Raw genomic sequence first — 110,625 nt, 5'->3', positions numbered from 1 at the left:
GCGCTACTACGGCAACGCGCGCAGCTTCTCCGACGCTCAGCTGCGCGCGGTGCTGCCGGGCTTCCGACAGGAGTGGACCCACACCGATGTCACCGCACCGGTGTACGCCGCATCCGAAGGCTGGGATCCGGTGGCGCGCATGCAACACATCGACCTGTTCACCTGGCTACGCGGCGACATCCTGGTCAAGGCCGACAAGATGACGATGGCCAACTCGCTCGAGCTGCGCGTGCCGTTCCTCGATCCCGAGGTGTTCGCCGTCGCGTCACGCCTTCCGCTGGAGCAGAAGATCACCAGGACCACCACGAAGTTCGCGCTGCGCCGCGCATTGGAGCCCATCGTGCCCGCGCACGTGCTCAACCGGCCGAAATTGGGCTTCCCTGTGCCGATCCGGCACTGGCTGCAGGCAGGCGAACTGCAGGACTGGGCCTACCAGATGGTCGGTACGTCACAGGCAGGCGAGCTGATCGACCTCAGCGCGGTCACCCGCATGCTCGACGAACACCGAAGCGGCGTAAGCGATCACAGCCGGCGACTGTGGACGGTGCTGATCTTCATGCTGTGGTACGCCATCTTCGTCGAGCACAGCGTGACCCCGCAGATCAGTGAGCCGACCTACCCGGTTCAGCTGTAATCACTTGAGCGCGTTGGCAATTTCGGTGCCCGCCTCGGCGCCGTAGGCGTCGGTCAGCCGCGACACGGCCTCGTCGCGATCCCAGCTCCACTCCTGTGGCCCCGGCGCTTCGAACACGAGGACGGCGACCAGCGAGGCCAGCTGAGCCGAACGTTCCAGGCTCAGCCCGGCGCTGCGGCCGGTGAGGAATCCGGCGCGGAACGCGTCGCCGATGCCGGTCGGATCGGCCTGACGCTTCTCCGGCACGACGTCGACATGGATGAACGTGCCGTCCGAGCTGACCAGGTCAACACCCTTGGGCCCCAACGTCGTGACCCGCAGTCCGATCTGGCTCATCACCTGAGCCTCGCTCCATCCGGACTTCTGCAGCAGCAGATCCCATTCGTAGTCGTTCGTGAACAGGTAGGCCGCGCCGTCGATCAGCCTGCGAATCTCATCACCGGACAGCCGCGCCAATTGCTGCGACGGATCGGCGGCGAACGCCAGACCGAGCTTGCGGCACTCCTCGGTGTGCAGGAACATCGCCTCGGGGTCGTTGGCGCCGACGATCACCAGATCCGGTGTGCCGACGCGCTCGGCGACGTCGGCCAGCGAAATGTTGCGCGCCTCCGACATGGCACCGGGATAGAAGGATGCGATCTGCGCCATGGCCTCGTCGGTCGTGCACACGAACCGCGCGGTGTAGGCGGTTTCCGAGACGAGCACGCTGTCGGTGTCCACGCCTGCGGACTCGAGCCAGGAGCGGTAGTCGTCGAAGTCCCGTCCGACGGCGCCGACGAGCGCGACATCCCCACCGAGAACGCCGATCGCGAAGGCCATGTTGCCCGCGACGCCGCCACGATGGACGACCAGGTCATCGACGAGAAAACTCAGCGACACCTTCTGCAGGTGTTCTGGCAGGAGTTGTTCGGAGAACTTGCCGGGAAACCGCATCAGATGGTCGGTTGCAATCGATCCGGTCACCGCAATGGTCACGAAAAATCACCCTTCATTCATTAAGCCATCTACATAAAGCTTACCGATCGGGCCATTCGCGCCAGGTGCGCTAACCTGCCTACGAGTGCCCGTTCGGTCACTGTAGACAGCCAAATTCCATCACACACTTTTGGGGAGCAACTACATGTCCGGTCCGTACCCGCCCGAATACGGCGCAGGACCGGCTGGCCGGCAAATGTATCCGGCCACGGGTCCTCAATGGTTTCCTCAGCAGTCCACCCCCGAGCCCTATCCGGACACCGCCTCCTCGACGTATCCGGGAATGCTGCCGCCGCCGGTGCAATATCCGAAGAAGCGGCGCTGGCCGCTCATCGCAGGTGCGCTGCTCGCGGTCGTCGTGGTTGCCGCGACGGTGGCCGCGATCGTGTTCGCCACCCGAGGCGGTGACGCATCGGGATCCGGCGGGCTCACCGACGCGTCAGCCAAGGCAGCGATCCAGGAATACCTGGACGCGATGACCAATGGCGACGACGAGACGGTCGCCAGGCACACGCTGTGCGGGATGTTCGACGCGGTCAGGGAAAAGCGCTCCGACCTCGCGCTTGCCGGCCTGGCCAGTGACGCTTTCCGCCAGCAGTACGGGCAAGCCGAGGTGACCTCGATCGACAAGATCGTGACGTGGTCGCCGCATCAGGCGCAGGTGCTGTTCACCATGGAGGCCAAGCCCACCGGCTCACGCCGCGGTCAACCGCGCACCGAGGGTGAGCAACAGGGCGTCGCACAGCTGCTCACACAGGGCGACGAGGTGCTTGTCTGCTCGTATCTGCCGCGGACAGCCGGTCAGTACTGAATCAGTTGAACGAGTCGCCGCAGGCACACGAGCCCGTGGCGTTCGGGTTGTCGATCGTGAAGCCCTGCTTCTCGATGGTGTCGACGAAATCGATGATGGCGCCCTCGACGTAGGGTGCGCTCATCCGGTCGATCGTCAGCGCCACGCCGCCGAACTCGGCGGATACGTCCCCGTCCAGGGACCGGTCGTCGAAGAACAGGTTGTAGCGCAGGCCGGCGCAGCCGCCCGGTTGCACGGCGATACGCAGGGCCAGATCGTCACGGCCCTCCTGGTCCAGCAGCGCCTTGGCCTTGGCGGCGGCGGCATCGGTCAGCTTCGCGCCATGGGTGGCGGTCTCGGTGGCCGACTCTCCCTGAACAGTCATTAAGTCTCCTGTAAAGCCTCATCAATGTGTGGCGTACTACCTCAACGGTACCTTGTCCCGGCACTATTCCCGACTTTGTCCCCAGGCCCCGCCGGAGGCATTCCGCCGCCGGAAGTAACCTGACAAGCGTGAACCTGCTGGGCCGAAAGAAAGACAACGCACGGACACCGGATCCCGATGTGTCCGAAGACACCGCCGAAACCGGCCTCGGAGACGATACGAAGCAGTCCGGGACCGCCCCCAAGGGCAGGCCGACACCCAAGCGCAGCGAAGCGACCCGCAAGCGCGGCCCGGTGGCGCCTGCCCCGATGACGACCGCGGAGGCGCGCAAACGCCGCAAGGAGATGCGTACGAAGTTGTCGCGCGACGAGCGCAAGGCCGAGAAGGTCACGCGCCGCGCGGACATGGCGGAGCGCCGCGAGAAGATGATGGCAGGCGACGACGCCTACCTGTTGCCGAGGGACAAAGGTCCGGAACGCCGGTACATCCGCGACATCGTCGACTCCCGCCGCAACGTGCTGGGCCTGTTCATGCCCGCTGCGCTCGTCCTGATCTTCGTGATGCTCTCGGTGCCCTCGGTGGCCGTGCAGCAGCTCATCTCCCCCGCGATGCTGGTGCTGGTCCTCGTTATGGTGATCGACGGATTCCTCTTGGGCCGCAAGGTCAATCGCCTTGTCGACGCGAAATACCCCGATAACACCGAAAGTGGTTGGAAATTGGGCTTTTACGCGGCCAGCCGCGCATCGCAGCTGCGCCGGATGCGTGCGCCCCGGCCGCAGGTGGAGCGCGGCAACAAGGTCACCTGACCCGGTGCGGATCCTGGTGCTCGGCGGCATCCGCTCGGGTAAATCGCAGTGGGCGGAGACGGCGATCGCGACGTCGGTGGACGGTACGGCAGCGGTTCGCTACCTGGCCACCGGCCCCGACCCGGCCACCGACGCCGAATGGGCACAGCGGGTGGATGTACACCGTCGCCGCCGGCCCTCGGCCTGGTCCACTGTCGAAACCGCTGACATCGCAACGCATTTGCGCTCGGACGGCGCCACGGCGACCGTGGTCGACGACGTCGGCGGCTGGCTGACCGCGGCGATGGACCGGACCGGCGCGTGGACCGGCGGGTCGGCATCGGCGGATATCGACGACCTGGTCGATGCGGTGAGCTCATTCGACTCCGCCCTGGCGCTCGTCTCTCCGGAGGTCGGGCTGACAGTGGTGCCTGCGACCGAGTCAGGGCGTCGCTTCGCCGACGAGCTGGGCAGCCTCAATCAGCGGCTGGCCGCGGTGTGCGATCGCGTGGTGCTCGTCGTCGCGGGTCAGCCCCTGACCGTGAAGGACACCGTGCGATGACCGACTTTCCCGACGTCACCCCGCCCGATCCCGACATCGCCGTCGCGGCGCGCGCCCGCCAAGAGCGCTTGACCAAACCGGCCGGCTCGCTCGGCAGGTTGGAGGATCTCGCGGTCTGGGTGTCGTCGTGCCAGGGCCTCTGTCCGCCCCGGCAATTCGAGCGGGCACGGGTGGTGGTGTTCGCCGGTGACCACGGCGTCGCCGCGGCGGGGGTGTCCGCATATCCGGCCGAGGTCACCGCGCAGATGGTCGCCAACTTCGACGCGGGCGGTGCCGCGATCAACGTCCTCGCCGAAGCGGCGGGCGCGACGGTCCGTGTCGCCGATATCGCGGTCGACGCCGCTGAGCCCCTCACGGCGTCGATCGGCGCACACAAGGTCCGCCGCAGCAGCGGCAACATCGCCGTCGAGGACGCGCTGACCGGCGAGGAGGTGGGCGCGGCACTCGATGCGGGTCGCCGAATCGCCGACGAAGAGATCGACTCGGGTGCCGACATACTGATCGTCGGCGATATGGGCATCGGAAACACCACGCCCGCAACGACTCTGATCGCCGCGCTGACCGATTCCGAGCCGGTCGCCGTGGTCGGCCGGGGCACGGGTGTCGACGACGCGGGATGGGCCCGCAAGACCGCCGCCATCAGGGACGCGCTGTACCGGACCCGCGAGGCGTCGCGTGATCCCGTTGCGCTGCTGCGGATCTGTGGCGGGGCCGATTTGGCGGCGATGGCCGGATTCTGCGCACAGGCCGCGGTGCGGCGCACGCCGTTGCTGCTCGACGGCGTGGTGGTGACGGCGGCGGCACTGGTGGCGGAGCAACTCGCGCCCGGTGCCCGGCAGTGGTGGCAGGCGGGTCACCGGTCCACCGAACCTGCGCACGCGCTGGCGCTGCAGCGCCTCGATCTCGAGCCCATCGTCGACCTTAAGATGCGCCTCGGTGAGGGCACCGGCGCCGCGGTCGCCCTGCCCATCGTGCGGGCCGCAGTGGCCACGCTGGCGTCGATGGCAACCTTCGACGAGGCGGGCATCACCGACGCTCCCACCAAGCAGGGCTAGTTCGGTGATCCGTTCGGTCGCTGGGGCCCTGGCCTTCGGGACGGTGTTGCCGGTGCGGTCGGCTGCGCCGTTCGGCCGGGGCGCGCTGACCGCGTTTCCTCTGGTCGGCGTGGCGCTGGGGGCGGCGGCGGCCGCGACCCTGTGGGGGTCGGAGTGGGCATTCGGGCGGCCCACACCGTTGGGCGGTGTGCTCGCGGTCGCTGTGCTCCTGCTCGCCACCCGTGGCCTGCATGCCGACGGGCTGTCCGACACCGCCGACGGCCTCGGGTGCTACGGACCGCCCCCTCGCGCGCTGGAGGTGATGCGCGACGGGTCGGCAGGCCCGTTCGGCGTCGCGGCCCTGGTGGTCGTTCTGCTGGCGCAGGCGTTGGCGTTCGCGGCCTGCACCGCGATCGGTGTGATCGTCGCGGTTACCGCGGGCCGGGTGGCCGCCGTGCTGGCGTGCCGCCGCTCGGTGCCCGCCGCGGCGGGCAGTTCCCTGGGCGGACGCGTGGCGGGCACCCAATCGATAGCGGTGGTCGGGATGTGGGTGATCGCGGTCGCGGCGGCAGCGGCGGTGGCGGCCGGGCAGCGACCGTGGCAGGGACCGTTGGCCGTGCTCGTCGCGTTGGCGTGTGGCGCCGCGCTGGTTGCCCACTGCGTGCGCCGATTCGGTGGCATCACCGGTGATGTGCTGGGTGCGGCCGTCGAGATCACGACGACGGTGGCCGCCGTCGGGCTGGCGATCAGTCCGTCCTAGACCGTTTCCGCATGCCCGGAAATGCGCGCCAAGAATCTGACAAGGATTCGTCAAGCGCGGCGTTGGAGTCTCTTTTTACCCACCAGGGAGACCGACAACCGAAAGGACCTGCAATGCCCACCTACCGCCACTTCACCGCTCTTATCGGCGCCGCCGCCGTCGCCTCCACCCTGGGCATCGCCGCTCTCGTCAGCGCAGGTGCCGCAAGCGCCACCAACACCGACGACATGTTCGTCAGTGTGCTCGCCGACCAGGGCATCCAGCCCCCCTCGACCAAGGAAGCCGTGAGCCTCGCCGCCGATGTCTGCAAGATGTTCGACAAGGGCCAGTCGTTGTACGACGCCGTCGGCTCTGTCGCCGACGCCACCACGCTGACGCAGGAGGACTCCGCGTTCTTCGTCGGCGCGTCCGTGGCCACCTACTGCCCCGAGCACGACGCCGCGCTCGGCTGACACAACCAGAACCAGCTGGGGACCCCACTTCGGTGGGGTCCCTTTGCTTTTCAGCTCAGCCGCGCCATCCAGCCGTGCGTATCGGCGAACGTGCCGCGCTGAATACCGGTCAACGTGTCACGCAGGGCCATCGTGATTTCGCCTGGGCCGCCGTCCGCGATGGTGAACTCCCCGTCCGCGTGCTTGACGTGGGCGACGGGTGTGATGACCGCGGCGGTGCCACACGCGAACACCTCGGTGATCTCGCCCGCCGCCGCCTTCTTCTGCCACTCGTCGACGTCGATCTTGCGCTCTTCGACGGCGAACCCGGCATCAGTTGCCAACTGCAGCAAGGAATCTCGCGTCACGCCCGGCAGTATCGAACCGCTCAGCTCGGGTGTGACCAGCCGCGCCGATCCCCCGCTGCCGAACACGAAGAACAGGTTCATGCCGCCCATCTCTTCGACGTAGCGGCGTTCGGCGGCGTCGAGCCACACCACCTGGTCGCAGTCGTTGTCCGCGGCCTGCGCCTGCGCCAGCAGCGATGCGGCGTAATTGCCCCCGAATTTGGCCGCTCCGGTGCCGCCGGGGCAGGCGCGCACATACTCGGTCGACAACCACACGCTCACCGGCTTGATGCCGCCCTTGAAGTACGCGCCTGCGGGTGACGCGATCACCATGTAGCGGTACTGGTTGGCCGGGCGCACACCCAGACCGGGTTCGGTCGCGAAGACGAAAGGCCGCAGGTATAGCGACTCCTCACCGCCCGCGGGCGGCACCCACTGCCCGTCGGCCGCGATCAGCTGGCGAAGCGACTCGATGAAGACCTCGCCGGGGAGCTCGGGAATCGCGAGGCGCCGCGCCGACGTGCGCAGACGCTGGGCGTTGGCCTCCGGCCGGAACGACACGATGGACCCGTCGGCCCAGCGGTAGGCCTTGAGCCCCTCGAAGATCTCCTGTGCGTAGTGCAGCACGATCGCCGAGGGGTCGAGTTCGATGGGACCGTACGGAATCACGCGTGCGTCGTGCCAGCCCTTGCCCTCGGCATAGTCGATCGACACCATGTGGTCCGTGTGGAATTGGCCGAATCCGGGATTGGCCAGGACCGACGCACGTACCTCGTCGCCCGCCGGCTTCGCATTGCGCTCAACCGTGAACTCGAGGTGGCTGTCAGTCATGTGGCGATTGTATATCCGCTGACTACCGAGTTTTCGGGTCGACGAACGGCGGCTTCACGACCTCGCACTCGAGGGCGCGGCCACGGACGTCGACCGACACGCGTTGTCCGTCTGCGATATTGGCGGATGTGTCGAGCAGCGCCAGTGCGATGCCGACTTTCAAAGTGGGAGAAAAGGTCCCCGACGTCGTCACGCCCACGGGGTTGTCGCCGTCGAGCACGGTGAGGTCGGGACGCAGCACGCCGCGGCCGACGGCCTTGAGCCCGCGCAGCAACCGCCGCGGGCCGGCCTCCTTCTCGGCCAGCAGGGCGTCGCGACCCCAGAACGCGTCCTTTTTCCACCCGATGGCCCAGCCGCATCGTGCCTGCAGGGGGGACAGCTCCAGCGACAGTTCGTGCCCGTGCAGCGGATATCCCATTTCGGTGCGCAGGGTGTCGCGCGCCCCGAGCCCGGCGAGCTCGCCGCCGGCGGATCCGACCGCGTCGACCAGCGCGTCGAACACCACCTCGGCCCGATCCCAGGGCGGCAGCAGCTCATAACCGTGTTCACCGGTGTAGCCGGTGCGGCACACGCGGACCGGGACTCCGCTGAACACGCCGTCGACGTAGCCCATGTAGTCCATGTCGGTCGACAGTCCCAGCGCGCCGACGACCTCCGCCGATTTCGGTCCCTGCACCGCCAGCACGGCATACGACCGGTGCTCATCGGTGATCGTGAGACCGGCTGGGGCACGCTCGGCAAGCGCCGCGACCACCGCGGCTGTATTGGCCGCATTGGGCACGAGGAAGATCTCGTCGTCGGAGACGTAATAGGCGATCAGGTCGTCGATCACCCCACCGGAATCCGTGCAGCACAAGGTGTATTGCGCCTTGCCGGGCCCGATGCGGCGCAGGTCGTTGGTCAGCGCGGAGTTGACGTATTCGGCCGCGCCGGGGCCGCGCACGAGCGCCTTGCCCAGGTGACTCACATCGAAAAGCCCGACGGCGGTGCGTGTCGCCGCGTGCTCGCTGACGGTGCCCGCGTACGAAACGGGCATCAGCCAACCGCCGAACTCGGCGAAGCTGGCGCCGAGCTGGCGATGACGTTCTTCGAGTGGGCCGGCAAGGACTTCGCTCACGGCAGTCCACAGTACGGCCGCGACTGGCACACTCACACCTGTGGTCGATTTCGACGCGCTGGAAGCCGCGGGAATCGCCAACGCCCGCGAACGGGCGGGCCTGATCGAATACCTGGACGGGCTTGGCTTCACCACGGAGGACATGGTCGACGCCGAGCGCCGTGGCCGGCTGTTCGGCTTGGCCGGGGACGCCTTGCAGGGTCCGGGCCGCCCGATTTACAGCCTGCGCACGGCCGCCGAGGTGCTCGGTGTGTCCCTGGAGGAGGTCGCAAACGCCTGGGCGGTGATGGGTCTGACGATCTCCGACCGTGATGCGCTCACGCTGAGTCAGGCCGATGTCGACGGACTGCAGACATGGGTGGCGATCAAGTCGCTCGTCGGCGACGAACCGGCGCTCGCTTTTCTGCGTGTGCTCGGCAACGCGATGTCCCGGATCGCGGAGGCGGGCGGGACGATGGCCCGGATGGCGCAGCCCGATCTGTTGATGGCCGTCAGCGGAGATGAGCTCACCACGGCGAAGACCTATCGCACCGTCACGGAGATCACCCATCGGCTCGGTGTGCTCAACGACGCCGTGTTGCGACGGCACATCGTCAGCGCCCGAAGCCATTTCGAACACGTCATCACCGACGCGTCGGCGAATGTGACGTGCGGCGTGGGATTCGCGGATCTGTCCGGATTCACGATGCTCACCCAGACGCTCACGCCCGTGGAGTTGCAGGACCTGCTCCTCGAGTTCGGCGCCTTGGTCAGCGACCTCGTGCACGCCGATGGCGGTCGCGTGGTGAAGTTCATCGGCGACGAGGTGATGTGGGTGACCTCGACCCCGGAGCTGCTGGCGAAGGTGGCCATCGACCTCGTCGAGCTCCCGCGCGCCCGGGAGGCCGGCCTGCAGGTGCGCGCGGGCCTCGGCTACGGCTCGGTGCTGGGGATTGGCGGCGACTACTGGGGAAATCCGGTCAACCTGGCGGCCCGGCTGGTCGGGGCCGCGGCGCCGGGTCAGGTCCTGGCTGCAGCCGACGTGCGCGACGAGTTGCCCGACTGGCCTGCGATCCCGCAGGAACCGTTGACACTCAAGGGTTTCGACACCCCGGTTGCGGCCTACGACCTGCACCTTTCTCGCTGAGCGATAGGGTTATCGCTCGTGAGCCCAGCCAGCACCGGTTTTCAGGTCCCGACCGTCACCATCAGCTCGTCGCTGCCCAAGCGCAAGGTCGACGACTCCGTGCTGATCGTCGCCGTGGTCGACGAGGACGGCGCCGCCGCCGTCGTGTCCAACCCCTTCCTCGATGCCGAGGGGGTCGGCGAGATCGAGGTCGCCCTGGCCGCGCTCGGCGCCAAGGGTGGGTCCGAGCAGGTCACCCGGGTGGTCGCGCCGTCGCTGCCGGTGGCCAGCGTGCTGGCGGTCGGGCTGGGCAAGAACCGCGACACCTGGCCTGCCGACGTGATCCGCCGCGCCTCCGGGGTGGCCGCGCGATCGCTGAACGGCACCGAGGCCGTCATCACCACCCTTTCGGACATCGATCTGGGCGCCGCAATCGAAGGCCTGATCCTGGGCGCCTACCGGTTCAGCGACTTCCGCAGCGAGAAGACCGCCCCCAAGGACAACGGCTTACGCACCATCACCGCGCTGACCTCCGACACGAAGTCGAAGACGAAGGACGCGGCTGAGCGTGCCACCGCGATCGCGACCGCCGTGGCGACGGCACGCGATTTCGTCAACACCCCGCCGTCACATCTCTTCCCTGCCGAATTCGCCGACCGTGCAAAGGCTTTGGGCGAAGCTGCCGGACTCGAGGTGGAGGTGCTCGACGACAAGGCCCTGACCAAACAGGGCTACGGCGGCGTGGTGGGCGTCGGCAAGGGGTCATCGCGGCCGCCACGGCTGGTCCGCCTGATCCACCGCGGCGCCAAGAACAAGAAGGCCAAGAAGGTCGCACTGGTCGGCAAGGGCATCACCTTTGACACCGGCGGCATCTCCATCAAGCCGGCCGCCAACATGCACCACATGACCTCCGACATGGGCGGAGCGGCCGCCGTCATCGCGACCGTGGTCCTGGCCGCCAAGCAGAAGCTGCCGATCGACGTCATCGCCACGGTGCCGATGGCGGAGAACATGCCGTCGGCGACCGCGCAGCGGCCCGGAGATGTGCTGACCCAGTACGGCGGCATCACGGTCGAGGTGCTCAACACCGACGCCGAGGGCAGGCTGATCCTGGCCGATGCGATCGTGCGCGCATGCGAGGACGGTCCCGACTATCTGATCGAGACGTCGACCTTGACCGGCGCGCAGACCGTGGCGCTGGGCGCTCGCACACCGGGTGTGATGGGCAGCGACGAGTTCCGGGATCGAGTGGCCGAGCGTTCGCAGCAGGTGGGCGAGAATGCGTGGCCGATGCCGCTGCCCGAGGAGCTCAAGGACGACCTCAAGTCGACGGTGGCCGACCTGGCCAACGTGAGCGGTTCGCGCTTCGCCGGAATGCTGGTCGCCGGTACGTACCTGCGCGAGTTCGTCGCAGACGGCGTCCAGTGGGCGCATATCGACGTCGCGGCGCCCGCGTACAACACCGGCGGGCCGTGGGGGTACACCGGCAAGGGCGGGACCGGGGTGCCGACGCGGACGATGTTCGCGGTCCTGGAAGACATCTCACAGAACGGCTAGTCGCAGAACACTGCGGCGAACGTGGGTTACCCGCACGCAGTAGACCGGTTTGGCGTATCACAACCCCACACTGAGAGTGGCAGCGAACGTCCAGTGGCCAGTCCCATAACTGGCCACTCGGCTCGGGCTACAGCACCTTGCCGCGGGCGGTGCTGCGCATGACCTGCGGGAGCAGATGGGCGGCGCCGTAGACCAGGTACGCCTCGGGCGAGACCGGGCGAACCGCCTTGTTCTTCTTGATGGACGACAGAATCGCCTTGGCGACCTTGTCCGGGCCGTATCGCCGTGCCGCGAAGGCCTTTTCGATCTGGGCGCGACGGGCCTCGACCTTGTCGGCCTTATCGGCAGGCACGTCGAACCGGGTCGTGCGCACGATGTCGGTGTCGATCACACCCGGGCAGATCGTTGTCAGCCCGACGCCGGCCTGGTCCAATTCCGCACGCAGACAGTCGCCGAACATGAAAACGGCCGCCTTGCTGGTCGCGTAGGCGTTCATCGACTGCTGCGGCGAGTAGGCGGCCATCGACGACACGTTGACGATGTGGCCCCCCGTTCCCCTGTCGACCAGTCGTCGGCCAAAGGACCTGCAGCCATTGACGACTCCACCGAAGTTGATGTCGAGGACCCTGTCGTACTCGTCGGGGGGTGTGTCGAGGAACATGCCGGTGTGACCGACGCCGGCGTTGTTCACGACGATGTCCGGAACGCCGTGCTCGGCACAGATCTGATCGGCGAACCGTTCGACCGCGTCGGCGTCTGCGACGTCGAGGGTGTAGGCGTGTGCGACGCCGCCGCGCGCGGCGATCGTCTCGGCGGTCTCCTTGACTCCGGCCTCGTTCACGTCGCTGATCACGACCTCGGCGCCCTCTCGCGCGAAGGCCAGCGCCGTCGCGCGGCCGATACCGCTGCCCGCACCGGTGACGGAAACCAATGTGTCGCCGAACGATTCGCGTGGACGGCCGACCTGCGCACGAAGTAGCGACCGGCTCGCCGGCTTGCCTTCGAGGAAGTCGACGAACTCGTGCACCGAGCGCGCGATCATCGGCGCATGCGACATCGGAGCCCAGTGACCGGACCTGATGTCGCGCCGCCACAACCGCGAAACCCACTTGTGTGTGTCGGCGTAGACATGCGGCCGGACGAACTGGTCGTTGGTGTTCACGATGAGCTGAACAGGCACGTCGACATAGTGGTCGTGTCTGGCGCTGATCATGGTGTCGAAATAATTCGCCCGGTACACCTTGATGCTCTTGGCGGCGTCGGTTTTGTAGGTCTGCGAGCGGTACAGCTGATCGGCGGGAACTCCGTCCCGGAGCTTGATCATCTGGTCCAGTCCGTCGGCGACGAAGGCCCGCACCATCAGCGGCGCCAGGCCGGGTATCGAGAACAGGCCCATGTAGGTGAAGCGCAACAGCTGGCTGATCGCCTGCGCGAATCGCCGTGGGCGGTAGGGGCGTTTGAGGCTCTCGATGACGAAACGGTTCACGTGATCGCCGGACGGCCCGGACACCGACGTGAATGACGCGATGTGATCGCGGGCGCTGTCCCGGGCGAGGAATTCCCACATACCTGCCGAGCCCCAGTCGTGTGCGAGTACGTGCACCTGTTCGCCGGGTGCCACGGCATCGATGACCGCGGCGAAATCGTCTGCGTAGCAGGACATCTTGTAGGCCGATGCCGGTTTGGGCGCCGTCGTTTGCCCGCAACCGCGGTTGTCATAGCGCACGATGCGGAACCGGTCCGCCAGCAACGGGGCGACACCGTCCCACAGCACATGGGAATCGGGCCAGCCGTGGACCAGCACCACCGTGGGCCCGTCGGGGTTGCCCTCTTCGTAGACCGCGATCTGGACTCCGTCGCTGCTGTCGACGAACTGCATCAGACCTCCCGCGATTTTTAGTGTTACCGAAAGTATCCCGTACCGCTGGTATCGCCAGTGCACAAACTGTACCGCTCAGCGCTCCTCGAGCTCATCGCGGGCGGCCCGTTTACGTTCGATCCGGCGGCGCGCGTCGTAGTCGCGCATGCGCTGCGGATACCCGACCTTCTGGACGTCGTAGACCGGGATCTTGAGTTGGCCCGAGAGCCGGCGCGCTCCCGCGTCTCCCCCGGCACGTCGCCGTGTCCACTCGCCGTCGGCTGCCACCAGCACGACCGTCACGTCGGTGACGGTGGTTCTCGGTTCCACGTACGCCTCGACACCGTGGTGTTCGGCGACCCACTGACGGAGATACTTCAGATCCGCGGCGGGGTCGTTGCCGCCGCCTTTAGCTTTGCGCGCGCCGCGCCCAAACCTGTCGAACAAACCCACCGTGGGCCCAATCCCTTCTCGCCCCTCGTCTACCTCCTTCGATAGTGCCAGAGCATCGGCTCAACGAGTCTGCGGCGAACTGTGAGTAGGGACGTGACAGGATGGGAACTGACAATTCGACCACCTGCGACAGACCGATCGAGGGAGCCCGAACACATGGCCATCTCCGTTCAGATGCCCGCACTCGGAGAGAGCGTTACCGAGGGGACTGTCACCCGATGGCTCAAGCAAGAGGGAGACACGGTCGAAGAAGACGAGCCGCTACTCGAGGTCTCAACCGACAAGGTCGACACTGAGATCCCCTCGCCCGCGGCCGGTGTGTTGAAGAAGATCGTGGCCCAGGAGGACGACACCGTCGAGGTGGGCGGCGAGCTGGCGGTGATCGGTGACGCAGGTGACTCTGACGGAGACGACTCCGACGAAGGCGACTCCAATGCCGACGAGAAGCCGGCCGAAGAGGAATCCGAGCCGGAGGAGCCTGCCGCCCAAGAGGAGCCGGCCGCCGAGGAACAAGAGGACGAGCCCGAACCCGAACCCGAGAAGGAGCCCGAATCCAAGCCGGCGGCCAAGTCGTCGGGCTCGGCGACATCGGTGAAGATGCCGGAGCTGGGCGAGTCGGTGACCGAGGGCACGGTGACCCGGTGGCTGAAGAAGGTCGGCGACACCGTCGAGGTCGATGAGCCGCTCGTCGAGGTGTCGACGGACAAGGTCGACACCGAGATCCCGTCGCCGGTGGCCGGCACGCTGGTGTCGATCACCGCCGAAGAGGACGACACCGTCGAGGTCGGTGGCGAGTTGGGCAAGATCGGCGACGCGGACGCGGCGTCTGAGTCCGAGCCGGAGCCGGAGCCGGAGCCGAAGAAGGAACCCGAGCCAGAAGCGGAAGCCGAACCCGAGCCCGAGCCCGAGCCAAAGAAGGAACCCGAGCCAAAGAAGGAGCCGGAGTCCAAGAAGGAGCCGGAGCACGAACCGGAACCCAAGAAGGAACCGGAGCCGGAGAAGAAGCCCGAACCCAAATCCGAGCCGAAATCCGCGCCCGCGGCCGACGCGCCGTCTGGTGACGGCTCGCCGTACGTCACCCCGTTGGTGCGAAAGCTCGCCGCGGAGAACGACATCGACCTGTCCTCGGTGAAGGGCACCGGTGTCGGCGGGCGGATCCGCAAGCAGGACGTCGTCGCGGCGGCGGACGCCAAGAAGGCTCCGGCGGCCGCGCCAGAATCAGAGGCGCCCGGCAAGGCTGCGTCGCCCAAGGAGGCGCCGGCTCCCGCGGCCGCGCTGGCGCATCTACGCGGCACGACCCAGAAGGCCAACCGGATCCGTCAGATCACCGCGAAGAAGACTCGCGAATCCTTGCAGGCCACAGCGCAGTTGACGCAGACCCACGAGGTCGACATGACAAAGGTCGTGGCCCTGCGGGCCCGTGCGAAGAACGAATTCGCGGAGCGCGAAGGTGTCAACCTGACGTATCTGCCGTTCATCGCCCGCGCGGTCATCGACTCGCTGAAGGCGCATCCGAACGTCAACGCGAGCTACAACGAAGAGTCCAAGGAGATCACCTACTACGACGCCGAGCATCTCGGCTTCGCCGTCGACACCGAGCAGGGTCTGCTCTCACCGGTGGTCAAGAACGCAGGCGACCTGTCGCTGGCCGGGCTGGCGCGTGCGATCGCCGACATCGCCGAACGCGCACGCTCGGGAAATCTCAAGCCCGACGAGCTGTCCGGCGGCACGTTCACGATCACCAACATCGGCAGCCAGGGCGCACTCTTCGACACGCCGATCCTGGTTCCGCCGCAGGCGGCGATGCTGGGCACCGGCGCGATCGTGAAGCGGCCGCGGGTGATCGTCGACGCTTCGGGCAACGAGTCGATCGGTGTGCGGTCCATCTGCTACCTGCCGCTGACCTATGACCACCGGCTGATCGACGGTGCCGACGCCGGACGATTCGTGACCACCATCAAGCGCCGTCTCGAGGACGGCGCATTCGAGGCCGATCTCGGCCTGTAGGACAAGACCGGAAAGGACTGGCGCCTGTCGTGTCCGCCGTCATCGCGATCGCCGGTTCCTCTGGGCTGATCGGCTCCGCACTGGTGTACGCCCTTAGGGCTACCGACCGCCGGGTGGTGCGGATCGTGCGCCGGCCGCCGTCCAGCGCCGACGAGGTGTTCTGGAATCCGGACACCGGCGAGTTCGACCCGAGCGCGCTGGCGGGGGTCGACGCCGTGGTGAACATGTGCGGCGTCAACGTCGGCGACAAGCGGTGGTCGGGTGCGTTCAAGCAGAGCCTGCGCGACAGCCGCATCGCGCCGACCGAAGTGCTGGCCTCGGCTGTCGTCGAAGCAGGCGTTCCCGTCCTGGTCAACGCCAGTGCAGTCGGTTACTACGGCGACACCGGCAGCCACACCGTCGACGAGACGGCACCGCCCGGCGCCGGGTTCCTGGCCCAGCTGTGCCAGGACTGGGAGGCCGCGGCCGCTCCGGCGGATGAGGACGGCGCCCGGGTGGTGTTGCTGCGCACCGGACTGGTGCTCACCGACGCAGGCGGAGTGCTCGGCCGCCTCAAGAGACTGTTCTCGCTGGGCCTCGGCGCCCGGCTCGGCAGCGGCCGCCAGTACATGCCGTGGATCAGCCTGGAGGACCAGGTCCGCGCGATCCTCTTCGCGATCACCCACGAGACGTTGTCGGGGCCGGTCAATGTCACCGGGCCCGCGCCCGTGACCAACGCGGAGTTCACCGCGGCCATGGGGCGCACGGTGAATCGCCCCACACCGCTGATGGTCCCCGGCTTCGCGCTGCGGGCCGCGTTCGGCGAGTTCGCGGACGAAGGCCTGCTCGGCGGCCAGCGGGCCATCCCCGCCGCCCTGGAGCGGGCCGGATTCGAGTTCCACCACAACACGATCGGCGAGGCGCTGGCGTTCGCGACCGCGCCGAAAGCCGGCTAGCGCGTAACGTCAAAGACATGGCGCCACTGTCCATTCGATCGGTGACCTCGCCTGTCGAGGTCCAGCGCCTCGGCACCATCGACTACCTGCAGGCCTGGCAGTTGCAGCGCGAGCTGGCCGATGCGCGCATCGCCGGCGGTCCCGACACACTGCTGCTGCTCGAGCACCCTTCGGTCTACACCGCGGGTAAGCGCACACTGCCCAGCGAAAGGCCGGGCGCGCCCGACGTTCCCGTCATCGACACCGATCGCGGCGGCAAGATCACTTGGCACGGCCCCGGACAGTTGGTCGGTTATCCCGTCATCGGCCTGGCCGAGCCGCTGGATGTGGTGAATTTCGTTCGGCGCCTTGAGGAATCACTCATAAGGGTGTGCGCGGACCTCGGTCTGCAGACCTGCAGGATCGACGGTCGCTCCGGAGTGTGGGTGCCGGCGGATGATCGCGGTCCGGCCCGCAAGGTCGGCGCCGTCGGCATCCGCGTTTCGCGGTCGACGACGCTGCACGGGTTCGCGCTGAACTGCGACTGCGACCTCGCCGCGTTCTCCGCGATCGTGCCGTGCGGTATCGCCGACGCCGGTGTCACCTCCCTGTCCGCCGAACTGGGCCGGCAGGTCCGCGTGGGGGACGTCGTCGAACGGGTGGCCGACGCCGTCGGGGACGCGCTCGACGGCCGCCTATCGGTAGCATTGACGCAGTGACAGTAGCTCCGGAAGGCCGAAAGCTCCTGCGTCTCGAGGTCCGCAACGCCGAGACGCCGATCGAGCGCAAGCCGCCGTGGATCAAGACCAGGGCCAAGATGGGCCCGGAGTACAAAGAACTCAAGGCGCTGGTCAAGCGCGAAGGTCTGCACACCGTCTGCGAAGAGGCGGGCTGCCCGAACATCTTCGAATGCTGGGAGGACCGCGAGGCCACCTTCCTCATCGGCGGCGAACAGTGCACCCGTCGTTGCGACTTCTGCCAGATCGACACGGGTAAGCCCGCCGAACTCGACCGCGATGAGCCGCGCCGTGTCGCCGAGAGCGTGCAGGCGATGGGGTTGCGCTATTCGACGGTCACCGGGGTGGCCCGCGACGATCTTCCCGACGGCGGCGCCTGGTTGTACGCCGAGACCGTTCGTGCGATCAAGGAACTCAACCCGAACACCGGGGTCGAGTTGCTGATCCCGGACTTCAACGCCAATCCGGACCAACTGGCAGAGGTTTTCGAATCCCGCCCAGAAGTGTTGGCGCACAACGTCGAAACGGTGCCCCGCATCTTCAAACGGATCAGGCCGGCCTTCCGCTACGAGCGCAGTCTGTCAGTGCTGACCGCCGCGCGCGCCGACGGTCTTGTCACCAAGTCCAACCTCATCCTCGGCATGGGCGAAACCCCCGAGGAGGTCCGTGTCGCGCTGACCGACCTTCACGATGCGGGCTGTGACCTCGTCACGATCACGCAGTACCTGCGCCCGTCGCCGCGGCATCACCCGGTGGAGCGCTGGGTCAAGCCCGAGGAGTTCGTCGAGCACGAGCGGTTCGCACAGTCGGTCGGGTTCGCCGGTGTGCTGGCGGGGCCGCTGGTGCGGTCGTCGTACCGGGCCGGCCGGCTGTACGCCCAGGCGGTTGCGGCCCGGCCTTCGGGAGTCGCGGCGGCGGCCCCAACCGACTCCGTATCCTGAACAAATGGCGAAAACCCGCAATCCCGCTGCGACGAAGGCCGCCAAGGCCGAGGCCAAGGCGGCCCGCAAGGCGGCATCCAAGGAGCGACGCAGTCAGCTGTGGCAGGCGTTCCAGATTCAGCGCAAAGAGGACAAGCGGCTACTGCCCTACATGATCGGCGCCTTCGTGCTGATCGTGGCGGCGTCCGTGGCGCTGGGGCTTTTCGCAGGCGGATTCACCACCTACATGATGATTCCGCTGGGCGTCGTGCTCGGCGCGCTGGTGGCGTTCATCATCTTCGGTCGTCGTGCGCAGAAATCGGTGTACAAGAAGGCCGAGGGGCAGACCGGCGCCGCGGCCTGGGCGCTGGACAACCTGCGCGGTAAGTGGCGGGTCACCCCCGGCGTCGCGGCCACCGGCCATTTCGACGCCGTGCACCGCGTGATCGGACGTCCCGGTGTGATCTTCGTGGGCGAGGGATCGGCGAACCGGGTCAAGCCGCTGCTGGCGCAGGAGAAGAAGCGCACCGCCCGCCTGGTCGGCGACATCCCGATCTACAACATCGTCATCGGCAACGGTGAGGACGAGGTTCCGCTGGCCAAGCTGGAACGCCACCTCAACAAGCTGCCCGCCAACATCACCGTCAAGCAGATGGATTCACTCGAGTCACGGCTGGCCGCGCTCGGCACCAAGGTGGGCCCAGCCGCGATGCCGAAGGGGCCGCTGCCCACCCAGGCCAAGATGCGCGGCGTGCAACGCACCGTCCGGAGGAAGTGACGCACTCGGGGGAATCGGATGTGTACTGCCTGCGAATGGGCGCCGCACTTCGCTGCATTCGGCCGCAGGGGTCGCCCGCATCTGACGCGTCGCACACTGCTGACCGCCGCCGCCGTCACCGTCGCGGTGACAGCGGCTGGTTCGTGTTCGATGCAGTCCGGCTCTGAGGCGCCGGAAACCTCGCCCGGCGCGGACTCCGATCGCGCCGACGTCGTGTTCCGCAACGGCCCGATCTATACGGTCTCGACGGCCGCGCCGTGGGCGGAAGCCGTCGCTGTCACAGGCAACCGGATCAGCTACGTCGGCGACGAGGCGGGCGCCATGGCGCTGGCCGGGCCCGACACCAAGGTCATCGACCTGGGCGGCCGACTGCTCATGCCCGGCTTTGTCGAGGGCCATATCCATCCGTTCCTCGGGGCGTTTCTGACCACGGGCGTCGACCTGCAGGTGCCCACCGGCGCCGACGCGCTGGCCGCAATCGAGAAGTACGCCAAAGACAATCCCGACGGTCCGGTTCGCGGATTCGGTTGGCGCGTGGACATGTTCGGCCCCGAGGGCCCCACCCGCGCCGACCTCGACAGGGTGCTGCCGGACCGTCCCGGCTTCTTCTTCGCCATCGACGGACACAGTCTGTGGGCCAACAGCAGGGCCCTCGAAAAGGCGGGCATCACCCGTGACACCAAGGACCCGATCCCGGGATTCAGCTATTACGTCCGCGACGAGGACGGCGAACCCACCGGGTACCTGTTGGAAGTCAACGCCGTGCTCGGACTGGTCGACGCCATCGAACCGATCTCACCGGAGACGATGGGCAAGCTGATGGAGGAATGGTTGCCGAAGGCCTCGGCGGCCGGCATCACGTCGGTGTTCGACGCGGGCGTGCCACCCATCGGCGACGACCAGGGCGCGTTGATCGAGCTGTACGCCGACGCCGAGTCCAGGGGCGCGTTGCCGTTTCGCGTTGTCGCCTCCTACACCGTGAAGTCGCCGCCGGTCGATGGCGCAGTGGCCGAGCTGACCGATATCCGCAACCGGATCGCCACCGAGCTGGTTCAGGTCGGTGTCGTGAAGGTCATCGGTGACGGCACGCAGGGCGGTTACACCGCGTGGCTGATCGAGCCCTACGCCGACAAGCCCGAATCCACCGGCGCATCCCCGTTCACCGAAGAGCAGTGGCATCAGCTGGTTCGCGACGTCGACGCCGCCGGATTCGATGTGCACGTCCACGCCTGTGGCGAACGCACTGCGCGTACCGCCCTGGACTCCGTCGAGCGGGCGATCGCGGCGAATCCGCCACGCGACCGCAGGCACACCATCGCGCATCTGGTCTACGTCCAGGATCCGGACAACCAGCGGTTCGGCGAGTTGGACGTCGTCGCGCAGTTCTCCGCGAACTGGATGTCTGCCGACCCCGACACCGTCGTGAACATGGCGGCCCGGTACGGCAAGCCCCGCCAGGATCTGATGTACCGACCGCAGGCCGTACTGAAGTCCGGCGGCCGCATCTCCTTCGGCACCGATTGGCCGGCAGCGGGCTACTTCTCGACCTACAAGCCGCTCGATTCGATCCAGCTCGGCGTCACGCGCCAACTTGTCGGCGAGCCGGACGCGCCGGTGCTGGCCCCCGCCGACCAGCGGTTGTCCGTCGCCGAGGCCGTGCATGCGAACACGCTGGGCGCCGCCTACCAGATCCGGTTGGATGACAAGGTGGGCTCACTCGAGGTCGGCAAGCTCGCGGACATGATCGTGCTGGACAAGAACATCCTGCAGGTCGACCCGCACGACATTCACCAGGCAAAGGTCACGATGACCATGATGAACGGCCAGATCCGACACGAGGCGTGACGGTCAGCGCCTGACCACGGCGGTGCTGGTGAAACGGTCCTGGTAGCCGCGCAGATCGCTGTCGGTGAACAGCGCCGGGATGACGAAGAACACCAGAATCCCCCGCACTGTCGCCCTGCCGACGCCGACATGAATCCGGTTGTCGATGGAGGCCACGCGCAGGCCGAGCGCCAACTGGCCCGGGGTGAATCCGAACAATCGCACCGAAATGATGCCGAGCACGACCCAGACGACGGCGATCGACGTGGAACCCAGCGGGGTGTACAGGAAGGTCTGCTGGCTCATCAGGCCGAGCGCGACCAGCAGCCCGACGAGCCCGTACGCGATGAACCAGTCGATCAGTAGGGCCGCGATGCGCCTGCCGAACCCGGCGACCGAACCGGGGCCGGACTCGGGCAGACCAAGGCGCTGACCGGGATAGTCGCTGGGTCCTGATGCGCTGCCGGGCGCGGACCCCGACAGCCACGACCCCAGTGGGCGGGACATACTGTCAGGATATGCGCTTCGGGATTGCGTAACTTCGGCGCAACATGCGGTTGATGACGGTGCAACATCGGATACCTAGCGTCAACGCGCGGGTTACCAGATATAAGGAGAGTTATCAGTGGCAGATAAGACGGCCGACGACGTCATTAAGTTGATCAAGGATGAGGAAGTCGAGTACGTCGACATCCGGTTCTGCGATCTGCCCGGCGTGGTCCAGCACTTCTCGATCCCGGCGGCTGCGTTCGACGAGAGCGTCTTCGAAGACGGTTTGGCATTCGACGGCTCGTCGGTGCGTGGCTTCCAGTCGATCCACGAGTCCGACATGATGCTGTTGCCCGACCCGGAGACCGCTCGCATCGATCCGTTCCGCGCAGCCAAGACGGTGAACCTCAACTTCTTCGTGCACGATCCATTCACACGTGAGGCCTACTCGCGCGATCCGCGCAACGTGGCCCGCAAGGCGGAGAACTACCTTGCCAGCACCGGAATCGCCGACACCTGCTTCTTCGGCGCCGAGGCGGAGTTCTACATCTTCGACTCAGTGAGCTTCGACTCCAAGATGAACGGCACGTTCTACGAGATCGACTCCGAGTCCGGGTGGTGGAACTCGGGCGAGCCGTTCGAGGCCGACGGATCCCCCAACCGTGGTTACAAGGTGCGCCCCAAGGGCGGGTACTTCCCCGTCGCGCCGTATGACCACTACGTCGACCTGCGCGACCAGATGTGCACCAACCTCCAGAACGCCGGATTCGTCCTGGAGCGCGGCCACCACGAGGTGGGCACCGCCGGACAGGCCGAGATCAACTACAAGTTCAATACGCTGCTGCACGCGGCCGACGACCTGCTGCTGTTCAAGTACATCATCAAGAACACCGCATGGGCGGCGGGTAAGACGGTGACGTTCATGCCCAAGCCGCTGTTCGGCGACAACGGCTCAGGCATGCACGCCCACCAGTCGCTGTGGAAGGACGGGCAGCCGCTTTTCCACGACGAGTCCGGCTACGCGGGCTTGTCGGACATCGCACGCCACTACATCGGCGGCATCCTGCACCACGCACCGTCGCTGCTGGCGTTCACCAACCCGACGGTGAACTCCTACAAGCGCCTGGTGCCGGGCTACGAGGCACCGATCAACCTGGTGTACAGCCAGCGCAACCGCTCGGCGTGTGTGCGCATCCCGATCACCGGCAACAACCCGAAGGCCAAGCGCCTCGAGTTCCGTTGCCCGGACAGCTCGGGCAACCCGTACCTGGCGTTCGCGGCGATGATGATGGCCGGCCTGGACGGCATCAAGAAGAAGATCGAGCCGCAGAGCCCGGTCGACAAGGACCTCTACGAGTTGCCGCCGGACGAGGCCGCCAGCATCCCGCAGGCGCCGACCTCGTTGTCCGCGGTCATCGACAAGCTCGAGGAGGACCACGAATACCTCACCGAGGGCGGCGTTTTCACCGAGGACCTGATCGAGACGTGGATCTCGTTCAAGCGGGAGAACGAGATCCTGCCGGTGCAGATCCGTCCTCACCCGTATGAGATCGCCCTGTACTACGACGTGTAACGAGCTTTGACCACCATTCGGGCCGGGCGAGTTCGTTTCGCCCGGTCCGAATGTGGGTAGCGTCAACGGACATGGTGACCAACCTGGACGCCCGCCTCGCGGGCTACCACTCCCCTGTCCTGAGCATCTTCCGCATCGTGTTCGGGCTGCTCTACATGATGCATGGCTCACAGAAGCTGTTCGACTGGCCGATCGCGGCGCCTGCGCCGATCGAGGCCGGTAGCTTTCCGTTCTGGTGGGCCGGCCTCATCGAATTCGTTCTGGGCATCCTGATCACCGTCGGACTGTTCACCCGGATCGCGGCGTTCGTCGCCTCAGGAGAGATGGCGTTCGCCTACTTCTATCAGCACTGGCCGATCCTGCAGGGCGACGCGTCGGGGCCCTTCTGGCCGATCGCGAACGGCGGCGAGCTGGCCGTGATGTTCTGCTTCGCGTTCCTGCTGCTCGCCACAACCGGAGCCGGCGCGTGGGCCGCCGATACCCGCAGGCGCGTCCCGGTGGGACGAACCGCGACCACCGGCGGTGTGGTCACCGGCCGAGCGGCGCCACCGGCGCGCGCAGGCCTGCTGAGTAGATTCCGCCGTCGCTAGTCGAGCGCCATATCCTTGCGGAACTTGCGCATGCCGTCGATCTTCTCGTCGAGTGAGGCCTGCGGTCCCGCATAGAACATCCACGGCATGGTGATGATGCCGTCGATTCCGCCGGCCCGCGCGCGGGCGTAATGTTCCGGCGTGAACGCGTCGGTGAGCGGTGTGATGACGACGAAATCGTCCATCGTCAGGCCCTTTTCGGCGCGCAGCGCGCGGACCTTGTCGACTCGTTCGATCGCTTGGTCGGTGGAGATCAGGTCGCCGATCCACCCGTCGTGTCGTGCGGCGCGACGCAGCGCGATGTCGGACAGCCCACCGACGTAGATCGGGATGTGTGGTGGCGTGGGCTCCATCTCCAGCCGCGGTGTCTGGTAGAACTCGCCGTCGAACTCGGTCCAGCCCGGCTTCCAGAGTTCCTTCATCAGCACGAGCATCTCGTCGGTGCGCTTGCCGCGCCGATCGAACCGCTGCCCCATCAGGGTGAACTCTTCCTCGCACCAGCCGACGCCGATGCCGAGTTCCAGTCGCCCGCCGGCCAATAGCGCCGCGGTGCCGATGGATTTCGCCGCCGAGTACGGATCGCGCATCGCGGGCAGGTAGACCGTCGTCACGAAGCGCAGCCGCGTCGTCACCGTCGCCAGCGCACCGATCAGCACCCAGGGATCGGGCCAGTCGGTGAAAGCCTCCCACCGCCGCTTGCCGTCCTTGGTGTATGGATACGGCGTCTTCAGCGTTTCGAGGTTGATCACATGGTCTGGGATGCCAAGGCCGTCATAACCGAGATCATCTGCGGCCTTGGCGATTTCGACGACTTCACTGGTTTGGAGGAATGCGACGCTGACGTAGACCTTCATCCGGCGTCCCGCGCCCACGCCGGCATGATGAACACACCTTCGGCCTCGACGGTCGGACCGTTCGCATCCTTGAGGTAGCCGCGGGCGAATGTCTTGACACCCTCGGTCCGCTCCACGAAGGCCTCCGCCCGCAACGGCCCCAGCGGTGTCCCTCGCAGGTAGCGAAGTGAGATCGTGCCAGTGAACTTCGGCTTGGTCAGCCCTTCGCTGGCCGCCTCGCCGAGAAGGTGATCCAGCACCAGGGCGCAGATGCCGCCGTGCACCCATCCCGGTGGCCCCTCGTAGGCGCCCGACAGCGTGAACTCGCTCCAGCACTGTCCGTCGTCCTCGTGATGGATGACCATCGGCGGCGCGATCGCATTGCGCAGTCCGACAGCGGGATTGGCCCACGCCAGGGGCCGCCCGGTGGCTTCATGGCGCAGCGTCGTCGTGACGGCCCGCTGCTTGCTCTCGAGCAGCTGGGTCAGCGCTTCGACCCTGTCCTGGGCGTCGCGGACGGTGTCCCCGTCGACCTCGGTGTGCAGGCCGGCCTCGATGAGCCTGCGCAGCGATTCCGTCAGCGGTCCGTAGAGCGCACGCTGCCGCTCGTACTCCTCGTCGCTGATCATGTCGAACCCGAAGTCCATACTCATCCGTTATCCACAGTTCCTAACCACATTGGCTATCCACCGAAAACCTTTCGTACGACAGCCTTTGCCCGACGCGTCACCCGCAGGTAGTTGTCGAGGAACTCGCCGCCGTCGTCGCTGCCCCAGCCGGCGGCCAGTGCCACCGCGTTGAGCTGACGGCCGGGGCCCGGCAGCTGATCGGTGGGCTTACCGCGCACCAGCACCAGCGCATTGCGCGCCCGGGTCGCGGTCAGCCACGCCTGCCGCAGCAACTCGATGTCGCCCTCGGCGATCAGCTCGGCGGCACCGATCGCGTTCAGTGCCTCCAGCGTCGAAGTGCAGTGCAGCGCAGGCACTTTGTCCGCATGCCGCAGCTGCAACAACTGCACCGTCCATTCGATGTCGGCGAGCCCGCCGCGCCCGAGCTTGGTGTGGGTATTCGGATCCGCACCCCGCGGCAGCCGTTCGGCGTCCACCCGCGCCTTGATTCGCCGGATCTCCTGCACCGCCTCCTGCGAGACCCCACCCGCCGGGTAGCGCGTCTTGTCGATCATCAACAGGAAACGCTCCCCCAGGTCCGGATCGCCTGCCACCCGGTGCGCGCGCAGCAGCGCCTGCACCTCCCACGTCTGGACGTACTTCTCGTAGTACGCCTCATACGAGGCGAGCGTTCTCACCAACGGACCGTTTCGGCCTTCCGGCCGCAGGTTGGTGTCGACCTCCAGAGGCGGGTCCGCCGACGGCGTGCCCAGCAGCGTGCGCACCTTCTCCGCCACCGATACCGACCACTTCACCGCGACCGATTCGTCGACGCCCTCATTCGGCTCGCAGACGAACATCACGTCGGCGTCCGACCCGTAGCCCAGTTCGGCGCCGCCGAGCCGGCCCATCCCGATCACCGCGATGCGGGCGGGCGCGCCGTCGTCGCCGGTGTTGTCCCGGATCACGGCTTCGAGGGCGGCCTGTAGCACCGCCACCCACACGGACGTCAGCGCGCGGCAGACCTCGGTCACCTCGAGCATGCCCAGCAGGTCGGCCGATGCGATCCGCGCCAACTCTCGCCTGCGCAGCGTGCGCGCTGCGGCGATCGCCCGCACCGGGTCGGCGTGCCGCCCCGCCGATGCGACGAGCGCACGCGCCACCCCGTCGGGCTCGACTTCGAGAAGCTTGGGCCCACTGGGGCTGTCGGCGTAGAGCTGGATGACCTCGGGGGCTCTCATCAAGAGCTCGGGGACGTAGGCGGAGGTGCCCAGCACACGCATCAAGCGCTTGGCCACCGCGCTCTCGTCGCGCAGCGTCGACAGATACCACCGCGCGTCGGACAACGCCTCGCTGATGCGCCGGTACGACAGCAGACCCGCATCGGGGTCCGGCGTGTCCGACAGCCAATCCAGTAGCGTCGGCAGAAGCACCCGCTGCACCTGCCCGCGACGCCCACTCTCGCCCGTCAACGCCCTCAGGTGTGTCAGCGCGCTCTGCGGCCCTTCGTAACCGAGCGCAGCCAGCTGGCGTTCGGCGGCATCAGCGCTCAAACCCTCCGGAATCCCAAACGCGCCAACCGATTCCAGCAACGGCTGATAGAACAGCTTGGCGTGCAGCCGCGACACCCGCATGTTCTGCCGCTTCAGCTCCTCCCGCAGCACCCCGAGAGCGTCGTGTGTGCCGTCGGGGCGCACATGGGCGGCCCGCGCCAGCCAGCGCAGCGCTTCTTCGTCGTCTTCGTCTGGAAGCATGTGCGTGCGCTTGAGCCGCTGCAGCTGCAGCCGGTGCTCGAGCAGCCGCAGGAACTCGTAGGAGGCCGTCAGGTTCGCGGTGTCGTCGCGACCGATGTAGCCGCCCGTGCCGAGCGCGGCCAGCGCCTCCACCGTCGACGCGACATGCAGCGATTCGTCGTGGCGGCCGTGCACCAGCTGCAGCAGCTGAACCGCGAACTCGACGTCACGCAGACCGCCGGTGCCGAGTTTGATCTCGCGGGTCCGCATGCCCGCGGGCACGTTCTCGACGACCCGCCGGCGCATCGCCTGCACCTCGGAGACGAAGTCCTCGCGCTCGGACGCCGTCCACACCATCGGCATCAGCGCTTCGATGTACTGCTTGCCGAGCTCGGCGTCACCTGCCGCGGGCCGCGCCTTCATCAGCGCCTGAAACTCCCACGTCTTGGCCCAGCGCTGGTAGTAGGCGACGTGGGAGTCCAGCGTGCGCACCAGCTGCCCCTGTTTGCCCTCGGGGCGCAGCGCGGCGTCCACTTCGAAGAACGCGTCGTTGGCGAACCGCATCATCTCGCCGGCCACCCGGGTCGCGGTCGCGAGGTTGTTCTGAGAGTCTTCCGCTACAAAGATGACGTCGACGTCGCTGACGTAGTTCAGCTCGCGCGCGCCGCATTTGCCCATCGCAATGACGGCCAGCCGGGGCGGCTCATCGCACCCGACCGCCTTGCGCGCGACGACCAGTGCGGCGCCGAGTGCGGCATCGGCGAGGTCGGACAGATGCTCGCCGACGGTCGCGAACGGCAGGACCGGTTCGTTCTCCACGATGGACGCCAGGTCCAGACCCGCCAGCACCAACATCCGGTCTCGGTACAGGCTTTGCAGCGGCTGCAGCGCGTCCGTTGCGTCCGTTGTCTTTTCGGCCACCTCGCCAAACTGCGCGCGCAGATCGTCGGCGATCGGCAGCGTCACCTTTCCCGCAAGCAGCCGCCAGCTGTCGGGGTGTGCGACCAGATGATCACCAAGGGCCAGCGACGAGCCGAGCACGCCGAACAGCCGGCCCCGCAGCCCGCGGTCGGCGACCAGTTCCTTCTTCAGGTCGCCCCAGCCACTGCCCAAGGCGTCCACCAGTCGCATCATCGCCGCAAGCGCGGTGTCGGCATCCGGAGCGCGCGACAGCGACCACAACAACTCGACGTGGGCCTCGGTGTTCCAGCCCAGCCGATCCAGGTCGGCGGGCGCGGACGGTTCGACCAGCCCGAGCCGTCCTACGCTTGGCAGCTTCGGTCGCTGCGTCGCAGGTTTTGCCACGGCTCGACGTTAGCGCACGGGCAGACGGGTTCGGATTACAGAGACAGGTAGGTCTTGAGCTCGAACGGGGTGACGTGGCTGCGGTAGTTCTCCCACTCGGCCCGCTTGTTGCGCAGGAAGTAGTCGAAGACATGCTCCCCCAACGCTTCCGCCACGAGTTCGGAGTTCTCCATCTCGGTCAGCGCTACACCGAGGCTGCCTGGCAGCTCTTTGTAGCCCATCGCGCGGCGCTCCTCTGAGGTGAGGTTCCATACGTTGTCCTCGGCCTGCGGCCCCAGGACGTAGTTCTTCTCGATGCCCCGCAGCCCCGCGGCAAGCAGGACGGCGAACGTCAGATACGGATTGCACGCCGAGTCGGGGCTGCGTACCTCGACGCGTCGCGACGATGCCTTGCGCGGCGTGTACATCGGCACTCGCACCAGCGCCGAGCGGTTGGCGGCTCCCCAGGACGCCGCCGTCGGCGCCTCGCCACCGTGCACCAGCCGCTTGTAGGAGTTCACCCACTGATTGGTGACGGCGCTGATCTCGTTGGCGTGCTCGAGGATGCCTGCGATGAACGACTTGGCGACGTCGGAGAGCTGCAGCACGTCCTCGGGGCTGTGGAACGCGTTGGTGTCGCCCTCGAACAGGCTCATGTGGGTGTGCATCGCCGACCCGGGATGTTCGGAGAACGGTTTAGGCATGAACGACGCCCGCACGCCGTCGGCGAGTGCGACCTCCTTGACGACGTACCGGAAGGTCATCACGTTGTCGGCCATCGAAAGCGCATCGGCGTAGCGCAGATCGATCTCCTGCTGGCCCGGCGCGCCCTCGTGGTGGCTGAACTCCACCGAGATGCCCATCTGTTCGAGCGCGTCGATGGCGTGACGGCGGAAGTTCGGCGCGGCGTCGTGCACGGCCTGATCGAAATAGCCGCCGTTGTCGGCGGGCACCGGAATGGAACCGTCGTACTCCCCCGGCTTGAGCAGGAAGAACTCGATCTCGGGGTGGACGTAGCAGGAGAAGCCGAGGTCGCTGGCCTTGGACAGCTGGCGCCGCAGCACATGGCGGGAGTCCGCCCACGACGGTGAACCGTCCGGCATCGTGATGTCGCAGAACATCCGTGCCGAGTGGTGGTCGCCTCCGCTGGAGGTCCACGGCAGCACCTGGAACGTCGACGGATCGGGCCGCGCGACCATGTCGGCCTCCGAAACGCGCGCGAAGCCCTCGATCGCCGAGCCGTCGAAGCCGATGCCCTCTTCGAACGCGCCCTCGAGTTCGGCGGGCGCGATGGCGACCGATTTGAGGTATCCGAGCACATCGGTGAACCACAACCGGACGAAGCGGATATCGCGTTCTTCCAGCGTGCGCAGCACGAATTCCTTCTGCCGGTCCATGTCCGCAGGGTATGCACCGGCTGTTAAATCTGTGTTACACGGCAGCTGCAATTAACAGAGGAAGTCCCTCAAGCGTCGAGTTCGTAGCTCAGCCAGGTCGACTTCGCCGCGCCGATTCCGTCATAGAGCCGTTGAGCCGTCGCATTGTCGGGCGCCGTCTCCCACACCAGCTTCTCGGCACCCCGCTCGCGGCACAGTTGAAGGCCCCGCTCGATCAGCGCCCGGCCGGTACCCGAGCCCCTGGCCGCCTCGTTCACATACAGGTCGTTGAGCACACCCACGCGCGCTGCGTACAAGGTCTGCCAGGACCAGTAGATGGTCGCGAACCCGAAGGGCGCGCCGTCTTTGCGGGCGATCAGCTGCACACCCTCGTCGGGGTTTTCGATCAGCGCGGTCGCCAGTATCAGCAGGCGTTCATCGGACGGGTCCACGCGATAGAAATCGCAGTAGGCCCGCAGCATCGGCATCAGCTCCGGCAGGTCGGCAACGGTGACCGCCGTAATGGTCAGCTGCTGCAACGTGCGTCTTTCGGCGGCACGACGACGTCGATCAGATAGCGCGCGGCGATTTCGTCAACGCAACTGTCACCCTGGAACGCGACGGTGTGCTGCGTGCCTTCGAAGGTCAGCAGGCTTCCGCCGAGCTGCTTCGCCAGATCGACACCCGCTTGGTAGGGGGTGGCCGGGTCGTTGGTCGTCGATATCACCAGGATCGGCGGCAGCCCCTCGACATGGATCTCGTGGGGCTCGGTTGTCGGGGGCACCGGCCAGAACGCGCAGGTTCCCAGCGGCGCATGCCCGGTGAACTCGCCGTAGCTCATGAACGGCGCCGCCTCACGTGCCCGCCGGTCCTCCTCGATTACCTTGGCACGGTCGGTCACCGCGGGCTTGTCGACGCAGTTGACCGCGACCCTGACATCGGTCGAGTTGTTGTAGTGGCCGTTCTCGTCGCGGCCCATGTAGAGGTCCGACAGGGCGAGCATCGTGTCGCCCTCGCCATCCTGGATCTCGCTGAGCGCCTGCGTGAGGTGACGCCACAGGTTCGGCGAGTAAAGCGGCAGGATCGTACCGACGATCGCGTCGGAGTAACTGAGTCCGCGCGGGTCCCGGGTCTTCAACGGCTTCTGCACCAGCGGGTTGACCAGGTTGCGGTACAAGTCGACGGCCTTCGCGGGATCGGTGCCCAGCGGACACGACGGGTCCTTGGCGCAGTCGGCGGCGTAGTCGTCGAAGGCGGTCTGGAACGCGGCAGCCTGGCGGATGTTGGCCTCGGTCGGGTCTGCGTTGGGGTCCACCGCCCCGTCGAGAATCATCGCCCGCACCTTGTCGGGGTAGGCCTCGGCGTACAACCCGCCGATCCGGGTGCCGTACGAGTAGCCCAGATAGGTCAGCTTCTCGTCGCCGACGGCCTCGCGTATCGCATCGAGATCCTTGACGACGTTGTTGGTTCCGACGTTGGCCAGGAACTCGTCGCCCATCTTGTCCACACAGCGTTGGACGAAGGCCTTGGTTTCGGACTCGATGTGTTCGACACCCTCTGGGGTGTAGTCGACCTGCGGGTCGGCGCGCAGCCGATCGTTGTCGGCGTCGGAGTTGCACCACACCGCAGGGGTGGAGGCCCGTACACCGCGGGGGTCGAATCCCACCAGGTCGAATCGTTCGCGGAGGTCGTTGGGCAGTGTTCCCACCATGCTCGCCGCCGCCTCGACACCCGACTCACCCGGTCCGCCCGGGTTGACGATCAGGGACCCGATCTTGTCGCCGGTCGCTTTGAATCGGATCATCTCCAGCTGGGCGACCTCGCCGTCCGGCTTGGTGTAATCCACGGGGACCGACAGCTTCCCGCACTCGGCACCGGACGGCGCGGGCTCACCGTCGGAGGACGTGGACTCGCACTCGCCCCACTCGATCGGCGATCCCGGCGGGGGCACGGCAACGACGCTGCGGCCGTCGATCATCTTGGTGCAACCGGCGACCAGCAACATCAGCACGGTCACGAGGACGCCGATCTTCAAGCTCATGGGACCACATGCTGCCATGACCACCCATCGGCGCAGGCTAGGCGGCTATCGCGTGGCTTATTTCGTAACGCTGAGCAACTCGTCGAGGGCGGCTTTGAAGTCGTCGGCCATATCCCACAGATCGGGCAGCAACTCCGGGCACGACACGATGCCGACGTTCAGCTTGCCGTTCAGCGACATCACGGTGATGTTCAGTCCGGAGCCGTGGAAGATCGGCCCGAGCGGATACATCGCGTCCACCTCGCAGCCCAGGTAGTACAGCGGAACCTGCGGGCCGGGCACATTGGAGACGACGAGGTTGTGCACCGGCCGGGCGCCACTCAGCCGGCTGGCGGCGTAGACGCGCATCGCGACTCCGAACACCGCGGGCGCCGCAAACTGTGTCCAGTCCTGCAGCAAGGTCGCCCCGATCGCCGAACTATGTTGTTTGGCAACCGAATTCGACGCGGAGATAGACTTCAGCCGCTCAGCGGGATCGTCGATCTGGGTCTCCAACTTGGAGAACATGCCCGACACCTGATTGCGGCCGGGCCGGTCGGATTTGTCGTGCACCGACACCGGCACCATGGCCACCAGCGAATTGTCCGGCAGCTCACCGCGATCCGACAAGAACTTGCGGAGCACACCTGATACCAGTGCCATCACCACGTCGTTGACCTTCGCCCCGAAGTGGTTCTTGACGGTCTTGATGTCCTCGAGGTCGAGTTGTGCGAACGCGACGTTGCGGTGCCCGGTGACGTTCATGTTCCACGGAGTCTTCGGCGCGGCGAAGGGCGCTGTCATGGCGTTGCCCCCGCTGGCCCGCCGCACGGTGTCGACGACGGTCGACAGGGTCGAGGGGATCGTGTTGATCAGCTTGAGCGGTCGGGTGGCGTACTTGACCGCGCCGCCGACGGCGATCTCCAGCGAGCTAGCATCGCCGGCACCGTCCACCGGGTCCGGCGGCGGGGCATCGGCTTCGGTACTGCACAGCTGAGACATCAGGTTGGCCCCAGACACCCCGTCGACGCCGGCGTGGTGAACCTTCGTCATCACGACGATGCGGCCGCCGTCCTGCGGGTCGGTGCCCGCGACGTTCTCGATCACCCACTTCTCCCACAGCGGGCGACTGCGGTCGAGCGGCAGCGAGGCGATGTGACCGCAGATCTCGGCCAACTCGCGCCGCCCTCCCGGCGACGGCAGGCCGATGCGGTGCAGGTGCCGGTCGATGTCGAAATCCTTGTCGTCCACCCACACCGGATGGTCGAGGTTGAACCGGCTGTCGGCGAGCTTCTCCCGGAACTGCGGCATCGCCTTGATCCGCAGGTCGAACGCGTCGCGGAAGCGATCGAAGGTGTACCCGCCGGGCATGGTCGAGGTGTCGAGTTCGAGGATCGAGCAGACGTGCAGCGGCTGCTGGGCGGTCTCGAGATAGAGGAAACTGGCGTCGAGCCCGCTTAAGCGTTGCATGTCGCCGATGGTAGGCGTGGGGCCGAGCAGGGTGTGAGGAAATGCACTCGACGAGCCTTTTAACTTTCGGCGCCTGAAGTGGCAGACTGAACGGGTCAGACGAACCCGGGGACCCGGATGGGCCACGAGGATCGACCAGACCAACCCATGAGGGACAACGATGTCTGAGCAGACTGTCTATGGTGCTGCCACCGAAATGAAACCGCGGACGAAGGTCCGCACTCTTCACCTGCAGAAGTGGAAGGCCGAAGGCCACAAGTGGGCCATGCTGACGGCCTACGACTTCTCCACCGCCCGCATCTTCGACGACGCGGAGATTCCCGTGCTGTTGGTCGGCGATTCGGCGGCCAATGTGGTCTACGGCTACGACACAACGGTGCCGGTGACCGCCGATGAACTCATCCCGCTGGTTCGCGGGGTCGTGCGCGGTGCGCCTCACGCGCTGGTGGTCGCCGACCTGCCGTTCGGCAGCTACGAGTCGGGACCGGCGCAGGCCCTGGCCACCGCCACCCGCTTCATGAAGGAAACCGGTGCGGGTGCGGTCAAGCTGGAGGGCGGCGAGCGCGTCGCCGATCAGATCGCGACGTTGACGCAAGCCGGCATTCCCGTCGTCGCCCATATCGGTTTCACCCCGCAGAGCGTCAACGGCCTCGGCGGTTTCCGGGTCCAGGGTCGCGGCGACGCCGCCGAGCAGACCGTCCACGACGCGATCGCCGTGCAGGAAGCCGGCGCGATCGCGGTCGTGCTCGAGATGGTGCCCGCCGAGTTGGCCACCCAGATCACCGGCAAGCTGACCATCCCTACCGTCGGCATCGGCGCCGGGCCCAACTGCGACGCGCAGGTGCTGGTGTGGCAGGACATGGCAGGGATGACGAGCGGCAAGACCGCTAAGTTCGTCAAGCGGTTCGGCGACGTCGGTGCTGTATTGCGCAGCGCGGCAACGCAGTACGCCGACGAGGTGGCCAGCGGAGTGTTCCCCGCCGAAGAGCACTCCTTCTAGTTTTCGCCCGCGAACGTGGGTTACCCGCACGCGTTGAGCCGGTTTCGCGTGACACAAGTCCACACTCGGCGGCACGACGTTTCGATCAGGCTCTAGGAGAACTCCGGCTTACGTTTGGCCATGAAGGCATCGACGCCTTCGCGGCCGTCAGCGGAATTCGCACGGTCGGCGATCAGCCGGCTCTCGAATTCCATCTGCTCTTCCAGACCGCTGTTGAACGTCGACATCATCAGTGCCTTGACGGTGCCGTTGGATCCGGCACAGGTGGCCGCCATCTTCGCGGCCAGCTCATCGGCGCGGGCGGCCAGTTGGTCGTCGGCGACCACCTCGGTGACCAGACCCCACTCTGAAGCTTCCTTCGCCGACAGGGTCCGGTTGGTCAGCATCAATTCCTTCGTCTTGGTGATGCCGATCAGTCGCGGCAGGAAATAGGACGAACTGCCGTCGGGCGAAAGTCCCACCCTGGTGTAGGCCATCGTGAACGACGCCGACTCCGCGGCGAGCACCAGATCGCCTGTCACCGCTATCGAGAACCCCGCTCCGGCTGCGGTGCCGTTGACCACCGTGATCAGTAGCGCGTCCATCCGCGCGAAGCTCGAGATCGCGCGATGCAGGTCATTCGCGACGCCCTTGATGTGCAGTCCGCGGTCGGGTGCGGGTGCGAACGACTTCAGATCGCCTCCGGCGCAGAAGAACCGGCCCGACCCGGTGAGCACGACGACCTTCGTCGCCGCGGTGTCGCAGCGGCGCGCGGCGTCGGCTAGCTCGCGAGTCATGGTGTCGTTCATCCCGTTTGCGGCGTGGGGCCGGTTCAGGGTGATCCGGGTGATGGGGCCGGACGCCTCGAACTTGATCGTCTCGTAGTCGGTCACCCATGGACCATATCGCCGCGCGTCGGCCCGCCTGCGCGGCCCCGGCCAGCTCGTTCATCTGGGTGTGGCATTCTGGCCCCCCGTTTGTTCATCATCGGGGGCGTCGCTAGAAGGGACACTGCTTGCACCATGGGCAAATCCACTGACCCGGCGTCCTCCTACCTGGAGGTCGAGCGAAAGTTCGACATCGTCGAATCGACGGTCTCGCCATCGTTCGACGGGCTGTCTGCGGTCTCCCGGGTGGAACGCTCCCCTTCGCATCAACTCGACGCCGTCTACTTCGACACCCCCGGCCGCGATCTGGCGGCCCACAAGGTGACGTTGCGCAGGCGCACCGGCGGACCCGACGCCGGCTGGCACCTCAAACTGCCCGCCGGGCAGGACGCACGTACCGAGGTGCGCGAGCCACTGGGCTCGTCGGGTGACTCCGCCGAAGACCAAGTGCCCGACGCGCTGCGCGACATCGTGTTGGCCATCGTTCGGGACCGGCCGCTTGCACCGGTCGCGCGGATCTCGACCAGCAGGACCGTCGACGTGTTGCGCGCAGCCGACGGCACGGCACTCGCCGAGTTCTGCGATGACCAGGTGACGGCCCAAGCCGGTACGGACGGCCCGCAGCAGCAGTGGCGCGAATGGGAGCTGGAGCTGGCCGAAGCCGGCAACCGCGAACTTCTTGAGCGGTTGTCGAACCGTCTACTCGACGCGGGCGCGGTCCCGGCCGGGCATGGTTCCAAACTGGCCAGGGTGCTGGCGTCGGCGTCGGATGTGGACGCCACCGAGCAGCCCGACGACCCGATCCACCGCGCGGTCGCCGAACAGGTCGACGAGATGCTGGTGTGGGATCGCGCCGTGCGGGCCGACGCGTACGACTCGGTGCACCAGATGCGGGTGACCACACGCAAGATCCGCAGCCTGCTGCAGTCGTCGGAAGAGGCGTTCGGAATCTCCGACGATGCCTGGATCCTCGACGAGCTGCGACAGCTGGCCGCGGTGCTCGGGGTTGCCCGCGATGCCGAGGTGCTCGCCGAGAAGTACGAGAATGCCCTCGATAAACTGCCCGCCGAACTGGTCCGCGGGCCGGTGCGGGAACGACTGGTCGACGGCGCGAAGAAGCGCTACGCGGCGGGGCACCGTCGCTCGCTGATCGCGATGCGCTCGCAGCGCTACTTCCGCCTCCTCGACGCGCTCGAGGCGCTTGTCGCCGTCGCACCCGCGCCGACCCAGCCGGACGAGGACGAGCGCGGACCCGTGACCATCGAGTCGGCGTACAAGAAGGTCCGCAAGGCGGCCAAGGCGGCCGAGGCGGCCGGCGACGCCGAGGAAGCCGAGCACGACGAAGCACTGCACCGAATCCGTAAGCGCGCCAAAAGACTTCGATACACCGCGGCGGCCACAGGAGCCGAGGAAGTGGCCGCTAACGCGAAGTCTGTCCAATCGCTGTTGGGCGATCACCAGGACGCCGTCGTCAGCCGCGCACACCTGAGCAAGGAAGCCGAGGCCGCCCACGAAGCGGGTGAAGACACCTTCACCTACGGACTGCTCTACCAGCTCGAGGACGACCTGGCACACCGGTCGAGTGACGAGCTCGGCGCAGCGCTCAAAGCGCTACGCAAGTCGGTCCGCAAGGAGCTGTGAGCACTCATACGGCCGCGCGCACGTCACGCAGGTGTCCGAGCAGCTCACGTATCGCGTCGTGGAGCCGGCAATGCACGACACGTTCGGTGGTGTGGTACTCGGCAGCGATCTGCGCCGTGCTGCGCTCGAGGTAGTACGCCCGGTAGATGACGGCGCGGTGCGGATTCGTCAGCATCGCCATGGCTTGTCGAATCGCCGTGTTGTCCGTCATGGCGAGAGCACCGCGTGCGGGTCGAGCACCGATGGATGGTCGACGAGATCAGCGAGTATGGCGTCGTGCGCGTTCGCAAGGTGTTCGCTGGTGAGGCGCGCGGTGGTGGCGGCATCCCCGCGTTCGACAGCAGCCAGTATCTGGTCGTGCTCGGATCCGATATGCCCGGCCCGGCCAGTCAGCTCGAGATGCAGATATACGTACCGGTCTGTCAGACGTCGCAGATGCTCGATCAGTTCGATCGTGCGCGGCCGGTTGGCGCGTCGATACACGGCCGCGTGGAACTCGGTGTTGGCCGCCAGCCACGTTCGCGCATCGATGGGTTCCGCCATGATCGCCAGCTGCTTGCGCATGTAGAGGATGTCGGCGCGGCCGACGTTGGGGACGGCGATCTCGGTGGTCCGCGGCTCGATGGACTCGCGGAGGTCGTACAGCTCCTGCAGCTCTTCGACCGACATGCGGGTGACGACCGCGGTGGAGTTCGACAGCGGCTGCACGAGCCCGTCGCCTGCGAGGATCGCCAGCGCGTCGCGCACGGGGATCCGGCTGACGCCGAACCGGTCAGCGAGGCCGACCTGGGCGAGCTTGCTGCCGGGCGCGACGTCTCCGTGCAGGATCTCCGTGCGCAGCTGCGAGGCGATGCGTGCCGCCGAACTCTGGTATGCCATCGCTGCCGTCCTGTCTACGATCCTGCGATCTTGTATACAAGCGGCGCCTGTGAGTAGGCAGGGAGAACGGATGAGTTGGCCTGTAAGCCGGATTCTGTTCCGCACCACCGCGAATAATCGCGGCGGAGAGGCGGCGACCATCCATCTGGACACACCGTTGCCGGGTGCCTCGAGCGGCCTACCCGCAGACTCGGGCGAGCAGCCCTCAAACGCCTGCACGGCCGCACCAGGTGCGGCCTTCTTGGCCTTGCTTCGGGTGGGGTTTGCCTAGCCACTCCGGTCACCCGGAGTGCTGGTGCGCTCTTACCGCACCGTTTCACCCTTACCACCACGCGGGTGGCGGTCTGTTCTCTGTGGCACTTTCCCGCGAGTCACCTCGGATTGCCGTTAGCAATCACCCTGCTCTTCGAAGTCCGGACTTTCCTCGAATCGCCTAATGGCGATCCGCGGCCGCCCAGCCAACTCATCCGCGCAATAAACTTAGCTCATGCCCCAGGTGCCACCGGCCCGTTATCTCCTGCGGGCCAAGGATCTGGTCGACGCACGCTACGCGGACCCCATCACCGTCGACGACCTTGCCGCCGCGGCGGGGCTGTCGCGCGCGCATTTCAGCCGGATGTTCACCCGGACGTTCGGTGAGTCGCCACGGGCCTACCTGCAGACACGGCGTCTGGAGCGGGCGGCGTCGCTGCTGCGCCACACCGACCGGTCTGTCGCCGACATCTGCGTGATGGTCGGCCTGCAGAGCGTGGGGTCGTTCACCACCAGTTTCTCGCGGGTCTACGGCATGCCGCCCGCGGCCTACCGGGCGAGCATGCCGCCGGCCGCGATCTACGCACGGGTGCCGAGTTGCATCCTGGCTCGCGACACCCGTCCGCGCGCCGACAGTCGCGTTCCCAAGACAGCACACGGGGAGAAGACGACCGGCGGCACCCGACCGTAGCGTCGTCCCCATGATCAAAGTTGCAAGCGCCCACCTGTGGGTGCACGACCAGGACGTCGCTCTGAAATTCTGGACCGAGAACGTCGGAATGGAAGTGCGGCAAGATGTTTCGCTGCCCGACCTGGAAAACACGTTCCGGTGGTTGACGGTTGGCCCGCCCGGTCAGGACGACGTGTCGATCGTGTTGATGGCCGTACCCGGCGAACCTGTGATGGATGAGGCCACGCGCAAGCAGGTGCTGGACCTGACCGCCAAGGGCTTCGCGGGCACGGTCTTCCTCACCACGCAGAACTGCCAGGCGTCCTACGAGGACATGAAGTCGCGCGGCGTGGAATTCACCGAGGAACCACACGAAATGCCCTACGGCATCGATTGCGGATTCCGTGATCCGTCGGGAAACAGTGTGCGCCTGACCCAGCTGGCGGAAATTCCGGCCAATACTGGCTAGATGCGCACCACCACCGCGGCGCTCGGATCGGCCGCGTTCTTCGTGGCCGCTCCCGGCACACTCGTCGGACTGGGCCCGTGGCTGATCACCGGATGGGCGATCCCCGAGTCCAGTCCGCCGCTACGGGTGGTGCTGGGAGCGGTGTTCGTCATCGCGGGTCTCATCCCGCCCGTCCACGCGTTCATCCAGTTCGTCAAGGCCGGCGGAACGCCGATGCCCATCGCGCCCACCGAGCGGCTCGTCGTCACGGGTTTCAACCGTTTCGTGCGCAACCCGATGTACGCCGGACTGCTGACGGCGATCCTCGGCCAGGCATTGCTCTTCGACAGCCTGTGGCTGGTGGCCTACGCGCTCGTCGCATGGATCACCACGGCGTCGTTCGTGCGCTGGTACGAGGAACCCACGCTGGTCCGCACCTACGGTGAGCAGTACGAGGAGTACCGCCGCAATGTGCCCGCGTGGACTCCGCGCCTGACCCCCTGGCGCGGCGCCTAGATGCTGCCGGGCATACCTGACATCCCACCGGCCATCGGCGTGGGCGCCATCGGCGGTGGAGCGATCGGCGCCATGGGCGGTGGCGCAATGGGAGCCATCGGTGGCGGCGCGATCGGCGCCATCGGTGGCGGGGCGATGGGTGGAGGCGCGATCGGCGGAGGCGGCGCGATCGGCGGGGGTGGGGCGACCGGCGGAGGCGGCGGCAGAAGCGGAGCCGACGGCGGCGTTGGCGGTGCCGGGGGTCCCGTGCACGGCCCCCCGGCGTTGATCACGCACGGCGGCGGCTTGGCTCCCACACACGTCGGATCGTTCGGCGCGACGGTGCATTCCGGCCCGTCGGCGCTGGGCAGCGCGTATGGACCGCCCATGCACTGGGCGACGTAAGGCTCCGCGATACACCTGGGATCGTCCGGGCCGGTGGGCTCCGAACCCTGGGCGTTCGCAGGAACAGTCGCCGCCATCGCCGCCATCGCGGCAAAAGCGACGGCCGTCGCCATTCGGATCACTGCGGTACGCATCACCGAGCATCGTCGCACGATCGTTTGCCGTGGACATCCAGAATGCTGAATCGGTCATCGAAAAGCACAGCGGCACCTGTTATTTGACGTATTCGTCAGCACTGGCACGTTAGCTCTGGACACCGATCTCACATCCTGCCGACCCCGAACGTCTTCAAGGTATGAACACTCGACACTGCGTCATCGACAGCCAGCTCGGCGAGCTCACCGTCGTCGCCGACGGCAGCGCACTCACCGGCGTCTACTTCCGACATCACTGGCATCGGCCTGACCAGGCCACGTTCGGCCCCCGGGTCGACGCGCACTCCGACGCCCTGCTCAGCGAGGCGGGCATCCAACTGGCGGGCTACCTCGCCGGTGAGCGCGACGACTTCGACCTGCCTGTCAGTCCCCAGGGCGATCAGCGGCAGCATCGCCTCTGGACAATGCTCAGCGCGATCCCCTACGGCGGCACCGTCACCTACGGAGAACTCGCCACCGCGCTCGCCGACGGAACGACGCCACAAGAGGTCGGCCAAGCCGTCGGCCGCAATCCGCTGTGCATCGTCGTCCCCTGCCACCGTGTGGTCGGGAGCAGCGGTCAGCTCACCGGATACGCGGGTGGCCTGAAGCGCAAACAATTCCTGCTCGAGCTCGAAGAGTCCGCCGACGTGAAGGCGGCGAGGCTCTTCTGATGTCGACGAGCTGGCGCAAACGGGTGGACGCGGGCGACTGGGAAGCAATCACCGCTGAGCTCAACGACTTCGGAGGCGCGATGCTGCCCAGGCTGCTGACCGATGACGAGGCGGGCGAGATCCAGCGGCTCTACTCCGACGATCATATGTTCCGCTCCACCATCGACATGCGCAGATACCGGTTCGGCGAAGGTGAGTACCGATACTTTCACCAGCCCTATCCCGAGCCGATAGAAGCGCTCAAGCAGTCGCTGTACCCCCGGCTGCTGCCCATCGCGCGGGACTGGTGGAACAAGCTCGGGCGCGAATCCCCGTGGCCGGACACCCTCGACGAGTGGCTCGACATGTGTCACGCGGCGGGCCAGCGAAAGTCGACCGCAATTCTGCTCAAGTACGGCGAGGGCGACTGGAACGCACTTCATCGGGATCTGTACGGCGAGTTGGTATTCCCACTGCAGGTCGTCATCAACCTGAGCGAGCCGAACGTCGACCATACCGGCGGCGAATTCCTGCTCGTCGAACAACGGCCACGGGCCCAGTCGCGCGGTACGTCGACACAATTGCCAGGTGGACACGGATTCGTGTTCACCACCCGGGAGCGGCCGGTGCGTTCGGCACGTGGCTGGTCGGCGTCGCCGGTGCGCCACGGCGTCTCCGCGGTCCGCTCCGGCCGGCGGTTCACGCTCGGTCTGGTGTTCCACGATGCGACGTGAAACATGGCCCGCTACACATTGATCGGTCCAAAAGGCGCGCCGTACGTGTCGTCGCGCCCGGGCACGCTTGGTGGCCATCGCACGACACGGATCTACGGTCTGCTCGATTGTCGCTCGGCGCGACGGGCGATCGACAACGGCGGCTACGTCGGTCAGCGTGTCTTCTTCGCCGACGAACCGACCGCGCTTGCGGCCGGCTATCGGCCGTGTGCGCGGTGCATGCCTGACCGCTACCGCGACTGGAAGGCTAGCGCCGCCGTAACACGATGACGTTGTCATGCCAGGTGAAGGGCTCCCTGTCGGGCCAGGTCACCTCTCGCTCGACCACCTTCGTCTGTGCCGGCTCCCATTCCGCGTCCGGCAGACTCAGCGCCGCGACGACCTCCTCCGGACTCACGAAAAGGTGGTGGTGGTCGTCCAGCTTCGACACCCCCGGCGGAGGTTCGCTGTGGTCCACGATCAGCAGCGTGCCGCCCGGCTTCAGCGTCTCGGCTGCCCGGAGGAATACGCGGGTGCGGTCCAGCGGCAGCGTGGAGTGAAAGAAGTGGGCACTCACCAGGTCGAACTCGCCATCTGGGAAGGTCTCCGACAGGTCGTGCTGCTGGAAGTCGATCCGGCCCAGCACACCACGCGCCTCGGCTGCCGAACGCGCGCGCTGGAGAGCGGTATCCGAAATGTCCACTCCGACGACATTCCAGCCACGCTCCGCCAGCCACACCGAGTCGGCGCCCTCGCCGCAGCCGAGGTCGAGGGCCCGACCGATGGGCAGTCCGGGCACCACTTCGGCAAGGCGGGCATTGACTCGTCCGCTCCACACCCGGTCCCGTTCGCCGTAGTGCTGTTCCCAGTGCTCCTTGGCTTCAGGCGTTGACACGTTGTCTCCCTTCAGGAACTGCTAGACCACCATCGTCGCTCATCAGACTCTGCACGACCGCGGTGGCAGCCAGCGATCCACTCGCTATCGCCGCCGCCACCTGCGGCATCTGCGCACTCAGGTCACCCGCGGCGAACACCCCCGGCGCCGCCGTGCGGAAGAAACCATCCACCGCGACCGGGTTCTCGGCGATCGGTGTGGGCTCGGCAGGTTGGGCGCCCAACTGATCGGCCAGCGTCGACCGCTGATGAAGGGTAGTGGCGACCAATAAGCCCTTGCGCCCCAGCCGGTTTCCGTCGGCGAAAACGACAGCCGCCAATTCGCCGTTGTCGGAGGCGAGTTCGACAACGTCGCGCTCATCGACCGGGATACCCGCCGCAGCCAGCTGCGCGCGGTCGTCGTCGTCCAACCCGTCGGGGCCGTCCGTCAGCACGACGACGTCATCGCTCCAACCGCGCAGCAACAGCGCCGAATGCACAGCACGCTGACCGCGCATCAGGACGGCAAGCGGTTGGTCCCGGACCTCCCAGCCGTGACAGAACGGGCAGTTGAACACCGATCCGCCCCACAACGGGTCAAGCCCGGGAAGCTCGGGCGGGCGGTAGTCCATCCCGGTGGCCAAGAGCACTCGCCGGGTATGTTCGCGCCTGCCGTCGGAGAGCTCGAGGACAAACCCAGCATCCGACGGTTCGCCCGACACCACCTCGCCAGTGCGCACCTCCACGGTCGGATACACCGAAAGCTCGCGGCGGCCGATCTCATAGAGCTCGGCCGGGTCGCGGCCGTCGTGCCCGAGTAAACCGCCGATGCCGTGAGCAGGCAGATTGCTCTGCGCTCCGGCGTCGACCAACAGGGTGCGCCGCCGCGCCCGTCCGAGCACGAGTCCCGCACTCAGGCCGGCCGCACCGCCTCCGACGATGATGCAGTCCCACATGTTCTCCATGCCTCCACCTTGCAGGCGCATGTCGGAAGTGCCAAGCTTTCTTGCCATGCAGGCAAATGACGACGACAGCGTCGATCAGCGAGTGCGGCGGCGCCTTCGCGACCTGCGCATGCAGCGCGGCCTCACACTGGAAGACGTCGCGGGCCGATCCAGCATCGACGTGTCGACGCTGAGTCGTCTGGAGTCTGGTAAGCGGCGCCTGGCGCTCGATCATCTCCCCCGCCTGGCCGCCGCGCTCTCGGTGAGCACCGACGAGCTGCTCCGCGCGCCCGAGGCCGAAGATCCGCGGGTGCGGGGAAGTTCACACACCAGCCACGGGATCACGTATTGGCCGTTGACCCGGCAGGCGGCTGGTGGGTTGCACGCGTACAAGATCCGGATCAGTGCGCGACGCCGCACGCCGCCCGACGAATTACCGATCCATGAGGGCCAGGAGTGGATGTATGTGCTGTCGGGTCAGGTACGGCTGATCCTGGGAGACCGCGACTTCACCGTCAAACCCGGTGAAGCCGTTGAGTTCTCGACGTGGACACCGCACTGGTTCGGAGCCGTGGGCGGCCCGGCGGAGGCGATCACGATCTTCGGTGTGCACGGCGAACGGCTGCACCTCCACGGTTAGATCCAGGTCCGGGTGTCCACCTACGCCAGATAGGCCGTTTGGTTGACAAGCCGCACCGAAGCCGCACCGTCGGGATAGAACTCGGCAATCGACAGCGACGCCAGGTCCAGATGCATTCGGTACAGAATGCTCGGGCCCGCATCGAGTGCCATGCGCAGCAGCGTCTTGATGGGCGTCACGTGTGACACCAGCAGCACTGTCTCGCCGGGATGTTCGGAGATGATCCGCGCCCGCGCCCTGCCCACACGCTCGGCCGCGGCATCGAAGCTCTCCCCCTCTGGAGGCGCGACGCTGGTGTCGCGCAGCCAGCGTTTGTGCAATTGCGGATCGCGTTCAGCGGCCTCGCCGAACGTCAGCCCCTCCCAGCCACCGAAGTCGGTCTCGATCAGATCGGCGTCGACGGCGACGTCGAGACCGAGCGCCTTGGCCGCCGCCTCGGCGGTGTCATAGGCGCGTTGCAGCGGCGAGGTGATGACGGCCGCGATATCGCTTCTTTCCGCCACGAACCGTGCGGCCGCATCGGCCTGGCGGCGGCCGAGGTCGGTCAGCGCCGGGTTTCCGCGGCCCGAATACCTGCGCTCGACCGACAATTCGGTCTGGCCGTGCCGCAGCAACAGGAAGCGCGTGGGCACACCGCGCGCACCGGTCCAGCCCGCGGGGTTCGGGCGCTGTTCGGTCGTGGCTTCCGTTGTGGGCGTCTCCAGTTCGGCGGCCGCGTCCATCGCCTCGTTGGCCAGCCGGTCGGCGTGGCTGTTCTTGGCCCGTGGGACCCAGTTGTATGCGACGCGCTCGAACCGCGTCGACAACGCGGTGGCCTGTTGATGCAGAGGCGCCATGTCCGGATGCTTGACCTTCCAGCGCCCCGACATCTGCTCCACCACCAGCTTCGAGTCCATATTCACGTCGACCTCGGAGGCACCCAGGGTCGCGGCCTCCTCCAAACCGGCGATCAGCCCGCTGTATTCGGCGACGTTGTTGGTGGCACGGCCGATGGCCTGCTTGCGCTCGGCGAGAACGGTGTTGCGGTCGGCTGTCCACACCACCGCGCCGTAGCCTGCGGGGCCCGGGTTGCCGCGCGATCCCCCGTCGGCCTCGACGATGACCTTCATGCTCCGGTTCCTTTGATCCGCAACAGGATCGCGCCGCACTCGGGGCAACGAAGCACGTCATCGTCGGCGGCGGCCGAGATCCTCGCAAGTTCGCCGCGGTCGATCTCGATCTGGCAGGCGCCACATCGGCGGCCCTGCAACAGGCCCGCGCCCGCACCGCCGCGCGTGCGCTGACGCTCGTACAGTCCAACCAGATCCGCGTCCAGGCCGGCGACGAGTTCCTCGCGCCGCGAAAGGGATTGCTGGCGAAGGCGGTCGAGTTCTTCGCTCGCCACATCGCACGCCCGCTGCGCCTCACCCAGTTCGTTCTGCAACTCGTCGATCCTCGTGAGCTCGGCCGCCTGCTGGTTCTGCAGTTCCTCGCGGCGCTCCATCACCTCCAGCAGCGAGTCCTCCAGCGAGGACTGCCTGCGCTCCAAGGTCCCGAGTTCGTGCTGTAACTCCGTGAGCTGCTTGGCATCCGTGGCCCCCGAGTCCAGCAGTGCACGATCGCGATCCTCGCGCTGACGGACCCCGTCGATCTCGGATTCGAACTTCTTCACCTGCTCGTCGAGGTCCTCCAGTGCGATCTTCAAGGCGGCCAGGCGGTCGTTGGCCTCCAGGTGTGTCGCCTGAATGGCTTCGAGCTGCTTGCGCTCGGCGAGGTGGCCGGCCCGGTGCTCGATGCGGCCGGACTCAGCATCGAGTTCAGCCAATTCGAGTAACGAACGTTGTTGGACTACTTCAGCTTTCATGTCTCGTTCTCTCGACATTCCAGGGGTCAGTACGAACCGCTGACACCCGCACGGGTAATACGTCACCGAAGTGACCTCGCAGCACATCGGCTGCCTGTGTGCACCAAGGGTATTCGCTTGCCCAGTGTGCGACGTCGACGAGCGCCACCTCGGATGCACGGCGGTGCTCGTCGGCGGGATGGTGCCGTAGGTCCGCGGTGACGTAGGCCTGCACCCCGGCACCTGCGACGGCATCGAGCAGCGAATCACCCGCTCCGCCGCAGACCGCCACCCGGGTCACCATGGCCTCGGCATCGCCGGACGCGCGGATGCCCCACGACGTGGCGGGCAGCGCATCGTGCACCCGCGCGACGAAGGCCGACAACGTCTCCGGTCTGGCCAGTGAGCCGACGCGGCCCAGTCCGACGCCGCTTGGAAGGGGCGCGAGCGCGAAGACGTCGAAGGCGGGCTCTTCGTACGGGTGCGCCGCGCGCATCGAAGCCAGCACCTGAGCCCGCAGCCGGGACCCCGCGATCATCTCGACGCGTTCCTCCGGCACCGTCCCCACGGTCCCCACGGTGCCGATGGCCGGCGCCGCGCCGTCGTGTGGCAGGAACTGGCCGATGCCCGGAGCGCTCCAGCTGCAGTGCGAGTAGTCGCCGATGTTTCCGGCACCGGCGCCGAACATGGCTTCCCTCACCGCCTCGGCATTTTCGGCGGGGACGAAGACCACCCACTTGTCGAGTCCGGTTCCGGTGGGGATCGGCTCGAGGACCTCCTCGACGGTGAGGCCCAGCGTGTCGGCCAGGGCGTCCGACACTCCCGGGGACGCCGAGTCCGCGTTGGTGTGCGCGGTGAACAGCGCCCTTCCGGTGCGGATCATCCGGTGCAGCAGCGCGCCTTTGGCTGTGTCGGCGGCGACGGTGTCGACCCCACGCAAAAGCAGCGGATGATGCGCGAGCAGCAGTCCCCCGTCGGGCACCTCGGCGACGACGGCGGCGGTGGCGTCGACGGCGACCGTCACCGTCTCGACGGTCTCCGACGGGTCGCCACACACGAGGCCCACCGAGTCCCAGTCCTGCGCAAGATTCGGCGGATAGGCGGCCTCGAGGACGTCAATGATGTCCGACAGCCGTGCGCTCACTGCATCACCCCGGCCATCGCCTCGACCAGAATCGGCCACTCCGGCCGCACCGCGGCACGCAGGAACTGGCCGTTCAGCCCGACGAAGGTGTCGCACCGTCGCACGGCAATACCCTTGCCGTCGAGGTGTTTTCGCATCAGCTCGGCGTCCTCCACTTCGAAGAGGACATAGGGCGCACATCCGTCGACGACATCAACCCCGATGCTAGTCAGACCGTCGACCATCTCGGCCCGCAGCCTGCTCAGGCATTGTGCGCCGCGGTCGGCCTCGGCAACGGCCCGCGGTGCGCTGCAGGCGATGATCGCCTCGAGCTGCAGTGTGCCCAGCGGCCAGTGCGCACGTCGCGCCGTCATCCGGTTCAACAGTTCGGCGGGACCGAGCGCGTACCCCACACGCAGGCCCGCCAGCGCCCATGTCTTCGTGAGGCTGCGCAGCACCACCACATCGGGCAGCGCGTGGGCCGCCAGCGACTCCGCCTCGCCGGGCACGGCGTCCGCGAACGCCTCGTCGACGACGACAATGCGGCCGGGCCTGCGCAGCGCGGCGATCTGATCGCGGGTGTGCAGCACCGACGTCGGATTGGTCGGATTCCCGACGACGACGAGGTCGGCGTCGTCGGGGACGGTGGCGTCGCTCAGGTGGTACGGCGGGGGGAGCACGACGTGCTGGAACGGCACACCGGCCGCGGCCAGCGCGGCCTCGGGCTCGGTGAAGGACGGCGCAATCAGTGCGGCCGACCGCGGCCGCAACTCGGGCAGCAGTGCGAACCCCTCGGCGGCGCCTGCGAGCAGGGCGACCTCGTCGGTGCCGCGTGTGTGGCGTGCGGCGGCAGCGGCCAGTGCACGCTTCTCGTCGGCCTCGCCGGGATACCTGCCGAGGTCGGCCATCCGGGCGGTAAGCCGGTCGACCAGCCATGACGGTGGCTGGTCTGCGCGGACGTTGACGGCGAAGTCCAGCATGCCCGGGCCAGCGGCCTGGTCGCCGTGATAGCGCGCTCCCGGGCGGGATTGGCTTGCCACATCACGACAGTAGTGGGCCGTCGGGGACAATGAGATCGTGACGGCCTGCCCGCAGCTGGTGATCTTCGACCTCGACGGCACCCTGACCGACTCGGCAGAGGGCATCGTGGCCAGCTTCCGCCACGCGCTGGGTTCGGTCGGCGCCGTCGTCCCCGACGGCGACCTGACAACCCTGATCGTCGGCCCGCCGATGCATCACACGCTGCGGGATATGGGTCTCGGCGAGGTCTCCGACGCCGCGATCGCCGCGTACCGGGAGGACTATGTGTCGCGCGGCTGGGCGATGAATCGCCCCTTCGACGGGATCCCCGCGTTGCTCGACGACCTGCGTGCCGCAGGGGTTCGGCTGGCGGTGGCCACGTCGAAGGCAGAACCGACCGCCCAGCGGATCCTCGCCCACTTCGGGCTCGACGAGCATTTCGAGGTCATCGCAGGCGCCAGCCTCGACGGCTCGCGTGCGGCCAAGTCCGAGGTCGTCAAGCATGCGCTGGCCCAATTGGAGCCGCTGCCGGACCGGATCCTGATGGTCGGCGACCGGTCACACGACGTCGCGGGCGCCGCGGAGCACGGGATCGACACCGTGGTGGTCGGATGGGGCTACGGCCGTGCGGACTTCGACGGCCCCGACGCGATCGCCCCGCACGCCCATGTCGAGACCATGGCCGACCTACGGGAGGTGCTCTGTGTCTGATGTCGCCGCCGGGGCGGCTCCGGTGTCTGATGTCGCCGCCGGGGCGGCTCCGGTGTCTGACGCCGCAGGACCCCTGCACATCACCTTCATCTGCTCGGGCAACATCTGCCGCTCGCCGATGGCGGAGAAGATGTTCGCGCACCAGATCAGCGAGCGCGGCCTGGCCGACGCCGTGCGGGTGACGAGCGCGGGCACCGGCGGATGGCACGCGGGCGAACCCGCAGACCGGCGAGCCAGCCACGTGCTCCGCGCACACGGCTACCCCTCGTCGCACCGCGCGGCGCAGGTCGACGACGACCATCTGTCCGCCGACCTCGTGATCGCGCTGGGCCGCAACCACGTCCGGATGCTGAGCGAGATGGGGGTCGAGGCGGACCGGCTGCGGATGCTGCGGTCGTTCGACCCGCGGTCAGGCGCACATGCGCACGATGTCGAGGATCCCTACTACGGCGACCACGACGACTTCGAGGACGTGTACACGGTGATCGACGCGTCGCTGCCCGGATTGCACCAGTGGGTCGACGAGCAACTCGCCGACCGCGGAATCGCCAGCTGATGCGCCGCTTCGCGTTTTTGCTGCGACCGTCCTGGGTGGCCCTGTTCGTTGTGGTCCTCGCGTTCGCCTACCTGTGTTTCACCGTGCTGGCGCCATGGCAGCTCGGCAAGAACACCAAGACGTCGCGGGAGAACTCCCAGATCTCGCACTCTGTGACTGCGGACCCGGTACCGGTGACAACATTTCTGCCGCAACAGGATTCGTCTGCGTCCGATGAGCAGTGGCGCCGGGTCACCGCGACCGGAAGATACCTGCCCGACGCCCAGGTGTTAGCCCGGTTGAGGGTGATCGACGGTGAACCCGCCTTCGAGGTGCTGGTGCCCTTCGCGGTCGAGGGCGGTCCGACGGTGCTCGTCGACCGCGGATACGTGCGCCCTGAAGGAGGCTCACGAGTGCCCGCGATACCTGCGCCGCCGACAGGCTCGGTGACCGTGACCGCCCGGCTGCGGGACTCCGAGGCCGTCGTGCAGGGCAAGGAGCCGTTCCGTCAGGACGGCGTGCAGCAGGTGTACTCGATCAACGTCGAGCAGATCGCCGGTCTGACCGGAGTGCCGCTGGCGGGCTCGTACCTGCAGTTGGCCGAGGATCAGCCCGGCGGACTCGGCGTGATCGGGCTCCCCCAACTCGACGCCGGCCCGTTCCTGTCGTACGGCATCCAGTGGATCGCGTTCGGCATCATCGCGCCGATCGGTCTCGGCTACTTCATCCGTGCAGAGATTCTGCAGCGCAGGCGGGAAAAGGCCGCCAAGGACGCCGCGAACGCGAGGCCGGACGCGCCCGTCACGACGGAGGCGAAGCTCGCCGACCGCTATGGCAGGCGCCGCTGAGTACGACCGCCACGATGACGGTCGCCACCTGCACCGCACGCGACAATCGCACTGCGCGGACAAGGTCGGAGACCTGCGGCGGTGAGCCGTCGCCGAGCGTCGGCCGGATCTCGAGTTCGTGGGCGTACTGGGTGGGACCGCCCAACCGCACTCCCAGCGCGCCGGCGAACGCGGCCTCGACGACGCCGGCGTTGGGACTGGGATGACGTGCCGCGTCACGTCGCCACGCCCGCCACGCTCCAATAGGTGAGCCGCCGACGGCCGGTGCGCACGCGATGACGAGGAGCGCGGTGGCGCGAGCGGCGAAGAAGTTGGCGGCGTCGTCGAAACGTGCTGCAGCCCAGCCGAATCGGGCATAGCGCGGTGAGCGATGGCCGATCATCGCGTCCAGGGTGTTGGCGCCGCGGTACACCAGGATCGCGGGAATCCCGCCGACGGCACCCCACAGCATCGGCGCGACGTGCGCGTCGGAGGTGTTCTCCGCGACCGATTCCAGCGCCGCGCGGGCGAGGCCCTCGGCATCCAGGACAGACGGATCGCGTCCACACAGCGACGGAAGGAGAAGTCGGGCGTCATCGACGTCGCCCGCTCGCAGGTGGGCGGCCATCTGATCGCCGGTACGCGTGAGTGACGTCCCACCCAATGCCACAAACGTTGACGCCGCCATCCCGGCCGCAGTGGCGGCAGGAGCCGCGCGCCCCGCCGCGCGCTCGACGAGCAGGCCCGCCGCACCGAGTGCACCGAGCAGAGCGGCGGTGTGCACCACACCTGCGCTGCGGGTGTCGTCGTAGCTCAGCCGCTCGAATGCCGCTGCGCCGCGGCCGAACATCGCCACGGGATGCCGTCGGCGGGGATCACCGAACAGCAGGTCGGCCAGCCACCCCGTCGCCATCCCGGCGGTGCGGCCGCGACGACGTTGCGAAAACACCACGGCAGCGTCTCACAAGGTGGTGTAGTCGAACTCGGTTGGCCGACGTTGATGATGACTGCAGGCCACAAAAGAGAGGAGATCACGATGCCCTTTCCAGCGCTCAACCACGTCGCGGTGACCGTGCGCGACCTAGAGGTCAGCGGCCCTTGGTACAAAGCCCTGCTCGAGACCGAACCGGTCATTGACGAGCACACCGATGCCGGCTTCCACCACCTCGTGTGGGCGTTCGACAACGGGACCCTGTTCGGCATCCATCAGCACGATCAGCAGGCGCCCGACGAGCGATTCACCGAGCACCGGGTGGGGCTGGACCATGTCGGTTTCGGATGCGCTGACCGCGCCGAACTCGAGCGCTGGGTGGAGCGGCTCGACAAGCTCGGCGTCTCGCACGGCGGCATCGTCGACGAGAGTTACGGGTCCGGCCTGAGTTTCCGCGACCCCGACGGCGTCGCGCTGGAGTTCTTCGCGCCGCCTAGCTGATCGATTCGAGTAGTCGACTACTCACGCCGTCGATGCATCGCCATCCGACGATAGGGACATGCGAAGTGATCCGTTCCAGATGGTTCTCATCCACCACGCATTTCGCGCACAGTTCGGTGCACTCCCCGACCTGATCAGCTCCGTCGCCGCAGGCGACACCGCACGTTCCAAGCGCGTCGGATCGCATCTCGCCAACATGATCGAGGTGCTGCACCACCATCACGCCGCCGAGGACGAGATTCTCCTGCCGCGGCTGCTCCAGCGCCTGCCGGATCATGAAGTGGCAGTTCGGCAAGCGGCCACAGAACACGACCGCGTGTCAGAACTGATCAACCGTGTCCAAACATTGCGTGCGTCCTGGATCGGCTCTGCCGATCCCGCCTTGACCAGCCGGCTCGCCGCAGCCGCCGACGACATGTCGGTGGGACTGGGTGAGCATCTCGGCAATGAGGAAGCGACCGTGGTGCCGCTCGTCGGGCAATCGATCACCCCTGACGAGTGGCAGATGTTCATCGACCGCGGGGCGGGGTACGTGAAACCGTCGAATTTGCAGTTCGCCTTGGCGTTCGCGGGTTTCGTGCTCGCCGAATCGACACCCGAGGAGCAGCAGCGGTTCATCGCGTCCGTACCGATCGCGCCCAGAATGCTGCTGAAGCGCCTCGGGGGCCGTGCGCTCAGCTCGTACCGAGCGAAGGTGTACGCCGTCTAGCTGAGGTCCACGACAATCCCCGACGCCGGGTCGACCTTGCCGTCGAGCAGGTCGAGGTAGGCCCGCTGGATCGCGTCCTCGGCCGAGATCCGTTCGGCGCGAACCCAGCCCGCGGCCCACTGCGCGAACGGCGCCCACGACTCGGCGACCTTGCGGTCGAGTTCGGCGGTGCCCCAGTCGTTTCCGCGCTTGGTGATCCGGTCTGGCGCGAAGAAGAACACCGGGCTCGGTCCGGCGAGTTCTCCTGCCCCCGGGGCCATTTGGGTCCAGTGCGTTGCGCCGACGGTGGAGCTGTGGGCGAGGCGGTCGCCGTAGTGGGCATGGACGTCGGAGCGCACCCCGCCATCGCCTGAGATGTCGACATAGACCGCGCGGTCCCCCGGAAGATCGGAGACCGCATCGTAGAGCGCCACCGAGTCAAAAATGTCGAGCCCCTCGACGAACTCGCGATTACCCGCCGACGTCAGCCCGACGACATCGACACCACCTCGCTTCGCCAGCAGGTACGCGGCGATGATCGCCGTCTTGGACGACGCACTGGAGATGACGATCGTGTCGGCGCCGAAGAAGTTCTCGTCGGCCAGGAAGTCGTCGATCAGAAACGACGTGAAGAACAGCGGGAAGAACAGGATGTGCTCGGCCTCGCGGTCGGCCGAATAGACGGGATCGGTCTCGACGTCGCGGTAACCCTGATAGGCCGACGGCAGGTTGGCCCGGTGCACTGCGGCGTCGAAGAACCCCTTCTCGTCGATCCGGGAAGGGGCAACCACCAGGTGGCTTGCGCACGGCAGATAGCCGTAGACCCGCAGGCCTTGCGGCAGACCCGAATGCCGGCTCTCCTCGACGTGGGCGTATCCCCAGACGTTCAACGTGCCCCACTCCGGGTCCGAGGCCGGAAAGAAGTCCCAGTAGTTCATCGCGTCACCGAACACGGCGTAGGTGATGTTGTTGGCCGTCAGCCCGAACGACTCGACCTTCAGCAGCGCCTCGCCGTCGGCCAGCGACGGCGGATCGCCCGCCACGAATCGGGTGTCGTGCAGGTCCTTGCGGTTCAACTCAAAGTCCACGCCGCCCACCGTATGCGCTACCAGTTGCTTGGCGAGTAGTCCTTCAGGAAGCAGCCGTACAGATCCTCGCCGGCCTCGCCGCGCACGATCGGGTCGTAGACCCGGGCGGCGCCGTCGACCAGGTCGAGCGGGGCGTGGAACCCCTCGTCGGCGAGGCGCATCTTGGTCGGGTGTGGACGCTCGTCGGTGATCCACCCGGTGTCGACGGCGGTCATGAGAATGCCGTCCTGCTCCAACATCTCACCCGCACTGGTACGGGTGAGCATGTTCAGCGCCGCCTTCGCCATATTGGTGTGCGGGTGCCCCGGCCCCTTGTAGGCCCGACTGAACTGACCTTCCATCGCCGATACGTTGACGATGTACTTCCGTCGGGCGGCCGACGCGGCCATCGCCGGACGCAGCCTGCTGACCAGAATGAACGGCGCGGTCTGATTGCACAGCTGCACCTCCAGCAGCTCCATCGCATCGACCTCATCCACGCGTTGGGTCCAGCTGTTCACCGAGGCGGTGTCGGGCAGCAGGCCGCCCGCATCGATCGCGGTGCCCGCCGCAATCCGCTCCGGGGACGCGCTGCGTGCGAGTAGTGCCAGCTCGGTGACCGCGTGCGGCGCCTGGTGCTCGGCGAGACTTCCCGCGAGCGCCGCCGGGTGCGCATCACTAACGCGGTCGAACGCGATCACGTCGACGAGCTCCGGCGGCGGCGTGCGCTCACCCTCGACGAGCGCCGAGTAGGAGCCGGGCGCCCGGCGCACCGTCTGGGCGGCGTTGTTGATCAGGATGTCCAGCGGGCCCTGGGCGGCGACTGTGTCGGCGAGCGCGACGACCTGGGCCGGGTCGCGAAGGTCGATGCCGACGACGCGCAGCCGGTGCAGCCAGTCCGCACTGTCGGGCATCGCGGCGAAGCGGCGAACGGCGTCGTTGGGAAATCGCGTGGTGATCGTCGTGTGTGCACCGTCGCGGAGCAGCCGCAGCGCGATGTACATGCCGATCTTGGCCCGGCCGCCGGTGAGCAGCGCGCGCCGGCCGCTCAGGTCCGCACGGGCATCACGCTTGGACCGGTTGAGCGCAGCGCAGCTCGGACACAGCTGGTGGTAGAACGCGTCGACGACGGTGTGGTGCTGTTTGCACACGTAGCAGGCCCGGGAGCGCTGCAGCGTGCCCGCGGTCGCCCCTGCGGCAGTCGACACCAGCGGCAGGCCCTGCGTCTCGTCGTCGATGCGGCCGGGGGCGCCGGTGGCCGTGGCGGCGATGACCGCGCGGTCGGCGGTGGCGATCGCATCCCGCTTGGCGTGGCGGCGGGCCTGTTTGACCGCTTTGAAGAGGCCGGCCGTGGCACGTCGGACAGCGACCGCGTCGGGATGCTCAGGAGGCAGCGCTTCGACGTCGGACAGCACCTGAAGGCAGGTGCTGAGCTTCTCCGGATCGATCGCGGCCACGCAGGAAGAGTACTGGCGAACTGGCCTTTCTACACAAACGCGCGGTTGCCGTAACGGTCGAGCGAGACCAGTTCTCCGACAGGACGACGTGTGGTGGGGCCGTACTTGCCGATCGGCCATCCAAGAGGAATGACCGCAACCGGAGTGACGTTCCATGGCAGACCCAGGGCGCGTCGCGCCAGCAGCTTGCTCCACAGCGGGATGGTGGTCAGCGCCGCACCCAGACCGGCGGCACGTGCAGCGAGCAACAGATTCTGCACCGCGGGATAGATGGACCCGTAGGCACTGCTCACGGCGATCTGTGGCCATGGTGGGACGACACCTTTGATGCACGCCACGATGACGACGGGGGTCTCGTCGAAGTGTTCGGCCTGCCACCGGACGGCTTTCTCGTTGCGCAGCATCTTCTCGTCCATGCGGTCTCCGAGCATGCGCTTGTAGATCGCACCGCCGAATCTCTGGGCGGTGCGATTGAAGTGTGCGAGCTTCGCGACCACCTCGCGGTCCTTGACGACGATGAACTCCCAGTTCTGCGCATTCGAGCCCGTCGGCGCCTTCATGGCGAGTTCGAGGAGATGGAGCACCAGCGCGTCGTCGACCGGGTCACTCTTGATCCGACGGATTGCCCGCTGCGTTCGCATCGCGTCTTCGAGCGACATCGTCAGGGATTCGTGTTGCGTCATGGTCATGATCCCAGCACGGCCACCGCCTGGTTATCTACATCGGTCCCTGGTTGGTGAGCCGGTAGACGTCGACCGCTTCCGGCAGGCCTTTGAGACGTTGTGGCCCAAGACTTTCGAAGCCCAAGCCCGATCCGGCAGACAGATCGCGCACCGTACGACTGGCCAAGACTTCGCCGGTGCCCGCCAGCGCGCCGATGCGCGCGCCGGTATGAACAGCCATTCCGCTCCACTCGTCGCCGCGGCGCTCGCACTCGCCGGTGTGAAGGCCTGCCCGAATCAAGAGACCGCGCGCGGCGAGAGCCGGAACCAATTCCAACGCACAGCGGGCGGCCTTGGTCGGCCCGTCGAAGAGCGCGAAGATCCCATCTCCGGTGTGTTTCGCACGGCGTCCGCCGTGCTTCTCGATCAGCCAGTCGACGGTCTTGTCATGTGCGTTGAGCTGACGGCGCCAGTGCGCATCACCACGAGCGCTGAGCAGTTCGGTGGAACCGACGATGTCGGTGAACAACACCGTCTTGACGACTCGTTCGCCTGCGGCCACCGTCGTTGCGCCGCAGACGAAATCGAGGATTGCCGAGCCCACCACTTCGTCGATGAGGGAATGCGGTCCGTCGGGCAACGTCTTGAATTCGGCCCCGGGAATCGCGGCCGCCAAAGCCTTTGCGGCGTCGTACGCAGCGATCAGGTCGTTCGGCCTCGCCAGCACACGAGTCGGGGCACTGATGGAGCCGAGAATGCCGCGAACATCGATTTCCAGCAGCGCCTGCCACAGCCATGCGGCCATCGTCGGGCTCGCACTGACCCGTTGATACCGGCCGTAGAGCTCGCGAAATCCCGGTATGTCGGCGATCTCGCCGAAAAACAGTTCGGCGAGCGCGCCGTCGCCCCAGTGACTGTCGATGACTTCCAGATGCTGGGCCTTCTCCTCAGCGGTGAATCCCCAGGGATAGTCCGGCAGCTCCTGCGAGAACCGTGCCGAGACGCCGTACATCACCAGTGAATGCACGCGATCCGGGTGTGTCGCCGCGAACAGCAGACTCATCGGGCCGCCCTCGGACATCCCGAACAGTGCAGCTCGATCGGCCTTCGCGGCGTCGAGTACCGCATGAAGATCGTCCATGCGTTCGTCGAGAGGGGGGACATGGGTCGCCGGATCCGAAAGCCCGGTTCCGCGCTTGTCCCACACTATGAGCCGCGTGACCTCCGCCAGTTGGTCAGCGATGACGCCGATCGGACTCCCGGGTTCGTCAACGATGTCGACGTTGCTGAACCAGCCGGGGTTCCACACGAGCGTCGTTTCCCCGTCGCCGAATTCGCGGTATGCGAGGCGAACCGTGCCGTTGCGTGCGTAACGGACCCGCCGATCGCTCATCTCGACATCTTGGCATCGGACTGGTGGGGGCGGACGGTATCGAACCGCCGACCGCTGGTGTGTGACGGGACTGGTACGTGCGAACCCATGGCCCGGGGAGAGATGACACAACGGTGTCCTACGAAAGGTGCCACGCCTGACTGTCGCCAGTTGGACTGGTGGGCGCGGACGGTATCGAACCGCCGACCGCTGGTGTGTAAAACCAGAGCTCTACCACTGAGCTACGCGCCCTCGCAGGGCAAATTACACGCCGACGACGGGAGACACGAAATCCGTCAGCCCGATTTGAGCGCCGCCAACGCCTGGGTCCACACCGCCTGGTCCCGCGGCTCTCCCGGGCCCTTCATCTCGGCGAATCGGACGGCGCCGGTGCGGTCCACCACGAAAGTCCCGCGGTTGGCGAATCCGGCGTCGTCGTTGAACACCCCGTAGGCCTGCGCCACGCCGCCGTGCGGCCAGAAGTCCGAGAGCACCGGGAATCCGAAGCCGCTCTGCGTGGCCCAGACCTTGTGAGTCGGCGGCGGCCCCACCGAGATCGCCAGCGTCGCCGTGTCATCGTTCTCGAAGTCCGCAAGATGATCGCGAATCTCGTCCAGCTCGCCCTGGCAGATGCCGGTGAATGCCAGCGGGAAGAACACCAGAAGCACGTTCTTGACGCCCCGGAAGTCGCTCAGCGTGACCGGCTGGCCGTCCTGGTCCTTCAGGGTGAAGTCCGGCGCCTCGGTTCCAACCTCGATCATCGCCTGCCGGCCGCTTTCGATTTCGGCTGGACCAGCCGGCTGGCGATCCAGTCGCCCAGATTCGCCGACGAGGTCTGCATCAGGCCCGCGGTCGGCGCCGACTCGGCGATCTCGGCGGGCTGCACGTGTCCAGGCTTGCCGGTCTTGGGTGTGACCACCCAAATCACGCCGTCGTCAGCCAGGGGTGTGATGGCGTCCATCAGGCGGTCGACGAGATCGCCGTCGTCATCGCGCCACCACAACAGGACGACGTCGATCACCTCGTCGGCGTCTTCGTCGAGCAGCTCACCGCCGCACGCGTCCTCGATGTCGGCCCGGATGTCGTCGTCGGTGTCCTCGTCCCAGCCCAACTCCTGCACAACCTGATCTTTTTGGATGCCCAGTCTTTGGGCGAAGCTCGGGGCGTCGTCCGCCGCGACCACCGTCGGTCCTCCTTCAGCCAGCTCGGCGCGTTGTGCGCCAGGCCCTATCGTCGCACGACCTGGCTCTGTCGCCACTCACTGGCGGCCAGGTTCGTCGATCTAAGTCAATATGCCGCATCGCAGAGGTTCAGCGCGGTGGTCTTCGTGTCATTCAGTTTGGTGATCGCGGCGTTGAATTCGTCGGAGCCGTAATTGCCCGCGATGGCCACTGCCAGGCCCCTCGCGGCGTCGACCCAGGCGCGCATCGCGTCCTTCAACTCGGAGGTCAGCGGGTCGGACACACTGCCTGCGACCAGGTCGGCGCTGTGGTTGAGCGCGTCGATCGCCGGACCCGACCGTGCGTCGGCATCGGCAGCGCTCTCGTTGAAGGCGTCGACATAGGCGTTGACGGCGGTGATCGCATCGACGCTGCTGGTGCTCAACGACTCGCAGGAGGTGTGCACCGCCTCCTTGGTCAGCGACTCCTGCCGCTGCGACTCTCGCGCACTCGAACTGGCAGCCGACTCCTCGATCGAGGCCGACACCGACGCCCGGTAAACAGGGGCATCGGCGGTGTCGACCGACGGTTTGCCCTGGGTGACACTGCTACAACCCACGATGATCATCGCCGTTGCGGCCACACCGCCGACCACAGAAGCGGCGACCCGCAGGCGTCTCGGACACAGCCAACCGGTCACCACGGTCTGCAGACGTTACCGGTTCGATCCGTAATCGCGGGTTCATTCCAGTCCACACCCCCACCGGTGCAAGTGGTGCAGGATTGGAGAAGGATGGAGAGGTGCGGAAAACATCCGCCCCGATCACCTGAGCACGTATACCGCCTAACAAGGAGCGGAATTTGACCACCGAGTTCGCGCGCCAAGACCTGGCCCAAAACTCCAGCAGTGCAGCCGAACCCGACCGGGTCCGGGTGATCCGTGAAGGCGTCGCGTCGTATCTGCCCGACATTGACACCGAAGAGACCAGCGAGTGGCTGGAGTCGTTCGACGACCTGCTCGAGCGGTCGGGCCCCGCCCGCGCACGCTATCTGATGCTGCGGCTGTTGGAGCGTGCCGGCGAACAACGGGTCGCCATTCCTGCGCTGACCTCGACCGACTATGTGAACACCATCCCGACCGAACTCGAGCCGTGGTTCCCTGGCGACGAGGACGTCGAACGGCGCTACCGAGCCTGGATCCGCTGGAACGCCGCGATCATGGTGCACCGCGCGCAGCGCCCGGGAGTCGGTGTGGGAGGCCATATTTCGACCTACGCGTCCTCCGCGGCGCTCTACGAGGTCGGCTTCAATCACTTCTTCCGCGGCAAGGCACACCCCGGCGGGGGTGACCAGATCTTCATTCAAGGGCACGCGTCGCCCGGCATCTACGCACGCGCGTTCCTCGAGGGCCGGCTAACCGCCGATGAGCTCGACGGCTTCCGCCAGGAGCACAGCCATCCCGGCGGTGGGCTGCCGTCGTATCCGCACCCGCGCCTGATGCCGTCCTTCTGGGAATTCCCCACCGTGTCGATGGGCCTCGGCCCGATGAACGCGATCTATCAGGCCCGGTTCAACCACTACCTGACCGACCGCGGCATCAAGGACACCTCCGATCAGCATGTGTGGGCGTTCCTCGGCGACGGCGAGATGGACGAGCCAGAAAGTCGTGGACTACTCCAGGTCGCGACCAATGAGGGCCTGGACAACCTGACCTTTGTCATCAACTGCAACCTGCAGCGCCTCGACGGACCGGTGCGCGGCAACGGCAAGATCATTCAGGAGCTGGAGTCCTTCTTCCGCGGCGCCGGCTGGAATGTCATCAAGGTGGTGTGGGGCCGCGAATGGGACACCCTGCTGCACGCCGACCGCGACGGCGCGCTGGTGAACCTGATGAACACGACGCCCGACGGCGACTACCAGACCTACAAGGCCAACGACGGCGCCTACGTCCGCGACCACTTCTTCGGCCGCGACCCTCGCACCAAGCAGCTGGTCGACAAGATGTCGGACGCCGAGATCTGGAACCTCAAGCGCGGCGGTCATGACTACCGCAAGGTCTACGCCGCCTACCGCGCGGCCATCGACCACAAGGGCCAGCCGACCGTCATCCTGGCCAAGACCATCAAGGGCTACTCACTGGGCGCGCACTTCCAGGGCCGCAACGCCACGCACCAGATGAAAAAGCTTGCGCTGCAAGACCTCAAGTACTTCCGCGACTCGACCCGCATTCCGATCAGCGACGAGCAGCTCGAAGAGAATCCGTATCTCCCGCCGTACTACCACCCCGGCCCGGAGGCGCCCGAGATCCGCTACATGCTTGAGCGGCGGCGGGCGCTGGGCGGCTTCCTCCCCGAGCGGCGCACCCACACCAAGGTGTTGCCATTGCCGCCTCGCGATACGTACAAAGCGCTCAAGAAGGGTTCGGGCAACCAAGAGGTCGCCACCACGATGGCGACAGTGCGGACATTCAAGGAATTGCTGCGCGATAAGGAAATCGGGAAGCGGATCGTCCCCATCATTCCCGACGAGGCGCGCACGTTCGGTATGGACTCGTGGTTTCCGAGCCTGAAGATCTACAACCGCAACGGGCAGCTGTACACCGCTGTGGATGCCGAATTGATGTTGGCGTACAAGGAAAGTGAAATCGGCCAGATCCTGCACGAGGGCATTAACGAGGCCGGTTCGACCGCATCGTTCACCGCGGTCGGCACGTCGTATGCCACCCACAACGAGCCGATGATCCCGCTCTACATCTTCTATTCGATGTTCGGGTTCCAGCGCACCGGCGACGGACTCTGGGCCGCAGCCGATCAGATGGCCCGCGGCTTCGTACTCGGCGCCACCGCGGGACGCACCACCCTGGTCGGCGAGGGTCTGCAGCACGCCGACGGGCATTCGATGCTGCTCGCCGCCTCCAACCCGGCGGTGGTGGCCTACGACCCGGCGTTCGCGTTCGAGATCGCCTACATCGTCGAGAGCGGTCTGGCCAGGATGTACGGCGAGGACCCGGAGAACGTCTACTTCTACATCACCATCTACAACGAGCCCTACGCCCAGCCGCCCGAACCGGAGGACGTCGACGTCGACGCCTTGCTGAAGGGCATCTACCGGTACCGGCCCGCCCCGGAGAAGCGGACGCACGCCGCGCAGATCCTGGCGTCGGGCGTGGCGATGCCGGAGGCACTGCGGGCCGCACAGCTGCTGGCCGACGAGTGGGATGTCGCCGCCGATGTGTGGTCGGTGACCAGTTGGAACGAGCTGAACCGCGACGGAGTGCACATCGAGAAGCAGCGGCTGCGCCACCCCGACCGTCCCGCAGGCACAGCGTTCGTCACCACGGCGCTGCAGGACGCGATTGGGCCCGTCATCGCGGTATCCGACTGGATGCGGGCGGTGCCCGAGCAGATCCGGCCGTGGGTGCCCGGCACGTACGTCACCCTGGGCACCGACGGCTTCGGCTTCTCCGACACCCGGCCCGCGGCGCGGCGCTACTACAACACCGATGCCGAGTCCGTTGCGGTCGCCGTCCTGGAGGGATTGGCCCGCGACGGCAACATCGATCAGTCGGTCGCCGTCGAGGCGGCAAGCAAGTACCAGATCGACGACGTCATGGCCGCGCCTGAGCAGACGTCGGACCCGGGAGTGGCTTAGGCCCACGACATTCGACCCGGAGTGGCTTAGGCCACGACATTCGACCGGGAGTGGCTTAGGCCAAGCGTCGTTGGAGGTTTCCTCCAGAAGTGTGGCGTAGCCTTTATGAATGGCCGACAATCGGTTCGTCCCGCCGAAGTCCACGGTCGAGGTGCTGGAAACAGTGCCCGACGTCGTGTTGCGGCGGCTGAAGCAGTATTCCGGCCGGCTGGCGACCGAGGCGGTGCGCGCGATGGAGCAGCGGCTGCCGTTCTTCGCCGACCTCGAGGCCTCCCAGCGGGCCAGCGTGCAGTTGGTGGTGCAGGCCGCGGTGGTGAACTTCGTCGAGTGGATGCGTGATCCGCAGAGCAACGTCAGCTATACGGCCCAGGCGTTTGAGGTCGTCCCGCAGGATCTGCGGCGCAAGATCGCCCTGCGGCAGTCGGTCGAGATGGTTCGCGTGACCATGGAGTACTGCGAGGAAGTGGTGCCGCTGCTGGCCCGCTCCGACGAGCAGTTGACCGCGCTGACGGCCGGAATCCTGCGCTACAGCCGGGATCTCGCGTTCGCCGCCGCCGAGGCGTACGCCGACCAGGCCGAGGCGCGCGGCGCGTGGGACACCCGGATGGAGGCCAACGTCATCGACGCCATCGTGCGGGGGGACACAGGACCCGAGCTGCAGTCCCAGGCCGCGGCGTTGAACTGGGACACCACCGAACCGGCCACCGTGATCGTGGGGCTGCCGCGTCCGGACCGCAACGACCTTGCGGGCGAGGACGTCCGAGATGTCGTCAACCGTCACAGCCGTGCCGCGCTGTCCGACGTCCACGGCACCTGGCTGGTCGCGATCGTGTCGGGGGCGTTGTCCGCGACCGACCGCTTCCTCAAGGACCTGATGACGGCCTTCGCCGACGGGCCTGTCGTGATCGGTCCGACCGCTTCCACCTTGGCAGCGGCGCACCGCAGCGCTACGGAAGCGATCGCCGGCATGAACGCCGTCGCCGGCTGGACCGGTGCGCCGCGTCCGGTGGCGGCTCGCGAGTTGCTGCCGGAGCGGGCACTGCTCGGCGATACGACCGCGATCGCCGCGTTGGAGGTCGAGGTCATGAGGCCGCTGGGCGACGCGGATCCGGCGCTGACCGAGACGCTGGACGCATATCTGGATTCAGGCGGCGCGATCGAGGCGTGCGCCCGCAAATTGTTCGTTCATCCAAACACCGTTCGTTATCGCCTCAAACGGATCGCCGATTTCACGGGTCGCGATCCCACGGTCCCGCGCGATGCGTACGTCCTCCGCGTGGCCGCCAGCCTGGGCCGACTCAGTCGGCAAACGCACTTATCCAGCTCACGAAACGCAGCGCCGACCGGGTGACGGACGTCACTGACGCGCAACGGACGGTGTTCGCACGGGTGAATATGTCGCGGACCGGTATCGATGGAGTCGCATCACGTGCGGTTTTGTGGGATCTCCACAAAAACATAAGACGAGGTTCATAATCTCTTACACCGCGCAAATGAGCTTTCACAGTGTTCTCTTAAACAGTGCTCGCGTTGCTTGCGCCCGGACAGGGCTCTCAGACCCCCGGCATGCTCAGCCCTTGGCTAGAGCTGCCGGGTACTGCTGACCGTCTATCGACATGGTCGCAGATCAGTGGACTGGACCTGGCACGCCTGGGAACCACCGCCACCGCTGAAGAGATCACCGATACTGCGGTGACCCAGCCGTTGGTCGTGGCCGCCACCCTGCTGGCGCATGAGGAACTGACCCGCCGTGGCGTGCTGGACGGCAAGAACACCGTGGTGGCAGGCCACTCGGTCGGTGAGATCGCCGCATACGCGATCGCCGGCGTGATCTCCGCGGACGACGCGGTCAAGCTTGCCGCGACCCGCGGCGCCGAGATGGCGAAAGCGTGCGCCCTCGAGCCCACCGGCATGTCCGCGGTGCTGGGCGGCGACGAGGCCGAGGTGCTCGCGCGCCTCGAGGCGCTCGACCTGGTGCCCGCCAACCGAAACGCCGCTGGTCAGATCGTCGCGGCCGGATCGATTGCGGCGCTGGAGAAGCTTGCGGAGGATCCCCCGGCCAAGGCCCGGGTCCGGCAGCTGGCGACCGCGGGCGCCTTCCACACTCACTACATGGCGACCGCAGCTGAGGGGTACGCGGCCGCCGCCCAGACGGTCACACTTGCCGAGCCGACCGCCACGCTGCTGTCGAACTCCGACGGACAGGCCGTTTCCTCGGCGTCCGACGCGATGTCCAAGCTGGTGAACCAGATGACAAAGCCGGTGCGTTGGGATCTGTGTACCGAGACCATGCGTCATCAGAATGTGTCGGCGATCGTCGAGTTCCCGCCCGCCGGGACACTCGCCGGGATCGCCAAACGCGAACTTCGGGGGGTACCGACGCACGCCGTCAAATCCCCCGCTGACCTGGACGGGCTCGCCGAGCTCTGAAGGGGAATGACTCCCGGTCCGCCGGGAAGCAACAACCACATACCAACATCAGTTGGCAGTAACAATTAATTAGAAGGAGCCACCGTGGCAACCACTCAAAACGAAATCATCGCCGGCATCGCCGAGATCATCGAAGAGGTCACCGGTATCGAGCCGTCCGAGGTCACCCCGGAGAAGTCCTTCGTCGACGACCTGGACATCGACTCGCTGTCGATGGTCGAGATCGCCGTGCAGACCGAGGACAAGTACGGCGTGAAGATCCCCGACGAGGACCTCGCGGGCCTGCGCACCGTCGGTGACGTCGTCACCTACATCCAGAAGCTCGAGGAAGAGAACCCCGAGGCCGCCGCGGCCATCCGTGCGCAGATGGGTTCGGGAGACCAGTGACCAAACCTTCCACTGCTAACGGCGGTTTCCCCAGTGTTGTGGTGACCGCTGTTACGGCGACGACTTCACTCGCACCGGACATCGAGAGCACGTGGAAGGGCTTGCTCGCAGGCGAAAGCGGCATCCGCATACTCGACGACGACTTCGTCGAGAAGTGGGACCTGTCAGTCAAGATCGGCGGCCACCTCAAGGAGCCGCTCGATCCACTGATGACGCGGCTGGAACATCGCCGGATGTCCTATGTCCAGCGGATGGCCAAGTACGTCGGCAATCAGTTGTGGGAGAACGCCGGTAGACCTGAGGTCGACCCGGATCGCTTCTCGGTCGTCATCGGCACCGGTTTGGGTGGCGGCGAGAAGATCGTCGAGATGTATGACGCGATGAACGAGGGCGGACCCCGCAAGGTGTCCCCGCTCGCCGTTCAGATGGTCATGCCCAACGGCGCGGCCGCTGTGGTCGGACTGGAACTCGGGGCACGGGCCGGGGTCATCACCCCGGTGTCGGCCTGTTCGTCGGGTTCGGAGGCCATCGCCCATGCGTGGCGTCAGATCGTCATGGGTGACGCCGATTTCGCCGTGTGCGGTGGCGTCGAGGGTGTCATCGAGGCGCTGCCGATCGCAGGGTTCTCGATGATGCGTGCCATGTCGACCAACAACGACAACCCCGAGGGCGCATCGCGGCCGTTCGACAAGAATCGTGACGGCTTCGTGTTCGGTGAAGCCGGCGCGATGATGATCATCGAAACCGAGGAGCACGCCAAGGCACGTGGCGCCAAGCCGCTGGCCAGGGTGATGGGCGCGGGCATCTCGTCCGACGCGTTCCATATGGTCGCCCCGGCGCCGGACGGTCTTCGGGCCGGCCACGCGATGAAGCGTGCGATGGAGTCTGCGGGCCTCGAGTCCAAGGACATCAGCCACATCAACGCACATGCCACCGCCACCCCGATCGGCGACATCGCCGAGGCCAACGCCATCCGCGTTGCCGGAGTGGAGCACGCAGCGGTCTACGCGCCGAAGTCGGCGCTGGGCCACTCGATCGGTGCGGTCGGGGCATTGGAGTCGATCCTGACGGTTCTCGCTCTGCGTGACGGCGTCATTCCGCCGACACTGAACTACGAGACACCTGATCCCGAGATCGATCTCGATGTCGTTGCGGGCGAGCCTCGATATGGCGACTACCAGTACGCCATCAACAACTCGTTCGGCTTCGGTGGACACAATGTCGCCCTGGCGTTCGGGCGTTACTGAGCTAGGAAGGAACTCTCAGAGCAGTAATGGCAGCGTTGGTCAATGGGAACGGATTCCCCAACGTAGTCGTCACCGGTTATGCGATGACGACCGCTCTGGCGACCGACGCGGACACCACCTGGCAGCGGCTGCTGGACGGGCAGAGCGGCATCCGGCTGCTCGACGACCCGTTCGTCGAGCAGTACGACCTGCCGGTCCGCATTGGCGGACACCTGCTGGAGGACTTCGAGGACCAGCTGACGCGGGTCGAACTGCGTCGGCTGTCCTACCTCCAGCGGATGTCGACAGTGCTGAGCCGGCGCGTCTGGGAGCACGCCGGGTCACCTGAGGTTGATCCCAAACGCCTGATGGTGTCGATCGGCACCGGCATGGGCTCGACCGAGGAACTGCTCTATGCGTACGAAGCCCTGCGCGGTGAGGGCCTCAAGGCGGTCTCGCCGCTTGCTGTGCAGATGTACATGCCGAACGCCGCAGCCGCGGCGGTCGGGCTCGAACGCGAGGCCAGGGCCGGGGTCAGCACTCCGGTCTCGGCCTGCGCTTCGGGTTCTGAAGGTATCGCGCAAGCGTGGCGGCAGATCGTGCTCGGCGAGGCCGACGTCGCGATCTGCGGTGGCGTCGAGACCAGAATCGAAGCGGTGCCGATCGCCGGCTTCGCACAGATGCGCATCGTGCTGTCCACCACCAACGACGATCCCGCAGGGGCTTGTCGCCCATTTGACAGGGACCGCAACGGTTTCGTCTTCGGTGAGGGCGGCGCGCTGATGGTCATCGAGACCGAGGAGCACGCCAAGGCCCGCGGTGCCACCATCCACGCCAGACTGATGGGCGCCAGCATCACCTCGGACGGGTTCCATATCGTGGCGCCCGACCCCAACGGGGAGCAGGCCGGTCACGCGATGACGCGGGCCATCCAGCTCGCGGGCCTGTCCCCCAAGGACATTGACCACATCAATGCCCACGCCACGGGTACCTCCGTCGGCGACGTCGCGGAAGGCAAAGCCATCCACAACGCACTGGGCAGTCACAGGGCCGCGGTCTACGCCCCCAAAGGGGCACTCGGCCACTCGGTCGGCGCAGTCGGCGCCGTCGAGTCCATCCTCACCGTGTTGGCGCTGCGGAGCGGGGTCATCCCGCCAACGCTCAACCTCAAGAACCTGGATCCGGAGATCGACCTCGACGTCGTCGCCGGTTCGCCGCGACCCGGCAATTATCAATACGCGATCAACAACTCGTTCGGATTCGGTGGGCACAACGTCGCGCTCGCGTTCGGAAAGTACTGACGTCCCCGCCGACACCCGGCGTTACAGGAGGATTGCATGACCATCATGGCCCCAGAGACGGTCGACGAATCGCTCGATCCCCGCGATCCGCTACTGCGCCTGCGCGCGTTCTTCGACGACGGCAGCGTCGAGCTGCTCCACGAGCGTGACCGCTCCGGTGTGCTCGCCGCGGGCGGCACCGTCAACGGCGTGCGCACCATCGCGTTCTGCACCGACGGCACCGTGATGGGCGGCGCGATGGGTGTGGAGGGATGCGCACACATCGTCAACGCCTATGACACCGCCATCGAAGAGCAGAGCCCGATCATCGGCATCTGGCACTCGGGCGGCGCCCGGCTGGCAGAGGGCGTGAAAGCCCTGCACGCAGTCGGTTTGACCTTCGAGGCCCAGATTCGGGCGTCGGGTTACATCCCGCAGATCTCGATCGTCGTCGGCTTCGCCGCGGGTGGTGCCGCCTATGGTCCGGCCCTGACCGACATCATCATCATGGCGCCGGACAGCAAGGTCTTCGTCACCGGTCCCGACGTGGTTCGCAGCGTCACCGGCGAGGACGTCGACATGGTGTCGCTGGGCGGTCCCGATGCCCACCACAAGAAGTCCGGCGTGTGCCACATCGTCGCCGACGACGAGCTCGACGCCTACGAGCGGGGCCGCCGGCTGGTCGGATTGTTCAGCCAGCAGGGCCATTTCGACCGCGCCAAGGCCGAGGCCGGCGACACCGACCTGAACGCACTGCTGCCGGAATCGGCACGACGCGCCTACGACGTGCATCCGCTCCTCGAGGCGCTGCTCGACGAGGGCGTGCCCTTCGAGGAGTTGCAGGGCAAGTGGGCGCCGTCGATCGTGATCGGTCTGAGCCGGCTCGCCGGTCGGACGGTCGGCGTGATCGCGAACAACCCGCTGCGCCTCGGTGGCTGCCTGAACTCCGAGAGTGCCGAGAAGGCAGCACGTTTCGTGCGGCTGTGTGACGCGTTCGGAATCCCGTTGGTCGTCGTCGTCGACGTGCCCGGTTACCTGCCGGGTGTGGACCAGGAATGGGGCGGCGTCGTGCGGCGCGGCGCGAAGCTGCTGCACGCGTTCGGCGAATGCTCCGTCCCCCGCGTCACGCTGGTGACCAGGAAGATCTACGGCGGCGCCTACATCGCGATGAACTCGCGGTCGCTGGGTGCGACGAAGGTCTTCGCATGGCCCGACGCCGAGGTCGCCGTCATGGGCGCAAAGGCCGCGGTCGGCATCCTGCACAAGAAGAAGCTGGCCGCCACACCCGCGGACGAGCGTGAGGCGCTGCACGAGGAACTGGCAGCCGAGCACGAGCGGATCGCCGGTGGTGTTGATTCCGCGATCGAGATCGGCGTGGTCGACGAGAAGATCGACCCGTCGCACACACGCAGCAAGCTGACGCAGGCACTGGCCGAGGCGCCCGCGCGCCGCGGTCGGCACAAGAACATCCCGCTGTAACTCTTCGGTTCGCGGCGAGATCAGACTTGTCGCACGCTTCCAGCGCGCATTTGCGTCATAAGTCTGATTTCGCCAAGAAATCCTCGGCAACACCCGTCACCCGCTCGCGATCCGCTGTGACCAATCCGATCCTGGTGCGCCGATCCAGGATGTCGTCGATGGTCGACGCACCCTCGTGGGTGACCGCGTACTCGAATTCCGCTCGGGTGACGTCGATTTCGTCGGCCACCGGCTCGATCGGCCGGTCACAGGTCGCGGCCGCGATCACGTTCGGCGCCTCGGCGCCGTAGCGCGCCACGAGCGACGACGGCAGCTCCACCGGCGACCGCAGCGTCGCAACGGGATTCGACGGTGCGCCGACCAACGGCAGGTTCCTGGTGCGGCAACCCGCAGCGGTCAGCCCCCGCAGTACGACGGCCCGGTCAAGCACGTCTTCCGCCATGTACCGGTATTCCGTCAGCTTGCCGCCGATGACACTGATGAGGCCGGACGGCGACTCGACCACGGCGTGCTCACGGGACACGTCGGCCGTGCGCCCTTCGCCCGTATCGATCAGCGGCCGCAAACCGGCGTATGCGCCGATCACGTCCGCGGGGGTCAGGGCGACGTCCAGCGCCGTGTTGACCGTGTCCAGTAGGAACGTCGTCTCCTCCGGAGTGGGTTGCGGCACATCGGGTATCGGGCCGGGCGCGTCCTCGTCGGTCAGTCCCAGATACACGCGGCCCAGCTGTTCGGGCATCGCGAACACGAAGCGGTTGATCTCGCCGGGAATCGGGATCGTCAGGGCGGCCGCCGGATTCCCGAACGCCGCGGCATCGAATACGAGATGCGTTCCTCTGCTGGGCCGCAGGCGAATCGAGGAATCCACCTCCCCCGCCCATACACCGCTGGCGTTGATGACGACGCGGGCTGAAACCACGAACGACTCGCCGGACCGCTGATCGGTCAACGTCACCGAGGTGCCGGTCGCATCGGATGCCGCGACGCGCGTCAGGATCACGGCGCCGTGCTGGGCGGCCGTGCGGGCCACGGCCGTGACGAGGCGCGCATCGTCGATCAGCTGACCGTCGTAGGCGAGCAGACCGCCGGCCAGTCCGTCTCGGCGCACCGTCGGCGCGAGTTCGACCGCGCGCTTCGAGTCGATGCGCCGCGACCGCGGCAATACCGACGACGGCGTGCCTGCGAGCTTGCGCAGTCCATCGCCCGCCGCGAAACCGAATCGCACCAGAGCCCGCGACGGCGAATTCATCGACGGCAGCAACGGCACCAGCTGCGGCATGGCCGTCACGAGGTGGGGTGCGTTGCGCGTCATCAGGATTCCGCGTTCGACCGCGCTGCGCCTGGCGATGCCGACATTGCCCGTCGCGAGGTATCGCAGGCCGCCGTGCACCAGCTTGCTGCTCCACCGGCTGGTGCCGAAGGCCAGATCGTGCTTCTCGACCAGCGCGACGCTCAGCCCGCGCGTCGCAGCGTCCAGCGCGATGCCGACCCCGGTGATACCGCCGCCGATCACGACCACGTCGATCGTGCCGCCGTCGGCCAGCGCCGCGAGTTCGGAGGTGCGTCGCGCATCGTTGAGCGCGGTTGAAGACGTCACGGTTTCAGGTATCCGTTCAATGAGTGGGCGAGTTCGACGGCGAGTGCGTCGGCATCGAGGATCGGAGCGACGATTTGCCCGGACTGGATCGTCGACTGGGTGATCAGCAGGCACATCGCGGCGAGCTGACGGGCGTCGCCGGGGCGGACGCTGCCGTCCTCCTGCGCGAGTTTTATGTCGGCGGCGACCGCGTCGAGGAGGACCTGCTGGCTGGTTCCCAACCGCTCGGCGATGTAGATCATCGCCAGGTCGGGCGCGCTGTGCAGGACGGACATGACCACGTCGTCACGCCGCAACTGCGCGGCGAGCGTCACGATGCGCTCGACGAGCGCCTCCCGGCCGAACCCGCGACTCGGCAGGGCGTCGAGCATGCCGACGATCCTCGACGTCAGCAGGGCCGCGAGCACCGAACGGGTGTCGGGCCAGCGCCGGTAGACCGTCGGCCTGCTGACCCCGGCGCGGCGCGCGATCTCGGCCAGCGTCACCCGGTCGACACCGAAGGCCAGTACACAGTCGGCCGCTGCTGCGATGATCCTGTCCCCGATCGTCGGCGACTCATCGTTACTGATTGACAGCATGTGTAATACTGTAACTCATGACGCGCCCGGATGCCCAGCACACCGCACTGCTACCTCCGATGAAGTGGAACGCGTGGGGAGATCCCGCGGCGGCGAAACCGCTGTCCGACGGGATACGAGCCCTGCTGAAGCAGGCGCTCGGGGTCGACGGAACAGCGGCGCCCGAACTCGCGGCGGAGGACGTGAAGCTTCGTCCGTCCGCCCTTGCGGACTCCGACCGCGACGGTCTCGCCGCCATCGTCGGAGCCGATTACTGCCGCGTCGACGATCAGGGCCGACTGCTGCGTGCCGGCGGAAAGTCGACGCTGGACCTGTTGCGCCGCAAGGACTCCGGCGTTCAGGATGCTCCCGATGCGGTGCTCCTGCCCCAGACCGATGACGAGATCGCCGCGATCCTGGCGTACTGCTCCGATCATGGAATAGCGATCGTCCCGTTCGGTGGTGGGACCAGCGTGGTCGGCGGCCTCGATCCGATTCGGGGCGACTTCACCGCGGTGGTCTCGCTGGATCTGCGGCGCCTGACGGAGCTGCACTCACTCGACGAAGTGTCGGGCGAAGCCGAACTCGGCGCCGGGCTGACCGGCCCGGATGCCGAACGCCTGCTCGCCGAGCGCGGCTACTCGCTCGGCCACTTCCCGCAGAGCTTCCAGTTCGCGACCATCGGCGGCTTCGCCGCCACCCGGTCGTCCGGCCAGGACTCGGCGGGCTATGGCCGCTTCAACGACATGGTGCGCGGGCTGCGCACGGTCACCCCGGCAGGCGTGCTCGACCTCGGTCGCGCACCGGAGTCGGCCGCGGGCCCAGACCTGCGGCAATTGATGATCGGTTCGGAGGGTGTCTTCGGGATCATCACCCGCGTGCGGGTCAAGGTGCATCCCGTTCCCGCGTCGACCCGCTACGAGGCGTGGTCGTTCCCCGACTTCGCCACCGGAGCCGACGCCCTGCGCGCCGTCGTGCAGACCGGCACCGGCCCGACGGTCGTCCGGTTGTCCGACGAAGCCGAGACCGGCGTGAACCTGGCCACCACCGAGAGCATCGGCGAAAACCAGATCACCGGAGGCTGCCTGGCGATCACGGCTTTCGAGGGCAGCGAGGCCCACGTGGAGAGTCGCCATGCCGAAACGCGCGCCGTGTTGCAGGCCGCAGGTGGCACGTCGCTCGGCGAGGCACCCGCCCGCGCCTGGGAGCACGGCCGCTTCAACGCGCCCTATCTCCGCGATTCGTTGCTCGCCGCCGGTGCGCTGTGCGAGACGTTGGAGACCGCGACCAATTGGTCCAACGTGCCCGCGCTCAAGGTGGCGGTCACCGAGGCGCTGACGAAATCTCTCGGCGAATCGGGCACACCGGCTCTGGTGCTGTGTCACATTTCGCATGTGTATCCGACGGGGGCCTCGCTGTACTTCACCGTCGTCGCCGGGCAGCGCGGGAATCCGATCGACCAGTGGCGCAAGGCGAAGGCCGCCGCCTCGGAGGCGATGATGCGCACCGGCGCCACCATCACCCACCACCACGCCGTCGGCGCCGACCACCGCCCGTGGATGCGCGACGAGGTCGGCGACCTTGGTGTCGCGGTGTTGCGGGCCGTCAAGAGCACACTGGATCCGGCGGGAATCCTCAACCCCGGCAAGCTGATTCCGTGACGGAGCTCAACCGCGTCACGATGCTGACGAATCCGGCATCGGGGCACGGCAGTGCGCCGCACGCGGCCGAGCGCGCCGTCACGCAGTTGCACAAACGCGGCATCGACGTCGTGGCCATCGCAGGCACCGACGCCGAGCACGCGCGACGACTCGTCGAGGGCGCCCTCGAGCGTGGCATGGACGCCCTGGTCGTTGTGGGCGGTGACGGCATCATCTCGCTGGCACTGCAGGTGCTCGCACAGACCGACATACCGCTCGGCATCATCCCCTCTGGCACCGGAAACGACCATGCGCGTGAATTCGGTATTCCGGCAAAGGATCCCGAGGCGGCGGCGGACATCATCGTCGACGGACTCGTGTCGACCGTCGATCTGGGCCGCATCAGGGGCGTGGACGGTACCGACACGTGGTTCGGCACGGTGATGGCAGCGGGCTTCGACTCGTTGGTCACCGACCGCACCAACCGGATGCGGTGGCCGCACGGCCGGATGCGGTACAACGTCGCGATGGTCGCCGAACTGTCGAAGCTGCGGCTGCTGCCGTTCAGCCTGACGTTCGACGGCCGTGAGTTGGATACGGAATTGACGCTTGCCGCCTTCGGCAACACCAAGAGTTACGGCGGCGGCATGCTGATCTGTCCGGACGCCGACCCCACCGATGGTCTGCTGGACGTCACGATGGTGGCATCGGCGTCGCGCACAAAGTTGATTCGCCTGTTCCCCACCGTGTTCAAGGGCACCCACGTCGACCTCGACGAGGTGCGCACCGAGCGTGCCCGCACCATCACCGTCGACTCACCGGGCATCAATGCCTACGCCGACGGCGAGTTCATCTGCCCGCTGCCGGTCGAAGTGTCGGCGGTACCCGGTGCGCTGAAGGTGCTGCGATCAGCCGATCACCGCAACGGGCAGTAGATCGCGAGGGCGATCCCGACAAACCCGCTCGCCTGCGCTGGATCCAGCCCAGTCCGCTGGGCGACCTCTGACGAGATCACGTCGCGGGCGAGGCCGCTGGTCGAGGAATCGCATGCCAGATCGGCGGCCAGGATCGCCTCATCAGGCGTTATCGGCAGCCCGGCTGCGTTCAGGGCGCCGAAAAGCGCGTCGGTGGCCGGTGATGCCGATGCGGTCGCAGCGGTGAAAAGTGTGCAGGCAGCGAAGGCAGCTGCGGTGAACAGACGGATCGTGATCATGTCGCCTCCTGAAGAGTTGGCGACAGTCTCACAGCAGATCCGCGACCACGGCGCGGATCAACCAAAAATGCGCTCGGCTACCCGACTCCGCAGCTGAATGTCGTCGGCTACCCGACTCCGCGGCTGAATGTCGTCGGCTACCCGACTCCGCGGCTGAGCCAGGAGACCTCGGCGCTGTCGCCGCCGTCGCGGAAGGCTTCCAGCGCCTCGTCCCACGCGGTGCCCAGCACCGAATCGAGCTCGGCGGCAAGCATGTCGGCTCCCGACGACATCAACGTGCGCAGCCGCATCTCCCCGACCATCACGTCGCCGTTGGCGCTCATCGCACCGCTCCACATGCCCAGTTGCGGGGTGTGACACCAGCGGTGACCGTCCACGCCCGCACTGGGGTCCTCGGTCACCTCGAAACGCAGCACCGACCACGAGCGCAGTGCGCTCGCGAGGGCGGCACCGGTACCTACCGGACCGACCCAGTTGGTGACGGCGCGCAGTTGACCGGGCATGGCCGGCTGCGGGGTCCATTTCAGGTTCGCCCGCGCCGACAGGGTCGACGACAACGCCCACTCGACGTGCGGGCACACCGCCGCGGGTGAGGCGTGGACATACACCACGCCAGTCGCCGCGTCGGCGAACTGGTTCGCTGCACGCATTTGCTGCTCCTTCGGCTCCACGAGGGACGTCTTCCCCAAGCGACCTGGCGGCTCCGAATTACAGCTGTGTCGTGCGTGTCTATTGTGCCCTGTGAGGCCCCTGTTGCGCTAGTCTGCGCCGAATTCTCTCAGGACTGCATCAGAAACCTCCGGCCAGCGCGAATACGCCCAGTCGCCGAAATTGCGGTCCGTGAGCGCCACGAGGGCCAGCTCAGCCCGCGGATCGACCCACAAAAACGTCCCTGACTGGCCGAAATGACCGTAGGTCGCACCCGAGTTGGTCGAGCCCGTCCAGTGCGGCGACTTGCCGTCCCTGATCTCGAAGCCCAGCCCCCAGTCGTTGGGCCGCTGCGTCCCGAACCCCGGCAACACCCCCGACAAACCCGGAAACTGCACATCGGTGGCCTCGGAGTGCATCTGCTCGGACACGGTCGTCGGCCGGAGCAGGTCACCGGCGAACGCGACCAGGTCGGCGACGGTCGACACGGCGCCGAACCCCGCTGCGTCGGCCCCGCCCGACAACGCGGTGTCCGACATGCCGAGCGGCTCGAACACCGCCTCGGTCAGGTACTGCCCGAACTCGATGTCCGACGCCTGCTGGATCGTGTCGGCGAGAACCCCGAATCCGTAGTTCGAGTAGACCCGGCGCTTGCCGGGTTCCGACATCACGTCCGCCGAGTGCATCGAGTACCCCGACGCGTGGGCGAGCAGATGGCGCACCGTGGAACCGGGCGGACCCGCCTCGGTGTCGAGTTCGACGACGCCCTCCTCGACCGCTATTTGCGCGGCGCGGGCGACCAGCGGCTTGGTCACCGACGCCAATTCGAAGCGGTGCCGCACGTCGCCGTGCTGGGCGAGGATTCCAGACGGACCGACCACCGCGGCGGCGACGGTCGGGACCGGCCACTCTTCGATCGCATCAAGCGCTGCCACGCAGTGCAGCCTATTCGCGACGCTCCGTCCGATGTCGCCGCCGGGGCGGCTCCGAGCAGACCGCCGTCTACTTCCGCGCGATGTAGTAGTTGTTGATCGGATCCGACTCGATCTCGCGCAGTTGCACATCGTCGAAGCCGGCGCCCGCGAGCATCGACGTCGCAAGCTGATGACCCCATGCTGTTCCTAGGCCGTCGCCGTCGAGGCCCAGCGACACACTCATGCAGTGCATCGTCGACACCGTGTAGAGGTACGGGGCGAACGGCACGCCGATGTTGTCCTCGAGACTGCTCGACGCTTTGATGTCGACCATCAGGAAGACACCCCCGGGCCGCAATGCGCGGTAGATGTTCTCCAGCACCCGCGCCGGGTGCGCCTGGTCATGGATGGCGTCGAATGCGGTGATGACGTCATACGCGTCGACCGCGTCGAACTGTGCGACGTCGCGGGCGACGAACGAGGCATTGGTGAGCCCCGATCTGGCCGCCTCCGCGCGGGCGCGGCCAAGACCCTCGTCGGAGAAGTCGATTCCGGTGAACCGGCTCGCCGGGAAGGCCTGCGCCATGACATTGACGGCATGCCCACTGCCGCAGCCGAAGTCGGCCACCTCCGCGCCCGCGGCCAGCCGTTCGGGAAGACCGTCGGCCATCGGAAGGATGGCGTCGACGAGCGCATAGTCGAAGACCTGTCCGCTCTGTTCGGCCATCAGCGTGTGGAAGCGCGGGTACTCGCCGTAGGAGAGCCCACCACCGGTGCGGAACCGGTCGATCACCTTCTGCTCGACCTCGGCCAGCAGTGGGATGAACTGAGCGACGCGCGCCAGGTTGTCCGGGCCCGCGGCACGGGTGAGCACCGCGGCACGATGCGGCGGCAGCGAGTACGTCTGCGCTGTCGGGTGGTAGTCGACGACCCGCGCCGCGACCACACCGCCGAGCCACTCGCGCACGTACCGCTCGTTGAGCCCGGTGGCCTCGGCGATCTGGGCACTGGTCGATGGCGCACGCTCGGCCAGCGTGTCCCACAGGGCGGTCTGGTGTCCGATGGACAACAGAATTGCCAGGCTCGCACTGTCGATCGCCCCGACGATCCGGGCGGCGAACTCCTCGGTGGTGTCGGCCGGGACGCCGCTTTCGATGGTTGTCATGGTCTTTGCCCCTGCTTGATTGGTGATTCGACGATGCTGTCGTTACTACAACGTGCAATGGCCCAGTTGGGTTCGAACTGATTCATTGAGGCCGTTATGTTTATCTCCATGACTCAGACGGTGCGCGGCGTGATTTCGCGGGTGAAGGGTGAGCCGGTCGAGCTGGTGGAGGTGGTGATTCCCGATCCGGGGGCCGGTGAGGTGGTTGTCGATGTGATCGCCTGCGGGGTGTGTCATACCGACCTGACCTACCGCGAGGGCGGGATCAACGACGAGTTTCCGTTCCTGCTGGGCCATGAGGCCGCCGGCACCGTGGAATCGGTCGGCGCCGGGGTGAGCAATGTGGAGCCCGGCGATTTCGTGATCCTGAACTGGCGCGCGGTGTGTGGACAGTGCCGGGCGTGTAAGCGGGGTCGCCCGCATCTGTGTTTCGACACTTTCAACGCCGAACAGCCGATGACGCTGACCGACGGCACCGCACTGACCCCGGCGCTGGGCATCGGGGCGTTCGCCGACAAGACGCTGGTCCATGAGGGCCAGTGCACCAAAGTCGATCCCGCCGCCGACCCGGCGGTGGCCGGCCTGTTGGGGTGCGGGGTGATGGCCGGTATCGGCGCGGCGATCAACACCGGCGCGATCAACCGCGACGACACGGTCGCGGTGATCGGCTGCGGTGGCGTGGGTGACGCCGCGATCGCCGGTGCCGCCCTGGTGGGGGCACGCCGGATCATCGCGGTCGACACCGATAACAAGAAGCTCGACTGGGCGCGCGGATTCGGGGCCACCCACACCGTCAACGCGCGTGAGCTTGATGCGGTGGCCACCATTCAGGATCTGACCGACGGGTTCGGCGCCGATGTGGTGATCGACGCGGTCGGGCGCCCTGAGACCTGGAAGCAGGCGTTCTACGCCCGGGATCTGGCCGGAACCGTTGTCCTGGTGGGTGTTCCGACCCCGGACATGACGTTGGAGATGCCGCTGATCGACTTCTTCTCCCGCGGCGGGTCGCTGAAGTCAAGCTGGTATGGCGACTGCCTTCCCGAACGGGACTTCCCGACGTTGATCAGCCTGTACCTGCAGGGCCGGCTGCCGCTGGAGAAATTCGTCTCCGAACGCATCGGCCTGGATGGCATCGAAGAGGCGTTCCACAAGATGCATGCCGGTGAGGTCCTGCGCTCGGTGGTGATCCTGTGAACCAGAACATCTCCCGCGTCGTCACCCACGGCACCTTCGAACTCGACGGCGGGTCCTGGGAAGTCGACAACAACATCTGGCTCGTCGGCGACGACACCGACGTCATCGTCTTCGACGCCGCCCACGACGCGGGCCCGATCGTCATGGCCGTCGGTGGCCGCAACGTCATCGCCGTGGTGTGCACCCACGGACACAACGATCACATCACCGTCGCCCCCGAACTGTCGGAAGCGCTCGACGCACCGATACTGCTACATCCCGCCGACGATGTGCTCTGGCGAATGACCCACCCCGACAGAGACTTTCGGACAGTCGACGATGGCGAAACCCTCAGCGTTGGGGGCATCGAACTGCACGCTCTGCACACGCCTGGGCACTCGCCGGGCTCGGTGTGCTGGCATGCGCCCGAGCTGAACGCGGTCTTCAGCGGCGACACCCTGTTCCAGGGCGGGCCGGGGGCCACCGGCCGCTCGTACTCCGACTTCCCCACGATCCTGTCGTCGATCTCCGAACGGCTCGGCAAGCTGCCGGGCGACACCGTCGTCTACACCGGCCACGGCGACACGACCACCATCGGCGACGAGCTCGTGAATTACGACGACTGGGTCAAGCGCGGCAGCTGAGCTGGGCAGCTAATTGTTGAGGATGCGCCGCTTCTCGGCCGTGTACTCGGCTTCGGTCAGCGCGCCGGAGTTCCGCAGCGCGGCCAGCTGCCGGATCTGCTCCAGCCGCACACCCTGATCGGTCGGCATGTAGCTGACTGCGGGCTCAGGCTCGGGCTCGGGACTCGACGTCGGCTGGTCGCTCGTCACGTACTCGTTCGGCTCCAGAGGCCGTGCCTTCTTGCCCGCCCGCGCAGACCAGATCAACGAGGCGAACAGATCGAAAAGGCCGAACGCGAAAAGACCGCCGAACAGCCACAGCATCCAGCCTCGGGATTCATCGCGGCCGAACGCCAGCGTCGGCGCGATGTACCCGTCGACCGATCCTTCGGCCTTGACGTCGTACGTCCCATCCTGCGGAACCTGAACCGTCCAGATCCGCACTCGCACATCGCTGTTGACCGATGTCGTCCCACCGATGTTCTCGGTGACCGTCGGCTCGGGCATGCCGGCCGGGCCGGTGATGTCGAAGCTCAGATTCGGGAGCGGAAATCCACTCGTCGGCGTGCCGGTGGTCACGGTGTGGAAGCTCACCGTCATCTCGCCTGCAGGAAGGTGCAAGCTCGTCGAGCCCGGGATCGGCACTTCACCGTAGGCGTCGTATTCGTCGAGCACGAAGGTGTTGAGGACGAGCACGGCGATGAACCCGAGAATTGACGCGACCAAGGTGAGGATGGAAACCACGACCGCGATCCGTGGCGCGCGACTCATGGCCGAAAGTGTGTCATGCCATCGACAGAAAATCCGTGATGTCGGTACTGCAGTCCTAGGCTTGTGCTGCCGCGCCGATCAGCCATGTCTGCAGGCCCAGGCGCAGCCCGTCACCGAATCGCTGCGCGGGGTCGGGAAGTCCGATCTCCTCGATGGCGGCCCGCACCGGTTCGGTGGGAACCGAGAAAGGATAGGCACCTGCGGTCAGCATCAGGGATCCCTCGGCGAAGAATGCGGTGAACTCCACTGGCAGCCAGGGCAGGTGACGCCCCACCAGTTCGGCGAGTGCGGTGATGCGCTGCATCGCCCGCGCCTTGAAGTCGCGAGCGAACTCATGCGAAATGTTGCGTTCCAGAACTGATGCCATGGAGCCGAGCAGTTCACCCAGCAACGGTCGTGCCATCACCGAATCGGCGATCACCGTAGCAACCCGAATCTCGTTGGCGTATCCCGGCTTTCTGGGGCGCGGCCGGCCGAGAAGGGTCTCGATGCCGCTGAGCCACATGGTGAATTCCTCGTCGAGCACTTCGAGGAAGATCGCCTCACGGCTGTCGAAGTATCGCAACACGTTGGATTTGGCCAGCCCGACCCGATCCGAGAGTTCCCGCAGGCTGATGTCGCCGACATTCTTCTCCGCGAGCATGTCACGCGCGACGGCCTTGATCGCCTGACGCCGAACCGCCATCTGCTCGGGTCGGCGGGCGCGCTGAAAGGACGTCACAAGGTCTCAAGATTATCAGACCGGCGGGCTCTTGTTATCAGACCGATGGTTCGTTACTGTTCGGTTATTCATCCGCCGCAAAGGAGATAGTCCATGGTCCGTGTGTCTGAAGTGACGGTCCCCGATCAGTCCGGGAAGCTCGCGGTCGTCACCGGCGCCAACTCGGGCCTCGGTCTCGGCACCGCCGCCCGGCTGGCCGCAGCAGGCGCCGACGTCGTCATGGCGATCCGCAACCGCGCGAAGGGTGAAGACGCGATCGCGCAGATCCGGGCGACGGTCCCCGACGCGAAGCTATCCATCAAGTCGCTCGACTTGTCGTCGCTGGCCAGCGTCAAAGCGCTGGGTGACGAACTCAACGCAGAGGGACGGCCGATCGACCTGCTCATCAACAATGCGGGCATCATGCAGCCGCCACAGCGCGAGACCACCGCCGACGGATTCGAATTGCAGTTCGGCTGTAACCATCTGGGTCACTTCGCACTGACCGGACATCTCCTGCCGCTGTTGCGCGCCGCCGACGGCGCGCGGGTGACAACGTTGAGCAGCTCGGCGGCGCGGTTCGGCGGCATCAAGTTCGACGATCTGCAGTGGGAGAAGCGCTACAACGCCACCCAGGCCTACGCACAGTCCAAATCCGCGAACCTGATGTTCGCGATCGAGTTGGACCGCAGGAGCCGGCAGGCGGGCTGGGGCATCGTCTCGAATGCCGCGCATCCCGGCTTGTGCAAGACGAATCTTCAGCTGAGCGGTCCGTCGCACGGCAAGGCCGGCCCAACCCTGCTGGAGCGCTTCTACCGGTCCAGCCGACAGGTCTTGCCGTTCATGTGGCAGGACATCGACGAGGGCATTCTGCCCACCCTGTACGGCGCGACCGCCCCCGAAGCGAAAGGCGGTGCCTTCTACGGACCGCGAGGATTCATGGAGCTCGCAGGCGGTGGCGTCACCGACGCCAAGATCCTCGCGCGCGCCAGCAATGAGGCCGACTGTCGCAGGCTCTGGGAGATCTCAGAGCGACTGACTTCGGTGACCTATCCGGCGTAAGAGGACTACCGTCGTATTTGACGGTTAACTGCCCACGTCTCGGAGGTCGCGATTGCCTGAGTCAAGCATCGTCGTGCGGCCTGAGCCGGAGGACAGCGGTTTCTACACGGCCAGTTCACGACTTCAGGCTGCAGGCTTGACCGGTGCACTCGCGATCTTCGAGGAGGCGGCATCTGTCGTGCCGCTGCCGAAACCCCCGCAGCCGATCGTCATCGCCGACTACGGAGCGTCGACCGCCCACAACTCGCTGCTACCGATCTGCGCGGCAATCAACGTGCTGCGCAAGCGGACCCGGCACGACCATTCGACCCTCGTCGTACACACCGACGTTCCGGAAAACGACTTCACGGCGATGTGGCGGACCCTCGCGGAAGATCCGGACACCTACTTGGCCAAGGACGCAAAGACATTCGCCTCGGCGGTCGGGCGGTCGTTCTACGCGCAGATCCTGCCGTCGAGCAGTGTGAATCTGGGTTGGAGTTCATACGCTATCCAGTGGCTGAGCAAGGTTCCGTCGCCGATACCCGACCACATTCAGGTCGCCTACAGCACGGACGAAGACGTGCGTGCCAAATACGCCAGGCAGGCCGCCCACGATTGGCACGAGTTCATCGCGTTCCGCGGCAGGGAATTGTGTCCGGGCGGTCGCCTTGTGGTGATGACGATGGCCGTGGATGACGACGGCGAGTTCGGCTATCGGCCGATGTTCGCCGCGTTGCTCGACGCCCTCGACGAACTCCAGGCGGCAGGCCTAGTCACCGCCGAGGAGATTCACCGAATGTGCGTCCCGGTGGTAGGACGCAGAGCCGCGGACTTCTTCACGCCGTTCGCGCCGTCCGGTCGTTTCGAACAGCTTCAGATCGACCACCTCGAGGTGTTCGACGCCGAAGACCGATTCTGGTCTCAGTATCAAAGCGACAAGGACGAAAAGACTTTCGGCAAGCAATGGGCGTCCTTCGTGCGCGCGTCGGTGTTCCCGACTCTCGCGACAGCACTCGACGGTGGCTTCACCGATACCCGCACCGGACAGTTCCTCGACCAACTCGAGGCCGGCGTTGCCGCGCGGCTGGCGGCCGCTCCCGAACAGATGCAGATCCCCCTTGCGCACCTGGTACTGATCAAGCGGCCGAAGGCCCGCTAGCCCGCCATCCGGTCACGAAAAGTGTTGCGGTAGTTCAGCGGTGCGACTCCGGTCAGTCGACGGAACTGCTCGCGGAAGTTCGCCGGAGAGCTGAATCCGACTTCACGACCGACCTTTTCGACGCCGTACGCGGTGCTCTCGAGCAGCTGCTGGGCGTGGCGGACCCGAACCCCCGTCAACCACTGCATCGGCGTTTGACCCGTCTCCGCCTGGAAGCGTCGGTTCAAGGTTCGCACGCTTACCGACGCGCGGGCGGCGATATCGCGCAGCGTCACGTCCCTGTGCGCCTGTTGTTCGATCCACGCGAGGACGTCGTCCAGTTCGGTCCGCTCCGCAATGTGCTTGACAGCAGCCCTGTTTCGGAGGATGAACTGCGCCTGTCCCCCGCTGCGGTGGAGGGGTGCGACGGCAAGGCGGGCCGCGTCGGCGGCCACTGCGGCGCCGTAGTCACGGGCGATCATGTGCAGACACAGGTCCAGTCCGGCCGACGCGCCCGCCGATGTCAGCACCTGGCCCTCGTCGACGTAGAGAACGTCGGCATCGAGGTCCACGGCCGGAAAGCGCGCACGGAAGAGCTCGGCGGCGATCCAGTGCGTCGTCGCGCGCCTTCCATTCAGCAATCCTGCGGCGGCCAGGGTGAAGGCGCCCGAGCAGATCGACGCGATCCGCGTACCGCGGGCGTGGGCCGCCCTCAGTGCCGCCAGCACCTCGTCGGGTGCATCTACCGACACGTCGTTGAGACCTGGGACAACGATGGTGTCCGCGTCGGCGAGGGTTTCGAGGCCGTGGTCGGTGGCGATGCGGATCGGGCCTGCCGACACCTCCGGTTGCGACCCGCACGCCACCACGCGGTATCCCGGTGCACCCGAGGGCAACCGGACGCGGCCGAATGCCTCGATCGGTGTGGTGAGGTCGAAGGCAATGGTGTCGGGGAGCGCCAGGACCGCAACGGTGTGCATCCCCGGACGATAGCAGTCGCTGGCAATATTCAGGCGATACATGGCGATCTGGCCACTGTTCCGCCGGCAGCGTGCCCCGCGACGATGACGGTGTGTACGCACAAATCGTGTTGTTCGACGGTTTCGATCCGCTCGATGCCACCGCGCCGTTCGAGGTTCTCGCCGCAGGCAGCGACGCAGCCGGAGGCGACCTCGAAGTCGAACTGGTATCGGCCGAAGGACCACGCGAGGTGGTCAGCGGAACCCTGAGCATGGCTCTGCATGCCACGGCACAACTCGACCCGTCACGACCCGGCATCATCGTCGTGCCGGGCGCATCGGGTCCGCTCGACGGAGATCCGGACGAGATCGACACCATCCCCGTTCTGCTCGCACGCTTTGCCGAGTCCGCCGCGATCCCGTTGCTGCGCAAGGCGATGGAGAATCCCGACGTCACCGTCGCCACCGTCTGCGGTGGATCACTCGCCCTGGCGATGGCCGGTCTGCTGGAAGGCCGCAACGCGGTCACCCACCACCTCGGCATGGAACTTCTCGAGGCCACCGGCGTGACCACGGTGAACGCGCGGGTCGTCGACGACGGCGATCTCGTGACGTCGGGAGCGGTCACCTCGGGCCTCGACCTCGCCCTTCACCTGCTCGACCGCACCTACGGAGCGCAGGTCGCACTCGCGGTCGAAGAACTGTTCGCCTACGAGCGACGCGGAACGGTGTGGACGAAATGAGCATCCTGGGAGACTGGGATGTGACGATCAAGACGCCGATCGGGTCCCTGGCCGTGGTCTATACGTTTACCGAAGAGGACGGCACCCTCGCGGGCACCGCGACCGCCAAGAACGAAGCCGTACCACTACGCGACATCGCCGTTGACGGACAACGGATTACATGGCGTCAGTCGGTGACCAAACCCATGCGACTGAACCTCGACTTCGACGTCGTGGCGGACGGCGACAACCTCACCGGGCATTCGCGTGCCGGGCGCCTGCCACGTTCAGCGGTGACCGGCCGACGTCGCTCCTAGGGCCTCATCTCGTAGGCGCCGTCGTATGCCTTCACCCGCTCCCAGACCCGGTGGAACCGCTCCGGGTCGGGCACCGGCTTACGGATCGCGCTCAGTGCCCAGTCCTGCTGAGCCGTCGTCGCCGTCGGCTTGCCGTGCAGCGCAACGGCATACGTATTGAAGTCGCGGACCTGGAAGTCGAAGATCTGGTCAAGCATGTCGGTGTCGAGGCCCGTCAATGCGGCCTGCTCCAAAATCAGCTGCCCGTACACGATCAGCGAGAACAGGTGGCCGACGTTGAGCAGGAAGTCCAGATCCTTCTGCTGATCAGCGTCGGGCGCGGCGGTCAGGAGGAACTCCCGGAACGCCTTGGCCTGGTCGTAGAACACCGCGACATTCGGGATGCCGGCATGCTCCTCGTACGTCGGTGTCCAGTCGGCGAACTGCACCTTGCCCGCACCCCGGGTCGGTCCCTGGTTCCAGAAGAACGTGTCGTCCGCGGCGTCGTTGCGCATCGGGATCTGCGGATACTCCTTGGGGTTGAGCATGTAGTTCGGCATGAACTTCAGCACCAGCCCGACGTTCACATGCACCGTGCCCTCGAGTCGAGGCAGGGTGCCGATGAACTGCGCGACCTCACGGAACATGGTGTTCTTCTCGTAGCCCTTGGCGGCGATCACGTCGTGCAGCGCCCGCAGCACGGTCTCACCCTCCATGGTGACCTTGGCCTTGGTCATGGGGTTGAACAGCAGATAGCGCCGGTCGTCGAGGCTTGCGGCCCGGAAATAGTCGACGGAGCGCTGGCTGAAGAGCTTCATCGCGATCAGGCGCGAGTACGCATCGACGAAGTTGGTTCGCACGTGGGTGAATTCGGTGACGGGATTGCCGTACAGGATGCGATTCTGCGCATGGGTGATCGCCTCGTAGAAGGCATGCTCGGTCATGCCGATCGAGCAGGAGCACAGGTTGAATTTGCCAATGTTGACCGTATTCAGCGCCGCGGCAAAGGCTTCCACGCCGGTGTGCAGAATGTCTTCCTCCCGCACCGGATAGTTCTCCAGTCGGAACGTGCTGACGTAGATCTGCATGTGCACGACATTGTCGATCAGGTGATAGTCGTCGTGCCTGCTGTCCGCGGCGAACCAGATGTACGCGTCCTGGCCCTCGATGTCCTCGCGCCGCCCGAAGACCGACACCATGCTGGCGACGTTTCCGTTGCCGATGTAGTACTTCTCCCCCGTCGCCCGGTACAGGATGCCGTTGGCGCGGTCCTCGTCGCTCGCAGGCGTGAGAACCATGTCGGTGTTGTAGACGTCGGCCCCGCGCGCGCGTTCGGATAGCCCGAACGCCATCACTTCGCCGTCCTCCAGATCGTCAGCGGCCTTGAGCTTGGCGTCCTTGTTCTCGCTCTGCCAGATGGGCCCGAGACCGAGGATGGTGACCTGCTCGGTGTACCAGTACGTCAGCCCGTAGAACCCGAGGATCTCCGACAGGGCGGCGTTGCGCGCGGCATCCCAGCGCTTGTCCGGGTTACCGCCGCCGAACTCCGATGGCGTCAGGAATGTCGCGAACAGCTTCTCGCGTTTGACGAAGTCGACGAAGTCGCCGGGCCACTGCGCAGCCAGATCGTCGTCGAGGATGCGCTTCTTGCCCTGACCCTCGAACCAGTCGATGGTCGCGCGCAACAACCGGCGAGTCTCGGCATCGAATTGCGGTGGGTCGTAGGTGTTGGGGTCGAAGAGCAAGCCGTCGGTCGTCCGGCGGGCTGGGCCCACGCCCGAAGGGCCGGGGAGAGCGGAGCGACCGGGGGGTGAGGCAATCATGGCCGACAGCCTAGGACTGCCGCCGACGCTACGGCGCCGGTTGTACCGGGTTCGGGACGAACGGCAGGCCGGGAATGGTCTCGTAGGGCAGCGTCGGGATGACCGGTGGCGGTTGAGTCGTCGGCGGGGGTGGCGCGGTGGTCGTGGGCGGCGGCGCCGTGGTGGTCGGCGGCGGGGGCGGCGGCTCAGTGGTCGTCGGCGGTGGCGGCGGCTCGGACGGGGGTGGGGTGACCGTCTCCGTCACGGGCGGCGGTGGTGCCTGCTCCGTGACTGTCTCCGGCGGTGGCGCCTGCGTCTCCGATGTCGGAGGTGGCGCGACGCTCGTGGCCGGCGTCGGCGTGGGTGCGGTGCTCGAAGCCGGGGCTGGAGGCGTGTCGCCGGTGTGCAGGACGAACAGGACGGCCGCCCCGAGCGCGGCCAGGACGACGACGATGCCTGCCCCCATCGCGATCTCTGGGCGGCGGTACCACGGCAGCGACCGCGCTGAGGGCTGGTCCTCGTGCGCGTCACGCTGGAACTGGATGTCTGGCCGAACGTCGTCGATGCCCGCATCGGCGGGCGAGTCATAGTCGTACGGATCGGTCGGCGCCACGTCCGGAACGTCCTCGGCGTCCGACCACGCCAATGCACCGACCGTGCCCGACGGTGCGGCTTCATCGGGTATCGGAGCGATTTCGGGCACCATCGCGGTCGCGGCCGCAGCAGGCGCGGCCGCGGCCATCGCCGTGTTGTCGTCGCCGACCGTTGCACGCACAGCGGCCAGACCACCACCGATCGCCGCGGTCAACTCGGGTTGTGGATGCGTGATGACCGGCACCCGGAAGCGCTCCGACAGCGCCGTCGTGATGATGGGGATCCGCGCTCCCCCGCCCACCGACGCGACCGCTGCCAGCTCACGAACACCGTTGCGCTCCAACGTGTCTTGCAGCACGCCCGCGAATTCGGCGACGGGTTGCCGTACGGCGTCGTCGAGCTCGGTGCGGGTCAGCCGCACCTCACCCCGGTGCCCGGGCACGTCGACCAACAACGCTGTGACGCTCGCTGTCGACAGCCGCTCCTTGGCGCCGCGGCACTGCACCCGCAGGTGGCTGAGGGCGCCGATCGCCGACGTGCTGGACACGTCGATGGTGCCCGCGGCCGTCAGATCGTTGATCACATGGGTCAGCAGCGCCTGGTCGACGAGATCACCGGACAGATCGATGTGTCGGACCGTCGGGGCCAGCGGGGCGTAATCCGAGGCGGCGTCGACCAGCGTGATGCTCGTCCCGGTGCCGCCGAAGTCGCACAGCGCGATGACGCCGCGGGTCGGTACTCCCGGGTCGTCCCGCAACGCCGTCAATGCGGCCGCGGCGTCGGAGACGACGGGCGCGGGGCTCGGCTGGCCGAACTCTGGCAGCGCGGACAACGCGTTGCGAAGGCCGTCGACCGCCGCCGGCCGCCAGTGCGCCGGATACGTGACCGCGACGGGACCTTCCGGCGTCCCGAGTGCCAGGAGCAGTGCGCGCAGCGCGTCGGCGAGCACACCGTCGGCCAGGTGCGTCGAACCGTCGGCCGCCACGATCCCGACCGGGTCGCCGACGCGATCGACGAAGTCGGTGAGGATCAAGCCGCGCTCGTTGAGGTTGGGGTTCTCACTCGGCACCCCCACTTCGGGCGGGCGGTGGGGATAGCGGGTCAGGACCGAGGTACGCGACAGCGCCGTCCGGCCGACGATCACGGCAGCCAGGTTGGAGGCCCCTACCGAGAGCCCTACTCCGTCAGTCATCGGCGTTCCTCAGCGGATCGTCCCGGCGCCGGAGATCAGCGGCAGATCGAGTGCGGTCACCCAACCCGGCGACAGGTCGTTGACGGCCGGCACCGCGTTGAGCGCACGCAGACCGGTGGAGAGGCAACCGGCGGCGGCCGCATCGCGTCCGGACCCGTCGGTGAACCTGAATGCGGTCTCCTGGAAGATGCTCGGCGTCCCCTCGATGTCGACCCGGTAGACGTCGTTCTGGTTGCCGGTCGGCCAGTCCGGTGCGGCGTCGTCGCCGATGCGGTTGACGTGCTCGAGCTGGATTCGCGTCTCACCCTTGTAGACACCGTTGATGGTGAACCGAACGGCAGCGACGTGGCCCGCCGGAATGACGCCCTTGGCGGACTTGCGCTCGGTCGGTGTCACCCACTTCTCGTACGTCGTGGTGATCTCGTCGAGCATGATGCCCGCCGCATGCGCAATCATCGGAACCGTTCCGCCCCAGGCGAATACGAGGATGTCCGGAGTCTCGAGCATGGCCTTCTTCTCAGGCGGCCTCCCGATGCCCATCTCACGTTCGTAGTCGCCGGTGTAATTGGTGTAGTCCAGCAGTTCGGACGCCCGCACCGTGCGGACCTCCGAGCACAGGCCCATCAACGTCATGGGGAACAGGTCGTTGGCGAAGCCGGGGTCGATGCCGGTGGTGAAGCACGACGATTCACCCAGCTCGCAGGCCTCGGTGATGGGTTCGATCCAGTTCGGCGGGTTCAGGTGCATCGTCGGCCACACCCACGGCGTCATCGCCGTCGAGCAGACGTCGATGCCCGCACGCAGGAAGCGGGTGATCAGGGCGATGTTCTCCTCGGCGTGCGCGGCGGTCGGCCCGTAGTGCACCAGCGCATCGGGCTTGAGCGCGATAAGCGCGTCCACGTCATCGGTCGCGGTCAGGCCCAGCGTCGAGTCGAGGCCGCAGACCTCGCCGACATCACGGCCCACCTTGTCGGGATTGCTCACCCCGACCCCGACCAAGTCGAACAACGGGTGCTTGACGATCTCGGCGATCACCATCTTGCCGACGAAGCCGGTGCCCCAGATGACGATCCGCTTCTTGTGGGAGTCAGTAGTCACGCGATGTCCACACCTTTCGATCGGCCCCCTGCCTCGCTGATCACCCTAGGCTCAGCGGCGTTGAGACCGTCCCCTGGCTCCGCCATGGGTCCAAATCAAGCGTCGTGCGCGGACACCGCCGGGAATGTTTCGCGCTCGTGCGGCATTATCCACGCCATGACATCAGCAAGCGGGAACGTAAAGCCCTTGGTAGGACGCCGGGCACTGGTCACCGGGGCGTCGCGCGGTATCGGTGCCGAGATCGTGCGCAAGCTGGCCGCGGACGGTGCCGCTGTCGCATTCACCTATGGCGCGTCGACTGCGGAGGCCGAGAAACTCGCCGCCGAGGTCGCGGCCGACGGCGCGACGGTCGTGGCGATCCAGGCCGACGCTGCCGACCCCGCACAGGTGACCCGCTCGGTCGAGGAGACCGTCGCCAAACTCGGCGGGCTCGACATCCTGGTCAACAACGCGGGCATCGCCATACTGGGCGATGCCGCGACCTTCGCACCCGAACAGTTCGAGAAGATGGTCGCGATCAACATCCGCGGGGTGTTCGTCGCGATCCAGGCCGCGCTGGCGCATCTCGGCGAGGGCGGACGCATCATCAACATCGGCAGCATCAACGCCGACCAGGTCCCGGGTCCCGGACTGGCGGTGTACGCGATGACGAAGGCTGCCGTCGCGGGCCTGACCCGCGGCCTGGCCCGCGACCTCGGGCCCAGCGGCATCACGGTCAACAACATCCAGCCCGGTCCCATCAACACCGACATGAACCCGGATCAAGGCGAATTCGCCGCATTGGCAAAGAAAGTCACGGCAGGCGGGCGTTATGGTCAGCCGAGCGATGTCGCGGGCGTGGTCGCCTATCTGGCCGGCCCCGACACCGGATACATCACCGGTGCGCACTGGAACGTCGACGGCGGATTCACCGTCTAGAAGCAGCGACGCAAGCCGCCCGGTTCGCAGAGCAGCGGGTACTGGGTGATCGGGTCCGGCGGCGGCGCGTTGAAGGACAACGTCAGCGGTGCGACGACCATCGCCGGCGCGTCACCGCATTCATCGCCGTGAATGACCTTCATCGACCCGACCAACGAATACGGGTCGAATCGGTAGATGGTCTCCTGAGGGGCGGTGCTGCCGTCGGGACAGGTGCGAGAGAGGTAGGGGTAATCGAGTTGCCACTGATTTCCGACCATGATCGCCTCGCCGGCCGGCAGGGTGGCCGGCGTTATATGTAGGCGGCACGCGACGGGCAGAAGAAGCGGATCACGCAGGTTGCCGACCGTCGGCACGCAGACCGGGGAGATCTGCCACGTGGTGGCCGCCTGCCCGTCGATGTTGACGTTGTAGGACCCCTCTGGCACACCCGGCGCCTTGACGTTGCCCTGCCCTTGAGCGGATCCGGCGAGTCCGAGGACTGTGACCAGGCCGAGGAGGGCGACGACGAGCCCCCGGATGGACCTCACGATGTGCACCCTTCGGCCGGCGGACGACGATTGTCGTTGAGTATCTCAGTGCGCGGGCATGCCCGTCAGCCCTTTGCCGCGCCCGGGCGTTTCAAGGACCGCGGCAAGCGGGTAGAAGCGTTCGGGGTGATGGCGATGAGACGACTGTTGATGCTGGTCGCTGTCGTTACCCTGTTGGCGGGCCTGACCTCGTGCTCGACCGGGGAACGGGTCGACCTCGGCGGCGAGTCGTCCGGCAATCTGGTCGCCGCGATCGCCGGCGAACCTGATCAGCTCGACCCGCACAAGACCAGCGCGTACTTCTCGTTCGAAGTGCTCGAGAACGTCTTCGACACGCTCGTCGAGCCCGACGCCAACCTCGAGATGAAACCGGCGCTTGCCGAGTCCTGGAGCGTGAGCCCGGACCAACTCGTCTGGACCTTCCGCCTGCGCTCGGGCGTCACCTTCCACGACGGGAGCCCGTTCACCGCGGACGACGTCGTGTACTCGTATCGCCGCATCATCGACGAGCAGTTGACCAACGCCGACAAGTTCAGCGCGGTAACCGATGTCAGTGCGCCGAACGCCGATACCGTCGTCATCCGGCTCAAGCAGCCGACGCCGAACCTGCTGACGAATCTCGGCGGGTTCAAGGGCATGGCGATCGTGCAGCGCCGCAATGTCGAAAGCGGTCAGATCGCCACCCATCCGATCGGCACGGGACCATTCGCGTTCAGCGGCCAGAAGAGCGGGGATTCCATCACGCTCAAGGCGAACCCGTCGTACTGGGGCGGCCCACCCGATGTGTCGGGCGTGACCTTCCGCTTCATCTCCGAGCCGACGACGGCGCTTTCTGCGCTGCAGGCCGGTGAGATCGACTGGACCGATGCGATCCCGCCACAGCGGGTATCGCAGCTGCGCAACGACGACTCGATCAACCTGGCGGTCACCGCGAGCAACGACTACTGGTACCTCGCGCTCAACGAGGCACGCAAACCCTGGAACGACGTGCGGGTGCGTCAGGCCATCGCCTACGGCATCGACCGCGATGCGATCGTGGCGGCCACTTCCTACGGAACCGCCGCCGGGAATCAGCTCGCTATCCCCCAAGGCAATCCCTGGTACACCGAATACCACCGCTACGGCTACGACATCGACAAGGCCAAGAGCCTCCTGGCCGACGCCGGTGTGACGGACACCGATCTCGACATGCTGGTCACCAGCGAGTACCCGGAGACGGTGACGGCCGCGCAGGTCATCGCGGATAACCTTGCGCCGCTGGGTATCACGGTGAACATCCGCACCGTCGACTTCGCCACCTGGCTCGACGAGCAGAACAACGGAAACTTCGACATGCTCATGATGGGCTGGCTGGGCAACATCGACCCCGACGACTTCTATTACGCGCAGCACCACACCGACGGCACCAGCAACGCGCAGAAGTTCTCCGACCCCGAAGTCGACCGACTGCTCGACGCCGGCCGGGTCGAGTCCAATCGCCAAGCGCGCGGGGACATTTACCATAGGGCGGCTACGAAGATCGCGGACGAGGTGAGTTACATCTTCCTGTACAACCCGTCGGTGATCCAGGCGTGGACCACCAGTCTGTCCGGCTTCGAATCCCGTCGCGACGGCGCGATCCGGTTCCGCACCACAGAACTCGCGGGGAGCCAGACACAGTGACCCGGTTGGTGACTCACCCGATCGCCCGCTTCCTGGCGCGCAGACTGCTGTACTCGGCGGTCGTCCTGCTCGGCGTCCTCGTCGTGGTGTTCGCGCTCGTACACCTCGTGCCGGGCGATCCCGTGCGCATCGCGTTGGGCACGCGTTACACCCCGCAGGCGTACGACGCGCTGCGGGCCGCGAGCGGGCTCGACAAGCCGATCGTCGAACAGTTCTTCTCCTACATCGGTTCGGCACTGACCGGAGACCTCGGCGTCAGTTTCCGCAACGGCGATCCGGTGACGGTGATCCTGCTCGAGCGACTTCCTGCGACCGTCTCGCTGGCCGTGGTCGGCATCCTTGTCGCACTCCTGATCGCCGTGCCCGCCGGCATCTGGGCAGCATTGCACGAGGGCCGGATCAGCGATGCCATCATTCGGGTCGCGAGCCAGTTCGGGGTGTCGATCCCGGACTTCTGGATGGGCATTCTGCTCATCGCCCTGTTCGCCTCCACACTCGGCTGGCTACCGACTTCGGGTTATCAACCGCTGCTTGACAACCCGGCGGGCTGGTTGCGGCACATCGTGCTGCCCGCGCTGACGGTAGGACTGGTGGCTGCGGCGATCATGACGCGCTATGTGCGCTCCGCCGTGCTGGAGGTCGCCTCGATGGGCTACGTGCGAACCGCGAGGTCGAAGGGACTAGCCCCGCGAGTCGTCACCTTCCGTCACACGGTGCGCAATGCCCTCATCCCGGTGCTCACCATCACCGGGATTCAACTCGCGACGATCCTCGGCGGTGTCATCGTCGTCGAGGTGGTGTTCGCCTGGCCCGGTCTGGGCCGTCTGGTCTACAACGCCGTTGCCGCAAGGGACTATCCGGTCATCCAGGGCGCCGTCCTGCTGATCGCCGTGCTGTTCCTGCTCATCAACCTGATCGTGGATGTGCTGTACGCGGTCATCGACCCGAGGATCCGACTGTCATGACGACCGCCACCGATACCGGCACCCGGGTGTCCTCTTGGCGCCTGCTGGTCGGCAACCCGGTCACCCTCGTCAGTGCGGTCATACTCCTCGCGATCATGGTCGTCGCTGTGACCGCGAATTGGATTGCGCCGTACGGCGTGAACGACGTCGATGTGCCCAACGCGTTGCAGCCGCCGAGCGGTGCGCACTGGTTCGGGACCGATGAGTTGGGCCGCGACGTCTTGTCCCGTGTACTTGTCGCGACGCAGGCGTCGCTGCGGGTGGCCGTCATCAGCGTGGCGATCGCGGTCGTCGTCGGCGTCACGATCGGCATCGTCTCCGGATACCGGGGCGGCCTGCTGGACACCATGCTCATGCGCGTGGTCGACGTCATGTTCGCGTTCCCCGTGCTGCTTCTCGCGCTCGCGGTGGTGGCTGTCCTCGGGCCCGGCATGACGACCACGATCCTCGCGATCGGCATCGTCTACACACCGATCTTCGCCCGTGTCTCCCGGGCGAGCACGCTGAGTGTGCGTGTGGAACCATATGTTTCGGTGTCGCGCACGATGGGCACCGGCCACCTGTACATCCTCGGCCGTCATATCCTGCCGAACATCGCCGGACCGCTGGTGGTGCAGACGTCTCTGTCGCTGGCCTTCGCGATCCTCGCGGAAGCGGCGCTGTCGTTCCTCGGCCTCGGCATCCAGCCGCCGCAGCCGTCGCTGGGGCGGATGATCTTCGACTCGCAGGGCTTCGTGACGATGGCGTGGTGGATGGCCATCTTCCCCGGCGCGGCGATCTTCGTTGCCGTGCTGGCGTTCAACCTGGTCGGCGACGGGCTCCGCGATGTCCTGGATCCGAAGCAGCGCACCATGATCGAAGCGCGGAGGAAGCAGTGAGCGGCCCGGTTCTGAGTGTGCGCGATCTGCGGGTGCGGATCGGCAGGCGCGAGATCGTGCACGGTCTCTCGTTCGATGTCGAGCCCGAGCAGACGCTGGGCATCGTCGGCGAATCCGGATCCGGCAAGTCGATGACCGTGCTCGCGGCGACCGGACTGCTGGACGCTCCCGGCGCCGCGGTCAGCGGTACGAGCACGCTCGCCGGTGAGTCCGGCGACACCCAACTCATCGGCGCCTCTCACCGGCTGCTGCGCAGTGTTCACGGCAGCCGGATCGGCTTCGTGTTCCAGGATCCGGGGACATCGCTCAACCCGCTGCTCACCCTGGACCGGCAGATCACCGAATCCCTTGAGACGCATCGCCGTATGACACGCAGACAGGCACACGAGCGGGCGCTGGAGTTGTTGGAGGCGGTCGGCCTGCCCGATCCCGAGACGCGCCTGCACGCCTACCCCCACCAGCTGTCGGGCGGGCAGAAGCAGCGCGTGATGATCGCGATCGCCATGGCATGCGATCCGGAACTGCTGGTCGCCGACGAACCGACCACGTCGCTGGACGTGACGACACAGGCACAGATCATCGACCTGGTCCAAGATCTGCAACGCGACTTCGGCACTGCGGTGGTGTGGATCAGCCACGACCTCGGCGTGATCGGCCAGGTGGCGGACGACGTCACGGTCCTCCAGGACGGGAACGCCGTGGAGCAGGCGCCCGTCACCGACGTGTTCGATCGTCCGCAGCACTCCTACACCCGCGAACTCCTGGCGGCCCGCCCCGTCGTTGGCGCCAGCGGTCCCCCAGCACCAGCCGCCGACGCCGAGACATCCCCTGCCCAGCGGCGGGGGCCCCAGCTCGCCGTCGACGGTCTCGATGTGCGTTTCGACGTGACCACACCGGTCGGCAAGTCGGTCGTCCACGCGGTGAAGGACCTGTCATTTCAGATCCGGCGCGGCACCACACTCGGCCTTGTCGGAGAATCGGGTTCGGGTAAGTCGACCGTGGCCGCGGCACTCACCGGCCTGATCAAACCCGACGCAGGCACCGCGACGTTGGGAACGTCGGACGTGATCGGGGTGCGCAGATCCGACGAGAAGGCACTGCGCAGGCGAATCGGTCTGGTGTTCCAGGATCCCTTCTCCACTCTCAATCCCCGCGCCCGGGTCGGCACGGCGATCGACGAGCCGCTGCATGTGCACCGCCTCAGGGACGGCAAGTCCGGGCGTAGGCAGCGAGTCGACGAACTGCTCGAACTCGTCGGTCTGCCAACGTCGTTCGCCTCCCGATATCCTCACGAGCTGTCCGGCGGCGAGCGCCAGCGGGTCAGCATCGCTCGTGCGCTGGCGGGCGAACCCGAGCTGCTCATCCTCGACGAAGCCACGGCGTCGCTGGATGTTTCGGTGCAGGCGCGGGTGCTCGATCTGCTCGCGTCCCTGCAGCGCGACCTTGGCTTGACGTATCTGTTCATCGCACACGATCTCGCCGTGGTCCAGCAGGTGAGCCACGATGTCCTGGTCATGCGCGACGGCGTGGCCGTCGAGTACCGTCCCGCCGCCGAGTTGTTCGCCGCACCCGAGCACGAATACACGCGCGCGCTGCTGGCGGCCGTTCCGCCGGAGCGGCCGCGGGTCTCGTCGTAGGCGTCCATCGGTCGCATGAGATGGTCTTGCCATGACTCAGCTGAGCGGCAAGGTCGCATTGATCACGGGCGCATCATCGGGATTGGGCGCGGTGGTGGCGCAGGTTTTCGCAGAACGCGGCGCATCGGTGTTCGGCATCGCTCGTCGAGCCGACGAGATGGCGACGGTCTTCGAGGACGTGCCCGGCGGGAAATACGCGTCGGTGGACATCTCGTCTCCCGACGCCTGCAAGGACGCCGTGGCGCAGACCGTCGATGCGTTCGGCCGCCTCGACGTGCTGGTGAACGTGGCGGGCTTCCACCAGATGCGCCACACCACGACGATGACCGACGAGGAGTGGGACCGCGACCTCGCGGTGAACCTGAACGGCCCGTTCTACCTCTGTCGTGCGGCGCTGCCCCACCTTCTCGAGACCAACGGCAACATCGTCAACGTCACGTCCATCGCCGGCGTGGAGGGTGAGGTCTACTCGGCGGGCTACTGCGCGGCCAAGCACGGGCTGGTCGGGCTGACCCGCGCGCTGGCCGTCGAGTACACCAAGGAGAAGATCCGGGTGAACGCGATCTGCCCGGGTGGGATGCCGACCCCGCAGGCGACCGAGTTCACCGCCCCCGAGAACGCCGACTGGGATCTGATCCTGCGCATCGCATCACCGCGCGGTTTCATGGATCCCGTCGACGTCGCGAAATCCGTTGCCTTCCTCGCCAGTGACGACGCCGCAGCTATCCACGGCGCCGTCTATCGCGTGGACAACGGAAAGGGCGCCGGCTGAACCGGCGCCCTTCCGCAGACTGACTGACTCAGATTGCCTGGTTCCTCCGACGTCCGAGGAAGAAGGCCAAACCGATCGCGCCGAAGCCGAGCGTCCCGATGACACCGGCCGACACCATCAGGAAGATGTCCCTGCCGGACAGGCCGTCCGTCGGTGCTTCGTCCGACGCCAGCTTCAGGCGGTAGTCGCCAGGCAACGGGCCCTCGGCCGGTGCGGCAAGACCGGGGAACTGCTGCGTGCGGTGCACCTCGAACGCCCGCTCACCGCCGTTGCCCTCGTTCCACACACCCCAGGCCGGGGTGACGCCGTCGAGCAGCACCTTGCGCTCACCGAACTGGGGGTCATCGCCGACGTCGACGATCTGTCGCACCCGGAACGGCTCGTACTGCGCGTTCGAGTAGTTCACCATCACCGGCACGTTGTCGTAACGCATCACCGGCGGCGGCGGCGGAGGCGGCGGCATGCCGACGCCCGGGTAGTAGCCACCGCCGAAGAAGCTGCCGACCGCGATGTTGGACACCGTCTGCGCGACGTTGGCAGCCGCGACGACCGGGCTCAGCAGTGCGGCGGTGAAGTTGTAGGCCGCGTACTGGGCCGCCTCGAACATCATCCGGCCCATCGGCGGGACGATCATGATCCGCGGCTGCATCTCGTACATGTAGACGATTCGCACCGGGTCCGGGTACGGGTTCAGGATGATCGGACGGTAGTACTCGTCGTACTGCACCCAGTCCGGCCGCCACTGCTTCACCGGGCTGATCAGCTCGGTCGGCGGGTCCACGGCGAAGTTCGTCGTCGCGCTGGTGCTGACGTCGAGGCCGGGGATCTTCAGGCTGGTCTGGATCGAGTTCGAGAATGATGCGAGATCCGGCTCGGGCGCGGCAGCAGGGATCGTCTCGTCGACAATCGTTGCCTTGCTTGCCAGTTCGACGTCTGCGGCCGGAGCCTCGAGCGTCTGCGGCAACACGGTCTCGATCTTGGCGGCCTGCGTGATGGACACCGTCGGGGTGTCGGACTGTTCGCCGCTCGTCTCGGTTGCCGTGGCCGACCCGCTGGTCGAGGTCTCTGTGCTGCTGGACGACGGGGTCGCGCTGGTCCCCGACGTGGTGGCCGAGGGCGCGGTCGAGGTCGCCGACGTTGCGGTGGTCTCGGCCGGAGCCGACGTCGTCACGGGCGTCTCGCTCGGAGTCGAAGCCGCCGTGCTCGGCGCGGTCGTGGTGGCGGGCGCCTGCTCGGCAGTCGTCGCCTCGGCCTCAGTGGGCGCGGCCGTGGTCACCGGAGGAGCGACAGTCGTCGTGGGCGCTTCCACCGTTGCCTCGGCCGTCGCGGTTGCCGTCGCCTCAGGCAGCGGAACTGGGACCGGCGCCGGCGCCTCGGCGGGGGCCTGCGGGGCCTCCTCGACAGGAGCCGTCGCTTCCGGCTCCGGAGCGACGACGGTCGTCGTCGCGCCGGTGTCATCGCCGGGCTGGGCCAGCGCGGGGGCGATGCCTCCGGTGAGCGCCGTCAGTGAAATCACGATGCCCGATGCCAGCACGGCAACGACGCCGCGCTTCGAGCAAATCTCGAGGGGTGTACCCACGTCTACGACTCCTTCGGTCATTCAGGAAAGAGTTTGCGGTTCACCACTGCCGCCAGAAAACCGTCGCCCCGAGGGGCTTGCCTGGAAACAGAAGCAGTCGCGCGCTCCGTTCTCAGAAGGTTCATCGCTGGTCCGACGGAGGTGTTACACACAGACCGAGGAGGCGGGCGATGAGGAACCGGGGCGTTCGGCTGGCGTGGGCCGTGACCACTGCACTGACCCTGGTGGCCTGCGGTTCCGGCGGCCAGTCGGTGGTCGCGACGTCGACAGATGAGACCGCGGTCACATCGACAGCAACCATCGCTCCCGCCCCACCGGCCACACCAGAATCGCGAGCCAAGGACTGGTTCGACCTCGATGTCGGCGACTGCCTGGTGGCACTCCCTCGCGTCGACCTCGGCGAGGTATCGGTCGGCCTCGTCGACTGCACGAACCCGCACGCCGGGGAGGTCTTTCTCCGCGCTCCGGTGGAGGTGGACGACGCGGTTGCCGATGTCGCCGACAAGCAATGTGGTGGCGCTGTCACCGAGTACACCGGCCGCGCGGCCGGCGACACCTACACCGTCACGTATCTCATCGACTCGAATCAGGATCGGACGTCGGCCAACCCGCTGCCCAGCACCGTCATCTGCCTGCTTCAGGCCGCCGACGGCGGACAACTGACCGGCTCAGCCAAACGCTAAGGACGGCGGCGGCGCGACGCGCCGACGGCCAAGGCTATGCCAACCACCGCGATGATCGGCCCAAGGACGGACCACGTGGTGGTGTTGGTCATCGGACTGTCGCTCACGATGACGCCGAAGCCCTGCAGGGTGAACACGACACCGAAGAACGCGACCAGCAGGCCCAGCACAATGATGGCGATCCGCATGCCTTCACCCTACGGTTCACAAGATGATCTATCGGCGGCTCGTGCGTAAGGCGGCGATGACCGGATGGCAGCGACTGTCTGACCATCGGGTTGACGATCTGCCCCTCGCCGACGATGTGCATTTCGTGTTCCTCGGCGATCACGCGCTGGCCGTGGACCTCCACGGCGCCGAAGCGCTCCGCGGGTGGCTGCGCGAGCTGTTCGTGCGTTTCCCGCGCCTGCGCTTCGAACCGGAGAACGTCATCGTGGAGGGCGGGCCGTGGTCCACCCGGATCGCGACCCGCTACAACGCGACACAGGACGGCGAGTTGGTCTACCGCGCCGTGCAATTCGCCCGCATCTCGTGGGGCAGGCTCGCCGAGGAGACCATCCAGCCCGACACGCAATTGCTGGCCGCCGCGCTGGCTCGACAAGGTAGCGCCTAGCGCCAACCTTCAGCGCCGACGTTCCAGGTACTTCTGGTACGCCTCGGCCGAAGCCGCCAATTCGGGGCGGGCGTCCAGCACGGCCTGCATCTTCTTGCGCGCGTCTTCGCGCTTGTACGGCAGGAACTCGGTCGGGAAGTTGCCCTCGTGCGGGCGGTAATCGCGCAGGACCCGGCGGGCGACGGTGGCGATGTGCACCTCGTCAACGCCGTCGGCGATACCCATCGTCGGTGCGGCGGCGTACATCGCCTGGATGGGCGTCAGGTCCGTGGTGCCAAGGGAACCGAGGATGTGCAAGGCGTTGAACGACACCTCGCGCAGCACCTTGGCCATCGTGAACTTGACGGCGGCGATCTCGGTGCGCGCCTCCTGCGTCGAGGTGTTGTCGATCTTCCAGGCCGTCTCGAGCACGAACAGCCGCAGCATCTTGATCGCCGCGTAGGACTCGGCGATCTTCTGCTGCACCAGCTGATGGTCGCAGATGATCTTGCCGTGCGATTCGCGCGACAGTGCCCGCTCGCACATCATGTCGAAAGCCAGGTTGCACTGCGCGATGGTGCGCATCGCGTGGTGGATGCGGCCACCACCAAGTCGGCGCTGCGCCAATATCTTTGCGCCATTCGGCGGTCCCAGAAGATGGTCGAGTGGCACCCGCACATCGCGGTAGACGATGTGGTTGTGGTTGCGGGGTTCGGGCATGATCTCCACACCCGGGGTGTCGCGAGGCACCACGAACATCCCGTTGGTGCACATCACGAACAGAATATCGGCGACGCGGCCCGCCGAGGTGAACCACTTCTCCCCGTTGATCACCCACTCGTCGCCGAACTGGACGGCGTGGGTCTTGAACAAGCTCGGGTCGCTGCCGCCCTGCGGTTCGGTCATCGAGTACGCCGAGAAAATGTCCTGATTGAGCAGTGGCTTGAGCCAGCGCTCCTTCTGTTCCTCGGTGCCGTAGGCGGCGAGCATCTCCATGTTGCCGGTGTCGGGAGCCGATGCCCCGAACATGTGCGGCGCACCCGCATAGCGCCCGATGACCTCGTTGAGCAGACCGAGCTTGAGTTGCCCGAACCCCGGGCCGCCCAGTTCGGCGTCGAGGAAGATGGCCCAGAGACCCTGATCCTTGACCTCCTGCTGCAATTCGCGCACATAGGCCTTCACTGCGGGGTCGGGTAGGCGCACCGCATGCGGAAATACGTGGTCGAGCGGTTCGACCTTCTCTTCGCAGAACTGCTTGACCCAGTCAAGTTTGCGTTGAAACTCCGGTTCGGTGCTGAAATCCCAAGCCATGCAGTCCTCCTCGACCTTCGCCGGCGCCGCCGACGTCAGTGTGTCAACAAGCTGACGGTACGCCCCGCACCTGCTCTACCTGCGAATCGGCTGGAGATGGTTTGAAATTGACGGATCCGGCAAACCCAGTCGTGCAGAAGTCCCATTGGCACAACGAAGAAGATCGAGGTTCAACCATGATCGTGCTCGGCATCATCCTGCTACTCATCGGATACTTCACCAGTCTCTCGATCCTCTACACCATCGGCGCCATCCTCGTCGTAGTCGGCGTCGTGCTGTGGATTCTCGGCGCGGTGGGCCGCCCCGTCGGCGGTCGAAAAGTCTGGTTCTAGCCCGCGCGCGGGGCCACGAAATCAAACACCATCGCCCCGTTCGTCTTTCCGTCTTCATCGACGGATAGCAACGGGATGGCGAACTTCTTGAAGTCGTCATGAGCCGTATCGAACGGCGATGCGAAGGGTGGCCCCAAGTAGAACTCGAAATCGTCGCGGTCGTTGAACGAGACGATGAAGGTCTGCTCGAAGCCCGCCGTGAGGCCCTCTAGGCTCTCAGCACAGTCTCCGCCGATCAACGACGCGATATAGGTGTTGCCCTCGCGCTTGCAGTCGTCCTTCAGCGCGAGAAATCTCCTCATGACTTCGGCTCGTTGTTGTTGCGTGACTGTCGGTTTGTACCTGAACGCCACCACATGCGTTATTCCAGCTGCGTGCGTGCGTCCAGTCATTCTCACGAACCTAGCGCGATCGCCTCCAGGCAGCGGGCCGATACGACAGACTCGGCCGGTGAGCGGACAACGGTCAGGCACTGCTAGTCGGCGCCGACGTGCCGCGGCGGTCTTCGCCGCCGGCGCCTGCCTGCTGGTGGGTTGCGCGCACAGCACGCCGTCGGATCCGTCATCTTCGCCGACGGCGTCGGGGCCACCTGCGACCGTCCCGGCGAGAACAATGGACCAGCCCACCTCACCAGGTCCGCCGGCAGCGCCAGCGGGCGCCCAGCCCAGGATTGCGACCGACCCCGCACAGCTGGCCGACGAGCTGGTCGCCGACGAGCAGGCGCTACGCGACCCGGCCACGCAGGAGCCGGCACTCACCACCGCCGCACACCGGCAGCAGGCCGCCTACCGTGCCATCGGGCGCACGCCTGAATGGGATCCGATCATCCGTCCCCGAATTCCACCGTGGCTCATCGCGACCTACGACCTCAACGTCGACGCCCGGCGTCAGCTGTATCCGATGACCGAGGTGAAGGACACCGTCCCCGCGTGGCGGATAGTGCCCCCGGCACCGGCGGATGCGTTGCTGGCTCACTACCGCGAAGCGGAGGCCGCTACGGGCGTCCCGTGGAACTACCTGGCCGCGATCCATCTGATCGAGACGCGCTTCGGCAGTATCGAAGGCACCAGCACAGCCGGTGCACAAGGCCCAATGCAATTCCTGCCGTCCACATTCGAGGCCTACGGCGACGGTGGAGACATCCACTCGCTTCGTGACAGCATCATGGCAGCGGGGCGCTATCTCGCCGCGAATGACTTTGCCAACAATCGCGATAACGCGATCTTCCGGTACAACAACTCCGACCGGTACGTGCGTGCGGTCAACGACTATGCCCAAGTGCTGGCTGCTTATCCGGCCGCCTTCAGCGGCTACTACCGCTGGGATGTCTACTACCGCACCACCGAAGGCGACGTACTGCTGCCGATCGGGTACGAATCGATGACACCGATCCCGGTCGGGGCCTATCTGGCCGACCACCCGCAGTAACGGCGCGGTTAGCAGGCGCTTTACCCGGTTGCCTGTCATGATCTTGACATGACGGCCATCCCCGAAACCGTCTACGCGCGAGATGCTGACGCCCACCTCGCTTATCAGGTCGTAGACAACGCGGGTCCCGATCTGTTGTTCGTACCCACGCCCAGGTTTCCCATCGACCTGATTTGGGACGACTACACCGTGGCCGATCTTCTGCGTCGTCTCGGCTCGTTCGGCCGACTGATCCTGACCGATCTGCTGGGGGTCGGCAGCTCGGATGCGGTGCCGATCTACGAACGTCCGGCGATGCAGGGGTGGACGGACGGGCTCATCGCAGTGCTCGATGCCGCAGGCAGCGAACGCGCATCGGTGTTCGCGATGGCGGGATCAGCTCTTCCGGCAATGCTTTTGGCGGCGACCCACCCCGAACGGGTGAGATCGCTCGTGTTGTGGAGTCCCTACGCGTACTTCCTGCGGACGCCGGATCAGCCGTTCGCCATTCCCGAGCAAGCGCTGGACAGGTTGTCCGACCTCGTCGGCGAGACCGCCGGAAGTGGCGCGGCGATCGAGGTGCTGGCGCCGAGCTGGCGAAAGGATGCGGCAAAACGACGCTGGTATGGCCGCGGCGAACGGCTGGCGGGCGGGCGCGGATATTTCAAGGCGGTCAGCGACTTGTTCCAACACACCGATATGCGGCCGGTGTTGGAGAGCATCCAGGCGCCCACGCTGGTTCTGCATCGACGCGACGACCGATTTGTCGTCGCCGGTCACGCAAAGTATGTGGCGGATCGGATCCCCAATGCGCGACGGGTGGCGCTCGACGGCAACGACCATGAATGGTTCGCGGGTGACTCCGAGCGGGTGCTCGACGAAATAGGAGCGTTCGTGACCGGGGGCCGACGCTCCAGACCGACCAACCGGGTGCTGTCGACGGTGCTGTTCACCGACATCGTCGGATCGACCGAGCGCGCAACGGCTCTCGGTGATCACGAATGGGGTTCGATCCTGGCCGCGCACAACCGGGCGGTCGAGCGCGAAGCCATCGATGCGCGGGGCAGGATCGTCAAGTTCACCGGCGACGGAGCACTGGCGACCTTCGATGGGCCTGCGCGGGCGATCAACTGCGCGTGTGCGATCCGCGATGCGGTCGGAAAATTCGGACTTCACATTCGCGCCGGCCTGCACACCGGTGAGGTCGAGGTCGAGGACGACGATGTACACGGCATCGCCGTGCATATCGCGGCACGAATCATGGGCATCGCCGGACCTGATGAGGTTCTGGTATCAGGCGCGGTCCCCCCGCTGGTCCTGGGATCAGGCCTCGCCTTCGATGACCGCGGAAGCTATGAGCTCAAAGGCGTACCCGACCGATGGCCCGTCCTCGCAGTGCACAACTGACCCCACGGCAGCCGACCCTGTCGACTAGATCTCGAGGATAGTGCGCAAATGCGCGACCATTCCCAGTAGTTCGACGCGCTCGGCGTCGAATGCGCGGTCAGATTCGGCAAAATCCACCGCGTTGCCCATCCGGTTGAGAAGAGCGGCTACGGAGAACCGCTCGGGACAGGCCAACCGCTCGAGGTTGGATCGGAAGTTCTTGCCGGTCAAGGTGGCCGGATCCTCGAAGATGGGCCTCGCCGACTCGTCTGGCTCCGGCCACGAGGAGCACGTCGGAAGCATCTCCTCGCGAAAGTCGAGCTCGGCCGCTTCGGGTGACACCGTCGCCAGTGCCCCCCGGAGTGCAATCGCCGAATCTCGTGACACTAGGTCATGCGCCCAGACCACGTTGCCGCGGCTGGAGGACACTTTGCTGCCGTTGATTCGCAGAGACCTGTTGGCTTTCAGGGTATCTGGCATCATCGCGGGAATGTCGAGGATGTGGGCCAGGAGCGGGAACAGGGCGCAATAGTAGTAGCTCGTGTCGAATCCGAAGTAGTAGGTGATCCGGGGCCGGAACTCGATCCGTGCCAACTCGTCCCTGAGCTGATCGAAGCTGATGTCCGCTGGCAGACCGAGAAGCTGTCCCAGCGCATAGCAGTGCGCGAAGAAGATTTCGAACCAGGGATTGACAACTCTTCCCGGTGCCACCATGTAGCCGTAGTCACTACGGAACGTAAGAGGGATGCAGCTGGGTTCCAGCTCGTCGATGAATCCCTGGAGAAGCGGGCTGTCTGAACCGATTTCGCGGTGCATGCCCTGAAACCAGGCGACATCTTCGTCATCGATCACCAACACCGTGGGCAGCGACGAGTCGTTGATCTCCACGAATTCGGTCGATCCTGTGGACTCCTCGATTGGGCTTATCGCACGTGCGAGATCCATGGGATTGCCGCAGTTCTCGCACACATTGATGTAACCACGCTGCAGACACGTCGGGCATATGCCGGAGACAAATGCTTCGACAGCTCCGTATCGTGCATCCTGGCCGACCAACTCCGGCCGCCGGATCGCCCGCTCGTCGCTGAACAGTTCAACGAGACCGCCGGCGAGGTAGGAACGATAGTCGTCGGTGGTGTTGTCGATGACCTGATCGAAATGTATTCCGAACCCGCGGAAGTCGGACCGGATCAATGCGGACATCTCCGTGCGGAACTGTTTGGTGTCCTTGCCGCACTCACGGGCCTTCGTGGTCACGTACGTCTGATAGTTGTCGATGTGCGACAGATGCGCCGTTCGACCACCCACGGCGTTCAGTAGCCGTCGATTGAGGTCGGCGCGCAGATACGGCCCAGATACGTGGCCGACGTGGAGCCCGCCGTCGGGAGTGGGTGGCGGCGTGAAAATGATGTCGGTGTGCCGCACGTTCATGGATAGTTTCCTGCTTTCGTGGAGCGCTGGTAGCAGCGGTTTTCGTCACCGCAAACGCTATGAGCGCCCAGGTCAGGCCGGTATCCGCCGATCGGCCCCTCGGCAGGGTGAAGTGTCTGTCCCCCGATCGGTGGAGGTGTCTCGCCCCCGCGTTTCCTACGAGAGAATCGAGCCTCGCTTCAGCCGGATCAGAACATCGCCAGCGGGTTGACGACGCTGCCTGTTGCGCCGCGCATACGCCATGGCGCGACACTGAGGAAGAACTCCCAGCGACCCTCTTGGGCGCAGGCCTGAGCAAGGCCATTGAGTTCGGTGTTGTCGAGGATCTGCAGACCCATGTACGGAATGCCCACCATGTGCATCGGTAGGGTCCATTTGTTGAAACCCGGGACTGTCGGGTGGACGTCGCTGTCGGAGTCGCTACTCAAGACGGCAACGCGCCGATCACGCAGCCATGGCAGGCATTCGGCGTGCAGTCCGCTGCCATGCTGGAAGGTGTTGTCCGGACCTGCTCCGTTGCGGATGAACACGATGTCGCCTTCACCGACTTTCACGCCGTGGGCCCGTTCTGCGGCCTCGAGGCCAGCGACGGTGATGATCGTGCCCAATGGCAATGGGCCACCATGCAGTTCGGCGATATCGAGCAGGACTCCGCGCCCGACCATCCCCATGGCGCCTACGTGCTCGATGCCCAACTTCAATGCACCGTTTGGGGTGACGTCGCCGACCGGGTAGCCGTTGTACATGGCTTGGGCGCCCGTCGGGGTCCAATACGGCCCCGGTGGTGTGAAGTAGTGGCAGAGCGCGTCGATGTGGGTGAGAGCGAACCCGTGGCACGTCATGCCGACGATGTCGATGGAGGCGGCTTCTTCGGGCAATGCGTCGTCTTTGAACGTGCGCATCTCATAGTGGAAGTCACGCAAGCGCGGTGTCTGGGGCGAGAATTCGCGGCCAAGCGGTACGACGCGCCCGGAGTGAATGAGGGCGGCCGCTGCCAAACGTGTTTCGACGGTGATGAAGTTGAGGGTGCCGAGCTGGTCGTCGGGCCCCCATCGGCCCCAGTTCGACAAGGCAGGCAGGGCGCGTTCCAACGACGCATCGTCGGTGATCGGCGCCGGGATCGGTTCGTCGGCACGTGCGAACGGCGGAATCAACACCGCGCCCGCCGCGAACGCGCTCCCCAGGTACAGCACTTGTCTGCGGGACACCCGTCCGGCAGTCTCGCCGGTCTCGTCGTTCGACATCGCGACCTAGCCTTCGCTGTCGCTGGCCCGCGCGAAGCGTCGCACAACCGCCGATCCTATTGCGCCGAGCACGATGAGCGTGATCGCAAGCCAGTCAGGAACCTCGTCGATGACCCAGCCGATGACGCCTGCGACGAGGACGTACATCGGTATCCAGTCCACTACTGGAAGCAGCGACGGCACCGGTTGGTTCGAGTGCCCTGACTCCCTGTCCAACTTGGCCCCCACGTAGTCGGGGTACGCGTCGGTGAAGGCTATCGCGAAGAATGTCGCGCCGAGCTGCAATATCCATCCCGTCCAGAAGTTGTCGGAGTCGTGCAGCAAGGCGATCCCTACGAATCCGAATACGGCGCAGAGTGCGAACGCGGCAGCCCATACCGCGGTAATGACGAAGTTCACCCGTAGGAAACCCGGTGTCTCCCAGAACTCCTCGGGCGTCATATCCTTCGCGTAGGACAAGGTGAAGGGTCGGCGCAGCACCAAGGTGCCCACGGCGAACACGGTGAGCGCGATGTTGGACATCTCCCCCGTCCAGGCGCTCAGCCACGTCTCGACACCGGAGCCGACCAACACCCTGACCACTAACAGCACGCCGAAGAAGACGACGCCGAATACGGTCAGCGAATGCAGCCGGTCTCCACGACGGCGGCCCGCCCACAGGATGACGAGTGAGAACCCGAACGCGATCGCGATGGCGGCCTCGTAGTGGCCGGGGCTGCCCACGACCGACAGCAGGATCCACGGCGCGATACCCGATAGCGGAGAATCCAGGAAACCGTCGAGGACCTTCGACACACTGAACCGACGCTGTTGTGGCGTCATGCGTACCCTGCCCTCGTCGTCGGGGATGACGGCGTCAAATCTAGATCACATCAGGCGGCTGGGGCGTCACACCGGCAGGGAAATTGCGGCCTCGGTCCCGGCGGAACACGGAAATCGTCGGGCCAGCTGTCAGCCTCGACGTGAACCGCGAGGTTGGTGCACTCGGTCCATCGCTTCGGTGGATCCTTCGCGAACCTCTTTCATCTCCCGGCGAGACGCCAGCACGTACTGCAGCGCTCCATCGTGCAATCGTTCGGACCGGGACTGTCTTTCGCGCTTTTCGAGGCTGACGACCTCTTCGAGCAGGCGGCTGCGTTCTTCAGGCCGGCGATCGTCCGTTCTTTCGTCTGCTGGATCCATGACAGCGCGACCTACCATGCCGCAGCGGTACTTGACCACGGCCTACCGCTGCCAAGAAACTAATCGCCATGAGTGTCGCCGTACTGCGAGAGATGTTCGAGCAGATGGTGGTCGGAAAAGACGGCGCCGCTATTGACCGATTCTACGATCCGTCGTTCGTCATGTATTCCAACGGCGTGACCCAGAATTTCGACGAGTTCTCGGCCAGTCACCGCACCATCTACGCGACACCGATCAGTTACGCGATCGAGTACGACGAAGAGGCGTGGGTGGAGGCCGAGGACAGAGTCGCCGGGCGAGTGTGGATCACGACCAGCCGCCCCAGCGAGAGTCCCACGCGTATCGAGGTGGTGTTGATAGCCACCTTCAAGGACGGCCGGATCACCCGAATCTGGGAGACGACGTGGCCCAGCTGGAACGACCTGCCGGCCTTCGACACCTACTGACTGGGAGGACAACCCCGATGGTCGAAACGGAGATACGGGATCTGCTGGACCGGCAGGCGATCACAGAGCAGATCTACCGCTATTGCCGTGCTGTGGACCGATTGGATATTCCGCTGGGACACGGGGTGTTTCACGCGGATGCGACCGCGGACTACGGCGAGTCGCTCTACCAGGGCGACGGACGCGGTGTCATCGATTTCATCTGCGCGTCGCATCTGCTGACTCTCAACCATTCACATCAGGTCAGCAACAGCATCATTGCCCTCGCCGGTGACCGCGCCGGCAGTGAAACCTACTTCCATTCCGCGACGCGCTTGATGCAGGACGACAAGGTCGTGCAGATCAGGGTGTGGGGTCGCTACCTCGACGAATGGTCGCGGCGGGACGGCCAGTGGCGGATCGACAAACGTCAGACCATATTCGACTTCGACGAGGTCCGGGAAGTCACGGAGATGGCGCGCCGCGACGACGGCCGCCGCGACCGCACCGACCCGTCGTACGCCGTGCTGAACAGAGTGTGATGGGCGAGGCTCGAACCCGCGTCCACGGTGTCGGGTGAGAATGCGCGGCCCAGCGGTACGACGCGCCCAGAGCGGATGAGGGCGGCCGCCGCTAGCCGCTAGATCACAACGGCAAGGAAATCGCGATCTCAGTGCCGACGGAACCGTCGATGTCCAGGTCACCACCGAGTGCCAATACCTTGGCGCGGATCGACGCGACCCCGATGTGACCGTTCTCGACGCTCTGCGCGAGACGCTCCGGTGGAATACCCACGCCGTCATCGGCGATACGCAACATCGCTCGCCCGTCGGATCGCTGCAATAGGAACCTCAAGTTCTCTGCCTTGGCGTGCTTGATCGCATTCGTCGAGAACTCTCGCGCCGCGCTGTAGAGCAGATGATCGGCGTCGGTACGGGAGTCGTCGGGCCAGCTGTCAGCCTCGACGTGGACCGAGAGGTTGGAGCTCGCCGCGATGCCGTCTGCCAGTGAGGTGATCGCTGCCCGAAGCCCCGCCCGTGCCAGCACCTCGGGGTGCAGTTCGCGTACCACGTCGCGAAGCAGCCGGGAGGTCTCACCGAGGGCCAAGTCGACGCGGTCCATCGCTTCGGTGGATCCTTCCCGAACCTCTTCCATCTCCCGCCGGGACGCCAGAACGTACTGCAGTGCTCCATCGTGCAATCGTTCTGACAGAGACTGCCTTTCGCGCTTTTCCAGGTTTACGACCTCTTCGAGCAGGTGACTGCGTTCTTGAGCCAGACTGGCGATGGTTCGTTCTTTCGATTGCTGGATCCACGACACCGCGACCGACCCGGCCGCGAGCCCGAACAGAACTGCCGTTTTCGTGAGTATCGAACCCCAAGGCTCATTACCATTGGCAGCTTGGTCGACCCATTTCACGACAAAGAATGCGACGACCGTGGGGACGGCGATCACCGCACTCACGAAAGGATCAAGCTGCGCCGCCGCTATCAGCGGCACAAGAAATAGTCCATAGTGCAGCACATCGGAAGTCCAGGTGTCAGGCGAGCTGATGCCTGTTTCCACTGAAAGTACGGAAACCACAGCGACATCCGCGAACAGCATGATCAATGCAATCGAACGCCGCATCTCGACCCCGGCGCGATTGGCCGGCCGCAGCGCCCACAAACCCCAAGAAATAGTGACGGCGATGTAGGCGATCCAGAGCAACCCGTAAGGCCAGCGGTAGGTACCGGGCGGCTGTAACAACAGCGCGAAGAAGATGAAAGACACCATCAGAACGCGCAGAACGAACTGCAGCAGCAGGCCTCGGAAAGCAGCACCCTCAGCGTGCTGCCCTGCGCCCGTTTCCGCCGCGCGTCTGAACATGCCGAGACGGTACTTGACCGCTGGCTATCGCACCACAGAAGCAAATGGTCGTCGGATAACGACATCGCCTCCGTCGAGCGCTTCTACGATCCATCGTTCGCTATGTACTCCAGCAGTTTGCGGTCATTGAAACTCTGCCAACGCTTCGTCGAGGGTTGAGTACAGGTCGAAGATGGAGTCCAGGCCAATCATCTTGAGCGGCCGACTGGTGCACGGACCGTCCGCAACAACGCCGAATCTTGCTTTGGGTTCTATATCCCGATGTGCCTCGATCAACAGGCTCATTCCCGCCGATGCCAGAAAGTCCAGTCGAGACAGATCGACGATGAGCGCCGTCGGCTCCTTTCGTGCCGCGGCTTGGATCGCATCGGCCAGCTCGGGCACCGTCGCCAGGTCCAGGTCTCCCGCGGCCGCCACGACTACCGTGCGCTCGACCCATTTCTCGACGACACTGAAGCCCGCCGCCGGCGGAGCGCTGTAGGCGGCATCGCCGAGTGGCATTGCACTATCTGCGTTTTGGCTGTTCATATTTACCTCTCAACGTACGAATGACGCTGGTGGGCTCCTACTTGGCGAGTGAGCAACAACAAAGACCGACCCAGACGATCTCGAGCCGATCTTTGTTGTGCCCGAACCGACTAGCGGTTGTGAACCGAGCTGCGTCCTCCGACGCGGAGCCAGATCAGTAGAACGACAACGGCTCCGATAACCGAGCCGATGATCCCGGACGGCTGCAGGAAGCCCTCAGCACTGTCCTTGTGGAAGAGCAGGTATCCGAGGAAGCCGCCGACGAATGAACCTACGACCCCAAGGACGATAGTCATGGCCACTGAGATGTTCTGCCTGCCCGGAACGAGCAGGCGCGCGAGCGCGCCAGCGAGAAGTCCGATGACGAGGATGCTGACGATTAGTCCGATCATGGCTGTGAGCCTTTCTATTCAGCGCTGACTGAGGGCTTGGATCGGTCGGGCGGGCGGGTGCTCGACACCGACATCAGTTCAACACCCCTAAGGGGGGTGCTAATACACCCCTAGGTAGGTAATCTGAGGTTCATGGCATCGCCGCCGAAAACTCCGATCACCGTTGCCCTCGTCGACGACTACGATGTCGTGTTGATGGGCGTGGCGAACATGTTCGACCGGTACCGCGACCGCGTCGTCGTCGCAGAGATCGACACGAACATGGGTCTCGAAGATGCCGTCGACATCGTCCTCTACGACTCGTTCGCCCAACCTGAATCCGATCACGATGAGATCGCCCACCTGGTTGCCAACCCACGTGCACGCCGAGTTGTGGTCTACACCTGGAACTTTCACCCTGACCTGATCGCCAGTGCCCGGGATCACGGCGCCCACGGCTACCTCTCCAAGACGTTGCCCGCCCGCGAACTCGTCGCCGCGCTCGAGGCGGTGCACGCCGGCGAAACCGTCATCAGCGACATCCCGCCCCGGGCCCGCAGCGCGGTCGGGCTCGACTGGCCAGGCCGCGGTGAGGGGCTCAGCGACCGGGAATCAGAGATCCTGGCCCTAATTACTCAGGGGAAAAGCAATGCCGAAGTCGCGGCGTTGACCTATCTGAGCCCCAACACGATCAAGTCCTACATCCGCACGATCTACCGCAAGATCGACGTATCAAGCCGCACCCAAGCCGTCCTATGGGGCGTTAAGCACGGCTTCACACCCGATCACAACCGCATTGAGCATTGGAAGGGCGGTCCGTAAGCTTTCGTCGCGTTTAGAAAGCTCCAAGATCACCGACCAACACTGCTCGTAACGGTTCCCGCAGTGCGGAGCCACTCCATATACGAGCAGCGGCGTCACGGTAATCCGATCGCCACTCACCGAGGCGAAAGGACATCGTCGTGAATGGTCACTGGAAGGCCGTCGAGGTCGCGGTACCGGTCAACATGCACCCCGTGCACATCAACAATTTCGTCACCGCCGAGATTCACATCCTTGCCCGCCGGGCCGGGGAGGCCGTTGCAGACGTGCGGATCGGAGCTCCCCGTGAGCACCGAGGCGACTTCATCGCATGGTCGGCGTCCTACCTGCCCGCGTCGCAGATAACAGCAGCCTGACGAGGACGCGCATACCTCAGACGTGGGGCTGTTCAGAGTCGGGTGATGGTTGACCGATCTAGTTCGGTTGATCCTTGACACTCTGTGTGGTGTTAGGCCTGCTCGCGGGTGCGGGCGGCCCGTTTCTTTCTTACCTCGCCGCGGCTGGTTCGGGCGGCGGTCTTGACCAGTTCATCG

The 110,625-nt window shown here is 66.3% G+C and carries 116 protein-coding genes, 1 tRNA gene and 1 other RNA gene (1 of these 118 only partly in view); 61 read left to right on the top strand and 57 right to left on the bottom strand.

From position 1 onward, the window contains the following. Positions 1–634 carry the 3' portion of an asparagine synthase (glutamine-hydrolyzing) gene (gene asnB / locus AB4Z42_RS22130; protein ID WP_442011370.1) on the top strand. Its footprint begins 1,319 nt before the window's first position, so 634 of the gene's 1,953 nt are visible here — the last part of the coding sequence; the start codon falls outside the window, past its left edge; its stop codon occupies positions 632–634. On the opposite strand, the gene AB4Z42_RS22125 is transcribed toward asnB, so the two are convergent. Beyond that, the gene (locus AB4Z42_RS22125; protein ID WP_442011369.1) at positions 635–1,609 is read right to left on the bottom strand and encodes a carbohydrate kinase family protein; all 975 of its coding nucleotides are present in this window, start codon (positions 1,607–1,609) and stop codon (positions 635–637) included. Positions 1,610–1,754: 145 nt separating this feature from the next. Between AB4Z42_RS22125 and AB4Z42_RS22120 the strand changes: the two genes are divergently transcribed. Further along, positions 1,755–2,420 carry an Rv0361 family membrane protein gene (locus tag AB4Z42_RS22120; protein WP_442011368.1) on the top strand — a complete coding sequence of 222 codons (666 nt, stop codon included), beginning with the start codon at positions 1,755–1,757 and terminating at the stop codon, positions 2,418–2,420. A 1-nt stretch (position 2,421) separates the two neighbouring features. Here the strand turns inward: AB4Z42_RS22120 and AB4Z42_RS22115 are convergent, their stop codons facing one another. Further along, the gene (locus AB4Z42_RS22115; RefSeq protein WP_442011367.1) at positions 2,422–2,784 is read right to left on the bottom strand and encodes an iron-sulfur cluster assembly accessory protein; all 363 of its coding nucleotides are present in this window, start codon (positions 2,782–2,784) and stop codon (positions 2,422–2,424) included. Between the two features lie 179 nt (positions 2,785–2,963). Here AB4Z42_RS22115 and AB4Z42_RS22110 point away from each other — a divergent pair, with 179 nt between their 5' ends. The 5 genes from AB4Z42_RS22110 to AB4Z42_RS22090 all read left to right on the top strand — a co-directional run bounded on the left by AB4Z42_RS22110 (position 2,964) and on the right by AB4Z42_RS22090 (position 6,377). Continuing rightward, a complete protein-coding gene (locus AB4Z42_RS22110; protein ID WP_442011524.1) occupies positions 2,964–3,590 on the top strand; it encodes a DUF3043 domain-containing protein in 627 nt (208 codons plus the stop codon). Between the two features lie 4 nt (positions 3,591–3,594). Then, on the top strand, positions 3,595–4,131 hold the full coding sequence (locus AB4Z42_RS22105) for a bifunctional adenosylcobinamide kinase/adenosylcobinamide-phosphate guanylyltransferase (protein WP_442011366.1): 537 nt from the start codon (positions 3,595–3,597) through the stop codon (positions 4,129–4,131). Further along, positions 4,128–5,186, top strand: a complete 1,059-nt coding sequence (gene cobT, locus AB4Z42_RS22100; RefSeq protein ID WP_442011365.1) for a nicotinate-nucleotide--dimethylbenzimidazole phosphoribosyltransferase — start codon at positions 4,128–4,130, stop codon at positions 5,184–5,186. Before AB4Z42_RS22105 ends, cobT begins: the two co-directional genes overlap by 4 nt. Positions 5,187–5,190: 4 nt before the next feature. Beyond that, on the top strand, positions 5,191–5,925 hold the full coding sequence (locus AB4Z42_RS22095) for an adenosylcobinamide-GDP ribazoletransferase (RefSeq protein ID WP_442011364.1): 735 nt from the start codon (positions 5,191–5,193) through the stop codon (positions 5,923–5,925). A gap of 113 nt (positions 5,926–6,038) precedes the next feature. Beyond that, positions 6,039–6,377 carry a DUF732 domain-containing protein gene (locus AB4Z42_RS22090; RefSeq protein WP_442011363.1) on the top strand — a complete coding sequence of 113 codons (339 nt, stop codon included), beginning with the start codon at positions 6,039–6,041 and terminating at the stop codon, positions 6,375–6,377. Positions 6,378–6,427: 50 nt separating this feature from the next. On the opposite strand, the gene AB4Z42_RS22085 is transcribed toward AB4Z42_RS22090, so the two are convergent. Beyond that, positions 6,428–7,534 (bottom strand): branched-chain amino acid aminotransferase, encoded by a 1,107-nt coding sequence (locus AB4Z42_RS22085; protein ID WP_442011362.1) that lies wholly within the window; start codon positions 7,532–7,534, stop codon positions 6,428–6,430. A 22-nt stretch (positions 7,535–7,556) separates the two neighbouring features. Next, positions 7,557–8,651, bottom strand: a complete 1,095-nt coding sequence (gcvT, locus tag AB4Z42_RS22080) for a glycine cleavage system aminomethyltransferase GcvT (protein ID WP_442011361.1) — start codon at positions 8,649–8,651, stop codon at positions 7,557–7,559. Positions 8,652–8,691: 40 nt separating this feature from the next. Between gcvT and AB4Z42_RS22075 the strand changes: the two genes are divergently transcribed. Continuing rightward, the gene (locus tag AB4Z42_RS22075) at positions 8,692–9,777 is read left to right on the top strand and encodes an adenylate/guanylate cyclase domain-containing protein (protein ID WP_442011360.1); all 1,086 of its coding nucleotides are present in this window, start codon (positions 8,692–8,694) and stop codon (positions 9,775–9,777) included. Positions 9,778–9,795: 18 nt separating this feature from the next. Further along, a complete protein-coding gene (locus AB4Z42_RS22070) occupies positions 9,796–11,313 on the top strand; it encodes a leucyl aminopeptidase (RefSeq protein ID WP_442011359.1) in 1,518 nt (505 codons plus the stop codon). 127 nt (positions 11,314–11,440) lie between these two features. On the opposite strand, the gene AB4Z42_RS22065 is transcribed toward AB4Z42_RS22070, so the two are convergent. Then, entirely contained in the window at positions 11,441–13,192 is a 1,752-nt protein-coding gene (locus tag AB4Z42_RS22065) for an SDR family oxidoreductase (protein WP_442011358.1), read from the bottom strand. Between the two features lie 75 nt (positions 13,193–13,267). Then, the gene (locus AB4Z42_RS22060) at positions 13,268–13,624 is read right to left on the bottom strand and encodes an oxidoreductase (RefSeq protein ID WP_442011357.1); all 357 of its coding nucleotides are present in this window, start codon (positions 13,622–13,624) and stop codon (positions 13,268–13,270) included. Positions 13,625–13,780: 156 nt separating this feature from the next. On the opposite strand from AB4Z42_RS22060, the gene sucB reads away from it, so the two are divergent. The 6 genes from sucB to AB4Z42_RS22030 are packed head-to-tail and all read left to right on the top strand — an operon-like array spanning position 13,781 to position 20,825. Further along, positions 13,781–15,631 (top strand): 2-oxoglutarate dehydrogenase, E2 component, dihydrolipoamide succinyltransferase, encoded by a 1,851-nt coding sequence (gene sucB, locus AB4Z42_RS22055; protein WP_442011356.1) that lies wholly within the window; start codon positions 13,781–13,783, stop codon positions 15,629–15,631. Between the two features lie 29 nt (positions 15,632–15,660). Continuing rightward, a complete protein-coding gene (locus AB4Z42_RS22050) occupies positions 15,661–16,566 on the top strand; it encodes a TIGR01777 family oxidoreductase (RefSeq protein WP_442011355.1) in 906 nt (301 codons plus the stop codon). A gap of 17 nt (positions 16,567–16,583) precedes the next feature. Continuing rightward, the gene (lipB, locus tag AB4Z42_RS22045) at positions 16,584–17,264 is read left to right on the top strand and encodes a lipoyl(octanoyl) transferase LipB (protein ID WP_442011354.1); all 681 of its coding nucleotides are present in this window, start codon (positions 16,584–16,586) and stop codon (positions 17,262–17,264) included. Next, positions 17,261–18,223, top strand: coding sequence for a lipoyl synthase (lipA, locus tag AB4Z42_RS22040; RefSeq protein WP_442011353.1), 963 nt, complete (start codon positions 17,261–17,263; stop codon positions 18,221–18,223). Before lipB ends, lipA begins: the two co-directional genes overlap by 4 nt. A gap of 4 nt (positions 18,224–18,227) precedes the next feature. After that, positions 18,228–18,980, top strand: coding sequence for a DUF4191 domain-containing protein (locus AB4Z42_RS22035; protein ID WP_442011352.1), 753 nt, complete (start codon positions 18,228–18,230; stop codon positions 18,978–18,980). A gap of 18 nt (positions 18,981–18,998) precedes the next feature. After that, the gene (locus tag AB4Z42_RS22030) at positions 18,999–20,825 is read left to right on the top strand and encodes an amidohydrolase (RefSeq protein ID WP_442011351.1); all 1,827 of its coding nucleotides are present in this window, start codon (positions 18,999–19,001) and stop codon (positions 20,823–20,825) included. 3 nt (positions 20,826–20,828) lie between these two features. On the opposite strand, the gene AB4Z42_RS22025 is transcribed toward AB4Z42_RS22030, so the two are convergent. Beyond that, complete coding sequence (locus tag AB4Z42_RS22025; protein WP_442011350.1) at positions 20,829–21,311, bottom strand: RDD family protein; 483 nt, start codon at positions 21,309–21,311, stop codon at positions 20,829–20,831. 118 nt (positions 21,312–21,429) lie between these two features. On the opposite strand from AB4Z42_RS22025, the gene glnA (AB4Z42_RS22020) reads away from it, so the two are divergent. Both glnA (AB4Z42_RS22020) and AB4Z42_RS22015 read left to right on the top strand, forming a co-directional pair. Next, positions 21,430–22,866: a type I glutamate--ammonia ligase gene (gene glnA, locus AB4Z42_RS22020; protein ID WP_442011349.1), complete on the top strand. Its 1,437-nt coding sequence runs from the start codon at positions 21,430–21,432 to the stop codon at positions 22,864–22,866. 71 nt (positions 22,867–22,937) lie between these two features. Next, the gene (locus AB4Z42_RS22015; protein ID WP_442011348.1) at positions 22,938–23,456 is read left to right on the top strand and encodes a DoxX family protein; all 519 of its coding nucleotides are present in this window, start codon (positions 22,938–22,940) and stop codon (positions 23,454–23,456) included. Here AB4Z42_RS22015 and AB4Z42_RS22010 read toward each other — a convergent pair. The 7 genes from AB4Z42_RS22010 to AB4Z42_RS21980 all read right to left on the bottom strand — a co-directional run bounded on the left by AB4Z42_RS22010 (position 23,453) and on the right by AB4Z42_RS21980 (position 32,780). Then, complete coding sequence (locus tag AB4Z42_RS22010) at positions 23,453–24,310, bottom strand: TIGR03619 family F420-dependent LLM class oxidoreductase (RefSeq protein ID WP_442011523.1); 858 nt, start codon at positions 24,308–24,310, stop codon at positions 23,453–23,455. The genes AB4Z42_RS22015 and AB4Z42_RS22010 overlap by 4 nt on opposite strands. After that, on the bottom strand, positions 24,307–24,942 hold the full coding sequence (locus AB4Z42_RS22005; protein ID WP_442011347.1) for a PaaI family thioesterase: 636 nt from the start codon (positions 24,940–24,942) through the stop codon (positions 24,307–24,309). Before AB4Z42_RS22005 ends, AB4Z42_RS22010 begins: the two co-directional genes overlap by 4 nt. A 29-nt stretch (positions 24,943–24,971) precedes the next feature. Next, positions 24,972–27,935, bottom strand: a complete 2,964-nt coding sequence (locus AB4Z42_RS22000) for a bifunctional [glutamine synthetase] adenylyltransferase/[glutamine synthetase]-adenylyl-L-tyrosine phosphorylase (protein ID WP_442011346.1) — start codon at positions 27,933–27,935, stop codon at positions 24,972–24,974. Between the two features lie 35 nt (positions 27,936–27,970). Further along, on the bottom strand, positions 27,971–29,311 hold the full coding sequence (glnA, locus tag AB4Z42_RS21995; RefSeq protein WP_442011345.1) for a type I glutamate--ammonia ligase: 1,341 nt from the start codon (positions 29,309–29,311) through the stop codon (positions 27,971–27,973). 68 nt (positions 29,312–29,379) lie between these two features. Beyond that, on the bottom strand, positions 29,380–29,829 hold the full coding sequence (locus AB4Z42_RS21990) for a GNAT family N-acetyltransferase (protein WP_442011344.1): 450 nt from the start codon (positions 29,827–29,829) through the stop codon (positions 29,380–29,382). After that, the gene (locus tag AB4Z42_RS21985) at positions 29,817–31,331 is read right to left on the bottom strand and encodes an alpha/beta hydrolase (RefSeq protein WP_442011343.1); all 1,515 of its coding nucleotides are present in this window, start codon (positions 31,329–31,331) and stop codon (positions 29,817–29,819) included. The genes AB4Z42_RS21990 and AB4Z42_RS21985 overlap by 13 nt, the downstream gene beginning before the upstream one ends. A 57-nt stretch (positions 31,332–31,388) precedes the next feature. Beyond that, the gene (locus tag AB4Z42_RS21980; RefSeq protein WP_442011342.1) at positions 31,389–32,780 is read right to left on the bottom strand and encodes a WS/DGAT/MGAT family O-acyltransferase; all 1,392 of its coding nucleotides are present in this window, start codon (positions 32,778–32,780) and stop codon (positions 31,389–31,391) included. A 160-nt stretch (positions 32,781–32,940) separates the two neighbouring features. Between AB4Z42_RS21980 and panB the strand changes: the two genes are divergently transcribed. Further along, positions 32,941–33,780 carry a 3-methyl-2-oxobutanoate hydroxymethyltransferase gene (panB, locus tag AB4Z42_RS21975; RefSeq protein WP_442011341.1) on the top strand — a complete coding sequence of 280 codons (840 nt, stop codon included), beginning with the start codon at positions 32,941–32,943 and terminating at the stop codon, positions 33,778–33,780. Between the two features lie 92 nt (positions 33,781–33,872). Here the strand turns inward: panB and AB4Z42_RS21970 are convergent, their stop codons facing one another. Next, positions 33,873–34,652 carry an enoyl-CoA hydratase/isomerase family protein gene (locus AB4Z42_RS21970; RefSeq protein ID WP_442011340.1) on the bottom strand — a complete coding sequence of 260 codons (780 nt, stop codon included), beginning with the start codon at positions 34,650–34,652 and terminating at the stop codon, positions 33,873–33,875. A gap of 129 nt (positions 34,653–34,781) precedes the next feature. On the opposite strand from AB4Z42_RS21970, the gene AB4Z42_RS21965 reads away from it, so the two are divergent. Further along, positions 34,782–36,287: a CYTH and CHAD domain-containing protein gene (locus tag AB4Z42_RS21965; protein ID WP_442011339.1), complete on the top strand. Its 1,506-nt coding sequence runs from the start codon at positions 34,782–34,784 to the stop codon at positions 36,285–36,287. Between the two features lie 4 nt (positions 36,288–36,291). On the opposite strand, the gene AB4Z42_RS21960 is transcribed toward AB4Z42_RS21965, so the two are convergent. From AB4Z42_RS21960 to rnpB, 3 genes are all read right to left on the bottom strand, one after another. After that, positions 36,292–36,498: a sigma factor-like helix-turn-helix DNA-binding protein gene (locus tag AB4Z42_RS21960; protein WP_442011338.1), complete on the bottom strand. Its 207-nt coding sequence runs from the start codon at positions 36,496–36,498 to the stop codon at positions 36,292–36,294. Beyond that, complete coding sequence (locus tag AB4Z42_RS21955; RefSeq protein WP_442011337.1) at positions 36,495–37,166, bottom strand: GntR family transcriptional regulator; 672 nt, start codon at positions 37,164–37,166, stop codon at positions 36,495–36,497. The genes AB4Z42_RS21960 and AB4Z42_RS21955 overlap by 4 nt, the downstream gene beginning before the upstream one ends. 67 nt (positions 37,167–37,233) lie before the next feature. Next, positions 37,234–37,632, bottom strand: an RNA gene (gene rnpB / locus AB4Z42_RS21950) — RNase P RNA component class A. 21 nt (positions 37,633–37,653) lie between these two features. Between rnpB and AB4Z42_RS21945 the strand changes: the two genes are divergently transcribed. From AB4Z42_RS21945 to AB4Z42_RS21935, 3 genes are read left to right on the top strand one after another with little or no spacing between them, the layout of a single operon-like run. Further along, positions 37,654–38,109, top strand: coding sequence for a helix-turn-helix transcriptional regulator (locus AB4Z42_RS21945; RefSeq protein WP_442011336.1), 456 nt, complete (start codon positions 37,654–37,656; stop codon positions 38,107–38,109). Positions 38,110–38,119: 10 nt separating this feature from the next. Then, entirely contained in the window at positions 38,120–38,557 is a 438-nt protein-coding gene (locus tag AB4Z42_RS21940) for a VOC family protein (protein WP_442011335.1), read from the top strand. After that, entirely contained in the window at positions 38,558–39,052 is a 495-nt protein-coding gene (locus AB4Z42_RS21935) for a methyltransferase family protein (RefSeq protein ID WP_442011334.1), read from the top strand. Here AB4Z42_RS21935 and AB4Z42_RS21930 read toward each other — a convergent pair. Beyond that, positions 39,049–39,570 (bottom strand): hypothetical protein, encoded by a 522-nt coding sequence (locus tag AB4Z42_RS21930; RefSeq protein WP_442011333.1) that lies wholly within the window; start codon positions 39,568–39,570, stop codon positions 39,049–39,051. The genes AB4Z42_RS21935 and AB4Z42_RS21930 overlap by 4 nt on opposite strands. Positions 39,571–39,731: 161 nt before the next feature. Between AB4Z42_RS21930 and AB4Z42_RS21925 the strand changes: the two genes are divergently transcribed. Genes AB4Z42_RS21925 through AB4Z42_RS21915 form a run of 3 tightly spaced genes read left to right on the top strand, consistent with a single transcriptional unit; the run spans position 39,732 to position 41,227 of the window. Then, a complete protein-coding gene (locus AB4Z42_RS21925; RefSeq protein ID WP_442011332.1) occupies positions 39,732–40,244 on the top strand; it encodes a methylated-DNA--[protein]-cysteine S-methyltransferase in 513 nt (170 codons plus the stop codon). Next, on the top strand, positions 40,244–40,957 hold the full coding sequence (locus tag AB4Z42_RS21920) for a 2OG-Fe(II) oxygenase (RefSeq protein WP_442011331.1): 714 nt from the start codon (positions 40,244–40,246) through the stop codon (positions 40,955–40,957). The genes AB4Z42_RS21925 and AB4Z42_RS21920 overlap by 1 nt, the downstream gene beginning before the upstream one ends. Before the next feature lie 3 nt (positions 40,958–40,960). Next, entirely contained in the window at positions 40,961–41,227 is a 267-nt protein-coding gene (locus AB4Z42_RS21915; protein WP_442011330.1) for an Ada metal-binding domain-containing protein, read from the top strand. Here the strand turns inward: AB4Z42_RS21915 and AB4Z42_RS21910 are convergent. Beyond that, entirely contained in the window at positions 41,205–41,831 is a 627-nt protein-coding gene (locus AB4Z42_RS21910; protein ID WP_442011329.1) for a class I SAM-dependent methyltransferase, read from the bottom strand. The two genes, AB4Z42_RS21915 and AB4Z42_RS21910, sit on opposite strands and share 23 nt — an antisense overlap. Further along, complete coding sequence (locus AB4Z42_RS21905) at positions 41,818–42,774, bottom strand: NAD(P)/FAD-dependent oxidoreductase (RefSeq protein ID WP_442011328.1); 957 nt, start codon at positions 42,772–42,774, stop codon at positions 41,818–41,820. Before AB4Z42_RS21905 ends, AB4Z42_RS21910 begins: the two co-directional genes overlap by 14 nt. A 46-nt stretch (positions 42,775–42,820) precedes the next feature. Here AB4Z42_RS21905 and AB4Z42_RS21900 point away from each other — a divergent pair, with 46 nt between their 5' ends. Next, positions 42,821–43,393: a helix-turn-helix domain-containing protein gene (locus tag AB4Z42_RS21900; protein ID WP_442011327.1), complete on the top strand. Its 573-nt coding sequence runs from the start codon at positions 42,821–42,823 to the stop codon at positions 43,391–43,393. 20 nt (positions 43,394–43,413) lie between these two features. On the opposite strand, the gene AB4Z42_RS21895 is transcribed toward AB4Z42_RS21900, so the two are convergent. Genes AB4Z42_RS21895 through cobC form a run of 4 tightly spaced genes read right to left on the bottom strand, consistent with a single transcriptional unit; the run spans position 43,414 to position 47,378 of the window. Next, entirely contained in the window at positions 43,414–44,502 is a 1,089-nt protein-coding gene (locus AB4Z42_RS21895; RefSeq protein ID WP_442011326.1) for a bifunctional RNase H/acid phosphatase, read from the bottom strand. Next, positions 44,499–45,236 carry a zinc ribbon domain-containing protein gene (locus tag AB4Z42_RS21890; protein WP_442011325.1) on the bottom strand — a complete coding sequence of 246 codons (738 nt, stop codon included), beginning with the start codon at positions 45,234–45,236 and terminating at the stop codon, positions 44,499–44,501. Before AB4Z42_RS21890 ends, AB4Z42_RS21895 begins: the two co-directional genes overlap by 4 nt. Continuing rightward, entirely contained in the window at positions 45,226–46,359 is a 1,134-nt protein-coding gene (locus tag AB4Z42_RS21885) for a Nif3-like dinuclear metal center hexameric protein (protein ID WP_442011324.1), read from the bottom strand. Before AB4Z42_RS21885 ends, AB4Z42_RS21890 begins: the two co-directional genes overlap by 11 nt. Beyond that, complete coding sequence (gene cobC / locus AB4Z42_RS21880; RefSeq protein WP_442011323.1) at positions 46,356–47,378, bottom strand: Rv2231c family pyridoxal phosphate-dependent protein CobC; 1,023 nt, start codon at positions 47,376–47,378, stop codon at positions 46,356–46,358. Before cobC ends, AB4Z42_RS21885 begins: the two co-directional genes overlap by 4 nt. 37 nt (positions 47,379–47,415) lie before the next feature. Between cobC and AB4Z42_RS21875 the strand changes: the two genes are divergently transcribed. The 3 genes from AB4Z42_RS21875 to AB4Z42_RS21865 are packed head-to-tail and all read left to right on the top strand — an operon-like array spanning position 47,416 to position 49,452. After that, entirely contained in the window at positions 47,416–48,069 is a 654-nt protein-coding gene (locus tag AB4Z42_RS21875) for an HAD-IA family hydrolase (protein ID WP_442011322.1), read from the top strand. 22 nt (positions 48,070–48,091) lie between these two features. After that, complete coding sequence (locus AB4Z42_RS21870; RefSeq protein WP_442011522.1) at positions 48,092–48,625, top strand: low molecular weight protein-tyrosine-phosphatase; 534 nt, start codon at positions 48,092–48,094, stop codon at positions 48,623–48,625. Continuing rightward, the gene (locus AB4Z42_RS21865) at positions 48,625–49,452 is read left to right on the top strand and encodes an SURF1 family cytochrome oxidase biogenesis protein (RefSeq protein ID WP_442011321.1); all 828 of its coding nucleotides are present in this window, start codon (positions 48,625–48,627) and stop codon (positions 49,450–49,452) included. Before AB4Z42_RS21870 ends, AB4Z42_RS21865 begins: the two co-directional genes overlap by 1 nt. Here the strand turns inward: AB4Z42_RS21865 and AB4Z42_RS21860 are convergent. After that, positions 49,406–50,344, bottom strand: coding sequence for a cobalamin biosynthesis protein (locus AB4Z42_RS21860; RefSeq protein WP_442011521.1), 939 nt, complete (start codon positions 50,342–50,344; stop codon positions 49,406–49,408). The genes AB4Z42_RS21865 and AB4Z42_RS21860 overlap by 47 nt on opposite strands. Positions 50,345–50,467: 123 nt before the next feature. On the opposite strand from AB4Z42_RS21860, the gene AB4Z42_RS21855 reads away from it, so the two are divergent. Together AB4Z42_RS21855 and AB4Z42_RS21850 are read left to right on the top strand one after the other, a co-directional pair. Next, positions 50,468–50,863, top strand: a complete 396-nt coding sequence (locus AB4Z42_RS21855; RefSeq protein WP_442011320.1) for a VOC family protein — start codon at positions 50,468–50,470, stop codon at positions 50,861–50,863. A 58-nt stretch (positions 50,864–50,921) separates the two neighbouring features. Next, positions 50,922–51,572, top strand: a complete 651-nt coding sequence (locus tag AB4Z42_RS21850) for a hemerythrin domain-containing protein (protein ID WP_442011319.1) — start codon at positions 50,922–50,924, stop codon at positions 51,570–51,572. Here AB4Z42_RS21850 and AB4Z42_RS21845 read toward each other — a convergent pair. From AB4Z42_RS21845 to AB4Z42_RS21810, 8 genes are all read right to left on the bottom strand, one after another. Beyond that, complete coding sequence (locus AB4Z42_RS21845) at positions 51,569–52,639, bottom strand: DUF2855 family protein (protein WP_442011318.1); 1,071 nt, start codon at positions 52,637–52,639, stop codon at positions 51,569–51,571. The two genes, AB4Z42_RS21850 and AB4Z42_RS21845, sit on opposite strands and share 4 nt — an antisense overlap. A 17-nt stretch (positions 52,640–52,656) precedes the next feature. Further along, complete coding sequence (locus tag AB4Z42_RS21840) at positions 52,657–54,075, bottom strand: SDR family NAD(P)-dependent oxidoreductase (protein ID WP_442011317.1); 1,419 nt, start codon at positions 54,073–54,075, stop codon at positions 52,657–52,659. A 29-nt stretch (positions 54,076–54,104) separates the two neighbouring features. After that, positions 54,105–54,758 (bottom strand): nitroreductase family protein, encoded by a 654-nt coding sequence (locus AB4Z42_RS21835; protein WP_442011520.1) that lies wholly within the window; start codon positions 54,756–54,758, stop codon positions 54,105–54,107. 34 nt (positions 54,759–54,792) lie between these two features. Further along, the gene (locus tag AB4Z42_RS21830) at positions 54,793–56,130 is read right to left on the bottom strand and encodes an alpha/beta fold hydrolase (protein ID WP_442011316.1); all 1,338 of its coding nucleotides are present in this window, start codon (positions 56,128–56,130) and stop codon (positions 54,793–54,795) included. A gap of 156 nt (positions 56,131–56,286) precedes the next feature. Then, positions 56,287–56,361 (bottom strand) — tRNA-Val (locus AB4Z42_RS21825). A 44-nt stretch (positions 56,362–56,405) separates the two neighbouring features. Next, positions 56,406–56,870 (bottom strand): peroxiredoxin, encoded by a 465-nt coding sequence (locus tag AB4Z42_RS21820; RefSeq protein ID WP_442011315.1) that lies wholly within the window; start codon positions 56,868–56,870, stop codon positions 56,406–56,408. Beyond that, entirely contained in the window at positions 56,867–57,292 is a 426-nt protein-coding gene (locus tag AB4Z42_RS21815) for a DUF3052 domain-containing protein (RefSeq protein ID WP_442011314.1), read from the bottom strand. The genes AB4Z42_RS21820 and AB4Z42_RS21815 overlap by 4 nt, the downstream gene beginning before the upstream one ends. 104 nt (positions 57,293–57,396) lie before the next feature. Continuing rightward, positions 57,397–57,972 carry a hypothetical protein gene (locus tag AB4Z42_RS21810; protein WP_442011313.1) on the bottom strand — a complete coding sequence of 192 codons (576 nt, stop codon included), beginning with the start codon at positions 57,970–57,972 and terminating at the stop codon, positions 57,397–57,399. 158 nt (positions 57,973–58,130) lie between these two features. Here AB4Z42_RS21810 and aceE point away from each other — a divergent pair, with 158 nt between their 5' ends. The 7 genes from aceE to AB4Z42_RS21775 all read left to right on the top strand — a co-directional run bounded on the left by aceE (position 58,131) and on the right by AB4Z42_RS21775 (position 67,722). Continuing rightward, complete coding sequence (gene aceE, locus AB4Z42_RS21805) at positions 58,131–60,920, top strand: pyruvate dehydrogenase (acetyl-transferring), homodimeric type (RefSeq protein ID WP_442011312.1); 2,790 nt, start codon at positions 58,131–58,133, stop codon at positions 60,918–60,920. 109 nt (positions 60,921–61,029) lie between these two features. Beyond that, positions 61,030–62,271 carry a PucR family transcriptional regulator gene (locus AB4Z42_RS21800; protein ID WP_442011311.1) on the top strand — a complete coding sequence of 414 codons (1,242 nt, stop codon included), beginning with the start codon at positions 61,030–61,032 and terminating at the stop codon, positions 62,269–62,271. Between the two features lie 170 nt (positions 62,272–62,441). After that, the gene (locus AB4Z42_RS21795) at positions 62,442–63,350 is read left to right on the top strand and encodes an ACP S-malonyltransferase (RefSeq protein ID WP_442011310.1); all 909 of its coding nucleotides are present in this window, start codon (positions 62,442–62,444) and stop codon (positions 63,348–63,350) included. Positions 63,351–63,434: 84 nt separating this feature from the next. Then, positions 63,435–63,737 carry a meromycolate extension acyl carrier protein AcpM gene (acpM, locus tag AB4Z42_RS21790; protein WP_442011309.1) on the top strand — a complete coding sequence of 101 codons (303 nt, stop codon included), beginning with the start codon at positions 63,435–63,437 and terminating at the stop codon, positions 63,735–63,737. Continuing rightward, positions 63,734–64,984, top strand: coding sequence for a 3-oxoacyl-ACP synthase KasA (gene kasA, locus AB4Z42_RS21785; protein WP_442011308.1), 1,251 nt, complete (start codon positions 63,734–63,736; stop codon positions 64,982–64,984). The genes acpM and kasA overlap by 4 nt, the downstream gene beginning before the upstream one ends. 26 nt (positions 64,985–65,010) lie before the next feature. Further along, entirely contained in the window at positions 65,011–66,264 is a 1,254-nt protein-coding gene (gene kasB, locus AB4Z42_RS21780; protein ID WP_442011307.1) for a 3-oxoacyl-ACP synthase KasB, read from the top strand. Positions 66,265–66,300: 36 nt separating this feature from the next. Beyond that, on the top strand, positions 66,301–67,722 hold the full coding sequence (locus tag AB4Z42_RS21775) for an acyl-CoA carboxylase subunit beta (RefSeq protein ID WP_442011306.1): 1,422 nt from the start codon (positions 66,301–66,303) through the stop codon (positions 67,720–67,722). Positions 67,723–67,777: 55 nt separating this feature from the next. Here AB4Z42_RS21775 and AB4Z42_RS21770 read toward each other — a convergent pair whose 3' ends face one another. Both AB4Z42_RS21770 and AB4Z42_RS21765 read right to left on the bottom strand, forming a co-directional pair. Further along, a complete protein-coding gene (locus AB4Z42_RS21770) occupies positions 67,778–69,319 on the bottom strand; it encodes a glycerol-3-phosphate dehydrogenase/oxidase (protein ID WP_442011305.1) in 1,542 nt (513 codons plus the stop codon). Beyond that, positions 69,316–69,897, bottom strand: a complete 582-nt coding sequence (locus AB4Z42_RS21765; protein ID WP_442011304.1) for a TetR/AcrR family transcriptional regulator — start codon at positions 69,895–69,897, stop codon at positions 69,316–69,318. The genes AB4Z42_RS21770 and AB4Z42_RS21765 overlap by 4 nt, the downstream gene beginning before the upstream one ends. A 59-nt stretch (positions 69,898–69,956) precedes the next feature. On the opposite strand from AB4Z42_RS21765, the gene AB4Z42_RS21760 reads away from it, so the two are divergent. Both AB4Z42_RS21760 and AB4Z42_RS21755 read left to right on the top strand, forming a co-directional pair. Beyond that, positions 69,957–71,537 carry an FAD-binding oxidoreductase gene (locus AB4Z42_RS21760; RefSeq protein WP_442011519.1) on the top strand — a complete coding sequence of 527 codons (1,581 nt, stop codon included), beginning with the start codon at positions 69,957–69,959 and terminating at the stop codon, positions 71,535–71,537. Continuing rightward, a complete protein-coding gene (locus AB4Z42_RS21755) occupies positions 71,534–72,451 on the top strand; it encodes a diacylglycerol kinase (protein WP_442011303.1) in 918 nt (305 codons plus the stop codon). Before AB4Z42_RS21760 ends, AB4Z42_RS21755 begins: the two co-directional genes overlap by 4 nt. On the opposite strand, the gene AB4Z42_RS21750 is transcribed toward AB4Z42_RS21755, so the two are convergent. From AB4Z42_RS21750 to AB4Z42_RS21735, 4 genes are all read right to left on the bottom strand, one after another. After that, positions 72,433–72,729, bottom strand: coding sequence for a DUF732 domain-containing protein (locus tag AB4Z42_RS21750; RefSeq protein ID WP_442011302.1), 297 nt, complete (start codon positions 72,727–72,729; stop codon positions 72,433–72,435). The genes AB4Z42_RS21755 and AB4Z42_RS21750 overlap by 19 nt on opposite strands. Before the next feature lie 137 nt (positions 72,730–72,866). Continuing rightward, positions 72,867–73,379 (bottom strand): DUF3145 domain-containing protein, encoded by a 513-nt coding sequence (locus AB4Z42_RS21745; protein WP_442011301.1) that lies wholly within the window; start codon positions 73,377–73,379, stop codon positions 72,867–72,869. Positions 73,380–73,487: 108 nt separating this feature from the next. Further along, positions 73,488–74,312, bottom strand: a complete 825-nt coding sequence (locus AB4Z42_RS21740; protein ID WP_442011300.1) for a serine hydrolase domain-containing protein — start codon at positions 74,310–74,312, stop codon at positions 73,488–73,490. A 67-nt stretch (positions 74,313–74,379) separates the two neighbouring features. Beyond that, positions 74,380–75,456, bottom strand: a complete 1,077-nt coding sequence (locus tag AB4Z42_RS21735; RefSeq protein ID WP_442011299.1) for a class I SAM-dependent methyltransferase — start codon at positions 75,454–75,456, stop codon at positions 74,380–74,382. Between the two features lie 108 nt (positions 75,457–75,564). Here AB4Z42_RS21735 and AB4Z42_RS21730 point away from each other — a divergent pair, with 108 nt between their 5' ends. Both AB4Z42_RS21730 and AB4Z42_RS21725 read left to right on the top strand, forming a co-directional pair. Then, a complete protein-coding gene (locus AB4Z42_RS21730) occupies positions 75,565–76,650 on the top strand; it encodes an S-(hydroxymethyl)mycothiol dehydrogenase (protein WP_442011298.1) in 1,086 nt (361 codons plus the stop codon). Continuing rightward, a complete protein-coding gene (locus AB4Z42_RS21725; RefSeq protein WP_442011297.1) occupies positions 76,647–77,273 on the top strand; it encodes an MBL fold metallo-hydrolase in 627 nt (208 codons plus the stop codon). The genes AB4Z42_RS21730 and AB4Z42_RS21725 overlap by 4 nt, the downstream gene beginning before the upstream one ends. 9 nt (positions 77,274–77,282) lie before the next feature. On the opposite strand, the gene AB4Z42_RS21720 is transcribed toward AB4Z42_RS21725, so the two are convergent. Then, a complete protein-coding gene (locus tag AB4Z42_RS21720; RefSeq protein ID WP_442011296.1) occupies positions 77,283–78,023 on the bottom strand; it encodes an SHOCT domain-containing protein in 741 nt (246 codons plus the stop codon). Positions 78,024–78,078: 55 nt separating this feature from the next. Further along, a complete protein-coding gene (locus tag AB4Z42_RS21715) occupies positions 78,079–78,744 on the bottom strand; it encodes a TetR family transcriptional regulator (RefSeq protein WP_442011295.1) in 666 nt (221 codons plus the stop codon). 93 nt (positions 78,745–78,837) lie between these two features. On the opposite strand from AB4Z42_RS21715, the gene AB4Z42_RS21710 reads away from it, so the two are divergent. Both AB4Z42_RS21710 and AB4Z42_RS21705 read left to right on the top strand, forming a co-directional pair. Continuing rightward, positions 78,838–79,785, top strand: coding sequence for an SDR family oxidoreductase (locus AB4Z42_RS21710; RefSeq protein ID WP_442011294.1), 948 nt, complete (start codon positions 78,838–78,840; stop codon positions 79,783–79,785). A gap of 52 nt (positions 79,786–79,837) precedes the next feature. Continuing rightward, the gene (locus AB4Z42_RS21705; RefSeq protein ID WP_442011293.1) at positions 79,838–80,926 is read left to right on the top strand and encodes an SAM-dependent methyltransferase; all 1,089 of its coding nucleotides are present in this window, start codon (positions 79,838–79,840) and stop codon (positions 80,924–80,926) included. On the opposite strand, the gene AB4Z42_RS21700 is transcribed toward AB4Z42_RS21705, so the two are convergent. Then, on the bottom strand, positions 80,923–81,885 hold the full coding sequence (locus AB4Z42_RS21700) for a GlxA family transcriptional regulator (protein WP_442011292.1): 963 nt from the start codon (positions 81,883–81,885) through the stop codon (positions 80,923–80,925). The genes AB4Z42_RS21705 and AB4Z42_RS21700 overlap by 4 nt on opposite strands. A gap of 92 nt (positions 81,886–81,977) precedes the next feature. On the opposite strand from AB4Z42_RS21700, the gene AB4Z42_RS21695 reads away from it, so the two are divergent. Together AB4Z42_RS21695 and AB4Z42_RS21690 are read left to right on the top strand one after the other, a co-directional pair. Next, positions 81,978–82,607, top strand: coding sequence for a DJ-1/PfpI family protein (locus tag AB4Z42_RS21695; RefSeq protein WP_442011291.1), 630 nt, complete (start codon positions 81,978–81,980; stop codon positions 82,605–82,607). Next, the gene (locus AB4Z42_RS21690; protein WP_442011290.1) at positions 82,604–82,903 is read left to right on the top strand and encodes a hypothetical protein; all 300 of its coding nucleotides are present in this window, start codon (positions 82,604–82,606) and stop codon (positions 82,901–82,903) included. Before AB4Z42_RS21695 ends, AB4Z42_RS21690 begins: the two co-directional genes overlap by 4 nt. Here AB4Z42_RS21690 and AB4Z42_RS21685 read toward each other — a convergent pair. The 3 genes from AB4Z42_RS21685 to AB4Z42_RS21675 are packed head-to-tail and all read right to left on the bottom strand — an operon-like array spanning position 82,900 to position 87,508. Further along, positions 82,900–84,705, bottom strand: a complete 1,806-nt coding sequence (locus AB4Z42_RS21685) for an acyl-CoA dehydrogenase family protein (protein ID WP_442011289.1) — start codon at positions 84,703–84,705, stop codon at positions 82,900–82,902. The two genes, AB4Z42_RS21690 and AB4Z42_RS21685, sit on opposite strands and share 4 nt — an antisense overlap. Positions 84,706–84,733: 28 nt before the next feature. Next, a complete protein-coding gene (locus AB4Z42_RS21680) occupies positions 84,734–86,470 on the bottom strand; it encodes an Hsp70 family protein (protein WP_442011288.1) in 1,737 nt (578 codons plus the stop codon). Positions 86,471–86,479: 9 nt separating this feature from the next. Then, complete coding sequence (locus AB4Z42_RS21675; RefSeq protein ID WP_442011518.1) at positions 86,480–87,508, bottom strand: NAD(P)H-dependent amine dehydrogenase family protein; 1,029 nt, start codon at positions 87,506–87,508, stop codon at positions 86,480–86,482. A gap of 216 nt (positions 87,509–87,724) precedes the next feature. Here AB4Z42_RS21675 and AB4Z42_RS21670 point away from each other — a divergent pair, with 216 nt between their 5' ends. Next, complete coding sequence (locus AB4Z42_RS21670) at positions 87,725–88,486, top strand: 3-oxoacyl-ACP reductase family protein (RefSeq protein ID WP_442011287.1); 762 nt, start codon at positions 87,725–87,727, stop codon at positions 88,484–88,486. Here AB4Z42_RS21670 and AB4Z42_RS21665 read toward each other — a convergent pair. Next, positions 88,483–89,016 (bottom strand): hypothetical protein, encoded by a 534-nt coding sequence (locus AB4Z42_RS21665; protein ID WP_442011286.1) that lies wholly within the window; start codon positions 89,014–89,016, stop codon positions 88,483–88,485. The genes AB4Z42_RS21670 and AB4Z42_RS21665 overlap by 4 nt on opposite strands. 135 nt (positions 89,017–89,151) lie before the next feature. Here AB4Z42_RS21665 and AB4Z42_RS21660 point away from each other — a divergent pair, with 135 nt between their 5' ends. The 5 genes from AB4Z42_RS21660 to AB4Z42_RS21640 are packed head-to-tail and all read left to right on the top strand — an operon-like array spanning position 89,152 to position 94,930. Further along, positions 89,152–90,678, top strand: coding sequence for an ABC transporter substrate-binding protein (locus AB4Z42_RS21660; protein ID WP_442011517.1), 1,527 nt, complete (start codon positions 89,152–89,154; stop codon positions 90,676–90,678). Continuing rightward, the gene (locus tag AB4Z42_RS21655; protein ID WP_442011285.1) at positions 90,675–91,643 is read left to right on the top strand and encodes an ABC transporter permease; all 969 of its coding nucleotides are present in this window, start codon (positions 90,675–90,677) and stop codon (positions 91,641–91,643) included. Before AB4Z42_RS21660 ends, AB4Z42_RS21655 begins: the two co-directional genes overlap by 4 nt. Continuing rightward, positions 91,640–92,521 (top strand): ABC transporter permease, encoded by an 882-nt coding sequence (locus tag AB4Z42_RS21650; protein WP_442011284.1) that lies wholly within the window; start codon positions 91,640–91,642, stop codon positions 92,519–92,521. The genes AB4Z42_RS21655 and AB4Z42_RS21650 overlap by 4 nt, the downstream gene beginning before the upstream one ends. Next, complete coding sequence (locus AB4Z42_RS21645) at positions 92,518–94,158, top strand: dipeptide ABC transporter ATP-binding protein (protein WP_442011283.1); 1,641 nt, start codon at positions 92,518–92,520, stop codon at positions 94,156–94,158. Before AB4Z42_RS21650 ends, AB4Z42_RS21645 begins: the two co-directional genes overlap by 4 nt. Positions 94,159–94,189: 31 nt before the next feature. Beyond that, positions 94,190–94,930 (top strand): SDR family NAD(P)-dependent oxidoreductase, encoded by a 741-nt coding sequence (locus AB4Z42_RS21640; RefSeq protein WP_442011282.1) that lies wholly within the window; start codon positions 94,190–94,192, stop codon positions 94,928–94,930. 28 nt (positions 94,931–94,958) lie between these two features. On the opposite strand, the gene AB4Z42_RS21635 is transcribed toward AB4Z42_RS21640, so the two are convergent. Further along, on the bottom strand, positions 94,959–96,509 hold the full coding sequence (locus AB4Z42_RS21635) for a hypothetical protein (RefSeq protein ID WP_442011281.1): 1,551 nt from the start codon (positions 96,507–96,509) through the stop codon (positions 94,959–94,961). Positions 96,510–96,679: 170 nt separating this feature from the next. On the opposite strand from AB4Z42_RS21635, the gene AB4Z42_RS21630 reads away from it, so the two are divergent. Then, a complete protein-coding gene (locus tag AB4Z42_RS21630; protein WP_442011280.1) occupies positions 96,680–97,192 on the top strand; it encodes a hypothetical protein in 513 nt (170 codons plus the stop codon). On the opposite strand, the gene AB4Z42_RS21625 is transcribed toward AB4Z42_RS21630, so the two are convergent. Then, positions 97,189–97,380 carry a hypothetical protein gene (locus AB4Z42_RS21625; RefSeq protein ID WP_442011279.1) on the bottom strand — a complete coding sequence of 64 codons (192 nt, stop codon included), beginning with the start codon at positions 97,378–97,380 and terminating at the stop codon, positions 97,189–97,191. The genes AB4Z42_RS21630 and AB4Z42_RS21625 overlap by 4 nt on opposite strands. A 23-nt stretch (positions 97,381–97,403) precedes the next feature. Here AB4Z42_RS21625 and AB4Z42_RS21620 point away from each other — a divergent pair, with 23 nt between their 5' ends. Continuing rightward, positions 97,404–97,805 carry a nuclear transport factor 2 family protein gene (locus tag AB4Z42_RS21620; protein ID WP_442011278.1) on the top strand — a complete coding sequence of 134 codons (402 nt, stop codon included), beginning with the start codon at positions 97,404–97,406 and terminating at the stop codon, positions 97,803–97,805. Positions 97,806–97,814: 9 nt separating this feature from the next. Here AB4Z42_RS21620 and AB4Z42_RS21615 read toward each other — a convergent pair whose 3' ends face one another. Next, positions 97,815–99,095, bottom strand: a complete 1,281-nt coding sequence (locus tag AB4Z42_RS21615) for an acyl-CoA dehydrogenase family protein (protein ID WP_442011277.1) — start codon at positions 99,093–99,095, stop codon at positions 97,815–97,817. Between the two features lie 176 nt (positions 99,096–99,271). Here AB4Z42_RS21615 and AB4Z42_RS21610 point away from each other — a divergent pair, with 176 nt between their 5' ends. Then, on the top strand, positions 99,272–99,427 hold the full coding sequence (locus AB4Z42_RS21610; RefSeq protein ID WP_006241027.1) for a hypothetical protein: 156 nt from the start codon (positions 99,272–99,274) through the stop codon (positions 99,425–99,427). Here AB4Z42_RS21610 and AB4Z42_RS21605 read toward each other — a convergent pair. Then, positions 99,424–99,819 (bottom strand): Dabb family protein, encoded by a 396-nt coding sequence (locus tag AB4Z42_RS21605; RefSeq protein WP_442011276.1) that lies wholly within the window; start codon positions 99,817–99,819, stop codon positions 99,424–99,426. The two genes, AB4Z42_RS21610 and AB4Z42_RS21605, sit on opposite strands and share 4 nt — an antisense overlap. 220 nt (positions 99,820–100,039) lie before the next feature. Between AB4Z42_RS21605 and AB4Z42_RS21600 the strand changes: the two genes are divergently transcribed. Further along, a complete protein-coding gene (locus tag AB4Z42_RS21600) occupies positions 100,040–100,855 on the top strand; it encodes a transglycosylase SLT domain-containing protein (protein WP_442011516.1) in 816 nt (271 codons plus the stop codon). 48 nt (positions 100,856–100,903) lie between these two features. After that, positions 100,904–102,241, top strand: a complete 1,338-nt coding sequence (locus AB4Z42_RS21595; protein WP_442011275.1) for an adenylate/guanylate cyclase domain-containing protein — start codon at positions 100,904–100,906, stop codon at positions 102,239–102,241. A 24-nt stretch (positions 102,242–102,265) separates the two neighbouring features. On the opposite strand, the gene AB4Z42_RS21590 is transcribed toward AB4Z42_RS21595, so the two are convergent. The 3 genes from AB4Z42_RS21590 to AB4Z42_RS21580 form a co-directional block, all read right to left on the bottom strand. Further along, positions 102,266–103,651, bottom strand: coding sequence for a class I tRNA ligase family protein (locus tag AB4Z42_RS21590; protein ID WP_442011274.1), 1,386 nt, complete (start codon positions 103,649–103,651; stop codon positions 102,266–102,268). A 188-nt stretch (positions 103,652–103,839) separates the two neighbouring features. Beyond that, a complete protein-coding gene (locus AB4Z42_RS21585) occupies positions 103,840–104,895 on the bottom strand; it encodes a cyclase family protein (protein WP_442011273.1) in 1,056 nt (351 codons plus the stop codon). A 6-nt stretch (positions 104,896–104,901) separates the two neighbouring features. Beyond that, positions 104,902–105,717, bottom strand: coding sequence for a hypothetical protein (locus tag AB4Z42_RS21580; protein ID WP_442011272.1), 816 nt, complete (start codon positions 105,715–105,717; stop codon positions 104,902–104,904). Between the two features lie 428 nt (positions 105,718–106,145). On the opposite strand from AB4Z42_RS21580, the gene AB4Z42_RS21575 reads away from it, so the two are divergent. Together AB4Z42_RS21575 and AB4Z42_RS21570 are read left to right on the top strand one after the other, a co-directional pair. Further along, positions 106,146–106,523 (top strand): nuclear transport factor 2 family protein, encoded by a 378-nt coding sequence (locus AB4Z42_RS21575; RefSeq protein ID WP_442011271.1) that lies wholly within the window; start codon positions 106,146–106,148, stop codon positions 106,521–106,523. Positions 106,524–106,540: 17 nt separating this feature from the next. Continuing rightward, positions 106,541–107,044, top strand: coding sequence for a nuclear transport factor 2 family protein (locus AB4Z42_RS21570; RefSeq protein WP_442011270.1), 504 nt, complete (start codon positions 106,541–106,543; stop codon positions 107,042–107,044). A 103-nt stretch (positions 107,045–107,147) separates the two neighbouring features. On the opposite strand, the gene AB4Z42_RS21565 is transcribed toward AB4Z42_RS21570, so the two are convergent. The 3 genes from AB4Z42_RS21565 to AB4Z42_RS21555 all read right to left on the bottom strand — a co-directional run bounded on the left by AB4Z42_RS21565 (position 107,148) and on the right by AB4Z42_RS21555 (position 109,291). Further along, complete coding sequence (locus tag AB4Z42_RS21565; RefSeq protein WP_442011269.1) at positions 107,148–108,371, bottom strand: sensor histidine kinase; 1,224 nt, start codon at positions 108,369–108,371, stop codon at positions 107,148–107,150. A gap of 123 nt (positions 108,372–108,494) precedes the next feature. Then, positions 108,495–108,872, bottom strand: a complete 378-nt coding sequence (locus AB4Z42_RS21560; RefSeq protein ID WP_442011268.1) for an STAS domain-containing protein — start codon at positions 108,870–108,872, stop codon at positions 108,495–108,497. Between the two features lie 137 nt (positions 108,873–109,009). Beyond that, on the bottom strand, positions 109,010–109,291 hold the full coding sequence (locus AB4Z42_RS21555; RefSeq protein ID WP_442011267.1) for a GlsB/YeaQ/YmgE family stress response membrane protein: 282 nt from the start codon (positions 109,289–109,291) through the stop codon (positions 109,010–109,012). Between the two features lie 132 nt (positions 109,292–109,423). Here AB4Z42_RS21555 and AB4Z42_RS21550 point away from each other — a divergent pair, with 132 nt between their 5' ends. Together AB4Z42_RS21550 and AB4Z42_RS21545 are read left to right on the top strand one after the other, a co-directional pair. Then, entirely contained in the window at positions 109,424–110,092 is a 669-nt protein-coding gene (locus tag AB4Z42_RS21550) for a response regulator transcription factor (RefSeq protein ID WP_442011266.1), read from the top strand. A gap of 140 nt (positions 110,093–110,232) precedes the next feature. After that, on the top strand, positions 110,233–110,448 hold the full coding sequence (locus AB4Z42_RS21545; protein ID WP_442011265.1) for a hypothetical protein: 216 nt from the start codon (positions 110,233–110,235) through the stop codon (positions 110,446–110,448). The last annotated feature ends 177 nt before the right edge of the window (positions 110,449–110,625 follow it).

It is taken from the genome of Mycobacterium sp. 2YAF39, from assembly GCF_052114565.1.
Lineage (GTDB): Bacteria > Actinomycetota > Actinomycetes > Mycobacteriales > Mycobacteriaceae > Mycobacterium.
This window is presented reverse-complemented; position numbering and strand designations above follow the sequence as displayed.

What these genes read in the sequence shown, in the direction of transcription:
- AB4Z42_RS22120 (WP_442011368.1), top strand. Translation starts at nt 1,755, where the DNA reads ATGTCCGGTCCGTACCCGCCCGAATACGGCGCAGGACCGGCTGGCCGG.
- AB4Z42_RS22115 (WP_442011367.1), bottom strand. Translation starts at nt 2,784, where the DNA reads ATGACTGTTCAGGGAGAGTCGGCCACCGAGACCGCCACCCATGGCGCG.
- cobT (WP_442011365.1), top strand. Translation starts at nt 4,128, where the DNA reads ATGACCGACTTTCCCGACGTCACCCCGCCCGATCCCGACATCGCCGTC.
- AB4Z42_RS22090 (WP_442011363.1), top strand. Translation starts at nt 6,039, where the DNA reads ATGCCCACCTACCGCCACTTCACCGCTCTTATCGGCGCCGCCGCCGTC.
- AB4Z42_RS22085 (WP_442011362.1), bottom strand. Translation starts at nt 7,534, where the DNA reads ATGACTGACAGCCACCTCGAGTTCACGGTTGAGCGCAATGCGAAGCCG.
- AB4Z42_RS22065 (WP_442011358.1), bottom strand. Translation starts at nt 13,192, where the DNA reads ATGCAGTTCGTCGACAGCAGCGACGGAGTCCAGATCGCGGTCTACGAA.
- sucB (WP_442011356.1), top strand. Translation starts at nt 13,781, where the DNA reads ATGGCCATCTCCGTTCAGATGCCCGCACTCGGAGAGAGCGTTACCGAG.
- lipB (WP_442011354.1), top strand. Translation starts at nt 16,584, where the DNA reads ATGGCGCCACTGTCCATTCGATCGGTGACCTCGCCTGTCGAGGTCCAG.
- AB4Z42_RS22035 (WP_442011352.1), top strand. Translation starts at nt 18,228, where the DNA reads ATGGCGAAAACCCGCAATCCCGCTGCGACGAAGGCCGCCAAGGCCGAG.
- AB4Z42_RS22030 (WP_442011351.1), top strand. Translation starts at nt 18,999, where the DNA reads ATGTGTACTGCCTGCGAATGGGCGCCGCACTTCGCTGCATTCGGCCGC.
- AB4Z42_RS22025 (WP_442011350.1), bottom strand. Translation starts at nt 21,311, where the DNA reads ATGTCCCGCCCACTGGGGTCGTGGCTGTCGGGGTCCGCGCCCGGCAGC.
- AB4Z42_RS22015 (WP_442011348.1), top strand. Translation starts at nt 22,938, where the DNA reads ATGGTGACCAACCTGGACGCCCGCCTCGCGGGCTACCACTCCCCTGTC.
- AB4Z42_RS22010 (WP_442011523.1), bottom strand. Translation starts at nt 24,310, where the DNA reads ATGAAGGTCTACGTCAGCGTCGCATTCCTCCAAACCAGTGAAGTCGTC.
- AB4Z42_RS22005 (WP_442011347.1), bottom strand. Translation starts at nt 24,942, where the DNA reads ATGAGTATGGACTTCGGGTTCGACATGATCAGCGACGAGGAGTACGAG.
- glnA (WP_442011345.1), bottom strand. Translation starts at nt 29,311, where the DNA reads ATGGACCGGCAGAAGGAATTCGTGCTGCGCACGCTGGAAGAACGCGAT.
- AB4Z42_RS21985 (WP_442011343.1), bottom strand. Translation starts at nt 31,331, where the DNA reads ATGAGCTTGAAGATCGGCGTCCTCGTGACCGTGCTGATGTTGCTGGTC.
- AB4Z42_RS21980 (WP_442011342.1), bottom strand. Translation starts at nt 32,780, where the DNA reads ATGCAACGCTTAAGCGGGCTCGACGCCAGTTTCCTCTATCTCGAGACC.
- panB (WP_442011341.1), top strand. Translation starts at nt 32,941, where the DNA reads ATGTCTGAGCAGACTGTCTATGGTGCTGCCACCGAAATGAAACCGCGG.
- AB4Z42_RS21965 (WP_442011339.1), top strand. Translation starts at nt 34,782, where the DNA reads ATGGGCAAATCCACTGACCCGGCGTCCTCCTACCTGGAGGTCGAGCGA.
- AB4Z42_RS21960 (WP_442011338.1), bottom strand. Translation starts at nt 36,498, where the DNA reads ATGACGGACAACACGGCGATTCGACAAGCCATGGCGATGCTGACGAAT.
- AB4Z42_RS21955 (WP_442011337.1), bottom strand. Translation starts at nt 37,166, where the DNA reads ATGGCATACCAGAGTTCGGCGGCACGCATCGCCTCGCAGCTGCGCACG.
- AB4Z42_RS21945 (WP_442011336.1), top strand. Translation starts at nt 37,654, where the DNA reads ATGCCCCAGGTGCCACCGGCCCGTTATCTCCTGCGGGCCAAGGATCTG.
- AB4Z42_RS21940 (WP_442011335.1), top strand. Translation starts at nt 38,120, where the DNA reads ATGATCAAAGTTGCAAGCGCCCACCTGTGGGTGCACGACCAGGACGTC.
- AB4Z42_RS21935 (WP_442011334.1), top strand. Translation starts at nt 38,558, where the DNA reads ATGCGCACCACCACCGCGGCGCTCGGATCGGCCGCGTTCTTCGTGGCC.
- AB4Z42_RS21930 (WP_442011333.1), bottom strand. Translation starts at nt 39,570, where the DNA reads ATGCGTACCGCAGTGATCCGAATGGCGACGGCCGTCGCTTTTGCCGCG.
- AB4Z42_RS21925 (WP_442011332.1), top strand. Translation starts at nt 39,732, where the DNA reads ATGAACACTCGACACTGCGTCATCGACAGCCAGCTCGGCGAGCTCACC.
- AB4Z42_RS21920 (WP_442011331.1), top strand. Translation starts at nt 40,244, where the DNA reads ATGTCGACGAGCTGGCGCAAACGGGTGGACGCGGGCGACTGGGAAGCA.
- AB4Z42_RS21915 (WP_442011330.1), top strand. Translation starts at nt 40,961, where the DNA reads ATGGCCCGCTACACATTGATCGGTCCAAAAGGCGCGCCGTACGTGTCG.
- AB4Z42_RS21905 (WP_442011328.1), bottom strand. Translation starts at nt 42,774, where the DNA reads ATGGAGAACATGTGGGACTGCATCATCGTCGGAGGCGGTGCGGCCGGC.
- AB4Z42_RS21900 (WP_442011327.1), top strand. Translation starts at nt 42,821, where the DNA reads ATGCAGGCAAATGACGACGACAGCGTCGATCAGCGAGTGCGGCGGCGC.
- AB4Z42_RS21895 (WP_442011326.1), bottom strand. Translation starts at nt 44,502, where the DNA reads ATGAAGGTCATCGTCGAGGCCGACGGGGGATCGCGCGGCAACCCGGGC.
- AB4Z42_RS21890 (WP_442011325.1), bottom strand. Translation starts at nt 45,236, where the DNA reads ATGAAAGCTGAAGTAGTCCAACAACGTTCGTTACTCGAATTGGCTGAA.
- AB4Z42_RS21865 (WP_442011321.1), top strand. Translation starts at nt 48,625, where the DNA reads ATGCGCCGCTTCGCGTTTTTGCTGCGACCGTCCTGGGTGGCCCTGTTC.
- AB4Z42_RS21860 (WP_442011521.1), bottom strand. Translation starts at nt 50,344, where the DNA reads ATGGCGACGGGGTGGCTGGCCGACCTGCTGTTCGGTGATCCCCGCCGA.
- AB4Z42_RS21855 (WP_442011320.1), top strand. Translation starts at nt 50,468, where the DNA reads ATGCCCTTTCCAGCGCTCAACCACGTCGCGGTGACCGTGCGCGACCTA.
- AB4Z42_RS21850 (WP_442011319.1), top strand. Translation starts at nt 50,922, where the DNA reads ATGCGAAGTGATCCGTTCCAGATGGTTCTCATCCACCACGCATTTCGC.
- AB4Z42_RS21835 (WP_442011520.1), bottom strand. Translation starts at nt 54,758, where the DNA reads ATGACGCAACACGAATCCCTGACGATGTCGCTCGAAGACGCGATGCGA.
- AB4Z42_RS21830 (WP_442011316.1), bottom strand. Translation starts at nt 56,130, where the DNA reads ATGAGCGATCGGCGGGTCCGTTACGCACGCAACGGCACGGTTCGCCTC.
- AB4Z42_RS21820 (WP_442011315.1), bottom strand. Translation starts at nt 56,870, where the DNA reads ATGATCGAGGTTGGAACCGAGGCGCCGGACTTCACCCTGAAGGACCAG.
- AB4Z42_RS21800 (WP_442011311.1), top strand. Translation starts at nt 61,030, where the DNA reads ATGGCCGACAATCGGTTCGTCCCGCCGAAGTCCACGGTCGAGGTGCTG.
- kasB (WP_442011307.1), top strand. Translation starts at nt 65,011, where the DNA reads ATGGCAGCGTTGGTCAATGGGAACGGATTCCCCAACGTAGTCGTCACC.
- AB4Z42_RS21775 (WP_442011306.1), top strand. Translation starts at nt 66,301, where the DNA reads ATGACCATCATGGCCCCAGAGACGGTCGACGAATCGCTCGATCCCCGC.
- AB4Z42_RS21765 (WP_442011304.1), bottom strand. Translation starts at nt 69,897, where the DNA reads ATGCTGTCAATCAGTAACGATGAGTCGCCGACGATCGGGGACAGGATC.
- AB4Z42_RS21760 (WP_442011519.1), top strand. Translation starts at nt 69,957, where the DNA reads ATGAAGTGGAACGCGTGGGGAGATCCCGCGGCGGCGAAACCGCTGTCC.
- AB4Z42_RS21750 (WP_442011302.1), bottom strand. Translation starts at nt 72,729, where the DNA reads ATGATCACGATCCGTCTGTTCACCGCAGCTGCCTTCGCTGCCTGCACA.
- AB4Z42_RS21745 (WP_442011301.1), bottom strand. Translation starts at nt 73,379, where the DNA reads ATGCGTGCAGCGAACCAGTTCGCCGACGCGGCGACTGGCGTGGTGTAT.
- AB4Z42_RS21735 (WP_442011299.1), bottom strand. Translation starts at nt 75,456, where the DNA reads ATGACAACCATCGAAAGCGGCGTCCCGGCCGACACCACCGAGGAGTTC.
- AB4Z42_RS21730 (WP_442011298.1), top strand. Translation starts at nt 75,565, where the DNA reads ATGACTCAGACGGTGCGCGGCGTGATTTCGCGGGTGAAGGGTGAGCCG.
- AB4Z42_RS21720 (WP_442011296.1), bottom strand. Translation starts at nt 78,023, where the DNA reads ATGAGTCGCGCGCCACGGATCGCGGTCGTGGTTTCCATCCTCACCTTG.
- AB4Z42_RS21710 (WP_442011294.1), top strand. Translation starts at nt 78,838, where the DNA reads ATGGTCCGTGTGTCTGAAGTGACGGTCCCCGATCAGTCCGGGAAGCTC.
- AB4Z42_RS21700 (WP_442011292.1), bottom strand. Translation starts at nt 81,885, where the DNA reads ATGCACACCGTTGCGGTCCTGGCGCTCCCCGACACCATTGCCTTCGAC.
- AB4Z42_RS21690 (WP_442011290.1), top strand. Translation starts at nt 82,604, where the DNA reads ATGAGCATCCTGGGAGACTGGGATGTGACGATCAAGACGCCGATCGGG.
- AB4Z42_RS21685 (WP_442011289.1), bottom strand. Translation starts at nt 84,705, where the DNA reads ATGATTGCCTCACCCCCCGGTCGCTCCGCTCTCCCCGGCCCTTCGGGC.
- AB4Z42_RS21680 (WP_442011288.1), bottom strand. Translation starts at nt 86,470, where the DNA reads ATGACTGACGGAGTAGGGCTCTCGGTAGGGGCCTCCAACCTGGCTGCC.
- AB4Z42_RS21675 (WP_442011518.1), bottom strand. Translation starts at nt 87,508, where the DNA reads ATGGTGATCGCCGAGATCGTCAAGCACCCGTTGTTCGACTTGGTCGGG.
- AB4Z42_RS21670 (WP_442011287.1), top strand. Translation starts at nt 87,725, where the DNA reads ATGACATCAGCAAGCGGGAACGTAAAGCCCTTGGTAGGACGCCGGGCA.
- AB4Z42_RS21660 (WP_442011517.1), top strand. Translation starts at nt 89,152, where the DNA reads ATGAGACGACTGTTGATGCTGGTCGCTGTCGTTACCCTGTTGGCGGGC.
- AB4Z42_RS21650 (WP_442011284.1), top strand. Translation starts at nt 91,640, where the DNA reads ATGACGACCGCCACCGATACCGGCACCCGGGTGTCCTCTTGGCGCCTG.
- AB4Z42_RS21640 (WP_442011282.1), top strand. Translation starts at nt 94,190, where the DNA reads ATGACTCAGCTGAGCGGCAAGGTCGCATTGATCACGGGCGCATCATCG.
- AB4Z42_RS21630 (WP_442011280.1), top strand. Translation starts at nt 96,680, where the DNA reads ATGAGGAACCGGGGCGTTCGGCTGGCGTGGGCCGTGACCACTGCACTG.
- AB4Z42_RS21625 (WP_442011279.1), bottom strand. Translation starts at nt 97,380, where the DNA reads ATGCGGATCGCCATCATTGTGCTGGGCCTGCTGGTCGCGTTCTTCGGT.
- AB4Z42_RS21620 (WP_442011278.1), top strand. Translation starts at nt 97,404, where the DNA reads ATGATCTATCGGCGGCTCGTGCGTAAGGCGGCGATGACCGGATGGCAG.
- AB4Z42_RS21615 (WP_442011277.1), bottom strand. Translation starts at nt 99,095, where the DNA reads ATGGCTTGGGATTTCAGCACCGAACCGGAGTTTCAACGCAAACTTGAC.
- AB4Z42_RS21610 (WP_006241027.1), top strand. Translation starts at nt 99,272, where the DNA reads ATGATCGTGCTCGGCATCATCCTGCTACTCATCGGATACTTCACCAGT.
- AB4Z42_RS21605 (WP_442011276.1), bottom strand. Translation starts at nt 99,819, where the DNA reads ATGACTGGACGCACGCACGCAGCTGGAATAACGCATGTGGTGGCGTTC.
- AB4Z42_RS21600 (WP_442011516.1), top strand. Translation starts at nt 100,040, where the DNA reads ATGGACCAGCCCACCTCACCAGGTCCGCCGGCAGCGCCAGCGGGCGCC.
- AB4Z42_RS21595 (WP_442011275.1), top strand. Translation starts at nt 100,904, where the DNA reads ATGACGGCCATCCCCGAAACCGTCTACGCGCGAGATGCTGACGCCCAC.
- AB4Z42_RS21590 (WP_442011274.1), bottom strand. Translation starts at nt 103,651, where the DNA reads ATGAACGTGCGGCACACCGACATCATTTTCACGCCGCCACCCACTCCC.
- AB4Z42_RS21585 (WP_442011273.1), bottom strand. Translation starts at nt 104,895, where the DNA reads ATGTCGAACGACGAGACCGGCGAGACTGCCGGACGGGTGTCCCGCAGA.
- AB4Z42_RS21580 (WP_442011272.1), bottom strand. Translation starts at nt 105,717, where the DNA reads ATGACGCCACAACAGCGTCGGTTCAGTGTGTCGAAGGTCCTCGACGGT.
- AB4Z42_RS21575 (WP_442011271.1), top strand. Translation starts at nt 106,146, where the DNA reads ATGAGTGTCGCCGTACTGCGAGAGATGTTCGAGCAGATGGTGGTCGGA.
- AB4Z42_RS21570 (WP_442011270.1), top strand. Translation starts at nt 106,541, where the DNA reads ATGGTCGAAACGGAGATACGGGATCTGCTGGACCGGCAGGCGATCACA.
- AB4Z42_RS21565 (WP_442011269.1), bottom strand. Translation starts at nt 108,371, where the DNA reads ATGTTCAGACGCGCGGCGGAAACGGGCGCAGGGCAGCACGCTGAGGGT.
- AB4Z42_RS21560 (WP_442011268.1), bottom strand. Translation starts at nt 108,872, where the DNA reads ATGCCACTCGGCGATGCCGCCTACAGCGCTCCGCCGGCGGCGGGCTTC.
- AB4Z42_RS21555 (WP_442011267.1), bottom strand. Translation starts at nt 109,291, where the DNA reads ATGATCGGACTAATCGTCAGCATCCTCGTCATCGGACTTCTCGCTGGC.
- AB4Z42_RS21550 (WP_442011266.1), top strand. Translation starts at nt 109,424, where the DNA reads ATGGCATCGCCGCCGAAAACTCCGATCACCGTTGCCCTCGTCGACGAC.